This window comes from Kosakonia sp. LAM2021, assembly GCF_016620385.1.
Lineage (GTDB): Bacteria > Pseudomonadota > Gammaproteobacteria > Enterobacterales > Enterobacteriaceae > Kosakonia > Kosakonia sacchari.
Genome location: NZ_JAENHT010000007.1, coordinates 115,344 through 230,355, shown reverse-complemented (window position 1 = coordinate 230,355; position 115,012 = coordinate 115,344). Strand labels below are relative to the sequence as shown.

General features: G+C 56.1%; 109 protein-coding genes and 5 tRNA genes (2 of these 114 only partly in view). 57 read left to right on the top strand and 57 right to left on the bottom strand.

Annotated elements, in window-relative coordinates:
• The 10 genes from nrdF to emrB form a co-directional block, all read left to right on the top strand.
• Positions 1–484, top strand: the 3' portion of a protein-coding gene (gene nrdF / locus JKP81_RS16405) for a class 1b ribonucleoside-diphosphate reductase subunit beta (RefSeq protein WP_200552560.1). It extends 479 nt beyond the left edge of the window; 484 of the gene's 963 nt are visible here — the last part of the coding sequence; the start codon falls outside the window, past its left edge; it ends in the stop codon at positions 482–484.
• 388 nt (positions 485–872) lie between these two features.
• Positions 873–2,075, top strand: coding sequence for a glycine betaine/L-proline ABC transporter ATP-binding protein ProV (gene proV / locus JKP81_RS16400; RefSeq protein WP_200552559.1), 1,203 nt, complete (start codon positions 873–875; stop codon positions 2,073–2,075).
• A complete protein-coding gene (proW, locus tag JKP81_RS16395; protein ID WP_200552558.1) occupies positions 2,068–3,132 on the top strand; it encodes a glycine betaine/L-proline ABC transporter permease ProW in 1,065 nt (354 codons plus the stop codon). The genes proV and proW overlap by 8 nt, the downstream gene beginning before the upstream one ends.
• 58 nt (positions 3,133–3,190) lie before the next feature.
• Positions 3,191–4,192: a glycine betaine/L-proline ABC transporter substrate-binding protein ProX gene (gene proX / locus JKP81_RS16390; protein WP_200552557.1), complete on the top strand. Its 1,002-nt coding sequence runs from the start codon at positions 3,191–3,193 to the stop codon at positions 4,190–4,192.
• Positions 4,193–4,406: 214 nt separating this feature from the next.
• Entirely contained in the window at positions 4,407–5,591 is a 1,185-nt protein-coding gene (locus tag JKP81_RS16385; protein WP_200552556.1) for an MFS transporter, read from the top strand.
• 129 nt (positions 5,592–5,720) lie between these two features.
• On the top strand, positions 5,721–6,467 hold the full coding sequence (locus tag JKP81_RS16380) for an AzlC family ABC transporter permease (protein WP_200552555.1): 747 nt from the start codon (positions 5,721–5,723) through the stop codon (positions 6,465–6,467).
• Positions 6,457–6,792, top strand: coding sequence for an L-valine transporter subunit YgaH (ygaH, locus tag JKP81_RS16375; protein WP_200552554.1), 336 nt, complete (start codon positions 6,457–6,459; stop codon positions 6,790–6,792). The genes JKP81_RS16380 and ygaH overlap by 11 nt, the downstream gene beginning before the upstream one ends.
• A 90-nt stretch (positions 6,793–6,882) precedes the next feature.
• Entirely contained in the window at positions 6,883–7,413 is a 531-nt protein-coding gene (gene mprA / locus JKP81_RS16370) for a transcriptional repressor MprA (protein WP_200552553.1), read from the top strand.
• Positions 7,414–7,463: 50 nt separating this feature from the next.
• Positions 7,464–8,708 (top strand): multidrug efflux MFS transporter periplasmic adaptor subunit EmrA, encoded by a 1,245-nt coding sequence (emrA, locus tag JKP81_RS16365; RefSeq protein WP_370568891.1) that lies wholly within the window; start codon positions 7,464–7,466, stop codon positions 8,706–8,708.
• A gap of 15 nt (positions 8,709–8,723) precedes the next feature.
• Positions 8,724–10,256: a multidrug efflux MFS transporter permease subunit EmrB gene (gene emrB / locus JKP81_RS16360; protein ID WP_200552551.1), complete on the top strand. Its 1,533-nt coding sequence runs from the start codon at positions 8,724–8,726 to the stop codon at positions 10,254–10,256.
• 51 nt (positions 10,257–10,307) lie between these two features.
• Here the strand turns inward: emrB and JKP81_RS16355 are convergent, their stop codons facing one another.
• The 20 genes from JKP81_RS16355 to mltB all read right to left on the bottom strand — a co-directional run bounded on the left by JKP81_RS16355 (position 10,308) and on the right by mltB (position 26,861).
• Positions 10,308–12,086: an FKBP-type peptidyl-prolyl cis-trans isomerase N-terminal domain-containing protein gene (locus JKP81_RS16355; protein WP_370568888.1), complete on the bottom strand. Its 1,779-nt coding sequence runs from the start codon at positions 12,084–12,086 to the stop codon at positions 10,308–10,310.
• 254 nt (positions 12,087–12,340) lie between these two features.
• Positions 12,341–12,625 carry a hypothetical protein gene (locus JKP81_RS16350; protein ID WP_200552549.1) on the bottom strand — a complete coding sequence of 95 codons (285 nt, stop codon included), beginning with the start codon at positions 12,623–12,625 and terminating at the stop codon, positions 12,341–12,343.
• Positions 12,626–12,990: 365 nt separating this feature from the next.
• Complete coding sequence (luxS, locus tag JKP81_RS16345; protein WP_200552548.1) at positions 12,991–13,506, bottom strand: S-ribosylhomocysteine lyase; 516 nt, start codon at positions 13,504–13,506, stop codon at positions 12,991–12,993.
• Positions 13,507–13,659: 153 nt separating this feature from the next.
• On the bottom strand, positions 13,660–15,204 hold the full coding sequence (gshA, locus tag JKP81_RS16340; RefSeq protein ID WP_200552547.1) for a glutamate--cysteine ligase: 1,545 nt from the start codon (positions 15,202–15,204) through the stop codon (positions 13,660–13,662).
• Between the two features lie 80 nt (positions 15,205–15,284).
• The gene (locus JKP81_RS16335; RefSeq protein ID WP_097407351.1) at positions 15,285–15,713 is read right to left on the bottom strand and encodes a YqaA family protein; all 429 of its coding nucleotides are present in this window, start codon (positions 15,711–15,713) and stop codon (positions 15,285–15,287) included.
• On the bottom strand, positions 15,710–16,276 hold the full coding sequence (gene yqaB, locus JKP81_RS16330) for a fructose-1-phosphate/6-phosphogluconate phosphatase (protein ID WP_200552593.1): 567 nt from the start codon (positions 16,274–16,276) through the stop codon (positions 15,710–15,712). Before yqaB ends, JKP81_RS16335 begins: the two co-directional genes overlap by 4 nt.
• Before the next feature lie 266 nt (positions 16,277–16,542).
• Positions 16,543–16,619 (bottom strand) — tRNA-Arg (locus tag JKP81_RS16325).
• Between the two features lie 174 nt (positions 16,620–16,793).
• Positions 16,794–16,870, bottom strand: a tRNA-Arg gene (locus JKP81_RS16320).
• A gap of 62 nt (positions 16,871–16,932) precedes the next feature.
• Positions 16,933–17,009, bottom strand: a tRNA-Arg gene (locus JKP81_RS16315).
• Positions 17,010–17,071: 62 nt separating this feature from the next.
• Positions 17,072–17,148: transfer RNA gene (locus tag JKP81_RS16310), tRNA-Arg, on the bottom strand.
• Positions 17,149–17,152: 4 nt separating this feature from the next.
• A tRNA-Ser gene (locus JKP81_RS16305) sits at positions 17,153–17,245 on the bottom strand.
• 339 nt (positions 17,246–17,584) lie between these two features.
• On the bottom strand, positions 17,585–17,770 hold the full coding sequence (gene csrA / locus JKP81_RS16300; protein ID WP_007370562.1) for a carbon storage regulator CsrA: 186 nt from the start codon (positions 17,768–17,770) through the stop codon (positions 17,585–17,587).
• A 238-nt stretch (positions 17,771–18,008) separates the two neighbouring features.
• The gene (alaS, locus tag JKP81_RS16295) at positions 18,009–20,639 is read right to left on the bottom strand and encodes an alanine--tRNA ligase (RefSeq protein WP_200552546.1); all 2,631 of its coding nucleotides are present in this window, start codon (positions 20,637–20,639) and stop codon (positions 18,009–18,011) included.
• Positions 20,640–20,768: 129 nt separating this feature from the next.
• Entirely contained in the window at positions 20,769–21,269 is a 501-nt protein-coding gene (gene recX / locus JKP81_RS16290; protein WP_200552545.1) for a recombination regulator RecX, read from the bottom strand.
• Positions 21,270–21,337: 68 nt separating this feature from the next.
• The gene (gene recA / locus JKP81_RS16285) at positions 21,338–22,402 is read right to left on the bottom strand and encodes a recombinase RecA (protein WP_017459314.1); all 1,065 of its coding nucleotides are present in this window, start codon (positions 22,400–22,402) and stop codon (positions 21,338–21,340) included.
• Between the two features lie 89 nt (positions 22,403–22,491).
• Positions 22,492–22,989: a nicotinamide-nucleotide amidase gene (gene pncC, locus JKP81_RS16280; RefSeq protein ID WP_200552544.1), complete on the bottom strand. Its 498-nt coding sequence runs from the start codon at positions 22,987–22,989 to the stop codon at positions 22,492–22,494.
• 136 nt (positions 22,990–23,125) lie between these two features.
• On the bottom strand, positions 23,126–24,004 hold the full coding sequence (locus JKP81_RS16275) for a metal ABC transporter substrate-binding protein (RefSeq protein ID WP_200552592.1): 879 nt from the start codon (positions 24,002–24,004) through the stop codon (positions 23,126–23,128).
• Positions 24,005–24,016: 12 nt separating this feature from the next.
• Positions 24,017–24,880, bottom strand: a complete 864-nt coding sequence (locus tag JKP81_RS16270) for a metal ABC transporter permease (RefSeq protein ID WP_200552543.1) — start codon at positions 24,878–24,880, stop codon at positions 24,017–24,019.
• On the bottom strand, positions 24,877–25,551 hold the full coding sequence (locus tag JKP81_RS16265; RefSeq protein ID WP_200552542.1) for a metal ABC transporter ATP-binding protein: 675 nt from the start codon (positions 25,549–25,551) through the stop codon (positions 24,877–24,879). Before JKP81_RS16265 ends, JKP81_RS16270 begins: the two co-directional genes overlap by 4 nt.
• Before the next feature lie 227 nt (positions 25,552–25,778).
• Positions 25,779–26,861 (bottom strand): lytic murein transglycosylase B, encoded by a 1,083-nt coding sequence (gene mltB / locus JKP81_RS16260; RefSeq protein ID WP_200552541.1) that lies wholly within the window; start codon positions 26,859–26,861, stop codon positions 25,779–25,781.
• 272 nt (positions 26,862–27,133) lie between these two features.
• Here mltB and srlA point away from each other — a divergent pair, with 272 nt between their 5' ends.
• From srlA to gutQ, 7 genes are all read left to right on the top strand, one after another.
• Positions 27,134–27,694, top strand: a complete 561-nt coding sequence (srlA, locus tag JKP81_RS16255; protein WP_017459307.1) for a PTS glucitol/sorbitol transporter subunit IIC — start codon at positions 27,134–27,136, stop codon at positions 27,692–27,694.
• A complete protein-coding gene (locus JKP81_RS16250; RefSeq protein ID WP_200552540.1) occupies positions 27,691–28,656 on the top strand; it encodes a PTS glucitol/sorbitol transporter subunit IIB in 966 nt (321 codons plus the stop codon). Before srlA ends, JKP81_RS16250 begins: the two co-directional genes overlap by 4 nt.
• Before the next feature lie 10 nt (positions 28,657–28,666).
• Complete coding sequence (gene srlB, locus JKP81_RS16245; RefSeq protein WP_200552539.1) at positions 28,667–29,029, top strand: PTS glucitol/sorbitol transporter subunit IIA; 363 nt, start codon at positions 28,667–28,669, stop codon at positions 29,027–29,029.
• A 17-nt stretch (positions 29,030–29,046) separates the two neighbouring features.
• The gene (gene srlD / locus JKP81_RS16240) at positions 29,047–29,826 is read left to right on the top strand and encodes a sorbitol-6-phosphate dehydrogenase (protein WP_200552538.1); all 780 of its coding nucleotides are present in this window, start codon (positions 29,047–29,049) and stop codon (positions 29,824–29,826) included.
• A gap of 46 nt (positions 29,827–29,872) precedes the next feature.
• On the top strand, positions 29,873–30,229 hold the full coding sequence (gene gutM / locus JKP81_RS16235) for a transcriptional regulator GutM (RefSeq protein WP_200552537.1): 357 nt from the start codon (positions 29,873–29,875) through the stop codon (positions 30,227–30,229).
• A 70-nt stretch (positions 30,230–30,299) separates the two neighbouring features.
• Positions 30,300–31,073: a DNA-binding transcriptional repressor gene (locus tag JKP81_RS16230; protein WP_065370234.1), complete on the top strand. Its 774-nt coding sequence runs from the start codon at positions 30,300–30,302 to the stop codon at positions 31,071–31,073.
• Positions 31,066–32,031 carry an arabinose-5-phosphate isomerase GutQ gene (gene gutQ / locus JKP81_RS16225; protein ID WP_200552536.1) on the top strand — a complete coding sequence of 322 codons (966 nt, stop codon included), beginning with the start codon at positions 31,066–31,068 and terminating at the stop codon, positions 32,029–32,031. The genes JKP81_RS16230 and gutQ overlap by 8 nt, the downstream gene beginning before the upstream one ends.
• Before the next feature lie 77 nt (positions 32,032–32,108).
• Here gutQ and norR read toward each other — a convergent pair whose 3' ends face one another.
• A complete protein-coding gene (gene norR, locus JKP81_RS16220) occupies positions 32,109–33,623 on the bottom strand; it encodes a nitric oxide reductase transcriptional regulator NorR (RefSeq protein WP_200552535.1) in 1,515 nt (504 codons plus the stop codon).
• Positions 33,624–33,806: 183 nt separating this feature from the next.
• Between norR and norV the strand changes: the two genes are divergently transcribed.
• On the top strand, positions 33,807–35,258 hold the full coding sequence (gene norV / locus JKP81_RS16215; protein WP_200552534.1) for an anaerobic nitric oxide reductase flavorubredoxin: 1,452 nt from the start codon (positions 33,807–33,809) through the stop codon (positions 35,256–35,258).
• Positions 35,255–36,388 (top strand): NADH:flavorubredoxin reductase NorW, encoded by a 1,134-nt coding sequence (norW, locus tag JKP81_RS16210; RefSeq protein WP_200552533.1) that lies wholly within the window; start codon positions 35,255–35,257, stop codon positions 36,386–36,388. The genes norV and norW overlap by 4 nt, the downstream gene beginning before the upstream one ends.
• On the opposite strand, the gene hypF is transcribed toward norW, so the two are convergent.
• The 4 genes from hypF to JKP81_RS16190 all read right to left on the bottom strand — a co-directional run bounded on the left by hypF (position 36,369) and on the right by JKP81_RS16190 (position 42,493).
• A complete protein-coding gene (gene hypF / locus JKP81_RS16205; protein ID WP_200552532.1) occupies positions 36,369–38,627 on the bottom strand; it encodes a carbamoyltransferase HypF in 2,259 nt (752 codons plus the stop codon). The two genes, norW and hypF, sit on opposite strands and share 20 nt — an antisense overlap.
• Complete coding sequence (gene fdhF / locus JKP81_RS16200) at positions 38,611–40,761, bottom strand: formate dehydrogenase subunit alpha (protein ID WP_200552531.1); 2,151 nt, start codon at positions 40,759–40,761, stop codon at positions 38,611–38,613. The genes hypF and fdhF overlap by 17 nt, the downstream gene beginning before the upstream one ends.
• A gap of 36 nt (positions 40,762–40,797) precedes the next feature.
• A complete protein-coding gene (gene hydN, locus JKP81_RS16195) occupies positions 40,798–41,343 on the bottom strand; it encodes an electron transport protein HydN (protein ID WP_020454941.1) in 546 nt (181 codons plus the stop codon).
• Between the two features lie 136 nt (positions 41,344–41,479).
• Positions 41,480–42,493 (bottom strand): LacI family DNA-binding transcriptional regulator, encoded by a 1,014-nt coding sequence (locus JKP81_RS16190; protein ID WP_200552530.1) that lies wholly within the window; start codon positions 42,491–42,493, stop codon positions 41,480–41,482.
• Positions 42,494–42,757: 264 nt separating this feature from the next.
• On the opposite strand from JKP81_RS16190, the gene ascF reads away from it, so the two are divergent.
• From ascF to JKP81_RS16170, 4 genes are all read left to right on the top strand, one after another.
• Positions 42,758–44,200, top strand: coding sequence for a PTS cellobiose/arbutin/salicin transporter subunit IIBC (ascF, locus tag JKP81_RS16185; protein WP_200552529.1), 1,443 nt, complete (start codon positions 42,758–42,760; stop codon positions 44,198–44,200).
• Between the two features lie 21 nt (positions 44,201–44,221).
• The gene (locus JKP81_RS16180; protein WP_200552528.1) at positions 44,222–45,646 is read left to right on the top strand and encodes a 6-phospho-beta-glucosidase; all 1,425 of its coding nucleotides are present in this window, start codon (positions 44,222–44,224) and stop codon (positions 45,644–45,646) included.
• Between the two features lie 168 nt (positions 45,647–45,814).
• On the top strand, positions 45,815–46,708 hold the full coding sequence (locus JKP81_RS16175) for an SDR family oxidoreductase (RefSeq protein WP_200552527.1): 894 nt from the start codon (positions 45,815–45,817) through the stop codon (positions 46,706–46,708).
• A 70-nt stretch (positions 46,709–46,778) separates the two neighbouring features.
• On the top strand, positions 46,779–48,608 hold the full coding sequence (locus JKP81_RS16170; RefSeq protein ID WP_200552526.1) for a glycoside hydrolase family 15 protein: 1,830 nt from the start codon (positions 46,779–46,781) through the stop codon (positions 48,606–48,608).
• A 75-nt stretch (positions 48,609–48,683) separates the two neighbouring features.
• Here the strand turns inward: JKP81_RS16170 and JKP81_RS16165 are convergent, their stop codons facing one another.
• The 7 genes from JKP81_RS16165 to JKP81_RS16135 all read right to left on the bottom strand — a co-directional run bounded on the left by JKP81_RS16165 (position 48,684) and on the right by JKP81_RS16135 (position 52,903).
• Complete coding sequence (locus JKP81_RS16165; protein ID WP_200552525.1) at positions 48,684–49,736, bottom strand: bifunctional transcriptional activator/DNA repair enzyme AdaA; 1,053 nt, start codon at positions 49,734–49,736, stop codon at positions 48,684–48,686.
• Positions 49,720–50,487 (bottom strand): isocitrate lyase/phosphoenolpyruvate mutase family protein, encoded by a 768-nt coding sequence (locus JKP81_RS16160; protein WP_200552524.1) that lies wholly within the window; start codon positions 50,485–50,487, stop codon positions 49,720–49,722. The genes JKP81_RS16165 and JKP81_RS16160 overlap by 17 nt, the downstream gene beginning before the upstream one ends.
• 247 nt (positions 50,488–50,734) lie before the next feature.
• Positions 50,735–51,034, bottom strand: a complete 300-nt coding sequence (locus JKP81_RS16155) for a helix-turn-helix domain-containing protein (RefSeq protein WP_017459287.1) — start codon at positions 51,032–51,034, stop codon at positions 50,735–50,737.
• Positions 51,022–51,384 carry a type II toxin-antitoxin system RelE/ParE family toxin gene (locus JKP81_RS16150; protein ID WP_200552523.1) on the bottom strand — a complete coding sequence of 121 codons (363 nt, stop codon included), beginning with the start codon at positions 51,382–51,384 and terminating at the stop codon, positions 51,022–51,024. The genes JKP81_RS16155 and JKP81_RS16150 overlap by 13 nt, the downstream gene beginning before the upstream one ends.
• Before the next feature lie 106 nt (positions 51,385–51,490).
• A complete protein-coding gene (locus JKP81_RS16145; RefSeq protein WP_200552591.1) occupies positions 51,491–52,198 on the bottom strand; it encodes a helix-turn-helix transcriptional regulator in 708 nt (235 codons plus the stop codon).
• Positions 52,195–52,587 (bottom strand): amino acid-binding protein, encoded by a 393-nt coding sequence (locus tag JKP81_RS16140; protein ID WP_200552522.1) that lies wholly within the window; start codon positions 52,585–52,587, stop codon positions 52,195–52,197. The genes JKP81_RS16145 and JKP81_RS16140 overlap by 4 nt, the downstream gene beginning before the upstream one ends.
• Position 52,588: 1 nt before the next feature.
• Entirely contained in the window at positions 52,589–52,903 is a 315-nt protein-coding gene (locus JKP81_RS16135; protein WP_200552521.1) for an antibiotic biosynthesis monooxygenase, read from the bottom strand.
• A gap of 231 nt (positions 52,904–53,134) precedes the next feature.
• On the opposite strand from JKP81_RS16135, the gene JKP81_RS16130 reads away from it, so the two are divergent.
• Positions 53,135–54,994: a beta-glucoside-specific PTS transporter subunit IIABC gene (locus tag JKP81_RS16130; RefSeq protein ID WP_200552520.1), complete on the top strand. Its 1,860-nt coding sequence runs from the start codon at positions 53,135–53,137 to the stop codon at positions 54,992–54,994.
• Positions 54,995–55,033: 39 nt separating this feature from the next.
• The gene (locus JKP81_RS16125) at positions 55,034–56,041 is read left to right on the top strand and encodes a LacI family DNA-binding transcriptional regulator (protein ID WP_200552519.1); all 1,008 of its coding nucleotides are present in this window, start codon (positions 55,034–55,036) and stop codon (positions 56,039–56,041) included.
• 16 nt (positions 56,042–56,057) lie between these two features.
• On the opposite strand, the gene JKP81_RS16120 is transcribed toward JKP81_RS16125, so the two are convergent.
• On the bottom strand, positions 56,058–56,921 hold the full coding sequence (locus JKP81_RS16120; RefSeq protein ID WP_200552518.1) for an aldo/keto reductase family oxidoreductase: 864 nt from the start codon (positions 56,919–56,921) through the stop codon (positions 56,058–56,060).
• 97 nt (positions 56,922–57,018) lie between these two features.
• On the opposite strand from JKP81_RS16120, the gene JKP81_RS16115 reads away from it, so the two are divergent.
• Both JKP81_RS16115 and JKP81_RS16110 read left to right on the top strand, forming a co-directional pair.
• Positions 57,019–57,939 carry a LysR family transcriptional regulator gene (locus JKP81_RS16115; protein ID WP_200552517.1) on the top strand — a complete coding sequence of 307 codons (921 nt, stop codon included), beginning with the start codon at positions 57,019–57,021 and terminating at the stop codon, positions 57,937–57,939.
• A gap of 50 nt (positions 57,940–57,989) precedes the next feature.
• Complete coding sequence (locus tag JKP81_RS16110; RefSeq protein ID WP_200552516.1) at positions 57,990–58,946, top strand: sensor domain-containing diguanylate cyclase; 957 nt, start codon at positions 57,990–57,992, stop codon at positions 58,944–58,946.
• 36 nt (positions 58,947–58,982) lie between these two features.
• On the opposite strand, the gene hycI is transcribed toward JKP81_RS16110, so the two are convergent.
• The 9 genes from hycI to hycA all read right to left on the bottom strand — a co-directional run bounded on the left by hycI (position 58,983) and on the right by hycA (position 66,802).
• On the bottom strand, positions 58,983–59,438 hold the full coding sequence (gene hycI / locus JKP81_RS16105; RefSeq protein ID WP_017459277.1) for a hydrogenase maturation peptidase HycI: 456 nt from the start codon (positions 59,436–59,438) through the stop codon (positions 58,983–58,985).
• Positions 59,431–59,841, bottom strand: a complete 411-nt coding sequence (locus JKP81_RS16100) for a formate hydrogenlyase maturation HycH family protein (protein ID WP_200552515.1) — start codon at positions 59,839–59,841, stop codon at positions 59,431–59,433. The genes hycI and JKP81_RS16100 overlap by 8 nt, the downstream gene beginning before the upstream one ends.
• Positions 59,841–60,605 (bottom strand): NADH-quinone oxidoreductase subunit B family protein, encoded by a 765-nt coding sequence (locus JKP81_RS16095; protein WP_017459275.1) that lies wholly within the window; start codon positions 60,603–60,605, stop codon positions 59,841–59,843. The genes JKP81_RS16100 and JKP81_RS16095 overlap by 1 nt, the downstream gene beginning before the upstream one ends.
• Positions 60,605–61,147, bottom strand: a complete 543-nt coding sequence (locus tag JKP81_RS16090; protein ID WP_200552514.1) for a formate hydrogenlyase complex iron-sulfur subunit — start codon at positions 61,145–61,147, stop codon at positions 60,605–60,607. Before JKP81_RS16090 ends, JKP81_RS16095 begins: the two co-directional genes overlap by 1 nt.
• Before the next feature lie 16 nt (positions 61,148–61,163).
• Positions 61,164–62,876 carry a formate hydrogenlyase subunit HycE gene (gene hycE / locus JKP81_RS16085; protein ID WP_200552513.1) on the bottom strand — a complete coding sequence of 571 codons (1,713 nt, stop codon included), beginning with the start codon at positions 62,874–62,876 and terminating at the stop codon, positions 61,164–61,166.
• A gap of 12 nt (positions 62,877–62,888) precedes the next feature.
• A complete protein-coding gene (locus JKP81_RS16080) occupies positions 62,889–63,815 on the bottom strand; it encodes a respiratory chain complex I subunit 1 family protein (protein WP_200552590.1) in 927 nt (308 codons plus the stop codon).
• 2 nt (positions 63,816–63,817) lie between these two features.
• On the bottom strand, positions 63,818–65,632 hold the full coding sequence (gene hycC / locus JKP81_RS16075; protein ID WP_200552512.1) for a formate hydrogenlyase subunit 3: 1,815 nt from the start codon (positions 65,630–65,632) through the stop codon (positions 63,818–63,820).
• Positions 65,629–66,237, bottom strand: a complete 609-nt coding sequence (locus tag JKP81_RS16070) for a 4Fe-4S dicluster domain-containing protein (RefSeq protein ID WP_200552511.1) — start codon at positions 66,235–66,237, stop codon at positions 65,629–65,631. Before JKP81_RS16070 ends, hycC begins: the two co-directional genes overlap by 4 nt.
• 97 nt (positions 66,238–66,334) lie before the next feature.
• Positions 66,335–66,802, bottom strand: a complete 468-nt coding sequence (gene hycA, locus JKP81_RS16065) for a formate hydrogenlyase regulator HycA (protein WP_200552510.1) — start codon at positions 66,800–66,802, stop codon at positions 66,335–66,337.
• Between the two features lie 200 nt (positions 66,803–67,002).
• On the opposite strand from hycA, the gene hypA reads away from it, so the two are divergent.
• Genes hypA through flhA form a run of 6 tightly spaced genes read left to right on the top strand, consistent with a single transcriptional unit; the run spans position 67,003 to position 72,746 of the window.
• Positions 67,003–67,350: a hydrogenase maturation nickel metallochaperone HypA gene (hypA, locus tag JKP81_RS16060; RefSeq protein WP_045511032.1), complete on the top strand. Its 348-nt coding sequence runs from the start codon at positions 67,003–67,005 to the stop codon at positions 67,348–67,350.
• A 3-nt stretch (positions 67,351–67,353) separates the two neighbouring features.
• Positions 67,354–68,226 (top strand): hydrogenase nickel incorporation protein HypB, encoded by an 873-nt coding sequence (gene hypB, locus JKP81_RS16055; RefSeq protein ID WP_200552509.1) that lies wholly within the window; start codon positions 67,354–67,356, stop codon positions 68,224–68,226.
• Positions 68,217–68,489 carry a HypC/HybG/HupF family hydrogenase formation chaperone gene (locus tag JKP81_RS16050; protein WP_017459266.1) on the top strand — a complete coding sequence of 91 codons (273 nt, stop codon included), beginning with the start codon at positions 68,217–68,219 and terminating at the stop codon, positions 68,487–68,489. The genes hypB and JKP81_RS16050 overlap by 10 nt, the downstream gene beginning before the upstream one ends.
• Entirely contained in the window at positions 68,489–69,610 is a 1,122-nt protein-coding gene (gene hypD / locus JKP81_RS16045; RefSeq protein WP_200552508.1) for a hydrogenase formation protein HypD, read from the top strand. The genes JKP81_RS16050 and hypD overlap by 1 nt, the downstream gene beginning before the upstream one ends.
• Positions 69,607–70,617 (top strand): hydrogenase expression/formation protein HypE, encoded by a 1,011-nt coding sequence (gene hypE / locus JKP81_RS16040; protein ID WP_200552507.1) that lies wholly within the window; start codon positions 69,607–69,609, stop codon positions 70,615–70,617. Before hypD ends, hypE begins: the two co-directional genes overlap by 4 nt.
• A 56-nt stretch (positions 70,618–70,673) precedes the next feature.
• Entirely contained in the window at positions 70,674–72,746 is a 2,073-nt protein-coding gene (gene flhA, locus JKP81_RS16035) for a formate hydrogenlyase transcriptional activator FlhA (protein ID WP_200552506.1), read from the top strand.
• Positions 72,747–72,884: 138 nt separating this feature from the next.
• Here flhA and JKP81_RS16030 read toward each other — a convergent pair whose 3' ends face one another.
• Complete coding sequence (locus JKP81_RS16030; protein WP_044489469.1) at positions 72,885–73,226, bottom strand: nitrous oxide-stimulated promoter family protein; 342 nt, start codon at positions 73,224–73,226, stop codon at positions 72,885–72,887.
• A 180-nt stretch (positions 73,227–73,406) separates the two neighbouring features.
• On the opposite strand from JKP81_RS16030, the gene JKP81_RS16025 reads away from it, so the two are divergent.
• Entirely contained in the window at positions 73,407–74,015 is a 609-nt protein-coding gene (locus JKP81_RS16025; protein WP_200552505.1) for a hypothetical protein, read from the top strand.
• Positions 74,012–74,533 carry a surface-adhesin E family protein gene (locus tag JKP81_RS16020; protein WP_200552504.1) on the top strand — a complete coding sequence of 174 codons (522 nt, stop codon included), beginning with the start codon at positions 74,012–74,014 and terminating at the stop codon, positions 74,531–74,533. Before JKP81_RS16025 ends, JKP81_RS16020 begins: the two co-directional genes overlap by 4 nt.
• A gap of 118 nt (positions 74,534–74,651) precedes the next feature.
• Here the strand turns inward: JKP81_RS16020 and JKP81_RS16015 are convergent, their stop codons facing one another.
• From JKP81_RS16015 to JKP81_RS15985, 7 genes are all read right to left on the bottom strand, one after another.
• Positions 74,652–78,395, bottom strand: a complete 3,744-nt coding sequence (locus JKP81_RS16015; protein WP_200552503.1) for a bifunctional nitrate reductase/sulfite reductase flavoprotein subunit alpha — start codon at positions 78,393–78,395, stop codon at positions 74,652–74,654.
• 17 nt (positions 78,396–78,412) lie between these two features.
• Positions 78,413–81,325, bottom strand: a complete 2,913-nt coding sequence (nirB, locus tag JKP81_RS16010) for a nitrite reductase large subunit NirB (RefSeq protein WP_200552502.1) — start codon at positions 81,323–81,325, stop codon at positions 78,413–78,415.
• Between the two features lie 34 nt (positions 81,326–81,359).
• Positions 81,360–82,154: an ABC transporter ATP-binding protein gene (locus JKP81_RS16005; RefSeq protein WP_200552501.1), complete on the bottom strand. Its 795-nt coding sequence runs from the start codon at positions 82,152–82,154 to the stop codon at positions 81,360–81,362.
• Between the two features lie 9 nt (positions 82,155–82,163).
• Positions 82,164–83,051: a nitrate ABC transporter permease gene (ntrB, locus tag JKP81_RS16000; protein WP_200552500.1), complete on the bottom strand. Its 888-nt coding sequence runs from the start codon at positions 83,049–83,051 to the stop codon at positions 82,164–82,166.
• A 10-nt stretch (positions 83,052–83,061) separates the two neighbouring features.
• The gene (locus JKP81_RS15995; RefSeq protein WP_200552499.1) at positions 83,062–84,321 is read right to left on the bottom strand and encodes a CmpA/NrtA family ABC transporter substrate-binding protein; all 1,260 of its coding nucleotides are present in this window, start codon (positions 84,319–84,321) and stop codon (positions 83,062–83,064) included.
• A gap of 274 nt (positions 84,322–84,595) precedes the next feature.
• Positions 84,596–85,852 carry a nitrate regulatory protein gene (locus tag JKP81_RS15990; protein ID WP_200552498.1) on the bottom strand — a complete coding sequence of 419 codons (1,257 nt, stop codon included), beginning with the start codon at positions 85,850–85,852 and terminating at the stop codon, positions 84,596–84,598.
• 60 nt (positions 85,853–85,912) lie between these two features.
• The gene (locus JKP81_RS15985) at positions 85,913–86,509 is read right to left on the bottom strand and encodes a TetR/AcrR family transcriptional regulator (protein ID WP_200552497.1); all 597 of its coding nucleotides are present in this window, start codon (positions 86,507–86,509) and stop codon (positions 85,913–85,915) included.
• Positions 86,510–86,620: 111 nt separating this feature from the next.
• On the opposite strand from JKP81_RS15985, the gene JKP81_RS15980 reads away from it, so the two are divergent.
• Entirely contained in the window at positions 86,621–87,217 is a 597-nt protein-coding gene (locus JKP81_RS15980) for an NAD(P)H-dependent oxidoreductase (protein WP_200552496.1), read from the top strand.
• Between the two features lie 246 nt (positions 87,218–87,463).
• On the opposite strand, the gene JKP81_RS15975 is transcribed toward JKP81_RS15980, so the two are convergent.
• The gene (locus JKP81_RS15975; RefSeq protein WP_200552495.1) at positions 87,464–89,128 is read right to left on the bottom strand and encodes a phospholipase D-like domain-containing protein; all 1,665 of its coding nucleotides are present in this window, start codon (positions 89,126–89,128) and stop codon (positions 87,464–87,466) included.
• A gap of 186 nt (positions 89,129–89,314) precedes the next feature.
• Between JKP81_RS15975 and JKP81_RS15970 the strand changes: the two genes are divergently transcribed.
• From JKP81_RS15970 to JKP81_RS15960, 3 genes are read left to right on the top strand one after another with little or no spacing between them, the layout of a single operon-like run.
• Positions 89,315–89,836: a tetratricopeptide repeat protein gene (locus tag JKP81_RS15970; RefSeq protein ID WP_020454992.1), complete on the top strand. Its 522-nt coding sequence runs from the start codon at positions 89,315–89,317 to the stop codon at positions 89,834–89,836.
• The gene (locus tag JKP81_RS15965) at positions 89,817–90,374 is read left to right on the top strand and encodes a sigma-70 family RNA polymerase sigma factor (protein ID WP_200552494.1); all 558 of its coding nucleotides are present in this window, start codon (positions 89,817–89,819) and stop codon (positions 90,372–90,374) included. Before JKP81_RS15970 ends, JKP81_RS15965 begins: the two co-directional genes overlap by 20 nt.
• Positions 90,371–91,156, top strand: coding sequence for a hypothetical protein (locus tag JKP81_RS15960; RefSeq protein WP_200552493.1), 786 nt, complete (start codon positions 90,371–90,373; stop codon positions 91,154–91,156). Before JKP81_RS15965 ends, JKP81_RS15960 begins: the two co-directional genes overlap by 4 nt.
• Positions 91,157–91,311: 155 nt before the next feature.
• On the opposite strand, the gene JKP81_RS15955 is transcribed toward JKP81_RS15960, so the two are convergent.
• Positions 91,312–91,887: a YceI family protein gene (locus tag JKP81_RS15955; RefSeq protein WP_200552492.1), complete on the bottom strand. Its 576-nt coding sequence runs from the start codon at positions 91,885–91,887 to the stop codon at positions 91,312–91,314.
• Positions 91,888–92,053: 166 nt separating this feature from the next.
• Between JKP81_RS15955 and JKP81_RS15950 the strand changes: the two genes are divergently transcribed.
• The 3 genes from JKP81_RS15950 (at position 92,054) to JKP81_RS15940 (ending at position 94,624) form a co-directional block, all read left to right on the top strand.
• Complete coding sequence (locus JKP81_RS15950) at positions 92,054–92,761, top strand: heavy metal response regulator transcription factor (RefSeq protein WP_200552491.1); 708 nt, start codon at positions 92,054–92,056, stop codon at positions 92,759–92,761.
• Complete coding sequence (locus tag JKP81_RS15945) at positions 92,754–94,130, top strand: heavy metal sensor histidine kinase (protein WP_200552490.1); 1,377 nt, start codon at positions 92,754–92,756, stop codon at positions 94,128–94,130. Before JKP81_RS15950 ends, JKP81_RS15945 begins: the two co-directional genes overlap by 8 nt.
• A gap of 110 nt (positions 94,131–94,240) precedes the next feature.
• Positions 94,241–94,624, top strand: a complete 384-nt coding sequence (locus JKP81_RS15940; RefSeq protein WP_200552489.1) for a DoxX family protein — start codon at positions 94,241–94,243, stop codon at positions 94,622–94,624.
• A gap of 96 nt (positions 94,625–94,720) precedes the next feature.
• Here JKP81_RS15940 and JKP81_RS15935 read toward each other — a convergent pair whose 3' ends face one another.
• On the bottom strand, positions 94,721–94,978 hold the full coding sequence (locus JKP81_RS15935) for a YdgH/BhsA/McbA-like domain containing protein (RefSeq protein WP_020454999.1): 258 nt from the start codon (positions 94,976–94,978) through the stop codon (positions 94,721–94,723).
• Positions 94,979–95,356: 378 nt separating this feature from the next.
• Between JKP81_RS15935 and JKP81_RS15930 the strand changes: the two genes are divergently transcribed.
• From JKP81_RS15930 to chbG, 7 genes are all read left to right on the top strand, one after another.
• Complete coding sequence (locus JKP81_RS15930; RefSeq protein WP_200552488.1) at positions 95,357–96,034, top strand: type 1 glutamine amidotransferase domain-containing protein; 678 nt, start codon at positions 95,357–95,359, stop codon at positions 96,032–96,034.
• Between the two features lie 328 nt (positions 96,035–96,362).
• Complete coding sequence (locus JKP81_RS15925) at positions 96,363–96,683, top strand: PTS sugar transporter subunit IIB (RefSeq protein ID WP_017459242.1); 321 nt, start codon at positions 96,363–96,365, stop codon at positions 96,681–96,683.
• Between the two features lie 80 nt (positions 96,684–96,763).
• Positions 96,764–98,122: a PTS N,N'-diacetylchitobiose transporter subunit IIC gene (gene chbC / locus JKP81_RS15920; protein WP_017459241.1), complete on the top strand. Its 1,359-nt coding sequence runs from the start codon at positions 96,764–96,766 to the stop codon at positions 98,120–98,122.
• Between the two features lie 48 nt (positions 98,123–98,170).
• Entirely contained in the window at positions 98,171–98,518 is a 348-nt protein-coding gene (gene chbA, locus JKP81_RS15915) for a PTS N,N'-diacetylchitobiose transporter subunit IIA (protein ID WP_200552487.1), read from the top strand.
• A 13-nt stretch (positions 98,519–98,531) separates the two neighbouring features.
• Positions 98,532–99,371 carry a transcriptional regulator ChbR gene (chbR, locus tag JKP81_RS15910; protein WP_200552486.1) on the top strand — a complete coding sequence of 280 codons (840 nt, stop codon included), beginning with the start codon at positions 98,532–98,534 and terminating at the stop codon, positions 99,369–99,371.
• A gap of 54 nt (positions 99,372–99,425) precedes the next feature.
• The gene (locus JKP81_RS15905; protein ID WP_200552485.1) at positions 99,426–100,781 is read left to right on the top strand and encodes a 6-phospho-beta-glucosidase; all 1,356 of its coding nucleotides are present in this window, start codon (positions 99,426–99,428) and stop codon (positions 100,779–100,781) included.
• A gap of 12 nt (positions 100,782–100,793) precedes the next feature.
• A complete protein-coding gene (gene chbG / locus JKP81_RS15900) occupies positions 100,794–101,552 on the top strand; it encodes a chitin disaccharide deacetylase (RefSeq protein WP_200552484.1) in 759 nt (252 codons plus the stop codon).
• Positions 101,553–101,594: 42 nt separating this feature from the next.
• Here chbG and JKP81_RS15895 read toward each other — a convergent pair whose 3' ends face one another.
• Both JKP81_RS15895 and JKP81_RS15890 read right to left on the bottom strand, forming a co-directional pair.
• Positions 101,595–103,133, bottom strand: a complete 1,539-nt coding sequence (locus JKP81_RS15895) for a carbohydrate porin (RefSeq protein WP_200552483.1) — start codon at positions 103,131–103,133, stop codon at positions 101,595–101,597.
• Between the two features lie 525 nt (positions 103,134–103,658).
• The gene (locus JKP81_RS15890; RefSeq protein ID WP_200552482.1) at positions 103,659–103,982 is read right to left on the bottom strand and encodes a hypothetical protein; all 324 of its coding nucleotides are present in this window, start codon (positions 103,980–103,982) and stop codon (positions 103,659–103,661) included.
• 214 nt (positions 103,983–104,196) lie between these two features.
• Here JKP81_RS15890 and JKP81_RS15885 point away from each other — a divergent pair, with 214 nt between their 5' ends.
• The 5 genes from JKP81_RS15885 (at position 104,197) to JKP81_RS15865 (ending at position 108,395) form a co-directional block, all read left to right on the top strand.
• Positions 104,197–105,012 carry an SDR family oxidoreductase gene (locus JKP81_RS15885; RefSeq protein ID WP_200552481.1) on the top strand — a complete coding sequence of 272 codons (816 nt, stop codon included), beginning with the start codon at positions 104,197–104,199 and terminating at the stop codon, positions 105,010–105,012.
• A 29-nt stretch (positions 105,013–105,041) separates the two neighbouring features.
• Positions 105,042–105,803 (top strand): SDR family oxidoreductase, encoded by a 762-nt coding sequence (locus JKP81_RS15880; RefSeq protein WP_200552480.1) that lies wholly within the window; start codon positions 105,042–105,044, stop codon positions 105,801–105,803.
• Positions 105,804–105,842: 39 nt separating this feature from the next.
• Positions 105,843–107,042, top strand: a complete 1,200-nt coding sequence (locus tag JKP81_RS15875) for an MFS transporter (RefSeq protein WP_200552479.1) — start codon at positions 105,843–105,845, stop codon at positions 107,040–107,042.
• A gap of 11 nt (positions 107,043–107,053) precedes the next feature.
• Positions 107,054–107,989: a GlxA family transcriptional regulator gene (locus JKP81_RS15870; RefSeq protein ID WP_200552478.1), complete on the top strand. Its 936-nt coding sequence runs from the start codon at positions 107,054–107,056 to the stop codon at positions 107,987–107,989.
• Between the two features lie 115 nt (positions 107,990–108,104).
• Complete coding sequence (locus tag JKP81_RS15865) at positions 108,105–108,395, top strand: putative quinol monooxygenase (protein ID WP_200552477.1); 291 nt, start codon at positions 108,105–108,107, stop codon at positions 108,393–108,395.
• A gap of 77 nt (positions 108,396–108,472) precedes the next feature.
• Here the strand turns inward: JKP81_RS15865 and JKP81_RS15860 are convergent, their stop codons facing one another.
• Entirely contained in the window at positions 108,473–109,405 is a 933-nt protein-coding gene (locus tag JKP81_RS15860; RefSeq protein ID WP_200552476.1) for an AraC family transcriptional regulator, read from the bottom strand.
• A gap of 122 nt (positions 109,406–109,527) precedes the next feature.
• Here JKP81_RS15860 and JKP81_RS15855 point away from each other — a divergent pair, with 122 nt between their 5' ends.
• Both JKP81_RS15855 and mutS read left to right on the top strand, forming a co-directional pair.
• The gene (locus JKP81_RS15855; RefSeq protein ID WP_200552475.1) at positions 109,528–110,067 is read left to right on the top strand and encodes a carboxymuconolactone decarboxylase family protein; all 540 of its coding nucleotides are present in this window, start codon (positions 109,528–109,530) and stop codon (positions 110,065–110,067) included.
• A gap of 158 nt (positions 110,068–110,225) precedes the next feature.
• Positions 110,226–112,787: a DNA mismatch repair protein MutS gene (gene mutS / locus JKP81_RS15850; protein ID WP_200552474.1), complete on the top strand. Its 2,562-nt coding sequence runs from the start codon at positions 110,226–110,228 to the stop codon at positions 112,785–112,787.
• Positions 112,788–113,087: 300 nt separating this feature from the next.
• Here mutS and JKP81_RS15845 read toward each other — a convergent pair whose 3' ends face one another.
• Complete coding sequence (locus JKP81_RS15845; RefSeq protein WP_200552473.1) at positions 113,088–113,975, bottom strand: LysR family transcriptional regulator; 888 nt, start codon at positions 113,973–113,975, stop codon at positions 113,088–113,090.
• Between the two features lie 108 nt (positions 113,976–114,083).
• Here JKP81_RS15845 and JKP81_RS15840 point away from each other — a divergent pair, with 108 nt between their 5' ends.
• Positions 114,084–115,012: the 5' portion of an MFS transporter gene (locus JKP81_RS15840; RefSeq protein WP_200552472.1), read on the top strand. 280 nt of this gene lie beyond the right edge of the window; the window shows 929 of its 1,209 coding nt (coding positions 1–929); it begins with the start codon at positions 114,084–114,086; its stop codon lies off the right edge, out of view.

Genomic DNA, 115,012 nt, shown 5'->3' with positions numbered 1-115,012 from the left:
GTTCCTCTTCTATTCCGGTTTCTGGCTGCCGATGTACTGGTCAAGCCGCGGTAAGCTCACTAATACCGCTGATTTGATTCGCCTGATCATTCGCGATGAAGCGGTGCACGGCTACTATATTGGTTATAAGTATCAGAAAGGGCTGGAAAAAGTGAGTGCAGAAAAACGCGAGGAGTTGAAAACTTTCGCACTGGATCTGCTGATGGATCTCTACGAGAACGAACTCAGTTACACCGACGATCTGTACGCCGATAGCGGCTGGGCCGAGGATGTGAAAGCGTTTCTCTGTTACAACGCCAACAAAGCGCTGATGAACCTCGGTTACGAGCCGTTATTCCCACCGGAAATGGCTGACGTCAACCCGGCAATTTTGTCCGCGCTCTCGCCAAATGCCGATGAAAACCACGACTTTTTCTCCGGCTCCGGCTCGTCCTATGTGATGGGTAAAGCCGTCGAAACCGAAGACGAAGACTGGAACTTCTGATCTTTCTTTCCTCTCCTCATCGGGAGAGGAATATCCATTTTCATATTGCATTTGAAATAACCCGCTGCGAAAAAAGGATATTATTATTTCAATAATGTCTTCATGATTTCCCGGCACAATATCCCTTCAGCTTCTACACTGTAATTGTCTCGTCATTTTCATCTGAATCAGCACTATTCAGGTGCGATTTTCCGATGAATTTCAAAAAAATCTCATCCGCCGCCAGCCCTTATTTCATGGGAAATAGCGGCAATTATCGCTTAAGCAAATTCTTAAAGACGGGAAATTCAGGGTTGTCTCAGATTCTGAGTATGCTAGGGTATATCCAGTCAATTATTCTCACCAGGTACGATATCGACACAATAAATAACAGGAACTCTATTATTGCATGGCAATTAAATTAGAAGTTAAAAACCTTTATAAAATATTTGGCGAGCATCCGCAGCGAGCTTTCAAATATATTGAAAAAGGACTTTCGAAAGAACAAATTCTGGAAAAAACGGGGCTGTCGCTTGGCGTGAAAGACGCCAGTCTGGCCATTGAAGAAGGCGAGATATTTGTCATCATGGGGTTATCCGGATCGGGTAAATCCACTATGGTACGCCTTCTCAATCGCCTGATTGAACCCACCCGCGGACAGGTGCTGATTGACGGCGTGGATATCGCCAAAATATCAGACGCCGAATTACGCGAGGTGCGCAGGAAAAAGATTGCGATGGTCTTCCAGTCATTTGCGCTAATGCCCCATATGACGGTGCTGGATAATGCCGCCTTTGGCATGGAATTGGCCGGTATTTCGGCGCAAGAACGCCAGGAAAAAGCGCTGGACGCGCTGCGTCAGGTTGGGCTGGAGAATTATGCACACAGTTATCCGGATGAACTTTCTGGCGGTATGCGCCAGCGTGTTGGTCTGGCGCGCGCATTAGCCATCAACCCCGATATCTTATTAATGGATGAAGCTTTCTCCGCGCTCGATCCATTAATTCGCACCGAAATGCAGGATGAACTGGTAAAGCTTCAGGCCAAACACCAGCGCACCATTGTATTTATTTCCCACGATCTCGATGAAGCAATGCGTATTGGCGACAGGATTGCCATTATGCAAAACGGTGAAGTGGTACAGGTCGGCACACCGGATGAAATATTGAATAATCCGGCCAATGATTATGTGCGCACCTTCTTCCGTGGCGTGGATATTAGCCAGGTATTTAGCGCCAAAGATATTGCGCGTCGAACGCCTGTCGGGCTAATTCGCAAAACGCCCGGCTTCGGCCCGCGTTCGGCGTTGAAACTGTTGCAGGATGAAGACCGTGAATTCGGTTATGTGATTGAACGCGGCAATAAATTTGTCGGCGTTGTCTCCATCGACTCCCTGAAAGAGGCGCTCGGTCAAAGCCAGGGGATCGAGGCGGCGTTAATCGACTCCCCGCTTGCGGTGGATGCCGAAACGCCGCTCAGCGAGTTGCTCTCCCACGTTGGACAAGCGCCCTGCGCCGTGCCGGTGGTCGGTGAAGAGCAACAGTATGTGGGCATCATCTCCAAACGGATGCTGCTGCAAGCTTTAGATCGCGAGGGGGCAAACAATGGCTGATCAAAACAACCCGTGGGATAGCGCACCAGCAACCGACAACGCCGCACAGTCTGCGGATGCCTGGGGCGGCGGCAATAGCGCACCAACCGATGGCAGCAGCGCAGACTGGCTGCACAGCGCGCCGGCACCCGCGCCGGAACACTTCAATATTATGGACCCGTTCCATAAAACGCTGATCCCGCTCGATAGCTGGGTGACGCAGGCGATCGACTGGGTGGTGATGCACTTCCGCCCGCTGTTTCAGGGCATTCGCGTACCGGTGGATTACATCCTCAGTGCGTTCCAGCAGATGCTGCTGGGCATGCCCGCGCCGGTGGCGATTATTCTTTTCTCGCTGATCGCCTGGCAGATGAGTAGCGCCGGAATGGGCATTGCCACGCTGGTATCGCTGATTGCCATTGGCGCCATCGGTGCCTGGTCGCAGGCGATGGTGACATTAGCGCTAGTGCTGACCGCGCTGCTGTTCTGCGTGGTGATCGGCTTGCCAATGGGCATCTGGCTGGCACGCAGCCAGCGCGCGGCGAAAATCGTTCGCCCGTTGCTGGATGCGATGCAGACAACCCCCGCGTTTGTCTACCTGGTGCCGATTGTGATGCTGTTTGGTATCGGCAATGTGCCGGGCGTGGTGGTGACCATTATCTTCGCCCTGCCGCCGGTGGTGCGTCTGACCATTCTCGGCATTAACCAGGTGCCGGCCGATTTGATTGAAGCCTCGCGCTCATTTGGCGCAAGCCCGCGCCAAATGTTGTTTAAAGTACAGTTACCGCTGGCCATGCCCACCATTATGGCGGGAATTAACCAGACGTTGATGCTTGCCCTCTCCATGGTAGTGATCGCCTCGATGATCGCCGTTGGCGGGCTTGGCCAGATGGTACTGCGCGGTATTGGCCGCCTTGATATGGGGCTTGCCACCGTTGGCGGCGTAGGGATTGTTATCCTCGCCATCATTCTCGACCGCCTGACGCAGGCTGTCGGTCGCGACTCCCGCAGCCGGGGTAATCGTCGCTGGTATCAAACCGGCCCGCTGGGTCTGCTGACCCGCCCTTTCGCTAAATAATCTGTCGCCCGGCAACTCGCCGGGCAGCAGTATCCCACCTGAACAATAAGGAACAACGATGCGACATAGCGTACTTTTTGCCACAGCGTTTGCCACCCTTGTCTCTACCAGTGCATTTGCTGCGGACGCAGAACTGCCAGGCAAAGGCATCACCGTCAAGCCATTTCAAAGCACTATCGCCGAAGAGAGCTTCCAGACATTGCTGGTGAGCCGCGCCCTTGAAAAACTCGGCTACACCGTGAATACCCCGGACGAAGTGGATTACAACGTGGGCTACACCTCAATGGCGGCGGGCGATGTGACTTTTACCGCCGTCAACTGGCAACCACTGCATGACGACATGTATGCCGCCGCCGGGGGCGACAAAAAATTCTACCGTCAAGGCACCTATGTCACCGGTGCGGCGCAGGGATATTTGATCGATAAGAAGACCGCCGAGAAATATCACATCACCAACATTGAGCAGCTAAAAGATCCGAAAATCGCCAAATTGTTTGACGGTAACGGCGACGGCAAAGCCGATATGATGGGTTGCTCACCGGGTTGGGGCTGCGAAGCGGTCATTAACCACCAGCATCAGGCTTACGGTCTGGAAAACACCGTCACCGTTAGCCACGGGAACTACTCGGCGATGATGGCGGATACCATTACCCGCTTCAAAGAGGGTAAACCGGTACTCTATTACACCTGGACGCCATACTGGGTAAGCGACGTGCTGAAACCGGGTAAAGATGTGGTGTGGCTGCAGGTCCCGTTCTCTTCCCTGCCGGGTGAACAGAAAGATATCGACACCAAACTGCCAAACGGCATGAATTACGGCTTCCCGGTGAACACCATGCATATTGTTGCCAACAAAGCCTGGGCTGAAAAAAACCCGGCGGCGGCAAAACTTTTCGCAGTGATGAAATTGCCGCTGGCCGATATTAATGCCGAAAACGCCATGATGCATGCGGGCAAATCGTCTGAAGCGGATATTCAGGGTCACGTTGATGGCTGGATCAAAGCGCACCAGCAGCAGTTCGACGGCTGGATCAAAGAGGCGCTTGCCGCGCAGAAATAACCTGTTGCGCTAAGCCTTCCCAAAGCGCCATCGGTTTTTTGCCGAATGGCGCTTTTGCTTATTCAGGCTCTGCCCGCCTGTTCGCCTGTTCGCCTGTTCGCCTGTTCGCCTGCCAGGGTAGGTCACCGCACGTTCCGACACGCGATCTTCCTCACAAAATTCAATCTATTGCTATGATGAGTGTCTGGAAAAACATACCTGACTTACAACGCCAATGACCACACCGAACCAGGGCCTTAGCCCGGCGCTGATTGCGCTGATGTCCGTTGCCACCGGCCTCGCCGTTGCCAGCAACTACTATGCGCAACCGCTCCTCGATACCATCGCCCACGCCTTTTCACTCACACCCAACCAGGCCGGATTTATCGTCACCGCCGCCCAGCTTGGCTACGCCGCCGGGCTGTTATTTCTCGTGCCGCTTGGCGATATGTTCGAACGACGCTCGCTGATTGTGCTGATGACGCTGCTGTCGGCAGGCGGCATGTTGATCACCGCCAGTAGTTCATCGCTCGGGCTGATGATCCTCGGCACCGCGCTGACCGGGCTGTTTTCCGTGGTGGCACAAATTCTCGTACCGCTGGCCGCCACGCTGGCAACCCCGGACAAACGCGGCAAAGTGGTGGGCACGATTATGAGCGGTCTGCTGCTCGGCATTTTGCTGGCGCGCACCGTTGCCGGATTGCTGGCAAGCCTTGGCGGCTGGCGCACGGTTTACTGGGTCGCCAGTGTGTTAATGGTGCTGATGGCGCTGGCGCTGTGGCGCGGGCTGCCGAAAATCAAGCAAGAGAATCACCTTAATTACCCGCAACTGCTTGGCTCGGTGTTTGGCCTGTTTGCCGGTGACAAACTGTTACGTACCCGGGCAATGCTCGGCTGTCTGAGCTTTGCGAACTTCAGCATTTTGTGGACGTCAATGGCGTTTTTGCTGGCCTCGCCGCCGTTTCAGTTCTCCGAGGCGACGATCGGCCTGTTTGGCCTGGTCGGCGCAGCAGGTGCACTCGGCGCGCGGCAGGCCGGTGGGCTGGCGGATCGGGGTCATTCCCATCTCACCACCACCGGCGGCCTGATTCTGTTGCTGCTCTCCTGGGTGGCTATCTGGCTTGGACACAGCTCGGTTATCGCCTTGATTATTGGCATTATCGTGCTGGATCTCACCGTGCAGGGGGTACACATCACCAACCAGACGGTTATCTATCGCGTGAAACCGGACGCGCGAAACCGCCTGACCGCCGGGTATATGACCAGCTATTTTATTGGCGGCGCGGCAGGCTCGCTGATCTCTGCTTCCGCATGGCAACACGCAGGCTGGACAGGGGTTTGCCTCGCAGGTAGCGTGCTGGCGCTGCTGAATCTGCTGGTTTGGTGGCGAGGATTTCACCGCCAGGAGGCGGCAATGTAAACAACCACCCACGTTTGCACGTTTCGGAGGAACACCGGGGTGTTAACGAGTCACTCAGTCTGTTAAGGTTATGGGACTTGTTTATCCCGGTTATATTAACGTGGGTGATATATAACAAACATTATGGATATGGATAGTTCAGTAACCGCAACAAAGAGCACGTCTGACCAGAGCGCGACATTTCTGGAAGGTATCAAAGACAGCCTTCCCATCGTTTTGAGCTACGTCCCCGTTGCGTTTGCCTTTGGCATGAATGCCACCAAACTCGGTTTTACCCCACTCGAAAGCGTTTTCTTCTCCTGCATTATTTATGCGGGTGCCAGTCAGTTCGTCATCACCACCATGCTTGCCGCAGGTAGCGCATTATGGGTTGCCGCGCTGACCGTAATGGCCATGGATGTTCGCCACGTGCTGTATGGCCCGTCGCTACGCAGCCGTATTCTGCAACCACTCAAAAACCGCAAAACGGCCGTCTGGGCTTTTGGCCTGACGGATGAGGTATTTGCCGCCGCCACCGCGAAGCTGGTGCGTGATAACCGCCGCTGGAGCGAAAACTGGATGATCGGCATTGCCTTATTTTCCTGGCTTTCCTGGGTGGCTGGCACGGTGCTGGGCGCGTTTTCCGGCGACGGACTGCTGGATGGTTACCCGGCGGTGGAATCGGCGTTAGGGTTTATGTTGCCCGCGCTGTTTATGAGTTTCCTGCTCGCCTCGTTCCAGCGTCGCCAGATAAGTGCCGTCACGGCAGCGCTGCTCGGTGCACTGGCGGGCGTCACGCTGTTTTCCATTCCTGCCGCGATTCTGGCCGGGATTTTCGCCGGCTGCCTGGCCGCGCTGGTACAGGCGTTTTATCAAGGAGCACCTGATGCGCAATGAGGTGCTGCTGCTCGGTCTGCTGGTGGGCTGCGTCAATTTTTTATTCCGTTATCTGCCGTTGCGTCTTCGCGCCGGACAGTCGCGCCCGGCGAAACGCGGCGTGAGCAGTGTATTTTTGGACACCATTGGCATCGCGTCTATCTGCGCACTGCTGGTGGTCTCCTGCGTGCCGGAAATCGCCGCCGACAGCCGCCGCCTGTTGCCAACGCTTACCGGTTTCGCCGTGCTCGGCGTGAGCTTCTGGAAAACACGCAGCATTATTATCCCCACGCTACTGAGCGCTTTCGCGTACGGAATCGTCTGGAAACTCCTGACAGAAGCATAGATAAGGCAAATTTATTACTACAAATAATACATTTACTTTATTTGTCACTGTCGTTACTATATCGACTGCAATTAATGAGGTTATACCCAAATGGATAGTTCGTTTACGCCCATTGAACAAATGCTTAAGTTTCGCGCCAGCCGCTATGAAGATTTCCCGTTTCAGGAAATTCTGTTAACCCGCCTGTGTATGCATATGCAGGGCAAGCTGCTGGAAAACCGCAATAAGATGCTGAAAGCGCAGGGCATTAACGAGACGTTGTTTATGGCGCTGATTACCCTGGAATCCCAGGAAAATCACAGTATTCAGCCTTCTGAGCTGAGTAGCGCGCTGGGCTCATCCCGTACCAATGCGACACGCATTGCCGATGAGCTGGAAAAGCGCGGCTGGATTGAGCGTCGCGAAAGCGATAACGATCGCCGCTGTCTGCACCTGCAGTTGACCGATAAAGGTCATGAGTTCCTGCGCCAGGTTCTGCCCCCGCAGCATAACTGCCTGCATCAACTCTGGTCTTCGCTGAGCGTTGGCGAAAAAGATCAGCTTGAGCATATCACCCGAAAACTCCTGACGCGTCTCGACCAGATGGAAGAAGACGACGTCATTCTCGAGGCGTTGCGCTAACGCGATAAGACGCTCGAATATCCAGGATATAAAAATACTGAAGAGCCAGTATCTACTGGCTTTTTTGGCAAAAACAGGCCGGCGTTTGCCGGGATGAAAATAAGAAGATCGTGGAGAAAAGCATGAGCGCAAATGCGGAGAGTCAAACCCCGCAGCAACCGGTCAAAAAGAAAGGTAAACGTAAAAGTACCCTTCTTCTGCTGACCTTGCTCTTTATTGTTATTGCCGTGGCATACGGGATTTATTGGTTTTTGGTACTGCGTCACGTCGAGGAGACCGATGACGCGTACGTGGCAGGGAACCAGGTGCAAATCATGGCGCAGGTGTCCGGCAGCGTGACGAAAGTCTGGGCCGATAACACCGATTTCGTTAAACAGGGCGATGTACTGGTGACGCTGGATGCGACAGATGCGCAGCAGGCGTTTGAAAAAGCGCAAACCGCGCTGGCAAGCAGCGTGCGCCAGACCCGCCAGTCAATCATCAACAGCAAACAGCTGCAGGCGAGCATTGAGCTGAAAAAAACCGCCCTCGCCCAGGCGCAGAGCGATTTTAACCGCCGCGTGCCGCTCGGCAGTGCCAACCTGATTGGCCGCGAAGAGCTGCAACACGCCCGTGACGCCGTGGCCAGCGCACAGGCAGAGCTGGATGTCGCCATTCAGCAATACAACGCTAACCAGGCCATCGTGCTTGATACCCGTCTGGAAGATCAACCTGCGGTAAAACAAGCAGCGACCGAAGTTCGCAATAGCTGGCTGGCGCTGCAACGGACCAAAATCGTCAGCCCAATCACCGGCTACGTTTCCCGCCGTGCCGTACAGCCTGGCGCGCAGATCACCACGTCGACCGCGTTGATGGCAGTCGTTCCGGCCAGCAATTTATGGGTGGATGCGAACTTTAAAGAGACGCAGCTTGCGCATATGCGTATTGGTCAGAGTGCCACCATCATCAGCGACATTTACGGCGATGAAGTGAAGTACACCGGTAGAGTGGTCGGTCTGGATATGGGCACCGGCAGTGCGTTCTCGCTGCTGCCTGCGCAAAACGCCACCGGTAACTGGATCAAAGTGGTTCAGCGTCTGCCAGTGCGTATTGAGCTTGATGCAAAACAGCTCGCCGATCATCCGCTGCGTATTGGTCTTTCCACGCTGGTGAAAGTGGATACCGCCGATCGTGAAGGTCAGGTGCTGGCAAGCCAGGTGCGCACCAGCCCGGCTTATGAAAGCAATGCCCGGGAAATCAGCCTTGAACCGGTCAACACGTTGATCGAAAACATCGTGAAAGCCAACGCCGGTTAATCTGAGGTGAGTGCAATGCAACAGAAACCGCTGGAAGGCGCGCAGCTGGTCATTATGACCATTGCGTTGTCGCTTGCGACCTTCATGCAGGTGCTGGACTCGACCATCGCTAACGTTGCTATTCCGACTATTGCCGGTAACCTTGGCTCCTCGCTGAGCCAGGGTACGTGGGTGATCACCTCGTTCGGGGTGGCGAACGCTATCTCGATTCCGATCACTGGCTGGCTGGCGAAACGCGTTGGGGAAGTGAAGCTGTTTCTCTGGTCTACCGTCGCCTTCGCTATCGCCTCCTGGGCTTGCGGCGTCTCCAACAGTCTGGGGATGCTTATCTTCTTTCGCGTGATCCAGGGGATTGTCGCCGGGCCGCTGATCCCGCTGTCACAGAGCTTGTTGCTCAGCAACTATCCGCCCGCCAAGCGCTCTATCGCGCTGGCGCTGTGGTCAATGACGGTGATCGTCGCGCCGATTTGCGGGCCGATCCTCGGCGGCTATATCAGCGATAACTACCACTGGGGTTGGATCTTCTTTATCAACGTACCGATCGGTGCGCTGGTGGTGTTGCTGACGCTGCAAAGCCTGCGTGGGCGCGAAACGCGTACCGAGCAGCGGCGCATTGATGGCGTAGGGCTGGCGTTGCTGATCGTCGGTATCGGTAGCCTGCAGGTGATGCTCGACCAGGGTAAGGAGCTCGACTGGTTTAACTCGACGGAGATCATCGTGCTGACGATTGTCGCCGTGGTGTCGATAAGTTTCCTGGTGGTGTGGGAGTTGACCGACGATAACCCGATAGTCGATCTGTCGCTGTTTAAGTCGCGCAACTTTACCATCGGCTGTTTGTGTATCAGCCTTGCCTATATGCTCTACTTCGGCGCGATTGTGTTGTTACCGCAGTTGTTGCAGGAAGTGTATGGCTACACCGCGACCTGGGCGGGGCTGGCTTCTGCGCCGGTTGGCGTGATCCCGGTGCTGTTGTCGCCGATTATTGGCCGCTTCGCGCATAAGCTGGATATGCGCCGTCTGGTGACGTTCAGCTTTATTATGTATGCGGTGTGCTTCTACTGGCGTGCGTATACCTTCGAACCGGGCATGGATTTCGGCGCTTCGGCGTGGCCTCAGTTCATTCAGGGTTTCGCGGTGGCGTGCTTCTTTATGCCGCTGACGACTATCACTCTTTCCGGTTTGCCACCGGAACGGCTGGCGGCGGCGTCGAGCCTGTCGAACTTCGCGCGTACGCTGGCGGGCTCCATCGGTACCTCGATCACCACGACGCTGTGGACGAACCGGGAATCGATGCACCATGCGCAGCTTACGGAGTCGGTCAACCCGTACAATCCGAACTCGCAGGAAATTTATAACCAGCTGCAGGGGATGGGCATGTCGCAGCAACAGGCTTCCGGCTGGATAGCGCAGCAGATAACCAATCAGGGGCTGATTATCTCGGCTAATGAGATTTTCTGGTTCTCTGCGGGGGTGTTCCTGATCTTGCTGGGGCTGGTGTGGTTTGCGAAACCGCCATTTGGCGCGGGCGGCGGCGGCGGCGCGCATTAACCTGAAAAGCAAATCGCCTCCTGATGGAGGCGATTTTTCTAATGACTTGTTTTACTTCTCAATGCCGAGAACTTCCAGCGTCATCACGGAAGTCACGCCGGGCGGCACCGCACCAGGTATTCCTTCCTCACCGTAAGCCAACTCGGTGGGAACATAAATCTTCACTCTGCCACCCACGACCAGTTTTTTTACGCCAGCACGCATCACCATCGGCAGTTCGCTCACGCGCGCCGTATTAACTTCGTTCTGTGCGAGAACCTGCCCGGAGCTGACCTTTTCATCCACTTTGAAACGGATGACATCGGTATCGCCAATAGCGGCGCCTGGCCCACGTTTTTCAACCAAATAGACCACGCCGTTATCTGCCCGCACCGCGCCCTTTAGCTTCGCCGCATCGGCAAGCAACTGCTGCCCTTGCTTCTTGTTTCGGGTTATTTCGCGTTGCCGTGCATCGTCTACCTGCTTGTTGAGCGTAGTGAGAACCTTTTCCAGATCGGCATTCGGCATTTGCAGACTGCCCGCAAATTTATCCTGCAAGCCTTGCAGAAAAGCCTGCGGCATAAATTGTTGACCAATGTCTTTCAGCGTTTCGCTTTCAAGCTGAACTTTTGCCGCAAACCAGACGCCCCAGGCATAGTTGACGCGCGCAAGTTGAGACTTATCTGCCGCCAGCGAGAATGCCGGTGAATTCGCTTTACCCGCCCCATTTTCCGCCGCAGCTGGCGCACTCTTCACAGCAGCGAGTTGCTGTTCCATTTGCGCCTTCTCTTCGCCGCTCTGCTTTAATTTCGCTTCCAGCGCGGCAATGTGCGATGCCTGCTCTGCCGTTTGTTTGGTGGCAGCAGCCAACTGACCGGTTATTTCATCGCGCTTTTTATCCACATCGGCAAGCTGGCTTTGTTGATCTGCGGCTTGTTTGGTGGCGGCAGCGAGCTGGCTGGTTATCTCGTCGCGCTGTTTATTCGCCTCGGCAAGCTGCTTTTCCTGTTCTGCAGTTTTTATGGCCGCCTGTTGCAGCTTTGTACTGAGCTCCGCACCCTGCTTTTTCGCTTCCGCCTGTTGCTGTTCCGCCTGCGATTTTTCTTCGCTGCGCTGTTTCAGCGTCGCTTCCAGCGCGGCAAGTTGCAATGTCTGCCCGGCAGTTTGTTTCGTGGCAGCTGCGAGCTGGCTGGTGACGTCGTCGCGCTTTTTATTCGCCTCGACAAGCTGCTTTTCCTGCTCAGCGGTTTTCGTTGCCGCCTGTTGCAGCTTCGCACTGAGATCTGCGCCCTGCTTTTTCGCTTCCGCCAGTTGCTGTTCCGCCTGCAATTTTTCTTCGCTGCGCTGTTTCAGCGTTGCTTCCAGCGCGGCAAGTTGCGATATCTGGCTGCCAGCCTGTTTCGTGGCGGCAGCGAGCTGGCTGGTTATCTCGTCGCGTTTTTTATTCGCCTCGGCAAGCTGCTTTTCCTGCTCAGCGGTTTTCGTTGCCGCCTGTTGCAGCTTCGCACTGAGTTCCGCGCCCTGCTTTTTCGCTTCCGCCAGCTGCTGTTCCGCCTGCGTTTTTTCTTCGCTGCGCTGCTGCAACTCATCTTTCAATGTCGTAATACTTAGCGCCTGCTCACTCATCTTTTTCGCGGCGGCATCAAGGTTATTATTTGCCTCTTCACGTTTATTATTCGCTTCGGCAAGTTGCTTCTCGCTGGCCTGCAGCTGTTGTTGTAGCTGCTTATTTTCACTGCTAATGATCGGCGGCGGCTGTTTGCTATCGTCGCCTACGTTATTTTTTTGCTGTATGGGCGTTGCTGAGATCTGTTTTTTGCGCAGCGTTTCTGCTTCACGCCGCAACTCCACGAGTTTGCGTTTCAGTAACCTGATTTCTTGATCACTTGATGCTTTTTTGGGCGCAGTCTGCTGTTTAGCAGCAGCCTGTGATGAAGACGTAGCAGCTGAGCCTGTACTAGTGTGGTCCGCCGTAAACGGAGACTGCGGCTCGGCTGATATTATGTGTTCCTCGTTTAGTCGGTCGAGTAATGAGGCAGGCTCAGCGCTGGTGGCTGATGTTGATATAGCCGATAACAGCACAGCAGATGAATAAAATAGTTTTCTCATAACTGTTTCAGGGCATTTGCGCGACTGGACATATTAGTGAATACCGCGCTGCGCACGCGCGAGCAAACCACTTCAATCTTACTATCAATTTCGGATTTCATTATTTCCGCAGAGTTCTTATCAATTATTGATCGATTTCGCTTGTAGATTTCATAGCTTTTATTAATTGTATTAAATTGCTGTTTGTAAGTTTCAAATGCGGAATTATCCAGACCTTTTAAGGCAGTCAGAAGCTCGTAACATTGCTGCGCCTGCTGTTTCTGCGGCGCATCCTTCACCACGGAGGGCACCGTTGATTTAACACAACCCGCTAATGTAAAGGGTAAAACGAAGGAAAGACATAAAAGATAAGAGTGTGAACGCCGCATAATATCCTCATCATTCAGGCATATCAATTCACTGAATTGCATTCAGTTGATAAATAAATTAAACGGGAAATATCCGTCAAATAACAACAGGGGTGAAAACTATCACGCCGGAATTTAAATAACAACAAGAAGCCACACAGCCTGAATGGATATTATTGATACATCATAATTTCATTATAAGTAATGAAATACAATACTTTCACTGAATGAATAGAATATGAAAATGTGCGGATAAAATAATAATGCCGCCTTCCAGGCAGAAAGGCGGCATGGGGAAACTAGATGTGCAGTTCCTGCAATTTCTCTTTCGGCAGGGCGAGTTCTTCGTTGCTGTTAACGCGAACATCGCGATCGAGGATGTGACGCGCGATTTCTTGCGCTTCTTCCAGAGAGTGCATTTGGTATGTCCCGCACTGATAAATATTCAGTTCCGGGATCTGATTCTGCTCTTTTACTTTCAGGACATCTGCCATCGCCGCTTTCCAGGCATCGGCGACGCGCTGCTCGTCCGGCGTACCGATCAGGCTCATGTAGAAACCGGTGCGGCAACCCATCGGAGAGATGTCGATGATCTCAACGCCGTTGCCGTTGAGGTGGTTACGCATAAAACCGGCGAACAGATGTTCCAGCGTATGGATACCTTTTTCCGGCATCACTTTTTTGTTCGGTACACAGAAACGCAGGTCGAATACGGTAATGGTGTCGCCGTGCGGCGTGTCCATAGTCTTGGCAACACGGACTGCTGGCGCTTCCATACGGGTATGATCGACAGTGAAGCTATCCAATAATGGCATTTAGTCACCTCCGACAGTGATTTTTTTAAAAATAAAATGAACTCTTTTTTCCCGTGCGAGTCTGAGTATATGAAAGACGCGCATTTGTTATCATCATCCCTGAACTTCAGAGATGAAATTTTGGCCACAGAGATGTGGCCTTTTTCTTTTGTATCAGGCGTGGCGCGCGAGTAACGCCTCGAATGACTCCGAATCTCCGGCTTCAACCTCTGCCTGACGCGCCAGCGACGCTTTGCGCTCGGCGATAAAATCTTCCTCAAGCAAAATTTCCAGTGGCTCTTCACGCAGCTGCGACCGGTACTGATCGCCCAGGGCTTTCCCCGTGCCGCCAATACCATTATCAATCATTGAGCGCAGAATGCGCGCAGAAAATGTCAATTCCGGATCGTCGAAGCTGGCAACCAACTGGTTACACACTTTTTCGTACTCTTCGCCACCGTACACGCCATCCAGCGTCTGCGCTACACGTTTCAGATCGCTAAACAGATCCTTACCGACCTGAGCGAGCGGGAACTGTGCGGTTTCACAACCCATTCCGAGCGTCAAACCAGGTTTACGCCCTTCCAGAATCACGCGATTCCAGTTAGTACGGGTGCACAGCAATTCATCGCTGCTCATTTCTGGCGCATCAGCCAGCACGCACCAGACCATAAACAGATCGAGGAAACGCACTTGCTGCTCGTCAACGCCAATGGCGGTGAACGGATTGATATCCAGGGAACGCACTTCGATGTATTCAATGCCGCCACGCAGCAACGCATCCGAGGGTGTTTCGCCGCTACGGGTTACACGTTTCGGGCGAATGGGTGCATACAACTCGTTTTCAATCTGCAGAATATTGGTGTTGATCTGTAAGTATTTGCCCTCTTTCTTCAGACCAATTTTGGCGTATTCCTCAGAAGGCGTTTTGATGGCGCGCTTCAACGCCACCACATAGTCATGCAGGTTATTGAAGGTAATACCTAGATTGCTTTGCGATTTATTGGTGTACCCAAGATCGCTCAGGCGTAATGAGGTCGCATACGGCAAGTAGTACATACCGTTCGGTGTTTTCTCAAACGGCAGCGTTGTCGGTTTCCCTTGCAGGAACGACGAGCAAATTGCTGGCGAAGCGCCAAACAGATACGGGATCACCCAGCCAAACCGGTAGTAATTGCGGATGAGGCGAAAATAACCTTCCGATACCGATTCTTTATCCGTACTGCCGTTTTTCGCTTCCCAGAAAGCCATCGGCAGCGAGAAATTGTAATGCACACCGGAAATGGTTTGCATCAGCGCGCCATAGCGATTTTTCAGCCCTTCGCGGTAGAGCGTTTTCAGGCGACCGATATTGGACGTGCCATACTGCGCCAGCTCAATATCCTGACCATCTTTGATATAGCACGGCATGCTCAACGGCCACATGCGTTCGTCGCCTATCTGGCGCGCAGTGTAGCGGTGAATATCACGCATGATGGTCAGCATATGATCGATATCGCCATCTACCGGAGTGATAAATTCCAGCAGCGCTTCAGCAAAATCGGTGGTGATCCATTTATGGGTCAGTGCTGAGCCAAGCGCAGCCGCGTGACCCGTAGTTGCCAGAGAGCCATCCGCATTTACGCGCAGCGTTTCACGCTCAAGACCGCGTTGTATCCCCTTCAAAGCTTGAGGATGTTTTTCCAGCCAGGACAGCGCCTGTGATACGTCCGGGATCAAATTGACCTCCCGCCTGTCATAATCATTTTATTAAGCATAATTGTAATGGTTGACGATTAAAGGTCACTCACTCAGTCCAATTAGTGCCACCACGTCATACCCTGCAGCGTCACAAAGGCGATCGCCAGATAGCGCAACGCTTTGCCAAGGCATAAAAAAATCACTACCGGCCCCCACGACAAGCGCATCCATCCTGCCAGCAGGCACAGCAAGTCGCCTATAACAGGCACCCAGCTTAACAACAGCGCTGCCGCGCCGTATCGTTTAAGCCAGTCAGTCGCTTTTTCCTGCCAGCGCGATGTCTTACGCTGCGGGAAGAAACGCCCAAGAATAACGTTAGTCAGCCCTCCAAGGCTATTACCCATTGTTGCTATTACAACAAGAAGCCAGGGCTGGCTAATGTGAGAAATTAGCATTGCAACCAGCACGACCTCAGAATTGCCAGGCAACAGCGTGGCGCTGAGAAAGCTGCTGGAAAACAGTGACAATAGCGACAGCGTGTCGCTCACAATAAGCGTACGTCCACGACGTCCATACCGGCTGCACGCGCCGCCTTAAGCCCGAAATCTGCATCTTCGAAAACAATGCATTGCGCCGGTTCCACCCCCATGCTTTGCGCACAAAGCAGGAAAGTATCGGGCGCGGGTTTGTGATGTTTAACATGATCGGCTGCGATAACGGCGTCAAAGTATCCCCGCAGTCCAAGATGTGCCAGCAGCGCTTCCGCAATCGCGCTTTCGCTGCCCGTTCCCACAGACATCGGACGGCGACCATGCCACGCTTTCACCACCTCGATAAGCGGTAATGGGCGAACAGAGTCCAGCAGCATCGCTTTTACCATCGCCGTTTTTTCCTGAGCCAACAAATGAGGATCGAGATCGCCCTGGTTAGCTTCAATAATGGATTGCGCGATACGCCAGGTTGGAGCGCCGTTAAGCCCAATCATCGCCTGTTCGTCAAAACGCATCCCATAACGCCCGAGCACTTCATGCCAGGCTTTACGGTGAGTTGGCTCTGTATCAAGAATAGTGCCATCCATATCGAAAATCAGACCAGCGTAACGTTCGTACATCATGTTCTCACAAAGCGGATAACAAACAGTTACTTTAACGTAAACAGTGATTTTTGTCGCTGCCAGCGAGTGAGAAGCATTGTGTTAAGCATGATTTTGACGGGGTACCGGTGAGACGAAGTTTTGTGTTTTGCGCAGGCGATGCGGTCTGGAGAATGGCTTTGTTTAACTTGTAGGGTATTGTCTGAGCTGCTTTATTCTCGCTGGTATCAGCAGAAACATGCACTAAACCTGAGAGAATAAATCGACGGGGGTATTGCAGAAGATGGTGCATCCGGGAGGATTCGAACCTCCGACCGCTCGGTTCGTAGCCGAGTACTCTATCCAGCTGAGCTACGGATGCATCGGGAAAAGTTTTACGCTACAGATTCAGAACTTCTTGAACAAACAAATCCGGGAAGATAACTCGGATTCATCTCACCTTCAGACCGTTGCTGAAACAGCAGCTATCCTTTCTGATTTCGGCAACAATGTTCGCCGAAACTGAAAGAATAAATAGGCTGGTGTATCAAGAAGATGGTGCATCCGGGAGGATTCGAACCTCCGACCGCTCGGTTCGTAGCCGAGTACTCTATCCAGCTGAGCTACGGATGCATCGGAAAATGCTTTTTACAACACAGATTCATATCTGCATGTCATCGGCGTACTGAGCAAGATGGTGCATCCGGGAGGATTCGAACCTCCGACCGCTCGGTTCGTAGCCGAGTACTCTATCCAGCTGAGCTACGGATGCATCGGGAAACTTACTTTACAACGCTGATTCAGTGCTGCGTTACCTCGCCACACTGAACAAGATGGTGCATCCGGGAGGATTCGAACCTCCGACCGCTCGGTTCGTAGCCGAGTACTCTATCCAGCTGAGCTACGGATGCAAAATGGCGGTGAGGCGGGGATTCGAACCCCGGATGCAGCTTTTGACCGCATACTCCCTTAGCAGGGGAGCGCCTTCAGCCTCTCGGCCACCTCACCACACGCGCCTCTTTCGAGTGCTTCGAAGAACTTGTTAAGGGCTCATCGTCGCTGCGTGGCGCACATATTACTTTCTGGGACTTATAAGTCAAACACTTTTTCCAGCCCCTGAATCGTTTGCACACTTCGCAGGCAATTAGCCTGCAAAAAGGACAAAAAGGATGTTTTATCAGCAAAATTTCTGCCGTTCCGCTGCAGAAAAATTGCAAACACATGCACGGCCCAAAAGCGCGTAACAGAGGAAAACAGCGAGTATGTAATAAAAAGGAAACGTAACGAGGGGAAAATCAGGAGGAGGTGTTGCGTCTCGCCGGGAAACAGCGAGACGCGATAATAGCATCAGTAGTTCGACTGCTGTGATTTTTCAGCCTGGATACGCTGGTAGATCTCTTCACGGTGAACGGAAACTTCTTTAGGGGCGTTAACGCCGATACGAACCTGGTTACCCTTAACCCCTAATACAGTCACAGTGACCTCATCCCCAATCATGAGGGTTTCACCAACTCGACGAGTCAGAATCAGCATTCTTTGCTCCTTGAAAGATTAAAAGAGTCGGGTCTCTCTGTATCCCGGCATTATCCATCATATAACGCCAAAAAGTAAGCGATGACAAACACCTAAGTGTAAGCAGTCACGGCATTACATTCTGTTAAACCTAAGTTTAGCCGATATACAAGACTTTAACCTGACTTTATCGTTATCAATAGCGTAGTGGCAACAACGCCATAACCGCAAGGTTATGGCGTCTGCTTTCGCTTTGTAATTATGACAGTTTAGCGCTTACCCAGTCTTTTACACTGGCGAGAGCGGCAGGCAGTGCGGCTGCGTCAGTACCGCCAGCTTGCGCCATATCCGGACGTCCGCCACCTTTACCCCCAACCTGCTGGGCAACCATACCGATCAATTCCCCGGCCTTCACACGGTCGGTCACATCCTTCGACACACCCGCAATCAGGGAAACTTTTCCTTCCGCCACGGTGGCAAGCACAATCACTGAATCACCCAGTTGGTTTTTCAGATCGTCCACCATGGTACGCAGCATCTTCGGCTCGACGCCAGCGAGCTCGCTAACCAGCAGTTTGACGCCGTTAAGATCAATCGCTTTACCGGACAGGTTAGCGCTCTCCTGCGCCGCGGCCTGCTCTTTAAGCTGCTGCAACTCTTTTTCCAGCTGGCGAGTACGTTCAATAACAGTACGCACTTTATCGCCAAGGTTCTGGCTATCGCCTTTCAGCAACTGCGCGACATCATGCAACTGGTCACTCTGCGCATGCAGGCTGGCAATCGCGCCTTCACCGGTTACCGCTTCGATACGGCGCACGCCCGCCGCCGTGCCGGATTCAGACACAATACGGAACAGACCTATATCACCGGTGCGGGAAGCATGTGTGCCGCCGCAGAGCTCAGTCGAGAAATCCCCCATGCGCAGCACGCGCACGCGATCTTCGTATTTCTCGCCAAACAACGCCATTGCACCATTCGCTTTTGCCGCTTCCAGATCCATGATGTTGGTTTCGATTGGCAGGTTACGGCGAATTTGCGCGTTCACCAGATCTTCTACCGCACGGATTTCCGATGGTTTCATGGCTTCAAAATGGGAGAAGTCAAAACGCAACGCTTTGTCGTTTACCAGCGAGCCTTTCTGCGCCACATGCGTACCGAGCACATCGCGCAGCGCGGCATGCATCAGGTGTGTGGCAGAGTGGTTCAGACGAATACGCGCACGGCGCACTTCATCGACTTCCGCTTTCACACCGTCGCCGACTTTCAACGAACCGCTATTCAGCTTACCGAGATGACCAATCGCCTGACCGTATTTCTGCGTATCCTGTACGGCAAAGGCAAAGCCATTACCTTTCAGTTCGCCTTTGTCGCCCACCTGGCCGCCAGACTCGGCGTAGAACGGCGTCTCATCGAGAACAACCACCGCTTCCTGACCTGCAGCAATCGCATTCACCGGCTTACCGTCGACAAACAGCGCAGTCACTTTGCCGTTCAGTTCCAGATGGTCATAGCCTTTAAATTCTGACGCGCCATCAACGCGGATCATTGCGTTGTAATCTGCGCCGAAACCGCTGGATTCGCGTGCGCGACGGCGTTGCTCTTCCATCGCGGCTTCAAAACCTGCTTCGTCAACTTTCAGGTTACGCTCACGACAAACATCGGCGGTTAAATCCACCGGGAAGCCATAAGTGTCGTACAGGCGGAAAGCGGTCTCCCCGTCCAGCGTGTCGCCTTTCAGTTTTGCCAGCTCTTCGTCCAGCAGTGCCAGACCGCGCTCCAGCGTACGTGCAAATTGCTCTTCTTCGGTTTTCAGAACCTGCTCAACCTGAGCCTGTTGGCGTTGCAGATCTTCCCCGGCGGAACCCATTACCGCGATCAGCGGGCCAACCAGCTTATAGAAGAAGGTGTCCTTCGCGCCCAGCATGTTGCCATGACGAATCGCACGACGAATGATACGACGCAGTACATAGCCACGGTTTTCGTTCGACGGAATGACGCCATCGGCAATCAGGAAGGCGCAGGAACGGATGTGGTCAGCGATTACGCGCAGGGATTTGTTACCCAAATCGGTCGCGCCGGTCACGTTTGCCACCGCCTGAATCAGCTTCGCGAACAGGTCAATTTCGTAGTTGGAATTCACATGTTGCAGCACTGCGGCAACGCGTTCCAGGCCCATACCGGTATCCACGGACGGCTTCGGCAGCGGTTCCATGGTGCCATCAGCCTGGCGGTTGAACTGCATAAAGACGATGTTCCAGATTTCGATATAGCGATCGCCGTCTTCTTCCGGGCTGCCCGGAGGGCCACCCCAGATATGGTCGCCGTGATCGTAGAAAATCTCGGTGCACGGGCCGCACGGGCCGGTATCGCCCATCTGCCAGAAGTTGTCAGAGGCGTAAGCGGCACCTTTGTTATCACCGATGCGAATAATGCGCTCGCGCGGCACGCCCACTTCTTTTTCCCAGATTTCGTACGCTTCGTCGTCCGTTTCGTATACCGTCACCCACAGACGCTCTTTCGGCAGGTTGAACCAGTTCTCACCGGTCAGCAGTTCCCACGCGTACTGAATAGCATCATGTTTGAAGTAGTCGCCGAAGCTAAAGTTGCCCAGCATTTCAAAGAATGTGTGATGGCGTGCGGTGTAACCGACGTTTTCCAGGTCGTTGTGTTTACCACCAGCACGAACGCAACGCTGTGCTGTGGTAGCGCGGGAATAATTACGTTTGTCGAGCCCAAGGAATACATCCTTGAACTGGTTCATCCCGGCGTTGGTAAACAGCAGAGTCGGGTCGTTATTCGGTACCAGGGAGCTGCTGGCAACTACCTGATGTCCCTTACTATGGAAAAAATCGAGAAACGCCTGACGGATCTCAGCGGTGCTCTTGCTCATAATTATCCTGAAATCAAGCTAACGAAATGTGGTAACCGGCCGTTGCCATACATGGAAAACACGCCAGCTACTGGAAAAAGTGGGAATAAGATAAGTTTTCTTTACTGCGAAGTAAAATCCCGTATGCGCTCAGTCGGCAAAATTTCGCCATATTTCCTGAATATCTTCCTGCATAAAGCCGCGATAGAGCAAAAAACGCTGCACTTTTACTTTCGCCGCATATTCAGTCGGCAGCGGTTCACCATATTTGCGCTGCGCCTGCGCACGGGCACTCTCCACCCAGTCGATATCGCATTCGCGTAGCGCGCTTTCACAGTCTTCGCGCGAGATCCCTTTCTGGTTTAATTCCTGTCGAATGCGTGCCGGACCATAACCTTTACGCGCACGGCTGGCGATAAACTGGCGCACAAAGCGCATGTCATCAAGAAAGTTATGCTCCAGACACCACGCAACGACCTCTTCGACCTCTTCCGGCGTGATATCCAGTTCTTCCGGGCCGTTTTTACTCATTACTGGCGCGGTTAATTTGCGACGAAACTCTTTTTCGCTGTGATCGCGCATCGCCAGAATCCGCATCGCTCTGTCACGCAGGCGGGAAACGGCGGAGCGGCGAGAAGGGTTTTCAGGCATGGCTTAATCCTGTGTGCGTAGAAAAGCAAAAGGGCTGCATCAGCAGCCCTTGATTATCATTGAAATTATCAGAAATCTTCGTTGGTTTCTTCAACGTCTTCGTCATTGCCATCGGCAGTGAATTCAGCAGAAGAATTCTGGTTGCTGAGCAGAATTTCGCGCAGCTTTTTCTCGATCTCTTTCGCCGCCGCCGGGTTTTCTTTCAGCCAGGTCGTTGCGTTCGCTTTACCCTGACCAATTTTGTCGCCGTTGTAGCTATACCAGGCACCCGCTTTTTCAATCAGTTTCTCTTTCACGCCAAGATCGACCAGCTCGCCGTAGAAGTTAATGCCTTCGCCGTAGAGGATCTGGAATTCAGCTTGTTTGAACGGCGCAGCGATTTTGTTTTTCACCACTTTCACGCGGGTTTCGCTGCCGACAACGTTATCACCCTCTTTCACCGCACCGATACGGCGAATATCCAGACGCACAGAGGCGTAGAATTTCAGCGCGTTACCGCCAGTGGTGGTTTCCGGGTTACCGAACATTACGCCAATTTTCATACGGATCTGGTTGATGAAGATCAGCAGCGTGTTGGACTGTTTCAGGTTACCGGCCAGTTTACGCATCGCCTGGCTCATCATACGCGCCGCAAGGCCCATGTGAGAGTCGCCGATTTCGCCTTCGATTTCCGCTTTCGGCGTCAGCGCCGCAACGGAGTCGACCACCAGCACGTCAACCGCACCGGAGCGCGCCAGCGCGTCACAGATTTCCAGCGCCTGTTCACCAGTGTCCGGCTGAGAACAGAGCAGGTTGTCGATATCAACGCCCAGTTTGCGAGCGTAAACCGGATCCAGCGCGTGTTCCGCATCGATAAACGCACAGGTTTTGCCTTCGCGCTGCGCAGCGGCAATTACTTGCAGGGTCAGCGTCGTTTTACCTGAAGATTCAGGCCCGTAAATTTCGACGATACGCCCCATCGGCAAACCGCCCGCGCCCAGCGCGATATCCAGCGAGAGCGAACCGGTAGAGATGGTTTCCACATCCATGGAACGGTCTTCACCCAGACGCATGATGGAGCCTTTACCGAATTGCTTTTCGATCTGACCCAGTGCGGCTGCAAGCGCCTTTTGTTTGTTTTCGTCGATAGCCATGATTACTCCTTCATGCAGAGTGAAGCGCGTTACGCTCCGCGGTGAATTACTGTTCTGTTGTCGCAATTATACTGTATGGTCATACAGTATCAAGCATTTTGTAGAAAATGTTGCCAAAGGGTTTGCAGAGCATAGGCGGTAGCCTGTCTGCGCACCGCTTCACGGTCACCTGAGAAGCATTCACGCCGCGTGATCCCTTCCCCACTGACGCTGGCAATGCCAAACCAGACGGTGCCAACCGGCTTCTCGTCGCTGCCGCCATCCGGCCCGGCGATGCCGCTGATGGAAATCGCATAGTCGGCGCGCGCCGCTTTCAGCGCACCAATCGCCATCTCGACCACCACCTGCTCGCTGACCGCGCCGTGCGCATCCAGCGTGGCGGGCTGTACGCCAATCATTTGGGCTTTCGCTTCATTACTGTAGGTAACAAACCCGCGTTCAAACCAGGCGGAACTGCCAGCGATATCGGTTACCACCTTCGCCACCCAACCGCCGGTACAGGACTCCGCCGTGGTCAGCGTCGCGCCGCGCGCCTTAAGCGCCAGCCCGATGCGTTCGCTGAGCTGCATTAATTCATTGTCCGTCATGATGGCTCCCGTGCGTCTAAAAAATGTGGCGGAAAAGATACCACTTTCCGCGAAAAGATGGGGACGGGATGGCGAATTTACGAGGAGGCTTCCGAAAAAAGGCCAGCGAGCGCTGGCCTGCGTGGCTTATTGCCAGTTACTTCATGCTGTTATAGATAGTGTCGACATTATGACGAAAGGCTTTCTGATAGGTATCTGCCACCCCGCCTTTGGCGCTTAACGCTTCCGGATAAAGCTCGCCGCCCGGTTGCGCGCCGGTTGCGCTGGCGATCTGTTTCACCAGCCGTGGATCCAGTTGGTTTTCCATAAACCACACTTTCACGCCATCGGCTTTAATCTGTTTGATAAGCGAGGCCACCTGTGCGGCACTGGCTTCACTTTCAGAAGAGATGCCTTGCGGCGCCATGAAATCAACGCCGTAAGCGCGAGCAAAATAGCCAAACGCATCGTGGCTGGTCAGCACTTTACGTTTCGCCTGCGGCACCGCGCTGAAGCGCTCTTTTGCCCAGCTATCCAGCTTGTTTAACTGGTCGATATAACGCTGACCGGAAGCATTCAACGCGGCTTCATCAGCCGGATCGGCTTTCACCAGCGCGGCGAGAATATTCTTTGCGTACAGCGCGCCATTCGCGGCGCTGTTCCAGGCGTGGGGATCGGTCACTGTTGCGCCATCTTCTTCCAGCGTATGCGTTGCAACACCAGTTGATGCGACGACAAGCTGGCCTTTAAAGCCAGAGGCTTTCACCAGACGATCCAGCCAGCCTTCCAGCCCCAGGCCGTTCACCACCACCACATCGGCGCTGTTGAGCAGCGCGCTGTCTTTCGCCGATGGTTCAAAGGTGTGCGGATCGCCATCCGGCCCCACCAGCGTGGTCACCTTGACGTGATCGCCACCAACCTGCTGGGTGATATCGCCCAGAATCGAGAAGCTGGCGACCACATTTACTGTTTTTGCCATTGCGCCCTGCGCCACCAGGCCGAGCGCCAGCGCCAGAATAAGCCCTGTCCGTTTCATCATTTCCCCTTGCTACGTTAAAAGTGCGCGCAGGCTGTGAGCCAGCCCACTGCGCGTGCCGAATAAAATGGAAAAAAAGAAGACAATACTGGCGGTCAGCACAATCGCCGGTCCGGCGGGCAACCCCGCCATCCACGACAGACTTAACCCAAGCCAGGCGCACAGCGCGCCAATGCTGGCCGCCAGCAACAATAATCCGGGTAATGTCCGCGCCCAGCAGCGCGCTGCCACAGCGGGGAGCATCATCACGCCCACGGCCATTAATGTGCCGAGCACCTGAAAGCCAGCCACCAGGTTGAGCACCAGTAACGCCAGAAACAGCCCGTGCAGCAAGCCCGGCGCGCGCGGCGAGTTAACCTGCAAAAACGCGTTGTCGAACGCTTCACTGACCATGCCGCGATAGCAAAACGCCAGCACCAGCAGCGTCAGGCTGGCCACACCCGCGACAAACAGCGCCGAGTCGCGATCGACCGCCAGAATCGAGCCAAACAGCAGATGCAGCAGATCGACACTGGAGCCGCGCAGCGAAACCAGCGTGACGCCGAGCGCCAGCGACCCGAGGTAGAAACCGGCAAAGCTGGCGTCCTCTTTAAGCGGCGTGCGGCGGCTTACCCAACCAGCCACCAGCGCGACGGTGATACCTGCGACAAAACCGCCGATACTCATCGCCAGCAACGACATCCCGCTTAGCAAATAGCCCACCGCCACGCCAGGCAGAATGGCGTGCGACAGCGCATCACCCATCAGGCTCATGCGGCGCAGCAGCAAAAAAACGCCCAGCGCCGTGGTACTGATGGAGAGCGCCAGACACACCACCAGTGCGCGGCGCATAAAGCCAAATTCGATAAACGGCTGAAAAAAGAGATGCCAGATCATGCCCTGCACACCTCATCTTTTACCGCGAAATGCACGGTCGCGCCCCACTGCGCCACGCGTTCGTCGAGGCGTAATGTTTGCGGGAAGTAGCGAGACACGCGCTCGCTATCGTGCAGCACGGCAAGAATGGTTTGCCCGCCGCGATGCATGTCCACAATCTGCTCCATCAACAGTTGCGATGTGGCTTCATCAATACCGGTAAACGGCTCGTCGAGCATGACCAGCGGCGCGTTCAGCACCCAGACGCGGGCAAACAGCATGCGCTGAAACTGCCCGCCGGAAAGTGTATCAATTGTCTCGTGCGCCATTGCCGCCAGCCCAACGCGCTCCAGCCCCTGAGCGATTCGGCTGCGGGCATCGCGGTTCAACCCGCGAAACAGCGAAACGCGCGGCCAGCACCCCATACTCACTACGTCCTGCACGGTGAGCGGAAATTGTGATTCCAGCGCGTGGCGCTGCGCCAGCCAGCCAATGACTGGCCGCACCGGTTGCCAGCGCAAAACGCCGCTCACCGGCGGTAAAAATCCGGCCAGCGTTTTTAACAGTGTCGATTTGCCGCAGCCGTTTGCGCCAACAATCGCCGTCATGCTGCCGCGCGCCAGCGTGCCGCACAGCGCCGGCGTGATCGCAAGGCGATCGTAGCCTGCGACCAAATGGTCAAGTTCAATCATGGCAGCGCAACCGCCCAGTTTGTCAGGAGCCAAAGCACCGCTAATAGCGCGGCCGCCAGCACTAAGCGGATCGTGCCGGAAAGGGAAAACAGCGTTACGGGAATCATTCACACACCTCATATGTTATAACGTAACAATAATCAGTATGAATGACTAAGTAAATCGCTATGCGTAACGGGAGTGCATCGAAATGTTTCAGGTTCCCCTCCCGCAGGAGGGGAGAGAGATCAGCGAACGCGCGCCAGTGAAACCGCCTGGCCGAGCTGCCAGACCGCCATCGCGTAGTGTGTGCTGTGGTTATAGCGGGTGATAGTGAAGAAGTTCGGCAGACCGTACCAGTACTCATAGCCGGTGCCCACATCAAGGCGCAGCAGACTCGCCTGCTGGTGCGCGCCCAGCGGCTGCTGTGGCGTTAAGCCCGCGGCAGCCAGTTGCCCGACGCTGTAGTTCGTTTTAAAGCCATTTTCCAGCCCCGGCGCCTGGCCGTTGGCCGGGATCGCCACCACATCGCCTTTCACCCAGCCGTGCTGTTTGAAGTAGTTCGCCACGCTGCCAATGGCATCCACCGGATCCCACAGGTTGATATGCCCGTCGCCGTTGAAATCGACGGCGTACTGCTTGTATGAAGAGGGCATAAATTGTCCATAGCCCATTGCGCCAGCGAAAGAACCTTTCAGATCAAGCGGATCGTCGCTCTCATCACGCGCCATCAGCAGGAACGTCTCCAGCTCGCTGGCGAAATACTCCGCGCGGCGCGGGTAAGCGAAGGCCAGCGTCGCTAACCCGTCCAGAATACGCGTTTTGCCCATCACGCGGCCCCAGCGGGTTTCCACGCCGATAATGCCAACGATAATTTCCGGCGGCACGCCGTAAACCATCCACGCGCGGTTAAGCGCGTCTTCATACTGATTCCAGAACGCCACGCCATTTTGCACATTGTCCGGGGTGATGAACTGCTTGCGATAGCGCAGCCAGGCGCCGTTCGGCCCGGTGGGTCCCGCTGTCGTCGGCGCTTGCTTATCCATCAGGCGCAACACGTAATCCAGGCGTTTGGCCTGCGAGAGAATTTCATGCAGTTGCTGGCGGTCAAAACCGTGCTTGCTGACCATCATATTGATGAACTGCTCCGCCGCCGGGTTATTGGCAAAGTCACCGCCGGTCATCAGAACATTGTGCTGCGGCTCGAGCAGGAAACCGCCGGAAGGCGCGGGCGACGCGGTTTGCGGGGTTTCAGCAAGCGGGGGTTTACTGCTACAGGCACAGAGCACAACAAACGCAGGCAGTAATGCTGCGTAACAACGCTTCAACATGGGACTTCCATTTTAAACGAATCAGCCAGGAGCAAGTATGGTAAAGCATCTGCGTACCGACAAGGAAGCGCCGTAACGCCTGCGCACGCGATCTCACTTCACTTTTTCACTTTCCATTACGCGTTCATTTAATTCCGTTCACTCTCGCGAAAACTTTCACAATGATCATTTTTTCTTTCATAACGAGATCTAAATAACACATTTCAACCTTTCATAATGATTATGATAGTGCACGGTTAAACAACAAAACGACAACCCTACAGGAGAGAACAATGGAAACCATTACGCATGGTGCCGAATGGTTCATCGGGCTGTTTCAGAAAGGCGGCGAAGTGTTCACCGGCATGGTGACCGGTATTTTGCCGCTACTGATAAGCCTGTTGGTCATCATGAACGCACTGATTAACTTTATTGGCCAACACCGTATCGAAAAATTTGCCCAGCGCTGCGCGGGCAATCCACTTGCCCGTTATTTACTGCTGCCCTGCGTCGGCACGTTTGTCTTCTGCAACCCTATGACGCTGAGCCTCGGGCGCTTTATGCCAGAGAAGTACAAACCCAGTTATTACGCTGCCGCCTCCTACAGTTGCCACTCGATGAATGGCCTGTTTCCGCATATCAACCCTGGCGAGTTGTTTGTTTATCTGGGGATTGCCAACGGTCTGACAACGCTGGGCTTGCCGCTCGGCCCGCTGGCGGTGAGCTACCTGCTGGTCGGCCTGGTGACCAACTTCTTCCGCGGCTGGGTTACCGACCTGACCACGTCCATTTTCGAGAAGAAAATGGGCATTCAGCTTGAACAAAAAGTCCAACTCGCTGGAGCAACATCATGACGCGCATAGTGATTGAAAAAGGCACCGGCGGCTGGGGCGGCCCGCTGGAAATCGACGCCAGCACTGAGAAAAAAATCGTCTATATCACTGCAGGCACCCGTCCGGCAATTGTCGACAAGCTGGCGCAACTCACTGGCTGGCAGGCGGTAGACGGCTTTAAAGAGGGCGAACCGCCAGCAGAGGAGATCGGCGTCGCGGTGATCGACTGTGGCGGTACGCTGCGCTGCGGCATCTATCCGAAACGCCGTATCCCGACGGTGAATATCCACGCCACCGGGAAATCGGGCCCGCTGGCGCAGTACATTCTGGAGGATATCTATGTCTCTGGCGTGAAAGAGGAAAATATCCATCTGCACGGTGAAGCGCCGACCGTCGCGCCAAAACGCACGGTGACAAAGGATTACGACACCAGCAAAAAGATCACCGAGCAGAGCGATGGCCTGCTGGCGAAAGTCGGCATGGGCATGGGCTCGGCGGTCGCGGTGCTGTTCCAGGCCGGACGCGACACCATCGACACGGTGCTGAAAACCATTCTGCCGTTTATGGCCTTCGTCTCGGCGCTGATCGGCATCATCATGGCCTCCGGGCTTGGCGACTGGATTGCCCACGGCCTCGCGCCGCTTGCCAGCCATCCGCTCGGGCTGGTGACGCTGGCGCTAATCTGTTCCTTCCCGCTGCTGTCACCCTTCCTCGGCCCAGGCGCGGTGATTGCCCAGGTCATCGGTGTGCTGATTGGTGTGCAGATCGGCCTCGGCAATATCCCGCCACATCTCGCCCTGCCCGCGCTGTTCGCCATTAACGCCCAGGCGGCGTGCGACTTTATCCCGGTGGGCTTGTCGCTGGCGGAAGCGCGTCAGGAGACGGTCCGCGTCGGCGTGCCCTCCGTGCTGGTCAGCCGATTTTTAACCGGTGCGCCAACGGTGTTAGTCGCCTGGTTTGTCTCCGGTTTCATTTATCAATAAGGGGTGTTTTATGAGTGTGATTTATCAAACCACCATTACCCACATCGGTGAGAGCGCCCCGGATGCGCTGAGCGACAACATGCTGATCACCTTCCGCGAAGGCGCGCCTGCGGATGTCGCCGAGTTCTGTTTTATCCACAACCACGGTGCGCTTTCGGGCGCGCTGTTACCCGGTGCGCAGTTTGAACTGGGCGAACGCCGCTACCCGGTCACGGCCGTAGGCAACGTGGCCGAGCAGAATCTGCGTGAGCTGGGTCATATCACCCTGCGTTTCGATGGACAAACGCAGGCGGAATACCCCGGAACGGTACACGTCGCAGGCCCGGTGCCTGACGGAATCGCCCCCGGCTGCATTTTGAAATTTGTCGCTTAAGTCGTAAGGAGAAGAGTATGAAACAGGTTGCCGTTGTCATTGGTGGAGGACAAACCCTTGGGGCGTTCCTTAGCCGTGGGCTTGCCGCAGAAGGTTACCGCGTGGCGGTAGTGGATATTCAAAGTGATAAAGCGGCAAATGTCGCCCAGGAGATCAACAGCGAGTTTGGCGAAGGGATGGCCTACGGCTTTGGCGCGGACGCCACCAGCGAGCACAGCGTACTGGCGCTGGCGCGCGGTGTGGATGAGATTTTTGGCCGCGCGGATTTGCTGGTCTACAGCGCCGGTATCGCCAAAGCGGCATTTATCAGCGACTTCGCGCTCGGCGATTTCGACCGTTCCTTGCAGGTGAACCTGGTGGGCTATTTCCTTTGCGCACGCGAGTTCGCGAAGTTGATGATTCGCGACGGCATTCAGGGGCGCATCATCCAAATCAACTCCAAATCCGGCAAAGTGGGCAGCAAACACAACTCCGGCTACAGCGCGGCGAAGTTCGGCGGCGTGGGCTTAACGCAATCACTGGCGCTGGATCTGGCCGAGTACGGCATTACCGTGCATTCGTTGATGCTGGGCAACTTATTGAAATCACCGATGTTCCAGTCACTTATCCCGCAATATGCCAGCAAACTGGGCATCGCGGCGGACGAAGTGGAGCAATATTACGTCGACAAAGTGCCGCTCAAGCGCGGCTGCGACTACCAGGATGTGCTGAACGTGCTGATGTTTTACGCCAGCCCCAAAGCCTCTTACTGCACCGGTCAGTCGATTAATGTCACCGGCGGTCAGGTGATGTTCTGATCCGCATGGCCCTCCGCGCGGGGGCCTGATTTAAAAGGAGATCGCTATGGTTTCAGCCCTGATTACCGTTGCCGCCATCGCCTGGCTTTGCCAGATGGCGCTTGGCGGCTGGCAAATCCGCGAGTTTAACAAAGCGTTTGATACGCTGTGCCAGCGCGGGCGCGTCGGCGTTGGGCGCTCCGGCGGGCGTTTCAAACCGCGCGTGGTGCTGGCCGTCGCGTTTGATCAACAAGACCGCGTGACCGACACCCTGCTAATGCGCGGTCTCACCGTTTTTGCCCGACCAACAAAAATCGACCACGTAATGGGGATAAAAAGAGAGGAATTAGAGCCTGATGTGATCTTTCCCCATGATCCGGGCTGTCAGAATGCTCTATCATTAGCGCTTAAAATGAAACATTGATAATTTCGTTGTGAACGCTAATAGCTTGCGAAATTATCATTTCGCAACGTAACGCAGGATATCAGCGCCTATGAAACCACGTCAGCGTCAGGCGGCTATTCTTGAGCATCTGCAAAAGCAGGGAAAGTGTTCTGTTGAAGAGCTGTCAGCTTACTTCGACACCACAGGGACGACCATACGTAAAGATCTCGTCGCGCTGGAACATTCCGGCGCGGTGATCCGCACTTATGGCGGTGTGGTGCTCAACAAAGATGAAGCCGATCCCCCGATTGATCACAAGACGCTTATCAATACCGTGCAAAAAGGGCTGATTGCCGAAACGGCAGTGACCTACATCCACGACGGCGATTCGATCATCCTTGATGCGGGCAGTACGGTGCTGCAAATGGTGCCGTTGCTCAGCCACTTCAATAACATCACGGTAATGACCAACAGTTTGCATATCGTTAACGCCCTATCTGAGCTGGATAACGAGCAAACGATCCTGATGCCGGGCGGCACCTTCCGTAAGAAATCGGCCTCGTTCCACGGCCAACTGGCGGAAAACGCCTTTGAGCATTTCAGCTTTGACAAGCTGTTTATGGGCACCGACGGCATCGATCTGAACGCGGGCGTCACCACGTTTAACGAGGTGTTCACCGTCAGCAAAGCGATGTGTAACGCCGCGCGGGAAGTGATCCTGATGGCAGACTCCTCCAAATTTGGCCGTAAAAGCCCGAATGTGGTCTGTAGCCTGGAGAGCGTGGATAAACTGATCACCGATTCGGGGATCGCCGCCGACGTGCGCGCCGCGCTGGAAGCCAAAGGGGTTGAAGTGATCATTGCCGGAGAAAAACATGAGTGAGTCATTAATTAACGCCGGACGGCAAACCCTGCTGCTGGAGCTTCAGGAAGCCAGCCGCCTGCCGGATCGCCTCGGTGAAGCATTTGTGCGCGCCGCCGAAACCGTGCTGCACTGCGAGGGGAAAATCATCGTCTCCGGGATCGGCAAATCCGGCCATATTGGTAAAAAAATTGCGGCGACGCTTGCCAGCACCGGCACACCGGCGTTTTTCGTCCATCCGGCGGAAGCGCTGCATGGCGATCTTGGCATGATCGAAAGCCGCGACGTGATGTTGTTTATCTCTTACTCCGGTTCGGCCAAAGAGCTGGATCTGATCCTGCCGCGTCTTGAAGAGAAATCCGTCGCGCTGCTGGCGATGACCGGCAAACCGCGCTCCCCGCTGGCGCTCGCCGCACGGGCGGTGCTGGATATCTCGGTTGAACGCGAAGCCTGCCCCATGCACCTGGCTCCCACTTCCAGCACCGTCAACACGCTGATGATGGGCGACGCGCTGGCGATGGCGGTAATGCAGGCGCGCGGGTTTGATGAAGAGGATTTTGCCCGTTCCCACCCGGCTGGTGCGCTTGGCGCGCGGTTACTCAATAAAGTGCATCATCTGATGCGCAAAGAGGAGCAGATCCCGCAGGTGCAACTTACCACCAGCGTGATGGACGCGATGCTGGAACTGAGCCGCACCGGTTTGGGTCTGGTCGCGGTCTGCGACAGCCAGCGCCATGTAAAAGGTGTATTTACCGATGGCGATCTTCGCCGCTGGCTGGTGTCAGGCGGGGCGCTAACCGCGCAAGTTGATAAAGCGATGACGCCCGGCGGCATCACGCTGGAAGCGGGCAGCCGCGCCGTGGACGCTAAAGAGCGCTTAATGCAGCGCAAAATTGCCGCCGCCCCGGTGGTGGATGACGCCGGTTTACTGGTCGGCGCCATCAACCTGCAAGATTTCTACCAGGCCGGCATTCTGTAACGCTTCATCCCGGACGTTTCGCCAGCCGATGCAGGCTGGCGACATCACTTTACCCATTTCAGGCAGGCGGGAATGCGTTAACGCTTAAGCCCCAGACGTTTCGCCAGCCGGTGCAGGTTGGCGACATCCATCTCCAGACCGCGCGCGCAGGCCGCCCAGTTACCGCCCTGCTCTTCCAGCGTGCGGGAAATCAATGCCCGCTGAAAATCCTCCGTCGCATCTCGCAGATTTTGCTCTACGGGCAGCGGCGTCACCGCAGCGGAGGGGGCCACCGGTTCATCGTTAAGCGCAAAATTGCGCGCTTCCAGCACCACGTCATCACGGTTACGCGTACCGCGCGCCAGCACCACCGCGCGGTGAATGGCATGTTCCAGTTCGCGCACATTGCCCGGCCAGCCATAACTCAGTAAATGCGCGCGCGCGCCGGGGCTTAACGCCACTCTCCCCAGCCCCAGCCGCAAACGGCACTGCTCGCAGAAGTAGCCCGCCAGTAAAACAACATCTTCCCCGCGCTCGCGCAGCGGCGGTACAGAAAGCGGAAACACGCTCAACCGATGGTAGAGATCGGCGCGAAAACGCCCGGCCAGCACCTCTTCACGCAGGTCGCGGTTGGTAGCGGCCAGTACGCGAACATTCACACGCAGGCTGCGGTCGTCGCCGACGCGCTGAATATCCCCGTATTGCAGCACGCGCAGTAATTTCGCCTGCAACGACAGCGACAGCTCGCCAATCTCATCGAGAAACAGCGTGCCGTTGTCCGCCATCTCGAATTTGCCACTGCGGTTGCTGATAGCGCCGGTAAACGCGCCTTTAACGTGACCGAACAGTTCGCTTTCGGCCACACTTTCCGGCAGCGCGGCGCAGTTGAGATAGACCAGCGGATTGATGGCGCGCGGCGAACCTTCATGGATAGCTTTCGCCACCAGCTCTTTACCGGTGCCGGTTTCACCGCTGATCAACACGTTCAGATCGGAAGCGGCAACGATATCGATCTCTTTTTTTAGCTGTTCCATGCCCGCCGACAGGCCAATCATTTCGCTGCGCGTTACCTGTTCGAATGCCGCCGGTGCGCCAGGCAGCATATTCTGACTCTCCAGCTGCTCTATCAGCAGCGCGTTATTCAGCGCACCTGCCGCCAGCGCGGCAATCAACCGCAGCTCTTCATCGCTAAAGGTGTCGAACTGATCCGGCGACATGCCATCGAGCGTCAGCGCACCAATCAGATTTTGCCCAGCGAACAGCGGCAGCCCAACGCAGGCGTGCACTTTCAGGCTCTCCTGACCGGGGATCAGCCCATCGTAGGGATCGGGCAAATCGCTGTCGGCGGGAAAACGCACAACATCACCTGCACGGGCGATCGCCTCCAACCGTGGGTGGCCTTCCAGCGTAAAGCGCCTGCCCAGCACATCCTGCGCCAGCCCGTCGATGGCCAGTGGAATAAACTGCCGTGCGTCGTAGCGCAGCAGCGCCGAAGCGTCGCACTCCAGCACCTGGCGCAGAGTGGTGATTAGCCGCTGGAAACGATCCGCATGGCCGATACCGCTTTGCAGTTCTATGGCGATCCCCGCCAGTACATTCAGCGAAAAACTCATACCTACCTCACTGTCGTTTTGACAATGCATAGTGTCATATTGACTGTATTTATCATAGTCATATTGACAATTTATTTTTTCAAGGAATCAATAAAAAACTTATAAATCAACATAATAAAAAGTTGGCACGCAACTTGATATTAGCCCTGCATCGAATTGAGAAAACTGCACAGGACAACTGATATGGCTATTCATGTAAAAAACAACATTCACTGGGTCGGACAACGTGACTGGGAAGTTCGCGACTTTCACGGCACTGAATATAAAACCCTGCGCGGCAGCAGCTACAACAGCTATTTGATCCGCGAAGGCAAAAACGTGCTGATCGATACCGTCGATCATAAATTTAGCCGTGAGTTCGTGCAGAACCTGCGCAGCGAAATCGATCTGCAGATGATCGACTACATCGTTATCAACCATGCGGAAGAAGATCACGCCGGTGCGCTGACCGAACTGATGTCGTATATCCCCAACACCCCAATTTATTGCACCAATAACGCCATCGACTCGATTAACGGCCATCACCACCACCCTGAATGGAATTTCAACGTGGTGAAAACCGGCGACACGCTGGATATCGGCAACGGTAAACAGCTTATTTTTGTCGAAACGCCAATGCTGCACTGGCCGGACAGCATGATGACCTACCTGACTGGCGATGCGGTGCTGTTCAGTAATGACGCTTTTGGTCAGCACTACTGCGATGAACGTCTGTTCAATGATGAAGTGGATCAAACGGAACTGTTTGAGCAGTGCCAGCGCTACTACGCCAACATCCTCACACCGTTCAGCCGCCTGGTGACACCAAAAATCACCGAGATCCTCGGCTTCAACCTGCCTGTCGATATGATTGCCACTTCACACGGCGTGGTATGGCGCGATAACCCGACGCAAATTGTTGAGTTGTATCTGAAATGGGCGGCGGATTACCAGGAAGATCGGATCACGATTTTCTACGACACCATGTCCAACAACACCCGCATGATGGCCGACGCTATTGCGCAGGGCATTAACGAAGCCGACCCGCGCGTGGCGGTAAAAATCTTCAACGTCGCCCGCAGCGATAAAAACGACATTCTGACCAATGTGTTCCGCTCCAAAGGCGTGCTGGTCGGCACCTCGACCATGAACAACGTGATGATGCCGAAAATCGCCGGGCTGGTTGAAGAGATTACCGGCCTGCGTTTTCGCAATAAACGCGCCAGCGCTTTTGGCTCCCACGGCTGGAGCGGCGGCGCGGTTGACCGCCTGTCAACCCGTTTACAGGACGCCGGTTTTGAGATGTCGGTCAGCCTGAAAGCGAAGTGGCGACCGGATATCGACGCGCTGGAAGTGTGCCGCCAGCACGGGCGCGATATTGCCCGCCAGTGGGCGCTGTCGCCGCTGCCGGAGCCGGTAAACAGCCCAGCCGCCAGCGCACAAGAAACCTGCGCCTGCGCAGCGGCGGCAGCGGCCGATCTCGGCCCATCCATGCAGTGCAGTGTGTGCCAGTGGATTTATGATCCGGCAAAAGGTGAGCCGATGCAGGATGTCGCACCGGGTACGCCGTGGCGCGAAGTGCCGGACAATTTCCTCTGCCCGGAATGTTCCCTTGGTAAAGAGGTGTTTGACGAACTGGCAACGGAGGCAAAATGAGCGCAGGTATTGTCATTATCGGTTCGGGCTTCGCCGCCCGGACACTGGTGAAAAACATCCGCAAACTGGACAGCACCATACCATTGACGCTGATTGCCGCCGATGGCATGGAAGAGTACAACAAGCCGGATCTCAGCCATGTGATTAGCCAGGCGCAACGCGCCGAGGATCTGATTCGCCAGTCGGCGGGCGAGTTCGCTGAGCAATATAATCTGCGGCTGTTCCCGTACACCTTCGTCAGCGCCATCGACACGCAAGCGCGGGTGGTGAAAAGCGCCGACAAACAGTGGCAATACGACAAACTGGTGCTGGCGACCGGGGCAAAGGCGTTCGTTCCGCCGCTGCCGGGGCGCGAAAAAATGCTCACGCTCAATAGCTTGCAGGAGTATCACGCCTGTGAAACCACCCTGCGCGATGCCAGCCGCGTGCTGATTGTAGGTGCCGGGCTGATTGGCTGCGAGCTGGCGATGGATTTTCGCCGCGCGGGCAAAACCGTGACCGTTTTGGATAACGCCGCCAGTATTCTGCCTTCGTTAATGCCACCGGAAGTGAGTGGCCGCCTGCAACACTGCCTGACGGCGCTGGGCGTACGCCTGCTGCTGCAATCGCGTTTAGTGCAACTCGACGAGCATGAACAGGGGGTGCGTGCGCAACTGGATGACGATCGCTACATCGATGCGGATGTGGTCGTTGCCGCCACCGGGCTGTCGCCGCAGGTATCGCTGGCGCAGAACGCCGGACTGGAGGTTGGGCGTGGCATCGTGGTGGACGGCACGCTGCAAACCAGCAATCCGCACATCTTCGCTCTCGGTGACTGTGCTCAGATCAACGGTCAGGTGCTGCCGTTCCTGCAACCGATCCAACTGAGCGCGATGACGCTGGCGAAAAACCTCACCGGCAACAGCACGCAACTGGTACTGCCCGCGATGCTGGTGAAGGTGAAAACGCCGCTGATGCCGCTGCATCTGGCCGGGGAAACGCACCGCACCGATCTGCGCTGGCACATTACCACCGGGGCCGACGGCATGGTGGCAAAAGGGCTGGACGCCGAGGATAAACTGCGCGCGTTCGTGGTCAGCGAAGACAGAATGAAAGAGGCGTTTGCCCTGCTTAAAGCGCTGGCGATATAGCCCGCGCTGCCGCTACCAGCCCCTGGCCGAAAGCAATGCCGCCATCACCGGCCGGGAGCTGGTGCGCAAACAACAAAGTAAACTCCGCAAGATAGTGCTGTAAGCGTTTTTTCAGCAGGCGGTTATGCATTACGCCGCCGCTGAACGCCAGCACATGAATGCCACGCCGTGCCGCTTCCTGCCGCGCCAGTGCTGCCATGCCCTGCGCCAGCGCATCATGGAATGCCCATGCGCGTTCGGCGGGTGTGGCCTGCCAGTTCAGCCAGCGTTGCCAGAACGCCGCCAAATCCAGCATGGTACCGCAAAGCGGCATCTGAACCGGATGTTCAACGGACGCAACGCTCGCCGCCAGTGCTTCCAGTTGGCAGGCCGCTTCACCTTCATAGCTCAGGTGCAGCGGCGCACAACCGAGTGCACAGGCAATGGCATCAAATAAGCGACCGCAGGATGAGGCTTTCGGCGCATTAACCCCGCGTTCAATTGCGCGCGCCAGCATCGGCCAGTTCTGCCGCTGGATATCGGCGGTTTCCGGGTAGCGCTGCCAGTCAGGGACAAACGCCAGCATCTGCGCCAGCAAGTTGCGCCACGGCTGCTGCGCGGCTAAATCCCCGCCGGGGAGCGCCACCGCCGGTAACCCGCCTAAGTGCTCACACTCGCGGTAATTGGCCCGCAGGCATTCGCCGCCCCACAGCTCGCCGCCTTCGCCCATACCGATGCCATCAAGCGTTATTGCAATGACATCGCCGCCCTCCAGCGGCCAGCCGTGTTCACCAAGGCAGGCAGCGGCGTGAGCGTGGTGATGCAACACCGTCTGCACCGGCAGGCCATAGCTGCTGGCCCATTGATGCGTGCGATAACCCGGATGAGCGTCCACCACCACCTGCTCCGGGTGGAAATCGTAAATATCCTGCATCAGGCGCAGCGCACCGCACCACTGCGCTTCGACGCCTTCATCGGTGAGATCGCCAAAATGCTGACCCGGCACCGCGCTGTTACCGCGCAGCAGGCAAAAGGTGTTTTTCAGATCCGCGCCCAGACAGAGCAGCGGCGGAAGATCGTTAAACCCCGGCGGCAGCGACATCGCGTCCGGCACATAGCCGCGCGAACGGCGTAGCATCTCCCCGCTCGCGCGCACTACGGAATCATCCATGCGCTGGACAATATCGCGGTTGTGCAGCAAAAAGCCGTCGGCGATATCCGCCAGATCGCTTAACGCCTCGTCATTATCGATTGCGGGCGGTTTGCCGCTCAGGTTGCCGGACGTCATCACCAGTGGGCGCTGTAGTTCCTGCGCCAGCAGGTGTTGCAGCGGATTGGCAGGCAACATGACACCCACTTCATCAAGGCCGGGAGCTATCGCCTCGCACAGCCCGCTCACGCGCTCTTTTTCCACCAGCACAATCGGTGCGGCGGGTGTCGCAAGTAAACGCTGCGCCTGTGTCGTCACGCCTTCCGCGCCGGGTACCATCACCGCCAGCGGTTTGGCCGGACGATGTTTTCGCGCGCGCAGATGCATCACCGCCGCCTGGTTCGTTGCATCACAAGCGAGATGAAAACCACCAATGCCTTTTACCGCCACAATGCCACCGCTTTTTAGCAGCGCGACAGCCGCCTGTAGCGCCGCTTCCCCATGTGCATGCTGTTCGCCGCTGCGCCATTCAAGCGCGGGGCCGCATTCATGGCATGCGACGGGCTGAGCGTGAAAACGCCGGTCCAGCGGATCGCGGTATTCGGATTCGCAAACCGGGCACAACGGAAAACGTGCCATCGCGGTGTTAGGCCGGTCATAAGGCATAGCGCGAATAATGGTGAAGCGCGGCCCGCAGTGGGTGCAGTTAATAAATGGGTAGCGATAGCGGCGTTCAGAAGGGTCGTTCATCTCCGCCAGGCAAGCCGGACAGGTTGCCGCGTCGGGAACAATTTGGGTATTCATTGCGCCACCCGCGCTGTGGCGAATGGCGAAATCAAGCGGTAAAACGGACCAGCAAAACGGCGCGCTGGTTACCATATCAATGCGCGCCAGCGGCGGACACTGCTGCTGCAACAGGGCGAGAAATTCGCGCTCGTTACCGAGCAGGCGAATCTCCACACCCTGCGCATCATTACAGACATCGCCTTTCAGCCCGAGCTGTTGCGCCAGTTGCCAGACAAAGGGGCGGAAGCCCACCCCTTGTACTTTTCCGTACACGCGCAAACAGACACCGTTGCTGTTGGCCGTGTCATCATTGCATTGCTGCATTGAGCAATCGACTCTTCATCTGTTGATAAGTGCTCTGAGTGTACTCTTCGGCCCAGCGCTGATCGTTGATCGCACTCACCCGAACTGCGCAATATTTGGTCTCCGGCGTTTTTGAAATCGGATCCAGATTATCCTGCGTCAGTTCGTTACACGCACCAATCCACCACTGATAAGTCATATACACGCTGCCGTGATTGACGCGCTCGCTGACATCCGCGCGGGTGATCACCTTGCCGCGACGCGACTCAACCCACACCAGTTGGCGATCCTGCACCCCCAGCGCTGCCGCATCGTCCGGGTTAATCTGCACAAATCCGGGTTCATCGGCGAGGGTTTGCAGCGCCGCACAGTTGCCGGTCATTGAACGACAAGAGTAGTGACCCACTTCGCGCACCGTACAGAGCACCAGTGGGAACTCATCATCCGGGCGTTCCGCTGGCGCACGCCACTGGGCAGCAAAAAGATGACCTTTGCCGTCCGGTGTATCGAATTTGTTGTTCTGATACAGATATGGCGTGCCGGGGTGATCCAGCGTCGGGCAAGGCCACTGAACGTGTCCCATATCGCCCATTTTTTCGTAGGTCACCCCGTAGAACAGCGGGCACAACTCGCGCAGCTCATCCCAGATTTGCTGGTTGTTGTCGTAGTGCATCGGGTAGCCCATTGCCGTGGCGATCAGGCTGATGATTTCCCAGTCGCGCTTGACGTTGTACTTCGGCTCAATGGCTTTTTCAAAACGCTGGAAACCGCGATCGGCACAGGTAAATACGCCACCATGTTCGCCCCAGGAGGTGGCGGGCAGCAGCACATCGGCTTGTTCGGCGGTTTTGGTCATAAAGATGTCCTGCACCACCACGAAATCGAGCGCTTCAAAGCCTTTACGCACCAGGCCTAAATCCGCTTCGGTCTGCAACGGATCTTCGCCCATGATGTAGTAGGCTTTCACTTTGCCTTCCAGCGCCAGGTGCGGCACTTCGGTAATGCGCACGCCTACTTTATCGTCCATCACCGCCGGGTCGATACCCCAGGCTTTGGCGAATTTAGCGCGTACTTCCGGGTTTACCACATCCTGGTAGCCAGGGAACTGGTTGGGGATCACGCCCATATCGCACGCGCCCTGCACGTTGTTTTGCCCGCGTACCGGGCCAACACCAACATGTTCACGACCAAGATTACCGGTGAGCAGCGCCAGGCTGGAGAGCCCTTTCACCACGTCCACCGCCTGGCCGAACTGGGTGACGCCCATGCCCCACATAATGGTGGCAGACGGCGCGGCGGCATAGGTGCGCATCGCCTGACGTACCTGTTTTGCCGGCACGCCGGTAATGTGTTCCACCGCTTCCGGCGCGTAATCTTTTACCGTTTCGCGGTACGCCTCAAGCCCGGTGGTAAAGCTGGCAACATAATCTTTATCGTAGAGCTCTTCTTCCAGCAGCACATAACCAAAGGCGTTGACCAGCGCCATGTTGCAGCCGTTATTCAGTTGCAGGTGCTGGTCGGCGATACGCGCGGTTTCGATGCGGCGCGGATCGCAAACAATAATTTTCGCCCCTTTCTGTTTGGCTTTGATCACCCGGCGCGCGACGATCGGGTGTGAATCGGCGCAGTTATAGCCAAACACCAGCAAACAACTGGAGTTTTCGATATCGCCAATAGAGTTACTCATCGCACCGTTGCCGAGCGTTTCCTGTAAACCCGCAACAGACGGACCGTGGCAAACACGCGCGCAGCAGTCGACGTTGTTGGTGTTGAGCACGCCGCGGGCAAATTTTTGCATGACATAGTTGGTTTCATTGCCCGTGCCGCGTGACGAGCCGGTAGTCATAATGGCGCGCGGGCCATATTTCGCTTTGATATCGCTAAGGCGTTTGGCGGTGTAGCGGATCGCTTCATCCCAACTGACCGGCGTCAGTTTGCCGCCTTTTTCGTAGCGGATCATCGGCTGGGTCAGACGCGGCGTCAGCAGTTTGGTGTCGTTGAGGAAATCCCAGCCGTAGTAGCCTTTCAGGCACAGTTCGTTCTGGTTAGTGTGGCCGTTGGCCGCTTCCGCACGGATGATTTTTCCGTTATCCACGACCAGTTTCAGTTTGCAGCCAGCGCCACAGTAAGGGCATACGCTCGTAATTTTTTTCATCAGTAACAGACCTGTTAAAAGTGAAATTCAGATTGTTTAGAACACCAGGGAAACGGCGCCATCCAGCGCGGCGCGACGACGTTTTTCCGCGCTCATCTGTTCCAGTAAGTTGCGATCGACACACACCAGCGCGTTGGTCGGGCAGGCCTGCATACAAGCGGGGCCGCTTTCGCGGTGGTGGCACAAATCGCATTTGTTGGCTTCAGCTTTCTCCGCGCGCACATTCAGGCCTGCGCCGCTGTGGCGAATAACCGGGCGCACTACCACTTCCATCGCGCCGTACGGGCACGCGACTACGCAGGTTTTGCAGCCAATGCAGCGCTCCTGCATCACATGCACAAACCCTTCGTCGCGGCTGATGGCGCCGTTCGGGCAGACATTCGCGCAGGGCGCGTCTTCGCACTGACGGCACAATGTCGCCGTCGACACATTGACACCCTTGATGACATGAATACGCGGCAGAAACGTCTCAGGGGTGAGCGCCGCGCAATCCTGGTTTTCCTGATGAGACACCACGCAGGCGACCTCACAGGTGCGACAGCCGATGCATTTTGCAGCGTCAGCCATAATAAATCGGTTCATGAATTCCTCCGGTAAAAGGCGATATCCCGCCGGAGTATTCACAAAGCGTGCCAGAATTATAATTAATTGTAATTAAATGAATTTTATAAAAACAGTGGGCTGTCATCGACAGAAGTGACGATGACAGCTGACGAGATCAGGCGTGCGGGCCGTTAATGATGGAATCGCGAGTGATAAGCTCGCCGGGAAAGGTTTGCTGGTAGTGAAAATCGCCGCCATCAAGCATAAAGATCAGGCGGTTAATCGTCTCTTTGATCATCTCCGTGACCGGAATTTTCACGCTGGAGAGCGCCGGCACGGTAAATGGCGCAATGGCGATATCATCAAACCCCACCACCGACACCTGCCGGGGTACCGCGAGCTGGCATTCATGCAGCTGCTTAATTGCGCCGATGGCCATATCGTCATTGCTCGCCACCAGCGCGGTAAACGTCGCCTTGCGGGAAAGCAGCTCCGCCACGCCCTGCGCACCGCTGGCTGGCGTCCATTTCCCTTCGACTATCAACTCATTACGCACATCAATCCCGTGCTGCGCCAGCGCGTCTTTATAGCCCGATAAACGTTCAATACCGGTGGGCGAATCCAGCGAACCGGTAATAAACGCAATATCACGGTGACCGCGGGAGATAAGCCGCGACACCACGCTCAGGCTGGAGGCTTTCTGATCAGAATAAACGCAGTGGCTGGCGTGTTTACGCAACCGGCGGTTGAGCACCACGATGGGCTGCGAGTGGTTATCGATAATCTCATCGAGTTCATCGACGCTAAGAAAGCGCGGGTAAATAATGATCGCGTCGCAGCGCAAATCGAGCAGGTACTGGATCGCCTGGCGCTCCTCTTCGGCGCTGTGTTTGCCGTCTGCCAGCAGCAATCGGCGGCCTTTATCTTCAGTCATGCGCGCGGCGTGAGAAAGCAGTTCGCTAAAGTAAACACCGTGGTAGAGGGTGTTGGTGACCACCAGCCCTAAGGTCTGGGTTTTGCTGGAAGCCAGGCTGCGCGCCAGCAAATTCGGGCGATAACCACTTTCGGTAATGGCCTGAAAAACGCGCGCTTTCGTCTCTTCGCCGACATACCCTTTGCCTGTCAGCACGCGGGAAACGGTGGCTTTCGACACGCCGGCCCGCTTTGCTACTTCCTGCATTGTCGCCATCGATCCTACCCCTCAAAAATCGTGACCCGAAGTGTACTTCAGGCGTTGCGATGATGGGAACACTTAACCCCGACAGATGAACATTTCATACGCATGACATTAAGTGATCATCATCACGATTATAAAAATAACCGCTTTTTACATATTGTTTCACACAATGAAACTCATCATGATTTTGTGGAACCGGTTACCTATTTCATGTTTCATGGCCGCCAGAGCGTGGCGGTGAAACAGTACCTTATTGATAAAACAGGATAAAATCTGATGGCAAAAAATTATGCCGCGCTGGCCCACTCGGTGGTGGGCGCATTGGGCGGAGCCGAGAACATCGCCGCCGTCACGCACTGCATGACACGCCTGCGTTTTGTAGTGAAAGACGAAACCCGTATCGACGCACCAACGCTTAAAAGCGTCAGCGGTGTAATGGGTGTGGTACGCAACGACAATCAGTGCCAGGTGATCATCGGCAACACCGTTTCCCAGGCGTTTCGCGAAGTGGTCAGCCTGCTGCCGCAAAATATGCAGCCGGTTGAAGTACAGACGAAGCAAAAACTGACGTTGCGCCGCATCGGCGCGGGCATTCTGGATGCGTTGATCGGCACCATGTCGCCGCTGATCCCGGCCATTATCGGCGGGTCGATGGTGAAACTGCTGGCGATGGTGCTGGAGATGTCCGGCGTGCTGCCAAAAGGTTCTTCCACGCTGACGATTTTGACGGTGATTGGCGACGGCGCATTCTTCTTCCTGCCATTGATGGTGGCGGCCTCTGCGGCGGTGAAATTCAAAACCAATATGTCGCTGGCGATCGCCATCGCCGGGGTGCTGGTGCATCCGAGCTTTGTCGATCTAATGGCGAAAGCCGCGCAGGGCGAGCACGTTGAGTTCGCGCTGATCCCGGTGACGGCGGTGAAATACACCTATACGGTGATCCCGGCGCTGGTGATGACCTGGTGCCTGTCGTATATCGAACGCTGGGTGGATCGTATTACACCGGCGGTGACGAAAAACTTCTTAAAACCGATGTTGATCGTGCTGATTGCCGCACCGCTGGCGATTGTGCTGATTGGCCCGCTCGGTATCTGGATCGGTAGCGCGATTTCCGCGCTGGTCTACACCATTCACGGCTATCTCGGCTGGCTTTCCGTCGCCATTATGGGTGCTCTGTGGCCGCTGCTGGTAATGACCGGTATGCACCGTGTGTTTACCCCAACCATTATTCAAACCATCGCGGAAACCGGCAAAGAGGGCATGGTCATGCCGTCAGAAATCGGCGCCAACCTGTCGCTCGGCGGTTCTTCGCTGGCGGTGGCATGGAAAACCAAAAACCCGGAACTGCGCCAGACCGCGATGGCGGCAGCAGCTTCCGCGATTCTGGCCGGTATCTCTGAACCGGCGCTCTACGGTGTGGCGGTGCGCCTGAAACGCCCGCTGATTGCGAGTTTAATTAGCGGTTTTGTCTGCGGCGCGGTCGCCGGTATCGCCGGGCTGGCCAGCCACTCGATGGCGGCACCGGGGTTATTTACCAGCGTGCAGTTCTTCGATCCGGCTAACCCGATGTCCATTGTCTGGGTATTCGGCGTGATGGCGCTGGCGGTAGTGTTGTCTTTTGTATTGACGCTGCTGCTCGGGTTTGAAGATATTCCCGTGGAAACAGAGCACAAACCGCAAGCGGCCGGGCCGGCCACTGTAAAAGAAGCACGAGCCTGATTTAAGAAAGCGAGGTAACGCATGTCAGTATTTCCGCAAGGATTTTTATGGGGCGGCGCGCTTGCCGCCAACCAGTCGGAAGGGGGTTATCTGGAGGGCGGCAAAGGGCTGACCACCGTAGATATGATCCCGCACGGCGCAAACCGTCTGCCAGTGAAACTGGGCCAGGAAAAACGCTTTACGCTACGTGATGACGAATTCTACCCAAGCCACGAGGCGATCGATTTTTATCATCGCTACAAAGAAGATATCGCGCTGATGGCGGAGATGGGTTTTTCGGTGTTTCGTACCTCGATTGCCTGGAGCCGCCTGTATCCGAAAGGCGATGAGCTGACGCCGAACCCGGAAGGGATCGCCTTCTACCGCGCGGTGTTTGAAGAGTGCAAAAAGTACAATATCGAACCGCTGGTCACGCTGTGCCACTTCGATGTGCCGATGCATCTGGTCATTCAATATGGCTCATGGCGTAACCGCAAAATGGTGGAGTTTTTCACCCGTTATGCGCGCACCTGTTTTGAAGAATTTAACGGGCTGGTGAAATACTGGCTGACCTTCAATGAGATCAACATCATGTTGCACAGCCCGTTCTCCGGCGCGGGGCTGGTGTTCGAAGAGGGTGAAAATCAGGATCAGGTGAAATACCAGGCGGCGCACCATGAGCTGATTGCCAGCGCGCTGGCAACGAAAATCGCCCATGAAGTGAACCCGCAAAACCAGGTAGGCTGTATGCTGGCGGGCGGGAATTTCTACCCCTACTCCTGCAAACCCGCTGATGTGTGGACGGCGCTGGAAAAAGATCGCGAAAACCTGTTCTTTATCGATGTGCAGGCGCGCGGCAGCTATCCGGCCTATTCCGCGCGCGTATTCCGCGAAAAAGGCGTCACCATTGTGAAAGAATCGGGTGACGACGAAATCCTGAAGAACACCGTCGATTTTGTCTCCTTCAGTTATTACGCCTCACGCTGTGCGTCGGCGGATATGAACGCCAACAACACCAGCGCCGCCAACATCGTGAAATCCTTGCGCAACCCGCACATTGAGGTCAGCGAATGGGGCTGGGGCATCGATCCGCTGGGTCTGCGCATCACCATGAACATGATGTACGACCGCTACCAGAAACCGCTGTTCCTGGTGGAAAACGGTCTGGGCGCGAAAGATGAGCTGAACGCCAACGGCGAAGTGGAAGATGATTACCGCATCAGCTATCTGCGCGAGCATATCCGTGCGATGGGCGACGCCATTGAAGACGGTATTCCGGTTATCGGTTACACCAGTTGGGGCTGTATCGATCTGGTGGCTGCATCAACCGGCGAGATGAGCAAACGCTACGGCTTTGTCTATGTTGACCGCGATGATGCCGGGAACGGTACGCTGGCACGCAGCCGTAAAAAATCGTTCTGGTGGTACAAGAAAGTGATCGCCAGCAACGGGGCCGATCTCGACTAAACCCCGCGCTATACAAGAGGGGCAACACAAACACATTTCGTCGTTGCCCCTCTTTTTTCCCGCTGTTTACAGACTATTCTCAATGGCGGTTTGCCGCTTGATAGCGTGACAACGCTCACATCTATGCCAGGCTTAATGACGTGTATAACAACGTCTGAAGGAGAAAGCATGGCAGAGCAAAGCCCAAAAACCACGCTAGCACCGCACTACCCTACTCCTCCGTTTGTCGAACAACCGCAGCCCGCACCGGGTCTTGCCAGCAAAATGAAACCTGTGCCGGATCACGGTGAAACCAGCTACCGGGGCTCCGGGCGTTTAACGGGCCGTAAAGCGCTGATTACCGGCGGAGACTCCGGGATTGGCCGGGCGGTTGCCATCGCCTATGCCCGCGAAGGCGCGGATGTGGCGATCAACTACCTGCCGGAAGAGGAATCCGACGCCACCGAAGTGATTAAACTGATTGAAGCCGAAGGGCGAAAAGCCATCGCCATTCCGGGTGATATTCGCTCGGAAGCGTTTTGCCAGACGCTGGTTAAAGAGGCGGTCGCCAAACTCGGCGGGCTGGATATTCTGGTTAATAACTCCGGTCGCCAGCAGTTTAACGAGTCGATTTTGACCCTTTCGACCGAAGATTTTGACGCCACCTTTAAAACCAACGTCTATGCGATGTTCTGGATAACCAAAGCCGCAGTCGAACATCTGCCGCCTGGTGCCAGCATTATCAACACCTCTTCGGTGCAGGCGTACCAGCCAAGCCCCATTCTGCTGGATTACGCGCAGACCAAAGCGGCGATTGTGGCATTCACCAAATCGCTGGCGCAGCAGCTTGGTGAAAAAGGCATCCGCGTCAATGCAGTGGCTCCTGGCCCGTACTGGACACCGCTGCAGTCCAGCGGCGGTCAGCCACAGGAAAAAGTGCAGCAGTTCGGGGCCAGCGCACCGCTGGGCCGCCCTGGTCAGCCCGTAGAAATTGCCCCGCTGTATGTCACCATGGCCTCGGCGGAAAGCAGCTACACCTCCGGGCAGGTTTGGTGTTCTGACGGGGGTACCGGCACGCTGTAATTCTCACTCCCGCTTCCACTCTTTATATGGCCGCCGTCTGGCGGCCATTTCTGGTAAGGATCGCAACACCGTGAAGAACACAATTTTTCACTCTCCTGTACGGGAGGATGGCTTTGCCGAACCCGGCGATTACGCCGCGATTGGCGAAGGGCGCTCGGTCGCACTTATCGCCCCCGACGGATCAATCGACTGGCGGTGCGCGCCGAACCTGGATTCCCCGCCGCTGTTTGATCGCCTGCTCGATCCGGAGATTGGCGGTTTTTTTCAGTTAGCGCCGCAGCAACCTTACACCGTGACGCGGTGCTACAGGCAGGACAGCAATGTGCTGGAAACCACATTCACCACCGCCAGCGGCAAAGTGTTACTCACCGAATCCATTAACAGTACGCTCGCCGGACGTTTACCGTGGAGCGAGCTGGCGCGCCGGATTGACGGTCTGGAAGGCGAGGTGGTCTTAACGTTGAAAGTCCGTTTCGGCACACGGGCAGAAACCTGTTCGCCGTGGATGAACAAAACAGCGCACGGCAACGTCTACCATATCGCCGATTTAATGGCGATGCTGCGCACCAGCGAAGAGGTCAACATCACCGATGCTGACGATGAGCAGGTTAATGGTCACATCACTGTTTCGGCAGGCCAGCGACGGTTAGTCGCCTTGTTGGTAACCGAGAAAGAGCCGCTGGCAGTACCGAGCCTCGAGGCAATCGACGCGCGTATTGAAACCAGCCATGCCGCCTGGTGCGACTGGAGTAAAAGCCTGAGCTATGCAGGACGCTACGCAGAACATGTCGGGCGTTCCGCGCTGGCGCTGAAATTTCTCTGGTACTCGCCCACCGGCGCGCTTGCGGCGGCGGCGACAACCTCCATTCCTGAGGGCGTTGGCGGTGAGAAAAACTACGATTATCGCTACGCGTGGATCCGCGATGCCTGCCTGATCATTAAAGCCTTTGCCTTTTTGGGCGCGCTGGAAGAGTGCAAAGCCGCTTTCTCCTGGCTTTCAAAAACCATTATCCGCCACGGTGTCAGGCTGCAGGCGTGTTACACCCTCGAAGGGGACGAAGTGCCCTGCGAAACATATCCGGCGCTGCGGGGCTACAAGAATTCAAAACCGGTGCGAATAGGTAACAACGCCCGCGACCAGTTACAACTCAGCATGTACGGCGACATGCTGGCAACGGCGGAGCTGTTCGTAAAGGCAGGCCACGTGCTGGATCTCACCACCTCGCGGTTACTGGGTGAGCTGGCAAACTGCTGCGCCGATCACTGGCGGCAAAAGGATTGCGGGATTTGGGAACTGCACGAACTGCAACATTATACCCACTCCAAGATGGCGTGCTGGCTGGCGCTGGATATGGCCGTGCTGATGGCGAAAGAGAAATACATCGAGCCGACGTGGGTCGGGCGCTGGGAGCGAGAGCGGGATCGCATCCGCGACTGGATCGAAACCCATTGCTGGTCAGAGCGCAAACAGGCTTATCTTTTTTACCCCGATAGCGAAGAAAGGCTTGATGCCTCTCTGGCGCTGGTTTATCGCTATGGTCAACACGTTAACCCTCAGCGCATGCTTGCCACTTACCGGGCCATTGAAACAGAGCTGGGTCACGGCGGCGCACTGGTCTACCGCTACAGCGGCGTCGAACAGGAAGAGAACACCTTTGTCGCCTGTTCGTTCTGGCTGGCGGCAGCCTGGGCAGCAATGGGCGAGATAACCAAAGCCGAAGCGGCAATGGAGGCGATCCTCAGCGCGCTTTGCGATAAAGGCAATGTCGAAACCTTTAATGAGATGTTCGATGTTCGCACCGGCAAGTGGAGCGGCAACCTGCCGCAGGGTTTAAGCCACCTGGCGCTGATTTGCGCCGCGCAGGCGATTACCGATCACGGCACATCATCCACACCATGAACCGGTATGAGCACAAACGCGCGCGCGATCTTAAGCCCGCAACCGCAGGTTTTTCTGCCAAAGAGGTAAACGCCGCTACCGTATAAGGTGGTTTTTCTCATGGGCTATCAACCACGCTTTGCGCGCGATACCGCCGCCGTAGCCGGTCATGGTGCCATCTTTACCGATGATGCGGTGGCAGGGAATGACAATCGCTACCCGGTTCGCGCCATTGGCCGCCGCGACGGCACGTACCGCGGTGGGTTGTGCAAGGCATTCCGCCAGCGCCTGATAATGCGTGGTCTGGCCGTACGGCACCGTTTGTAAGCCCTGCCAGACACGGCGCTGAAACGGGCTGCCGGGCAGCTCCAGCGTCAGCGAAAACTGCTGGCGTTCGCCTGCGAAATACTCGCCGATCTCTTTTTCCGCCTGTCGGGTGTGCGCGTTTTCCCCGGCGATAATGCGCGCTTTCAACAAGCGCTGTAAGTCGCTGAATTCGGTCTCCAGCATGCGCCGGTCAACAAACTCCAGCAGGCAAACGCCCTGTTCCGTGGCGCAGACAAACATCGGGCCAATCGGTGTGGTGAAACGGTGGATCATGATCACCTGCAGCCCGATGCTCGGTGCCGCGCCAGTGAGTTTTTTACAGGTATAACCAAAGCCGCTGAGCGACTCATAACCGCTGTCAAAGGCAACATCGGTGGCGCTGCGTCCACCTTTCAACTCCTGAAGTGCGACATTTACCCGCGACATGCGCTGAAAAGCCTGGAATGTGATGCCATGTTGCTGCAAAAACCAACGTCGCACGCGCTCCGGGCTGATGCCCTGCTCACGCAGCAGCGTATCGCTGATACGCATTTTCGGATTGGCGCGAACCAGCGCTAATGCCTGCTCGATAAAGGCCGGTGCCGAACAGGCATTTTCCGTTGGTCGACACACTTTGCACGGGCGGAAACCGGCATCCAGTGCTGATTTCATTTCGCGGAAAAACACCACATTTTCCCGCTTCGGTTTACGCGCACGGCAAACGGAAATACAAAAAACCCCGGTGGTTTTGACGCCGACAAAAAAGAGGCCGGTGTATTCAGAAGCGCGATCGAGCAGCGCCTGATACCAGGTGTCGCACTGCGCTTTATCCGTGATTTGCATGGTGGAAAACGCCCTCAAAAGATTGCTGTGTCTGCACGCTCAACAGTATGTTTTTCAGCGGCGTTTGTAACGCGGCATGAACAGCATTGCCCATCGAAATACGGCGCACGCCGAGCGCAGCCAGTTCGGCGAACCCCACCAGCCCCGGTACGCCCATTACATTGAGCGGCAAAGGAATCTGTTGCGCAATGGCGGCAATATCCGCGTTTTGCATCACGCAGGGCACAAACAGACCGTCCGCGCCGTGTTGAGCATATAACTGCCCGCGATACAGCGTCTCCGCCAGCGCATTTTCGACGTTCAGCAAGAAGGTGTCGGTACGGATATTCACGAACAACGGACACGGCAATTGCGTGCGGATTTCCCGTAACTGGCGGGCGAAGTGTGTGGCATCAACCAGTTGCCGTTTGCCATTGACCACGCGGCTATCTTCCAGATTGATGCCCACCACGCCGAGCTTTATAAGTTGTTGCAGGTTACCGGCAATGGCTTGCGCGGTTTGGCCGTAACCGGCTTCCATATCCACGCTGAGCGGCAGGTCACAGGCGGCACGAATGCGCTTCACCATAAACAGCAGTTCAGCAAATGGCATTCGTTCACCATCGTCATAACCGAGCATCGCGGCAATGGCGGCACTGGACGTGCCCATCGCTTGATACCCGGCCTGCTCTGCCGCCTGCGCGCTGGCTGCGTCCCAGACATTGGCGATCAGTAATGGTGTGGTTTGCTGATGAAAAGCGGTGAAATCCATGGTCGTCTCCAGGGCTGTTAAGTGGAGTTAGTGTGGCGTTTGCCGTCTACTCCTCACAACCGAAAATCGGACGACCATTTTTATATATCGGGCAGGAGACGTTTCACTGCTGGTAATCAATTTGCCCGATCCGGAGCGAAGATCATTGCCTCAAGCAGAGAGCGAATTTTCCATAAAATCAATGGAACGATATGTAGGCCGGATAAGGCGCCCTCCGGCGGCGTATTCACGGCTTTTAGCATCAATATCAGATATGAAATGCAACGCGTTTGCCTGTCGGCAATGTGATATCAATGCTTAACTCGCCACCTAACGCAGAGACATAACGCTTGAGAGTAGAGAGACGGGGATCGTTGCCAGGCTGCTCTATTTTCGCCAGTGTCGGCTGTTTGACGCCCATGACTCCGGCAAGCTCGGTCTGGGAGATATTCAATTCTTCACGTAGCTGGCTCAATACAATGTTGCGGCGCAGCTCATCAACACGCTCTTCAATTCGCGCCTGGCTTTCAGGGCTGCGTTTCGCTAAAAGTTCGTCTAAGGTTGCCACGTTAACTCCTTATTTCGCATATGATTTCTGAACTCTGCGTCGGCAATTTTTATCATCTCTTTATAAAACCGTTTCTCGTTAACGCCTGTTTTATCTGCGGCGCACAATACAATAGCCCGCCGCGTAGAATCGAACGCAAAAAAGGCGCGTACGGGAGAACCTGCATACTGGATCCTCAACTCTTTCATATTGCTATAGGTTGATCCTTTTATAGTATCGACATAAGGACGCCCAAGCTGCGGGCCAAATTCACTGAGGATCCTGAAAACCGCTAAAATCTCATCCTGCAACAGTTCTGGCTGGATGCTAAACCACACGTCAAAACGCTCCGTCGTAATCACTTGCCACATTGCCGTTCCCTCATAGCTTTTTTGCTATGAACGGAAACTATAGCCTGAAAGCTATGTAATCAACAAATGTTTAGCCATTCCTGAAGGCGTGTCGACAATTTTCTTTTCACCCTTTAACACCAAACACCCGAAAAAACGCGGTTTTCCCCTCTTCCGTTACCGTGACTTCGCGATAACCCGGGGTTCTGCGCAACCAGCCCTGTTGCTCGAAAGCAATCAGCAGCGCCGCGCCTGCGTCACCGCCGAGGTGAAAGCGCCGTTCGCTCCAGTCCAGACAGGCGCTACAGGGTTTGCGCCGGGTGCGCGGATCGAGGGTGACACCGATCTTCTCAAGGCTCCGTTTGCCTGCATCCGTTACCGCGCTGCCATCATCAGCGATCCAGCCTTCGCGCTGCATAAACGCATACACGCCAACGGCTATTTCACCGGCAAGATGATCATAACAAGTACGCGCCTGACGCAGCGCCATCGGCGTGCGGGTGACAGGCGCCTGCGCACCGCGCATGGATACGCTCATCATCGTTTCCAGCAGCGCGGCGACATCGCTGCCTGCCAGCCGGTAGTAGCGGTGCCGCCCCTGTGAAACGCAGACCAGCAGCCCGCTGGCGAGCAGTTTTGCCAGATGCGCGCTGGCGGTTGACGCGGCAATATCTACCACCGCACTCAACTCGGTCGCGGTCCACGCCCGCCCGTCCATCAGCGCGCAGAGCATTTTCGCCCGGGAAGGCTCCGCCATCGCGCTGGCAAGGCCAGAGAGCGTCTCCTCCAGCAGATGCGGTTGTTCCTGCGTTTTGCGTAGCTCATTACCGGTCATAGCGGTTGTACGTCCCATCGTTGTGTTACCTCGCGCGCCAGCGGATCGTTATCGGTGAGCAGGATCAACCGGTTGTCATGATCGCTGTATTGCACAAGGATATTGATATTATGTTGCGCGATCGTGCGGGCAATTTCGCCTAACTCACCAGGACGCTCCTGCTTGAGTTTGCGAATAACCGGCGGCGTCACGGCATGCACACATAAACCGGTAGCGGTTAACACTTGCCGGGCGCGCTCGCCGTCAGCCACCAGAAAGTGCGCATGGCAGCGATCGCCTGCGGTAAACACACCACCCCCTTCCAGCCCGACGCCATTTTTACCGAGCGTTTCGCCAAGCTGTGCCAGTTCGCCCGGCGCATTATTCAGGATAACGTGAATATCGTACATATTATGGCTTCTCCGGGGTTGATGCGTAGTCGCGAAAAACCGTGGCAACACGGATGCGGTAGGACGAAAAAATAGCGTCCCGCCCTTCGCGCTGCGCTGCCTGATGCAAAACGTTGCTTTTCCAGGCGTGCACTGATGCTTCATCGCGCCACCATGACAATGACAAAATCTTCCCCTCGCGGCTTAAGCTCTGAAAGCGTTCGATAGCGATAAACCCGTCGATATCTGCCAGTACCGGCTTGAGTTCTGCAGCTAATTGCAGGTAACGCGCCTGCTTGCCTGCGGCGATATCGGCTTCAAAAAGTACGGCGATCATAAAATGGCTCCTCATGAATAATGAGCCGCTAGTGTTGCGCAGACGCGGGGGCCACGCTTCGTCCCCTAACGAAATATGGCTGTCGATTTCCTCTCCCTGATACAAACCGAGAAGTGATTTGGCTCGCAGATCTCCATGAAACCGGTTGCGGGTGAAGTTGACCAGGTTAGCATGAAACCGGTTTCACGCAGTTACACAGACTCAGTTTCCGATAATAAAAGGTAAATAAAAATGGCCGTTATCAGGGATTACAATAAGTTAGCGAGTGATATCCTCCGCGAGGTCGGCGGTGAAGAGAACATCAGTACCTTCTCCCGCTGTGCCACGCGTCTGCGCCTGGTACTGAATCAAACGCCTGACACAGCGAAATCCAACATCCAAAGCCTGCCCGGCGTGATTGCGGTGGTGGAAAGCGGCGGACAATTTCAGGTAGTGATTGGCACCCATGTCGCCGATGTGTTTAATGCGTTGAGCGGCATGGTGAAAGAGAAAGACGGCAACGCGGCACAGCCAAAAACCCGCTGGCTGGATGCGGTGATCGCCACCATGTCGGCAGTGTTCGCGCCGATTGTCTACATTCTTGCCGCCGCCGGGATCTTACAAGGCATACTGATCCTGCTCGGCCTTGTTGATGCGCAGATCAAAACTTCCGGCACCTTTGCCGTACTGAACTTCATGTCATGGACGCCGTTTGCTTTCCTGCCGGTGTTTATCGCCATCACTGCTGCTCGCCATTTTAAATGTAACCCTTTTATCGCCGTGCTCTGTTGCTGCGCGTTAATCAACCCGGAGTGGACGGCGATGGCCGGGAAAATCGCCAGCGGCAGTGAAGTGAAATTCCTCTTTTTCCCGCTGGCGGAAACGGTTTACACCTCCTCGGTGCTGCCACCGTTGTTCCTCGTCTGGGCGCTGTCGTGGTTTGAACGCCGCGTTGAAAAATGGCTGCCTGAAGTGGTGAGCCCGTTGTTTACCCCGCTGCTCTGCTTCGTAGTCATTGTGCCGCTGACGCTGATTGTGATTGGCCCGATCACCAGTTGGGCGGCACTGGGCGTCGCGCACGGTTATAACACGCTGTTCCACGCCGCACCGGCGCTGGCGGCGGCGATTATCGGCGGTGTCTGGCAGGTGATTGTGATTTTTGGCGTGCACTGGGGCATTACGCCGGTGATCATGGCCAACTTCGATACTCAGGGCTATGACTCTTTCCAGGCGTATCAAACCATTGCGGTAATTGGTCAGATGGCGGCGGTATTCGGCGTGTTTATCAAAAGCCGCAACAAGCAACTGAAGGCAACTTCGCTGTCGGCGGGCGTGACGGCGATTTTCGGCATTACCGAACCGGCGATTTATGGCGTGACGCTGCGCTTTAAAAAACCGTTTATCTGCGGCTGTATTGGCGGCGCGATTGGTGCAGTTGTCGCCAGCCTGTTTGGCAGTCTCTACTATGCTTATGCCGCGTTGCCGGGGCTGTTCACGCTGGTCAACGCGATTAGCCCGGATGCGCCAATGTCATTTATTGGCGAGCTGGTGGGCGCGGGCACCGCAATTGTGCTGACCATTGTGATGGTGCAATTTGTCGGGTTTGACGATCCGGTTGAAGCAGCGGTTTCTGATGAGAAAAGCGCGGCGCTGACTGTCGGTTCCCTGCAAATGTTTAGCCCCATCAAAGGTGAAATTATTGCGCTGGAAAGCGTCGCGGATGAAGCCTTTGCCGGAAAAGTGCTGGGCGATGGCATCGCCATCATCCCGCACGAAGGTAAAGTTGTCGCCCCTTGTGATGCACAGGTCGCAACATTGATCGACTCTCATCACGCCATTGGCCTGATATGTGATAATGGCGCGGAATTGCTGATTCACGTTGGGCTTAACACCGTTAATCTTCAGGGGCAATATTTTACGCCACTGGTCAAAGAGGGTGACCGGGTTAGCGCCGGAACACCGCTGCTGGCCTTTGATAAAGAACACATTGAGCAGGCAGGTTACGACTTGACCACGCCGGTACTGGTGGTCAACAGCGAGGAGTTTACGCTCACTCGCCATCAGTCGCAGGGCGCGGTCAGCGCAGGAGTACCGCTGATGTCGCTGGCCTGAAATTAACCGCCGCAATAATAACAACAGTGAGGTTGAACGATGGTAACGATACTGGATGTCGCCAGGCTGGCCGGCGTCTCCAAAGCGACAGTATCGCGTGCGCTAAACGGCAAAGTATTTGTCCGTGAGGAAGTCAAAGCCCGCATTATGCAGGCGATTGCCGAAACGGGTTATCGCCCCAATCAGCTGGCGCGCAATCTTGCCAACAATAAAACCAACTCTGTCGGGCTGGTCATCACCAACGGGCTGTATAACGGCCCGTTTTTCTCCAGCATGATTTACCACGCGGCAACCAACAGCGAGCTACACAGCCGCCAACTGGTGCTGGCGGACGGTAAACACAGCGCGCAGGAAGAGCGCGATGCCATCGATCTGCTGCTGTCGCTGCGCTGCGAAGCGATCATGATCTATCCCAAATATCTGTCGGTTGCCGAACTCGATGAGATCATCGAACGCAACCCGACACCGATCGTGGTGATCAACCGGGAGCTTACCCGCCACCGCAACCAGTGCGTGTTTGTCGATCACCAGCAAAGCTGTGAAACAATGATGGAATACCTGCTGGCGCAAGGGCATACCCGTATTGCATTTGTTGCCGGTTCCGATGCGTCCCCCACCGGCGAGAGCCGTTTAGCCGGTTATCGTAAAGCACTGCGCAACGCCGGGATCGAACCCGACCCGCAACTGCTGGTGCGTGGTAGCTGGAGCACCGACAGCGGTTATGAGGCGGGGCGCGAACTGCTGGCGCGCAATGTGCCGTTTACCTGCGTGCTGGCCGGAAACGATGATATGGCGATTGGCGTGGCGAAAGCCTGTTATGAAGCGGGTTTGCGGCTGCCGCAGGATGTGTCGCTGGCCGGGTTTGACGATTCGGTTATCGGCAAATATTACAATCCGTCACTGACCACCATCCATGTGCCGATGGAGGAGATGATCCGTAACGCCATTGAAATGGTTCTGATGCCAGAAGCTGCCGCCATTTGCGCCCATCGGGGCGAACTGGTGTGCCGTGAGTCGGTGATTGCGCCTAAAACTACTGCCCGGTAAACCGGGCAGTTTCTGATTACGCCTGCGCGATAGCGTCGAGTTTCGCCAGTGCATCCGGCGGCAAGGTGAGTTGCGCGCTGGCGAGATTTTCCTGTAAATGTTTCGGTGACGACGTACCAGGGATCAGCAGGATATTCGGCGAACGCTGCAACAGCCAGGCCAGTGCCACCTGCATCGGCGTGGCACCAAGCGCCTGCGCGACCTCATTCAACTCGCCTGACTGCAACGGCGTAAAGCCGCCGAGCGGGAAGAACGGCACAAAGGCGATCCCCTGCGCATTCAACGAATCAATCAGCGCGTCGTCATGACGGTTCGCCACGTTATAGAGGTTCTGCACACAGACAATCGGCGTCATTTTCTGCGCATCCGCCACCTGTTTCGCCGTCACGTTGCTCAGACCAATATGGCGAATCAGCCCGCGCTCTTTCAGCTTAATCAGAGCCTCCAGCGGCGCTTCAAGCGGCCCCTCTTCCGGCCCATGCACGCCGAACATTGCGCGCAGGTTCACCACTTCCATCGCCTCAAGGCCGAGATTTCGCAGGTTATCTTCAACGGCTTGCGTTAACTCTTCAGCGCTGAATGCGGGCAGCCAGTTGGCTTTATCATCACGGCGCGCGCCGACTTTGGTGACAATGCACAAATCATCCGGGTACGGATGCAGTGCCTGCTTAATCAATTTATTGGTGACATGCGGGCCGTAAAAATCGCTGGTGTCGATATGGTTCACGCCTGCGGCAATCACATCGCGTAGCACCTGCAACGCTTTCGCTTCATCAGCGGGTGGGCCGAACACGCCGGGACCCGCCAGTTGCATGGCACCGTAACCCAGGCGACCAACCTGGCGATCGCCCAGACGAAAGGTAAGTGAGGGTTGAGACATGGAGTACCTCCTGTGCATTAAGTAAACAGATTGTAGGAGCATCGTTGCTGTGCAACAATCCGCTGAAATTCATACACACTGTACGGTTAACCGAACAATGAAGCTGGACTTCGCCCTGCTGAACGCCATTGTGGCGGTCGCCAACGCCGGAGGCTTTCGCGAAGCCGCACGCGTCACCGGCACTAACCCCTCCCGCCTGAGTGATGCGGTGCGCCGCGCTGAACAGCAGCTCGGCGTGCGCCTGTTTAACCGCACCACCCGCACCGTGGCGCTAACCGATGCGGGTAAAGCGCTGATGGAGCGGCTGCAACCAGCGATGAGCGAAGTGGACGCTGCGCTCGACGCCATTAACCGTTACCGCTCAACACCCAGCGGTACGCTGCGCCTGAACGTACCGGTCAGCGCCGCCCGGCTGGTGCTGCCCGCCATCGTACCCGCCTTTCTGGCGCACTATCCGGATATCCAGCTGGAAATCGTTGCCGAAAGTAACGTGCAGGATGTCTTTCGCGATAGCTGTGATGCCGGTATCCGCTATGACGAATGTCTGGAGCAGGATATGGTCGCGCTGCCCATCGGCCCGCGTCGCCAGCGTTTTGTCGCCGCCGCCTCGCCCCGTTACCTGCAACAACATGGCATACCGCAACATCCACGCGATCTGATTGCCCACAATTGCATTCGCGGCCGCTACGCCAGCGGCGTGATGCCGGAGTGGGAGTTCGAGCGCGACGGCGAAGCGTTGCGCGTGCAGGTCAATGGCGCTTTAGTGGTTAGCGTCGGCGCGGCAATGGATCTGGCCGTGCAAGCCGCTATTGCCGGAAGCGGCATTATTTATCTGTTTGAAGAGTGGCTGCGCTTGCCGATTGAACGCGGCGAGCTAATTCCGGTGCTGGAACCCTGGTGGCTGTCGTTTAACGGCCCGTATCTCTATTACAACTCCCGGCGGCTAATTCCTGCGCCTTTACAGGCGTTTATCGATTTTGTGCGCGCACAGGCAAGTTACGGATATATAACGCAATGATTAGAAGAACTGTCTACACTTGAGGAAACAGAACAGAGCGAGGGTGAGCTATGATCTTTCCGGCCATGCCAGTCAATGAAATCGAGCGGCTGAAGTCGCTATATATGATGGATTTGCTTGATAAAAAGGATGATGAGCGCTTTGACCGGTTAACCCGTACTGCGAAGACCACTTTTGACGTACCGATCGCGGTCATCAGCCTGCTTGATCGCGATCGCCAGTGGTTACTGTCGCGCAGCGGTGTCGATACTCACGAAACACCGCGCAATCTCTCCTTTTGCGCACACGCCATTCTTGAAGAGGGGACTTTTATTGTGAAAGATACCCTCGCCGATCCGCGTTTTGCCGATAACCCGTTTGTCGTTGGTGAGCCCTGGGTGCGCTTTTACGCTGGCTGCCCGGTGCGCCTGCCAGACGGTGCGATTGCCGGGACAATTTGTATTATCGACACCTATCCACGCCCGTTTTCCAGTGCGGAAATCAACACCCTGCTCGACTTCGCCGCCATCGTGGAAGATGAGTTTTTGATCCTCAGCATGGCGATGACCGACAGCCTGACCGGGATGCCAAACAATCGCGGTTTTTACCGCACCGGTGAGAAGCGCTTTGCGTGGCTAAAAGAGCATAAAAAACCCTTCAGTCTGCTCTATTTCAGCATTGATAATCTGAAAGCCATCAATGAGTTGCTGGGCAGCAAAGAGGGCGATGAGGTGGTAAAAATCTTCGCCAGCAACCTGACAAAATGTATTAAAGAGCAGGATATCGCCGCGCGTCTTGGCGGCGGGGAATTTGCGGTGCTGCTGGGAAATCTCGCCGTGAACGACGTGGATGCGTTTTTGTTCGATCTGCAATCGCGGATGGACGCCATCGATCATCTGTCCGGTAAGAATTACCACATCAACTATTCGCACGGCATTATCGAAAACGGCGGCAGTCGATACGCCACGCTGCGCGATATGCTGGAAGACTGCGACAAAGTGATGTACGCGGAAAAGCGTCGTCGTTAGTCGTTAAATAACTGCGCCGGACAACCGGCGCACCGTTTACAGATTGTCGAACCCGCCGTTACCTTCCCAGCCCGCCAGCCGCTGGTAGATACATTCCACCGCGGCTTTTACCGGCGGCGTCATCGGGTAATAAAACCCGACAATATCCGGCTGAATGCCAAGAAAAATCACCTCGCCGATATCCTCTTTCAACTGATCAATCAGGTAGTTGAGCGGCATATTGTGGGTGGTCATCAGGAACATTTCGGCAATGTCGTCCGGGTCCACCACGCGGATATCGCCGGGGTTGAGCCCCATATCGGTCGCATCGACAATCAGCAACCGCGAGGGTTTCAGTTCGCGAATCGCCACCACATCGTTTTCCGGCGCGCTGCCACCGTCAATCACCTGCCAGTTACCTTGCGGGTTTTCGGCGCACATTTGCGCCAGCAACGGGCCAGCGCCATCGTCGCCCATCATACTGTTGCCCACGCACAGCAATACGTCAGTCACGTAATCTCCTCACCATTAAATAGATGGCGCTTTCCTGATGGATATCATGCAGCATCGACAGCAGCGCTTTGCTCCAGGCAAGCTGCTGGGCATTTTGCCGCGCCTGCGCCCGATCAAAGGCGTTTGCCAGCAGCATCACATGCGTGCTGTCGATAACAATTTCGCCGTAGCGCGGCACGCCTTCCATTTTGCGCCGCGCTTCGCTGCCCGCCTCCAGCGTGGCGATCCACGCCAGGTAATCCTCCCACGGGCAGGAGAGCGCCGTTTCCAGGCAGTCGATCACCCCCAAATGGTGGCCGATAGCCAGGCTGTAATAAACCACTTGCTGCGCCTGTGCGGGCGTCGCGTCGTTCTCGTCGATAAATTTACGCCGCAACTGGCTAAAGACCACCGATTCGCCCATCAGATTTTCGCCTCCTGCACCACCTGGTTCAGATGGCTGACAATCTCGGTCAGGCGCGGATCGTTCTCCTGCGCCAGCCAGTTCACCACTTCATGTTCGCCGACACTGCGCAAACGCAAATAGTCATCGGCAATCTGGCGGCCATAGCGGTAACCCGCCAGCCGACGCGCGGTGCGATCCACTTTCACGCGCAGGGGTTGCACCATCGCCGGGTGCAAAATCTCAGCCGGCTGGTCGTCCTGCTCACCAGGCAGGCGAGCGTGGATTTTCTGCTCCAGCAGCCCCAGCGCCATGGCGAAACCATACAACGTGGCCGCGGGCGTTGGCGGGCAGCCGGGAATATAGACATCCACCGGCACAATTTTGTCGGTGCCGCCCCACACGCAGTACAGGTCGTGGAAGATACCACCGCTGTTGCCGCACGCGCCGTAGGAGATACAGATTTTGGGATCCGGCGCAGATTGCCAGGCTCGCAGCGCAGGCGACCGCATCGCGCGGGTTACCGCGCCGGTGAACAGCAGAATGTCGGCATGGCGCGGCGACGGAACAACTTTGATACCGAAGCGTTCAGCGTCGAACAGCGGCGATAGTGTGGCAAAAATCTCAATTTCGCAGCCGTTGCAACCGCCGCAATCCACGCGGTAGACATAGGCGGAGCGTTTGATCTTATTCAGCAGCGAGGCTTTCATGCTGGCGATGGACTCCTCCACCGTCATCGGTACCGGAATACCGTCCGCATCGCGCGGACCTAACAGCTGGCTCATTAGCTGGCCTCTCTCATATGGCGGGTCAATTCAATGCGATCGGACGGCACCAGGCATTTCTGGCGCTTACACTCCGGGCAGGTTTCAAAACTTTCGCGGTGCAGCTCTGCCCGGCTATCGCCGTTATGCGCCAGCAGCGCGATGGCGTAGTCGATCTCTTTTTGCACCGCGAATGGTCGGGTGCATTCGCGGCACTGGCACAGTTCAAAGCGCGACTGTTGCAGGAAATCGGCTTTGTTCCACACCGCCAGCTCATACTCCTGCGAAAGCGTGATAGCCGCCGTCGGGCACACTTCTTCGCAACGGGCGCAAAAAATGCAGCGCCCCAGGTTGAACTGCCACGCCAGCTCACCGGTGGCCAGATCGGTCTCCACCGACAGCGCATTCGACGGGCAGGCATTGACGCACGCCGCACAGCCAATGCACTGCTGCGGGTTGTGCTGCGGTTTGCCGCGAAAGTTTTTGTCGACCGGCATCGGCGACAGCGGGTAATCGCTGGTTGCCGTACCGGTTTTGATCACTTTTTTGATAAAGGTAAACATCGCTACCGTTCTCCCCTCACGATTTCAACGGCGAGTTCTTACGCTCAACCCCGTAACGCTCCAGCTCTTTGTAAGCCACGACCTTGCTTTTCTTCTTGCGCACATCCACCACCGTCATGCGGTCGGTGCAGGAGTAGCAGGGATCGAGGCTGCCGATGATCAGCGGGGCGTCGGAAACCGTGTTACCGCGCAGCATATAGCGCAGCGTCGGCCAGTTGGCGTACGTCGCCGCACGGCAGCGCCAGCGGTAAAGTTTCTGGTTATCGCCGGTCATGCTCCAGTGGATATCGTCCCCGCGCGGCGCTTCGGAGAAACCGAGCGCGAAACGGTGCGGAATATAGGTAAAGCCTTCCACCATCAGCGGGCCGCCAGGCAGGTTGTCGAGACCGTAATCGATCATATTGAGCGCGGTCAGCACTTCATTGATGCGCACTTTCAGGCGTGAAATCACATCGCAGCCCTGTTCGGTGTGCACAGTCATCGGCAACAGGCCGTAACCAACAAACGGGTGGTCGGCGCGCGTATCGCGCGCGTGGCCGCTGGCGCGCACCATCGGGCCGACGTTACTGAAATCGCGGGCGATTTGCGGGTCGAGGCGACCAATGCCCACGGTGCGCTGCTCAATATTCGGCGTGCTCATCAGCATTTCCACCAGCTCGGTGACATCGCGGCGCATCTGCTGCGCTAGCTGGCGAGTCTGGATCATGTCGTCTTTCAACATGTCGCGGCGAATACCGCCAATCAGGTTCAGACCGTAGGTTTTACGCGCCCCGGTGAGGATTTCCGCCATCTTCATGGAGGCTTCGCGCACGCGGAAAAACTGCATAAACCCGGAGTCAAAACCGACAAAGTGGCAGGCCAGGCCAAGGTTGAGCAAGTTGGAGTGCAGGCGTTCCACTTCGAGCAAAATGGCGCGGATCATCTGCGCGCGTTCCGGCACGACAATGCCCATCGCGTTTTCTACCGACGTGGTATAGGCCGTGCTGTGGGCAAAGCCGCAGATGCCGCAGACGCGATCGGAAAGGAACGTGACTTCGTTGTAACCCATACGGGTTTCCGCCAGTTTCTCCATGCCACGATGGACGTAAAACATGCGGTAGTCGGCATCGACAATATTCTCGCCGTCAACAAACAGGCGGAAATGGCCCGGTTCGTCCGAGGTCACATGTAGCGGGCCAATCGGCACCACATTGTTTTTCTTATCACCCAGCTCGTTAATAAACTCGTAGGTTTCCGCATCGGTGGTTGGTGCAGGACGCTGGCGATAGTCCATGCTGTCTTTACGCAGCGGGTAGAGTTCATCCGGCCAGTCATCCGGCAGCACCAGGCGGCGTTCATCCGGCAGGCCCACCGGGATCAAGCCGTACATGTCGCGCACTTCGCGCTCGCCCCACACCGCTGCCGGTACGCGCGGCGTTACGGACGGATATTCCGGTTTCAGCGCATCCACTTCCACACGCACCGTGATCCAGCATTTCACGCCCTGCTCCATCGACAGCACGTAATAAACAGCAAAATGGCCGTTCAGCTTACGTTCATCGTTACCAAACAGGACGGAAAGCCAGCCACCCTGCTGGTAGTAAAGGTACTCGACGACTTCCGGCAGGTAGTTCACCTTGATGGTGATGGTCATCTGGTCTTTGGTCTGCCACGCTTCATCCAGCACCACGCCAGGAAATTTCTCGTGAAGGGCGGCAAGATAGTGTTGACCGATTTTTTCTTCAGACATGCTCAAACTCTCTTAATACGTCGCCAGCAAGGAGACGAAGGCTAAAAAGGCGACGCCGAAACCGGCCCAGGTCACGCGCGAAGTGGCGACAAAACGCAAACGCGCCATGCTGTTCTCAAACAGGGCGATAATCAGCACGCCAGCAACCAGTTTCACCACGGCAATCACCAGCGCCAGCACCAAACCGGCGGCGCTAAAAGTGGTCATCTGCCCCCAGGGCAGAAACACGCCAACAAACAGTTGCAGCACCACCAGTTGTTTTAAGCTGATGCCCCACTTCATCACGGCAAAACCGCTGCCGCTGTATTCAGACAGCGGCCCTTCCTGCAACTCCTGCTCCGCTTCCGCGAGATCAAACGGCAGTTTGCCCATTTCGATAAAGGTGGCGAATGCGCAGGCGCACAGCGCCAGGAACAGAGGAATGCTGCGAGATAGCGGCCAGTGATAGACGGTATTGGTGATGTAGCTAATATGTGTCGAGCCGGCGACCAGCGCCGCCACCCACAGACCAAGCAGCAAAATCGGCTCGACCAGCACGCCGAGCATCGCTTCACGGCTCGCACCAAGGCCGGTAAACGGGCTGCCGGTATCAAGCCCGGAGATGGCAAAGAAAAAACGGGCGATGGCGAACAGGTAAATCAGCGTGATCAGATCGCCAAGTTCCGGCAGCGGCGAAGCAATCGTCACCACCGGTAACGCCGTCGCAATGGTCAGCATGACGCCCACCATCACAAACGGCGTCAGGCGAAATACCCAGCCCGATGCCGCCGGAGCAATACTTTGCCGCCCCAGCAGTTTCAGCAGATCGCGGTACTCCTGCAGCACGCCCGGCCCGCGCCGGTTATGCAACCGCGCACGCGCCACGCGGCTGATGCCGGAGAGCAGCGGCGCTGCGGCAAACAACACCAGCGCCTGTAGTAAAGCAAACAGAAAACTCATCATCAGGCTCCTCGTGAAATCACCACTACCACCAGCACCGCCAGCTCAATCAGCGCCAGCCGACGAAAGAGCACCGGCGCGCTATCACCATGCCAGCCGGGAACAGGAAGCCGGGGCTCCAGCCATTTACGCAGCTTCAGCACCGGGGCAAAGGCCGCTTTCACCGGCATGGCGAAACCATGCGCAGTAATCACCATTGAACCTTCGTGATCGTAACCGCACACCCAGGCGCTACCACGGCGGCGGGCGGGCAGGCGATCGCCTTTAAACAGCATCATCAGCAGCAACGGCAGCAGCGGCGTAGCAATCAACAACAGCGCAATCATCGGCTGCGACACCACGGTGTTCGCCGTTTGCAGCGGCAACGGTACGGCGGCAAACAGGCGCGGCATCAGCCACGGTGCGGCAACACCGCCAATGACGCAGCAAATGGCCAGCGCGGCGACCACGCCAGTCATTAACCAGGGAATAGAACGTGGGTTTTCCGCCTGAGCGCTTCGCGGCGCGCCAAGAAACGTGACGCCATAGACTTTCGCCATGCACATCACCGCCAGCGCACCGGTAATCGCCAGGCCAACCGCCAGCAGCGGCCCCAGCAGTTGCAGCAGGAAATGGCCGCTGGCGCTTAAACCAAAGAAGGATTGATAAATCACCCACTCACCGGCAAAACCGTTGAGCGGTGGCAGCGCCGCCATCGCCATCAGCCCGACCAGCATCGCCAGCGAGATAACCGGCATCTTTTTACCGATGCCGCCCAGTTTTTCGATATCGCGATAACCGGTGCCAAACCACAGCGTACCCGCGCCGAGAAACAACGTGCTTTTAAACAGGCTGTGGTTGAAAAGGTGATACAGGCCGCCGGTCAGCCCCAGCGCCAGCAACACAGGTTGTTGCAGCGCAAGGCCGGTCACGCCCGCGCCCAGGCCGAGCAGAATAATGCCGATGTTCTCCAGCGTGTGGTACGCCAGCAGGCGCTGGATATTGTGCTCCATCAGCGCATACAGCCCGCCGACAAAGGCGGTAATCATGCCAAACACCAGCAGCGCAACACCCCACCACAGCGGCGGTTGGCCGCCGAGCAGTGAAAGGCTCAGAATGCCGAACAAACCGATTTTCATCACTACCGTGGAAAACAGCGCCGCCGCCGGTGCGGGCGCAGTGGCATGCGCCTGCGGCACCCAGGCATGCAGCGGAATAATCCCGGCCAGCAGGCCAAAACCGATCACACCGAGCAGCCAGATGTCGCTGCCGAGCGCATGCGTACCGAGCAGTGCAAAATCCAGCGTCTGATAACGCTGCCACAACAGCCAGCAGGCCACTGCCAGCAGTACCGTACCGACGCGGCCCATGACAAACCACAGCTTGCCGGACTCGCTACAGCCGGTGAGGAACACCGCGCTCAACGCCATGATTTCCGCCATGATCACCAGCGCGCCGAAGTTTGCCGCGCTCACCGCGCACAGCGCCGCGACCAGCAGTAAGTTCATCAGCAGCCCGTTGGCTTTTACCGCTTCATGGCGATGCCAGTCAATGGAGAACAGGCTAACAAAACCGCCGCAAACACCGAGCGTGATCAGCCATACGGCGCTGAGCGGCGTGACCAGGACGTGATATTCAATGAACGGCAGCGTGCCGCTCACGGTGGCAGCATCTGTTAATGCCATCACGCCGCAAGCCGCCGCCATTGCACAGCCGATAGCGCCGCCAAGCCCGGAAAAGAGACCGCTTAACGCTTTGAACGGCATAAACAGATAGGCCAACATGGCGGCGCAGGTGAGCACCGCGACAGCCGCGCTTAACAAAGAGAGGATAGTCATTTCGCGCTCCGGTTTAGCTGCGTATACAGCGATAAATCGCCGTAATCCGTGTTGAGGGTTTGCTCGCGTTTGCGACGGCTGGCTCTGGCGATATCCCGGTTATTGACCAGATGCAGTGCCTTGGTCGGGCACATCCGCACGCAGGCCGGGCCTTCTGCAACGAAGTGGCAGAGATCGCACTTCACCGCAATTGCCCGTACGCCGGGCACCCAATCCAGCAACGTGCTGACACGCGCAGGCGCAGGCGGCGCGGCGGGCGCTTTGGGCGAGTTAACATTGGCGGGAATATCCAGCGGACGGCTACCGGAAAACTCAATCGCGCCGAAAGGACACGCAATCGCACACAGCTTGCAACTGACACACAGGCTTTCATTTAACTGCACCGCGCCATCAACGCGGTTGATCGCGTTCACCGGACAAACGCCCGCACAGGGCGCGTCTTCACAGTGGTGGCACTGCTGCGGCGCGGACTCTTTTTCGCTGCGCATCACACGCAGCCGGGGCATCGCCTGCAGGCCATGCGCACGGTGCGTTTCGGCGCAGGCAGCCTCGCAGGTATGGCACCCAATACATAACGCCGAATCGGCAATTACAAAACGGTTCACCAGCAAATCCTCAGGTGATTCACCCTGGTTACGGGCGGTCATTTATGACGAAACGTGTCGCGCTATGTGTCACTTCGACACATGTCGACACCCAAACTCAGGCCAGCGCAGGCGCGTGCGCGTGGCTGGCAAGCGTGGTGAGATTGACCGGCGTATCCGCTTCCATTGCGGCATACAGGTTGTCGTAAACGGTGGCGATTTTGCCGAGATAATGCTCCAGCACTTTTTCGCGATCGCGCACGCTGAACGCGCCATCGACCTTGCCATCGCTGGAGAGCTGCGCTTTGGCAATTACGCGTCGTTCCTCGCTCTCTTTATTGGCAATCGCATATTCAATGGTGTGGCCGTTAAAGCCGCCGGTCAGGGTGATATAAACCGTGAAGTGTTCGAACAGCACAAAGCAGAGTTGCTGTTCCGGCGCACAGCCGATGGCGTGATGCAACCGCGCTTTGGAGAGCGTAACGCCCTGAACTAACGCGTTACAGTAGCTACGCCACTCTTCCTGCAGGCGGTGATGCCGCCCGGCAATGTAATCTGCCTTTTCGCTAATTTCCCATATCGTCATGTCTGCTTACCCGGTTAATGAAAAACAACGGCGGTAAAGCATCATCCATGCCAAAATTTAATATATTGATTTTTATAAAAATAAAAGAAAAACCCTCACTCTTTCGACGTGTCATCTCGACATTGTCGACATCGTCACCGTGTCAAAACGCGTAATGGCACTCTTATTGCATTAAGGGCGCAAAGTCATCAGGAGGCGTTATGCACGAAATCACCCTCTGCCAGCGTGCGCTGGAGATTATCGAGCAACAGGCGTCAGCAAACGGCGCGCGTCGGGTCACCGGCGTGTGGCTGAAAGTCGGCGCATTTTCTTGTGTAGAAACGGAAGCTTTAACGTTTTGTTTTGATCTGGTTTGCCGTGGCAGCCTGGCGGAAGGTTGTACACTGCACATCGAACAACAACAGGCGGAATGCTGGTGCGAGTCCTGCCAACAGTATGTGACGTTACTTACCCAGCGAGTGCGCCGCTGCCCGCAGTGCCACAGCGACCAGCTGCAGATTGTCGCCGATGACGGCATGCAAATTCAGCGACTGGAAATTGAGGAGTAAACAATGTGTACAACATGTGGTTGTCAGGACGGTAACCTTTATATCGAGGGTGACGAACATAATCCGCACTCGGCGTTTCGCGGTGCACCGTTCTCCCCTGCCGCTCGCCCGGCGCTGAAAATCACCGGTGTTAAAACCGACGATTTTCGCCCCACGCAACTGGAACACGGCGACCTGCATTATGGTCACGGTGAAGCCGGTACTCACGCTCCCGGTATGAGCCAGCGCCGGATGGTGGAAGTGGAAATCGACGTGCTGGAGAAAAACAACCAAATCGCCGCCCGTAACCGCGCCCGTTTCGCCGCTTCGCAGCAACTGGTGCTCAACCTGGTTTCCAGCCCCGGCTCCGGCAAAACCACCCTGCTTACCGAAACCCTTAAGCGCCTGAAAACACGCGTCCCTTGTGCGGTGATTGAAGGCGATCAGCAAACCGTTAACGATGCCGCACGCATTCGCGCGACCGGCACGCCGGCGATTCAGGTCAACACCGGCAAAGGCTGCCATCTTGACGCGCAGATGATTGCCGACGCCGCACCGCGCCTGGCGCTGGAAAATCGCGGCATTCTGTTTATCGAAAACGTCGGCAATTTGGTGTGCCCGGCGGGTTTCGACCTTGGCGAGCGCCATAAAGTGGCGGTGCTGTCAGTGACAGAAGGCGAAGATAAACCGCTGAAATATCCACATATGTTCGCCGCCGCCTCGCTGATGCTGCTTAATAAAGTGGATTTGCTGCCCTACCTCGATTTTAACGTCGAACAGTGCATCGCCTATGCGCGTGAAGTGAACCCGACCATTGAAATCATGCTGATTTCCGCTACCAAAGGCGACGGAATGGACGCCTGGCTTGACTGGCTGGAGACGCAACGATGTGCATAGGCGTACCGGGGCAAATTTGCGCTATTGATGGCCTGCAAGCCAAAGTGGACGTCAGCGGCATTCAGCGCGATGTCGATTTAACGCTGGTCGGCAGCACAGACGAAAACGGCCAGTCACGCCTCGGCCAGTGGGTGCTGGTGCATGTTGGTTTCGCCATGAGCGTGATTAACGAAGAAGAGGCGCTGGATACGCTGGCAGCGCTGCAAAATATGTTCGATGTCGAACCCGATGTCGGCGCGCTGCTTTATGGCGAGGAGAAATAATGCGTTTTGTCGACGAATACCGCGCCCCGGAACAGGTGATGCAGTTGATTGATCACCTGCGTGAACGGGCAGCGCACCTCTCTTACACCGCCGCGCGCCCGCTGCGCATTATGGAGGTATGCGGTGGGCATACACACGCTATTTTCAAGTTTGGCCTCGACCAGTTACTGCCGGAAAACATTGAGTTTATTCACGGTCCCGGCTGCCCGGTCTGCGTATTGCCGATGGGACGGATTGATACCTGCGTGGAGATCGCCCAGCACCCGGAGGTAATTTTCTGCACCTTTGGCGACGCCATTCGCGTACCGGGTAAAAACGGCTCGCTGTTGCAGGCAAAAGCGCGCGGCGCGGATGTTCGCATCGTCTATTCCCCGATGGATGCGCTGGCGCTGGCGGAAAAAAATCCGCAGCGCAAAGTGGTGTTCTTCGGTCTGGGTTTCGAAACCACCATGCCTGCCACCGCCATTACCTTGCAGCAGGCAAAAGCCCGTAACCTTGATAACTTCTGGTTTTTCTGCCAGCACATCACGCTGATTCCAACGTTGCGCAGCCTGCTGGAGCAGCCGGACAACGGCATCGACGCGTTTCTCGCGCCGGGCCATGTCAGCATGGTGATCGGCACCGACGCCTATACCTTTATCGCCGATATGTATCAGCGCCCGCTGGTGGTCGCCGGTTTTGAACCGCTCGATCTGTTACAAGGCGTGGTGATGCTGGTTGAGCAAAAAATCGCCGCTCACAGCAAGGTGGAAAACCAGTATCGCCGCGTGGTGCCGGACGAAGGCAACCGGCTGGCGCAGGCAGCCATCGCCGACGTGTTTACCGTGCGCGGCAACAGCGAATGGCGCGGCCTGGGCATGATTGGCGAATCCGGCGTACATCTGACGCCTGCGTATCAACGCTTTGACGCCGAAGCGCATTTTCGCCCGGCGGTACAGCAAGTGTATGACGATCCGCGCGCCCGCTGCGGTGATGTGCTGACCGGCCGCTGTAAACCGCACCAGTGCCCGCTGTTCGGTAACACCTGTAACCCACAAAGCGCGTTCGGCGCGCTGATGGTTTCATCAGAAGGTGCCTGCGCAGCCTGGTATCAATACCGTGCTCAGGAGTGTGAAGCATGAATGAAGTGCAGATGGCGCACGGCAGCGGCGGCCAGGCGATGCAACAACTCATCAGCCAGCTTTTTCTAGAAGCGTTCGACAATCCCTGGCTCGCAGAGCAGGAAGATCAGGCGCGTATCAATCTGGCCGAGCTTACGGCAGGCGGCGATCGGCTGGCATTTTCCACCGACAGCTACGTTATCGATCCGCTATTCTTTCCCGGTGGCAATATTGGCAAGCTGGCGGTATGCGGCACGGCGAACGATATTGCCGTTAGCGGCGCAACACCACGCTTCCTCTCCTGCGGTTTTATCCTTGAAGAGGGGCTGCCACTGGCAACGCTGAAAACCCTTGTTGAGAGCATGGCCGACACCGCCCGCAGCGCCGGTATCGCCATTGTTACTGGCGATACCAAAGTGGTGCAGCGCGGCGCAGCCGATAAAGTGTTTATCAATACCGCCGGCATTGGCGCTATCCCGGCATCGGTTCACTGGGCGGCAAATTCTCTGCAACCCGGTGATGTGCTGCTGGCAAGCGGCACACTGGGCGATCACGGCGCAACTATTCTTAACCTACGCGAAGGCTTAGGGCTGGATGGCGAGCTGACCAGCGATTGCGCGGTGCTGACGCCGTTGATTAGCCAACTGCGCGAGCTTCCTGGCGTCAAAGCCCTGCGCGACGCCACGCGCGGCGGCGTCAACGCCGTGGTGCATGAGTTTGCTGCCGCCAGCGGTTACGGCATTGAGTTAAATGAACGAGACTTACCAGTAAAACCGGCGGTGCGCGGGGTTTGCGAACTGCTAGGGCTGGATGCACTGAATTTTGCCAACGAAGGCAAACTGGTGATTGCCGTACAGCGCGAAGCCGCAGAGCAGGCGCTGGCACAATTACGCGCTCACCCTTTAGGGCGCGACGCCGCAATAATTGGCGAAGTGGTCGAACGCAAAGGTGTACGCCTGACAGGCCTTTATGGAGTGAAGCGCCTGCTGGATTTACCTCATGCCGAGCCCTTACCACGGATTTGTTAACTTTTTATTTTTATTAATTTTTTCACACCTTCTGCGTGTGTTCCTGGAAAAGCAAAATGTCGTATACACCGATGAGTGATCTCGGGCAACAAGGATTGTTTGATATAACGCGGATGCTATTACAGCAGCCCGATATGGCCGCGCTTTGTGAAACGTTAACCCGATTGACCCGCCAGGCGGGTCTCGCCGACAACGCCGCGATTGTGCTGTGGCACGCCGACAGCCACCTCGCCAGCCGTTACGCCGTGCAAACCCCCGACAACAGCGCCAAATATAACGACCAGGCGCTGCTGGCGGGTGGCCCGGTGCGGCATATCCTTTCTCACCCGCAGGCGCTGCGCTGCACCGCGCAGCTCTTTAGCGAGACCTGGCCCGCCGTTGCCGAAAGCCGGATCTACCCGGCGTTCGCCCACTACAGCTTGCTGCCGCTCGCCGCTGAAGGGCAGATTTTTGGCGGCTGCGAATTTTTTCGCACCAGCGACAGGCCATGGAGCGACAAAGAGACCGAGCGTCTGCATACGCTGACGCAAATTGTTGCCGTGGTTGCCGAGCAGTTGCAAAGCCGCGAGCACCCCACACCGGACTACGAGCTTCTGTGCCAGGAGCGCGACGATTTCCGCATTCTGGTCGCCATCACCAACGCGGTGCTCTCCCGGCTGCATATGGATGAGCTGGTCAGCGAAGTGGCGAAAGAGATCCACTACTACTTCGGCATTGACGCCATTAGCCTGGTGCTGCGCGGCAGCCGCAAGGGCAAACTGACCATCTACTCGACGCACTACCTGGATGAAGCCGACCCCACCCATGAAACCCAGGAGGCCGACGAAGCAGGCACGCTGACCGAGCGGGTATTTAGCAGCAAAGAGATGCTGCTGATTAATCTGCACGAGCGAGACAAACTCGCCCCCTACGAGCGGATGCTGTTTGAAACCTGGGGCAATAAAATTCAGACCCTGTGCCTGCTGCCGCTGATGTCGGGGAAAAATCTGCTGGGCGTACTGAAACTGGCGCAGTGCCAGAAAGAGGTGTTTACCCCAGCGAATCTGAAACTGCTGCGCCAGATTGCCGAGCGTATCGCCATTGCCGTGGATAACGCGCTGGCCTACCAGGAAATTCACCGTCTGAAAGAGCGGCTGGTGGATGAAAACCTCGCGCTTACCGAACAGCTCAATAATGTCGACAGCGAGTTTGGCGAGATTATCGGGCGCAGCGATGCGATGTTCCGCGTGCTCAAGCAGGTCGAGATGGTGGCGCAGAGCAACAGCACGGTGCTGATCCTTGGTGAAACCGGCACCGGTAAAGAGCTTATCGCGCGCGCCATTCACAACCTGAGCGATCGCAACAGCCGCCGGATGGTGAAGATGAACTGCGCGGCGATGCCGGCCGGGTTGCTGGAAAGCGATCTGTTTGGTCACGAGCGCGGCGCGTTTACCGGCGCCAGCGCGCAGCGCATCGGGCGTTTTGAGCTGGCGGATAAAAGCTCGCTGTTTCTTGATGAAGTGGGCGATATGCCGCTTGAGCTACAACCCAAGCTGCTGCGCGTATTGCAGGAGCAGGAGTTTGAGCGCCTCGGCAGCAACAAGCTGATCCAGACCGATGTACGACTGATCGCCGCCACCAACCGCGATCTTAAACAGATGGTCGCCGACCGGGAATTTCGCAGCGATCTCTATTACCGCCTGAATGTCTTCCCCATCCACCTGCCGCCGCTGCGTGAGCGCCCGGAAGACATTCCGCTGCTGGTGAAAGCCTTCACCTTTAAAATCGCCCGCAAAATGGGGCGCAATATTGACAGCATCCCGGCAGAAACCTTGCGTGTGCTGAGCGCGATGGAGTGGCCGGGGAATGTGCGTGAGCTGGAGAACGTGATCGAGCGTGCGGTGCTGCTGACGCGTGGCAACGTGCTGCAACTGTCGATGGCGGAAATCGCTGTACCGTCCGTCACGCCTGAACCACCCGCCGAAGTGGCGCGCGAAGGGGAAGATGAGTATCAGTTGATTGTGCGCGTGCTGCGAGAAACCAACGGCGTGGTCGCCGGGCCAAAAGGCGCGGCGCAGCGGCTGGGGCTCAAACGCACAACGCTGCTCTCCAGAATGAAACGATTAGGTATTGATAAAGAGGCGCTATAGCCGCAGACCCGACGGGCGTTTTCGCGCGTCGGGCGTTTCATTTCACCTCAGTAACACTGTAAAACCACCGCTGCGGAAAACGCGTAACCAGCCGTCGTTCCCTGCCTTCACCGAATAAACGCCCTGCTTTCTCACCTGCTATTTACGCCGGTACTTCTCCGGCAGCTCCGGCACCGGGCGCTTATCATCAAGCAAATGACGCACCGTCAGCACCGGGTGACGCCACAGCATGCGCGGCCCCGCCCAGCGCATAATCTGTTTCATCTCTTCGCGTTTCGCAGGCTGGTAACAGTGCACCGGGCATTGTTTGCAGGCCGGTTTCTCTTCACCGAACACGCATTTATCCAGCCGCTTTTCCGCATAAGCATACAAATCCGCGTAGTGCGCCGCGCTGCTTACCGCATCCGGGCAGGCGCGCTGATAAAGGGCAATCATTTTGCGGATAGTCAGTTTTTCTCGCAGGATCCGGGGGCCAGCCATACACGTCACCAATAGTTAAGATGCATAAATAATACACCTTAATAAATGTGCAAAAAACCTTGCCCGCCGCGTTTTCATGTAAAGGCCAGGCCTCTCATGCCGATACCTGTGTATCCACTTCTGCTGACGATGAAAAAATGGAGCCGTAATAACAAACGGCGCATACCCTTAAGGACAAACATGAAATCTTTTTTTCTACACCTGGCTCTGCTCACGCTGGCAATAACCGGGAGCGCAAAGGCGCAAACGCTGACCGAAAGTTTGCTGCGTTGCGACAGCACTTTTTTCAGTGAACTCTATAAGCAGCGGGCAACGCTGGCGCACACTGCGCCACTGGTGACGGATAAGCAGCATCACGCCTGGTTTGCCGCGCCGAAAGACGACTCCGGTATCGTCTGGTTTAACAAGCCGCTGCGCATAAATCAGCTCACCATTTCTGGCTTTGACAGGTCTCAGGAGTCACTGGGCAAATTGGGCGATTATTACTTCTGGGGATGGGTGATCGAAGAGCCCATCTCTGCGGTGATAGCTGCATTACCAGACGTTCACTGGCAAAAAGTCACTGACGGCTATTACGGCAATCCGCTGATCAAGCGCGCCGGTGAGACAACATGGCGGGTCAACAAAACCGCCGTCAGCGGTATTGCTCCGGCAGCAGATAGCGTGGAAAAACTCGCTATGCTGGAAGTGAGCGAAGGTAAAACCTTTTTGCGCTGCTCAATTCAGGGCAAGGTCAGCAAGGACGAGTTACTGGCGGTGCGCCCGGATCTGCAAGGAGAGCAAAAATGAAAAAATCCCTGTTTCTTGGCTCAGCACTGCTGCTGATGTCCGGCTGCACCAGCCATCCGGGTGCCACCGTTATGCAAGAGGAAACACCACCCAAACAGGTCGTTAAGTTTGTGACACTCAGCAGCGGCGTCAGCTATCTCGATTTTCGCACCATTTCCCTTTACGACGGCAATCCCTATTTGCGCCGTATTGACGTGATTCATAACTACAACGAAGGCATGCCGGTGAAAAAGAATCCGCTGATGATGATTCGCAGCGAACGCCAAAGCCTGGTCGTGAACTGTGATACACACCAATACGCCCATGTACATAAGCTATTCTTTTCAAAGCATTTTGCCACTGGCGACAAAATCGCCCGCATGAACACGCCAGGACAGTGGCAGGATTACCCGCCAACATCCTTGATCGGCCTGACGGCAGGCTTGTTATGTAAGCTACCGGCGGATCGCCTGCCCGCAGAGCCTGCACGCGATACACAAACACCGGATCTGTTCACTGTGTTACAGAACGGGAAATAGCCGTCAGCACAGAATGCTACCGGGCAACAGTGGGCAGATGCCACCGAGCATCGCCCACTGTTGGCTAACGTCACGAATGTCGGCGATTGAAAACCCGCCGTGTCGGCTTCATCCGCGCTTAATAGACATCGCGCTGATAGCGATTTTCCCGCGCCATAGCCGCCAGCCAGGCGTTCGCCTCGTCAGCGCTCATGCCGCCAATGGTTTGTGCCACCTGCTTTAAGGTGTGTTCGACATCTTTCGCCATCTGGCTCGCATCGCCGCAAACATAAAAGTGCGCCCCAGCGGCTAACCAGCGCCACAGATCTTCACCCTGCTCCAGCATGCGGTGCTGAACGTAGATTTTCTGCGCCTGATCGCGGGAAAACGCGGTGGTGAAGCGCGACAACACGCCGTCGCGCTGCCAGGCCTCCAGCTCCTCACGGTAGTAAAAATCCGTGGCCGCATGCTGCTCGCCAAAGAACAACCAGTTATCACCTTTCGCTCCCGTGGCCTGGCGTTCCTGCAAGAAACCGCGAAACGGCGCAATACCGGTGCCTGCACCGACCATGATCACCGCCGTGTTCGGGGCCGCTGGCAGGCGAAAATGTGGCGAGGGCTGAATAAAGATCGCCACGCGCTCGGCGCGATCCGCCAGAAAGGTCGAACATACACCGCCGCGTTGCTTGCTGTCGCCATAACGCACGGTGGAGACCGTCAGTTCAACGCGCTGCGGGGAAACTTTCGGGCTGGAGGAGATGGAATAGAGCCGCGGCTGTAAGCGACGCAGCGTCGCCAGCCACTGTTCAGCCGCCAGATGTACCGGGAAACACTGCAACAGGTCGATGACCTGCCGCCCCCACAGCCACTGCGTAAGTTCGGTACTGTTTTCACTGGCGAGCAGACTATTCAGCGTTTCGTTTTGCGCGTGGTCAGCCACCAAGCGCAGCACCTCCGGGGTGATGCGCGTGATGTCAAAACAGTCGCAGAGCGCAGCCTGCAACGTCATCTCGCCCATGCCGCTAACCTGCACCATGCTTTGCCCATCCAGCGCCAGCAGATCGAGGATTTCGGCGACCCGCTGCGGGCAGTTGCGCGGCCAGACGCCAAGTGCGTCGCCCGCTTCATAGTGCAGGCCGCTACCCTGCAGATCAAACGCGAACTGGCGGATCTCTTTTTCCGCCCCCGGCGCGCTCAGCAATTGGTTAGTGACCAGCGGCACGCTGACGGGATTCTGGCGGCTGAAACCGGGTTTCGCCGTGGGTTGCTCCGCGCGTTGCGGCGGCGCGCCGAGCCGCAGAATGTCAGTGTGGATCGCCGCCAGCCACTGCTGTGTTGCGTCAATATCGCCCGCGTCGCACACCTGGCATGCCAGCAGCCGCTGTGCGCCAAGGGCGGCCAGCCGGGCATCGAGTTTGCGGCCAAAACCGCAAAACTGTGCGTAACTGGCATCGCCAAACGCCAGCACCGAAAACGCCGTCTCACTCAGCGCAGGCGCGTTTTCCGCGCTCAGCGCAGCCCACAACGCCGCGCCATTAGCAGGCGGATCGCCATCGCCAAAGGTGCTGGCGAGCAGTAACACGCGCGGCGCGGCGGCAATATCGTTAACACTGACGCTATCCATAACGCGCAGCTTTACTGCCAGTCCGGCATGTAGCAGCTGTTCAGCGCAGCGGCGGGCAAACGCCTGCGCATTGCCGGTGGTAGAAGCCCACAGTACCAGCACTAACCCGCTGTCCTCATCCGTTGCGGGTGCAGCGGCGGGCGCGGGTTGCTGTTCGCTGCGCGCCAGCGCGATGGCGCAGTGTTTCAGCTCAGGTTGCAGCGAAACCGGATCCAGCGCATCGCTGGTCAGCGCGTTAATCGCCAGGTTGTCGCCAAACAGATCGTTCCAGTGAAAAGGCGCAAAGCTGTTGCCGGGTCGCACCCGGTCAGTCACCACTGCGGGCAGCCGCGCCATACCGCGCCGCGAGCGGATATCAACCCGGTCCCCCTCGTTTATCACCAGCCGTTGTGCGTCTGTGGGGGATATTTCGATAAACGGGCCGGGGTTGAGCGTATTAAGCAGCGGGATTTTGCCGGTCTTGGTGAGCGTGTGCCACTGGTGCTGTACGCGCCCGGTGTTGAGCACCAGCGGGTAGTCGTCATCCGGCATTTCGGCCGGCGCGAGATCCGGGCGGGCAAAAAATTGCCCCTTGCCGCTGGCGGTAGCAAAACGCACGCGCCCGTTATCCTGCAAATAGCGAATGGGGTGACGCATTTGATCATCATCCGGCGCGCAGGGCCACTGCAATGGCGTCTGGCGCAGCCGCGCGTGGCTCACGCCGCGAATGTCGTAGCCGGTTGCCGGGTTGTGAGCGGCGCGAATTTCATCAAATACCTCAGCGGCGCTGGCGTAGCGAAAACCGTCTGCATACCCCATTTCACACGCCACGCTGGCAATAATTTGCCAGTCGGCAAGCGCATCGCCCGGCGGAGATACCGCCTGTTGCATCAGCGTCATGGTGCGTTCAGAGTTGACCATCACCCCTTCGGCTTCTGCCCACAACGCGCCCGGCAACAGGATATCGGCGTAGCGGTTGGTTTCGGTATCAAGAAACGCATCCTGAGAAATCACCAGTTCGGCGCGCGCCAGCCCGGCGATCACTTTTTCTCGGTTTGGCACGGTGGCGACCGGGTTGGTGCAGATTATCCAGCAGGCTTTGATTTCACCTGCGCTCATTGCGTCAAACAACGCGACCGTGCCGCCACCTACCTCGCCACGCAGCGTGCCCGGCGGGCGTTGCCATAGCTGTTCGACGAAAGCGCGATCTTCATCCACCAGCACCGATCGCTGACCCGGCAACCCGCCGCCCATGTAACCCATTTCCCGACCGCCCATTGCGTTCGGCTGACCGGTAAGCGAAAACGGCCCGCTACCGGGGCGGCAAATCGCACCGGTCGCCAGGTGTAAATTACACAGCGCGTTGGTGCTCCAGGTGCCGTGCGTGCTCTGGTTTAGCCCCATCGTCCAGCAGCTCATCCATTCACTCGCCTCGCCAATCCACTGCGCCGCCTGGCGAATGTCGGCTTCACGCAGCCCGGTGCGCTCCGCTACCTGCTGCGGCATATAGTCCAGCAGGAAATCCGGCATCGCCTGCCAGCCTTCGGTGTGTTGGGCAATAAAATCGTTATCCAGTTGACCGTTTTGCACCAACAGTGCCAGCAAACCGTTCAGCAACGCGAGATCGGTGCCGGGTTTGATCTGCAAAAAGAGCGAGGCTTTTTCTGCCGTGGCGGTGCGCCGGGGGTCAACGACAATCAGTTTCGCCCCGGCATTGACGCGCTCCATCATGCGCAGAAACAGGATCGGATGGCAGTCGGCCATGTTCGCGCCAATCACCAAAAACAGATCGGCATGTTCAAAGTCGTCATAAGAACCCGGCGGCCCATCCGCGCCGAGCGAGAGCTTATAACCGCTGGCGGCGCTGGCCATGCACAAGCGCGAGTTGGACTCGATATTGTTAGTGCCAATAAACCCTTTCGCCAGCTTGTTCGCCAGGTATTGCGCTTCTAAAGACATCTGACCGGAAACATACAGCGCCAGCGCATCCGGGCCGTGCTTATCGATAATGCCACGCAGCCGCCGGGCGGTTTCGCGGATGGCATCATCGATTGCCGTGCGCACCGGCTCATGCTGGCGCGACGTGCGAAGATACGCGCTATCCAGCCGGCCAGTCGCCGTTATCGCCCCGGCACAGCTTTTGCCTTTGGTACACAGCCGCCCCTGGTTGGTCGGGTGACTTTTATCGCCCACCACGCTGATGATGCGCTGGTTTTCCACCTGCATTACCAGCCCACAGCCTACCCCGCAGTAGGGGCACACGCTTTTGATCTGCTCCATTTCGCCCCCGGGTTTGCTTAAGACGCTTCGGCAATTGCCGGAAAAGTATTCTGCGCGGCGGGCGCATGTTGCACCCAGATTTGCCCGTGCAGGATTTTCACCGGCCAGACGCGCAGACGCAGCCCGGCATCGTCGAGGCTTTGCCCGTCGCGCAGGCGAAAGCGCTTTTTATACAGCGGGGAGATAACCATCGGCTCGCCGCCTGCATCGCCCACCAGCCCGCGCGCCAGCACATTCGCCTGGCTGCCGGGTTCATGGTTTTCGAGCGCAAAAACCTGCGGCTCGCTGCCCGGCAGATGAAACAGGGCAATCTGCTGCTGACCAAGACGTGCCGCCATGCCAGCGTTCGCCGGAATATCGGCCAGTGCGGCAATCTGCTCCCACTCGCCATCACCGGTATGCGGATGGTTCTGCATTGGCGGTTTTTCCTGCGCCGTTGCCGGGCGGATCTGCCCGCGCTCCGGCACCATCACTACCGCCTCATCGGGTTTATCGCTATTGAGGAAGCCCCGGAACAGCAGGCGGTTTTGCGGGTTATCGAGCGTGGTTTTCCACTCGCACTGGTAGCTGTCGACCACCTGCTGCATTTCGCGCTCCAGTTCAGCGCCAATATTGAGACTGTCTTCGAGCACCACCTGTTTGAGGTAGTCCAGACCGCCTTCCATGTTGTCCAGCCAGGTGCTGGTGCGCTGTAGCCGGTCGGCGGTGCGGATATAGAACATCAACACCCGGTCGATGGTGCGGATCAGCGCTTCGCTGTCGAGATCGCTGGCAAACAGATCGGCGTGGCGCGGCTTCATGCCGCCGTTGCCGCACACATACAGGTTCCAGCCCTTGTCGGTGGCGATGACGCCAATGTCTTTACCCTGCGCTTCGGCACATTCACGGGTACAACCGGAGACCGCCATTTTGATTTTGTGCGGCGAGCGCAGCCCCTTGTAACGGTTCTCCAGCGCAATAGCCATGCCGGTGGAATCCTGCACGCCATAGCGGCACCAGGTGGAACCGACGCAGGATTTCACCGTGCGCAAGGATTTTCCGTAAGCGTGGCCGGTTTCAAACCCGGCGGCGATCAACTCCTCCCAAATCGCCGGTAATTGCTCAAGGCGCGCACCAAACAGATCCACCCGCTGCCCGCCGGTGATTTTGGTGTAAAGGTTGTAGCGCTGTGCTACTTCACCGATGGCGATAAGCCCTTGCGGAGTGATTTCGCCCGCCGGGATGCGCGGCACCACCGAGTAGGTGCCATCTTTTTGAATGTTGGCAAAAAAACGGTCATTAGTGTCCTGCAATGGCAGGTGCTGCGGTTTAAGCAGGTAGTCGTTCCAGCAAGACGCGAGCATGGAACCGACCAGCGGTTTGCACACTTCGCAGCCGTGTCCCTGGCCGAACTGCGCAATCAGCGCGTCAAACGTGCGAATCTCGTGCAGGCGGATCAAGTGATACAGCTCCTGACGCGACCAGGCAAAATGCTCGCAGATATCTTTTTTCACCTCCACGCCGAGCTGTTGCAGCTCGTGCTCCATCACCTGTTTCAGCAGCGGCACGCAGCCGCCGCAGCCAGTGCCCGCTTTGGTGCAGCTTTTGAGCTCCCCAAGCTCGCTGCAACCGCCCGCCACGGCGGCGGCGATATCGCCCTTGCTGACGTTATGACAGGAACAGATTTGCGCGCTGGCAGCGAGCGCTGCGACACCCAGCCCTTTTGGCGCATCGCCGGAAAGCGCAGGCAGGATCAGCGTTTGCGGCTGCGCGGGCAGCGGCATGTCGTTGAGCATCATTTGCAGCAGCAGGCTGTAATCGGCGCTATCGCCAATCAGCACCGCGCCGAGCAGCCGTTTACCATCGGCAGAGACAACAATTTTCTTGTAGATTTCGCGCGGGCCATCGGTCCACTGGTAACTCTGGCTGCCGGCGGTTTTGCCGTGCGCATCGCCAATAGAGGCCACCTCGACGCCAAGCAGTTTCAGTTTGGTGCTCATATCCGCGCCGGTAAACGGCGTGTCGCGCGCCGCGAGCCTGTCCGCCACGCTACGCGCCATCTGGTAGCCCGGGGCGACAAGGCCAAAAATCTGCCCGTTCCACAACGCGCACTCGCCGATAGCGTAAATCGCCTCATCGGAAGTCTGGCAGTGATCGTTGATGACAATGCCGCCGCGCGCCCCTTTTTGCAGCCCTGCGCTTTCCGCCAGCTCATCGCGCGGGCGGATGCCCGCCGAGAACAGCAGCAGATCGGTTTCCAGAAAACTGCCGTCGGCAAAGCAGAGGCGGTGGCGCGCCTGCTCGCCGTCGATGATTTCCCGCGTCTCTTTGCGGGTGTGAACCTGCACGCCAAGCGCTTCGATTTTGCGTTGCAGCATCATGGCACCGCCTTCGTCGAGCTGCACCGCCATCAGGCGCGGAGCAAACTCGACAACATGGGTTTCCAGCCCTAACTGACGCAGGGCGTTGGCGGCTTCAAGCCCCAGCAAACCGCCGCCAATCACCACGCCGCGTGTCGCACTCTTCGCCTGTGCGGCGATGGCGTCCAGATCGTCGAGTGTGCGGTATACCAGGCAACCGGGGCGCGTATTGCCGCTAATCGGCGGTACAAAAGCATACGAACCGGTGGCGAGCACCAGCGTGTCGTAATGGGTTTCCACACCCTGCGCATCGCGCACGCAGCGTTGCTGGCTGTCGATAGCAACAATTTTGCTCGCGCAGTGCAGCGTGATGCCGTTGTCGGCAAAGAACCCCTCGCTTACCAGCGACAACGACTGCGCGCTGCGCCCGGCAAAATATTCCGAAAGATGCACGCGGTCATAAGCGGGCAGCCGCTCTTCGCCAAACACCACAATCTCGTAATGCTGGTGCAGTTCGCGCTCCACGAGCTGTTGCAGAAAGTAGTGGCTCACCATGCCGTGGCCGATCACCGCTAAAACGGGCTTTTTCATCACCTGAATCCTTAATACGCAAGAGAAAGAGAGGTCAGGCCGCTTTGGGCTGTTTCTCATACAGGAAATGCAGCACTTGCTGGCGATAGCGCTGATACTGCGCGTCGTCGGCGAGCGAAACGCGCGAGCGCGGGCGCTCCAGTTCCACCGCCATCATTTCGCCAATGCTCGCCGCCGGGCCGTTGGTCATCATCAACACGCGGTCAGAGAGCAGCACCGCTTCATCCACGTCGTGGGTGATCAGCACAATGGTGGTGTGCAGGCGCTGTTGGATCTCCATCACCGCATCCTGTAAATGAGCGCGGGTTAAGGCGTCGAGCGCGCCGAAAGGCTCATCCATCAGCAGGACGCTCGGTTTCATCGCCAGCGCGCGGGCAATGCCGACACGCTGCTTCATGCCGCCGGAGATCTCGTGCGGGCGCTTATTCCACGCGTGGGACATATGCACCAGATCCAGGTTGTGCATGATCCATTCATGCATCTCCACTTTGCTCATTTCGCCGCGAAACACCTGGCGCACCGCCAGCCCGACGTTGTCGTACGCCGTCAGCCACGGCAGTAGCGAATGGTTCTGAAACACCACGCCGCGCTCCGGCCCCGGGCCGTCGATTTCGCGGTTATTGCACAGCAGACCGCCGCTGGTGGGCAGCGTCAGCCCGGCAATCAAATTCAGCAGTGTGGATTTGCCGCAGCCGGAGTGACCAATCAGGCTGAGGGTTTCGCCGGGGTGAATGTCGAAGCTGACGTTATCAAGCGCCAGAAACTCACCGCTGCTGGTGTTAAAACGCTGGCTCACTTGCTGAACCTGGATAATCGGATTGGCACGCATCAGAGCCCCCTAGCGGTTGGTGTAGTTAAAACGGTTAGCAATCCACATCAGCGCCTGCTCCAGCAGCAGACCGACCACGCCAATCACCACGATGGCGATGATGATGTGTTCCACATTCAGGTTGTTCCATTCGTTCCAGATCCAGAAACCGATGCCGATGCCGCCGGTCAGCATTTCTGCCGCCACGATCACCAGCCAGGCAATGCCAATCGATAACCGCATGCCAGTGAGGATGCCGGGCAGCGCGGCAGGCAGCAGGATTTTGCGCATGATGGCGAACTCGGAAAGTTTCAGAACCCGCGCGACATTCAGGTAATCCTGCGGGATCTGCCGCACACCTTCGGCGGTGTTGAGGATCATCGGCCAGATGGAGCAGATAAAAATCGTCCAGCTTGACGCCGGTTCCGCGCGCTGGAACAGCAGCAAACCTATCGGCAGCCAGGCCAGCGGGCTGACCGGGCGCAGCAGGGAGATGAGCGGGTTGAGCATGCTGGCGACAAAACGAAAGCGGCCAATCAAAAAACCGGTGGGAATACCGACCAGTGCAGCGAGGCCAAAACCGGTCGCCACGCGCTCTAATGAGGCCAGTACGTTCCAGCCAATGCCCTGATCGTTAGGCCCGGCGACATAAAACGGATCGGCGAAAATCTCCAGCGCCGCCAGCCACGTTTGCCACGGTGTGGGAAAGTTTTTGCTGTTCAGCGCCGCCACCTGCCACAGGCAGAGCAGCAGGCCGATGCCGAGCAACGCAGGGATCACGCGTTGCATCAGCGGGCGTAACAGCGACGGGCGACGACGCACGCGCACTTTAGCGGGCAGCGTAACGATCTCTGCCTGTTGGGGAATTTTCGCCGCTTCGTCCAGCGGGATCGGGATAACTTGCGCCTGGTTTTTCATCAGCGACCTCTCATTTTTTTACGCTAAAGCCGTTGGCGTAGGCGGCAGGGTTACTGCCGTCCCAGCGAACGCCATCCATCAACACGCTGCTGCGCATATCACTGTCCGGCAGCGAAACATTGCCCACGCTGGCGGCGGCCTGTTTGTAGATATCAATGCGGTTCACCTGGCGGGCGATGGCGAGGTAGTCCGGGTCGCTGTCGAGCTGCCCCCAGCGTTTGTGTTGGGTGAGGAACCACATGCCATCGGAGAGCCACGGGTAGTTGACCGAGCCATCGTGGAAAAAGCGCATCGCATGCTGATCTTTCCAGCTTTTACCAATGCCGTTGTCGTACTGACCGAGCATGCGGCCCACAATGGTCTCTTCTTTGGTGTTGAGATAAGCGCGACCGGCAATCACCTTCGCCGTTTCGCGACGGTTGTCATCCGAGGCGTCAATCCAGCGCGAGGCTTCCAGGATCGCGGCGGTCAGCGCGCGGGCGCTGTTGGGGTTCTTTTCGACCCAATCGGCGCGCGTACCGAGTACTTTTTCCGGGTGATCCGGCCAGATATCCTGGCTGGTCGCGGCGGTAAAACCGATGCCATCACTGATAGCGCGCTGGTTCCAGGGCTCGCCAACGCAGTAGCCGACCATGTTGCCAATTTTCATGTTCATCACCATTTGCGGCGGCGGCACCACCACGCTGCGGATGTCATTGAGCGGGTTAATACCCGCGCTCGCCAGCCAGTAGTTGAGCCACATGGCGTGGGTGCCGGTCGGGAAGGTTTGCGCAAAGGTGTAGGTGCCCGCCGGGCTGGCGGCGATATGATTCGCGAGCGCGGGCAAATCGGTGACGCCCGCCTCGTGCAGCGCGTTGGCGAGCGTGATCCCCTGCCCGTTCTGGTTGATGGTCATCAGCGCCGCCATATTGGTTTGCGGCCCGGAAAGCCCCATTTGCAGACCGTAAAGCTGACCGTAGAGAATGTGCGAAGCATTCAGCTCGCCAGAAAGAAGCTTGTCGCGCACCGACGCCCAGTTGGCTTCTTTGCTTGGTAAAATGGTGATGCCATATTTTTTGTCGAAGCCTTTCACCGCCGCCATCACCACCGAGGCGCAATCGGTGAGCGGAATAAAGCCCACGCGGATCTCTTTAAGCTCCGGTGCGTCAGAACCGGCAGCCCATGCGCGGTTAATGACGCCCGGCACCAGCAGGCTGCCGCCGAGCGCCGCGCTGCCCAGTAAAAACTGACGGCGGGAAACCGTCATACCTTTCGTGTTGTTATCACCCATGCCACCCTCGCGCTGCTCACCGTTGTGGGATGCAAAAAAAAACGGCGCCCATAAGCCTGTGCAAAGCTGCACGCTTATGGACGCCGTTGTCCGCTTAACGCTAAACCGACCGCCGTTGGCCGGGTGCGCGTTGTGATTTTTTCTGTCTGGGAAGGTTAAAGCAAAGGCTGTGCCAGAATTGAAAGCGGCGGATTTCGCGGCATATTGCCGTTAACAACCCAGCGCGGCGCACTGCGGAAGGGCACTTTTCGCACTGGCAATGTGCAGCTACTCCTTAAGGGTTAGCCTGAAAAACATCGGCCACCGCCAGCATGGCGCTGGCGATTTCAATCAGCTTTTTGTTCTGGTTCATCGCCATGCGCCGCAGGGTTTTATAGGCCTCTTCTTCGCTGATTTGCCGGTGCTGCATCAACATGCTTTTGGCGCGCTCAATCTGCTTGCGCTCGTTGAGCGTTTCGCGCAGCGCCGCAAGCTCGGTATCCAGCGCCTGTAAGCGCCGCGACTGCTGCTGCACCAGCACCAGCAGTGAACGACCAAGCTGCGGGCGAACGCCGCCGCTCTCCAGCCAGCCGTGGGCGTCGCTAAAGACCGAGTAACTGCTCTCTTCGTTCTCGTGTGCGGGCATCAGGCTTTCGATATCGGCGAGTTGCTCATTATTCGCCTGCTCGGTGGCGGCAATACGCGCCCGGCAGTGCGCCATCAACGTTTGCGCCAGCGCATCTTCCAGCGTTTTCATCTCGTCAATGCGCTGCGTGGCAAGGGCAAACCAGCGCAGACAACTGTCGGCTTCATATAACTCACGCCCGGTGCAGGCAATGCGCCGCAGGCGTTCAAACTGGCTGTCGGCCGCCATCTGCTGCCAGCGCAGGCGGTGTTCATCGTCGGCGAAATCGGCGAAGGTGGCGAAACAGCGCTCCTGCCGTTCAATCAGGCTGAGCAATTTCTGCTGCGTCTCTTCGCTGAAGGTGCCAGCGGCAAAGGCCGCCGCGCCGGTCGCGCGCTCCTGACCGGCGTACTCTTTGCCCTGCATAAAGCTGAACATGGCGATTAAATGCCTGGAGATGGCCGGTTCGGCGGCGGTGTCAGAAAGCTCAAACACCAGTGACAACAAATGGCGAATGATGTCGTTAAAAAAGCTCATTGCCTGCGGTAAACGCAACGTGCGCTGGCGGATTTGCTGGCGTAACGCAGGTAACACACTCAGGGCGTACACCACGCTTGCGACATGGCTGAACAGGCGGCTGGCCTGCGGCAGCGCGGCAATCTGCTGCTCCAGCGTGTCGAGTTGCGCCATCAGCGGGGCTTGTGCCTGCGCCACCTCTTGTTCGCGCAGGATCAGCTCATCGGCAAATTGCCCCTTGCTTGCGCAGAGGAACATATTGGAAGTTCCGCGCTCGCGTTGCAGCATATGCACAAGCTGGCTGATTTTGCTCACCAGCTCGCCGCTTTGCAGCAGATAACGCAGGCTGTTGAGCTCACACTGGCGCGAGGCGAGCAGGAAACGGATGGTGGTCGATGAATTGGCTATCATGCGTATGCTCCAGGGAAGTCCTGCTTCCCTGATGCAAGGCGCGCGCCAGGTAGAACAAATTTAGCCGCGCGGCAGCGTCGCCCGTACCATGGCAATGATGACCGCACAAAGTTCCTCTTTGGCCTGAAACTCGCTAATAGCGCCCTGCACCGCCGCCCAGGCGAGCCCTTCGGCGGCACCCAGCATGGCCCACAGCGGCGCATCGCGCAGCGGTTCGCCGCAAAATGGCGCAAACAGAGTGCGGCATTTGCCGATGAAATCGACGGCGTATTCGCGGCGGATAGTTTCCAGCTCCGGCGTACCGGCGAGCGCCGCCAGTAAACTTGGCATTTCGCGGCCCTGAAACAGCACGCACTCAATATAAGCGGTGGCAATAACCGACGCGCGCGCGGCGAGTTCCGGCGCGGTCTTTGCCAGCGCGTCATCCATTTTGCGGTTCTGGCGCTGATCATATTCGCGATAGAGCGCCGCCAGCAGCCCGGAACGGCTGGTGAAATGATCGTACACCACGGGCTTGGTGACACTGGCTAGCTCCGCCAGATGGCCGAGCGTCAGCGCTTCGGTGCCCTCTTCACGAATAATGTGCCACGCGACATCCACAAGCTGCGAATAGCGATCTTCTCGCGACAAGCGCTGACGCACACGCGTTTCCGGCATGATGCTTCTCCCTTGACAGGCTTATATACTAAAAGTAACTTACTAATGGTAGGTTACTGTTCGTATATAAGACTACGTCCGTTAACGGCGGATGGCAATCAGGAGGTTCAGATGCATGCGTTAATCGTGGTTTCTCACCCTTTAGCAAGCGCGTTAACCCATAGCGTGGCGAAAGCTGTTGCGCAGGGGATAACGGATAAGAACGGGGAAAATAGCGCAGAATTTGCCGATCTGACGCAAGAAGGCTTTAACCCGGTGTTTAACGCGGCAGATTACACCGCGTTTACGGAAGGCGCGCCGCTGCCCGCCGATGTGCTTGCCGAGCAGGCGCGCATTGAAAAAGCCGATGCGCTGGTGCTGGTGTTCCCCATTTACTGGTGGACCATGCCAGGCCAGTTAAAAGGCTGGATTGACCGGGTGTTTTCCAACGGCTGGGCCTATGAAGAGGGCGCAAACGGCAAGGTTTCCGGCAAACTTGGCCGCTTGCCTGTCCACCTTATCGCGCTGGGCGGTTCAGACATGAAAACCTTTGAAAAGCATGGCTATGCGCAATCCTGGAAGACGCAGATCGCCCACGGCATTTTTGATTATTGCGGCGCGCCGGTGCTCAGCAATGCCACGCTGATGCTGCCTGATTTCGGCACGCCGGAAGCGTTATTAAGCGAGGCGCAAAAAATTGGCGAGCGGATATTTACTCACCAGCAATAAACGTCTCTCTTTATCCGCGAAAACCCGCTACACAGGCGGGTTTGACGGATAAGCATCATCCACATCGCGAAAGGTAAGCACTGAATTTCTGTGTTTTTTATCGAACTTAAGCAAAATAGCCATGCCGGTGCGCTTTATTATCGGTTATTTCTCTTTTTACCCAGCCGAATAAAGGCGGAAAAAAGGGCCGGCGGCGAAACTATCGCCACCGGCAATTATCTCCTGCAACCGCTATTTTGCCGCCGCTTACTGGCCGGAAAAGTAGCGACGGCGCAGGGCGCGGTCGCTGCCGGCGACAAAATACCCGGAAGCGGCATCAATCCACTGCGTGGTTTCGTACAGGTATTTTGGCGACACCGCGCCCGCAACGATGCGTTGTTGCGAGCGCGCCACCGATTCACGAAACGCATAGTGGGTGAACAGGCGCATAAACTCACCAAGATAAACATCTGCCACGGCAGCGTTGCCCTTGATCACCAGCATGTTTTCATCATTGGTGTCGGTGGATGCGGCGGAAAAATTCGCCGAACCGACAATCACAATCGGCTCCGGGCCAAGCGGGTCGATCAACAAATATTTGGTGTGGATGTACGTGACATGCGTCTCTTCTACCGGGCTTTCAATCTCTTTTAGCCAGCGGTCAAAGGCGTTCAGCACCAGGTTCTGCCCAACGGCGATGGTGACATTTGGATGTTTGCGGATACGGTCGATTTCCGCCGCTTGTTGCTTGTACTGACTGCCGGAACCTTTTTTCTCCAGCAAGGCGAAGCGTAACACCTCGTCGGTGCGATCCCAGGCGGGGACAAACAGTTTGTTCATGCCGAAAGCGAAAGTGCCGAACAACGCGCGTTGCGCGCCCGCAGCCAGTTGGGCGTACCACTCCAGCGCGGTGAGCGAGGTTCGCGGCGAAAAGACGGTGCTCACTTCATCGCGCCACGGAACCGGCGGCGCGGCGGTGATCGTTTCGACTTTTTTCGCCGTTGGCGCGCGGGTTAAATCCTGCAACAGCAGTTGCCAGTAGGTTTCGTACTGCTCCGCCACGCGAGGATCGCGAACGATGTGCGCATTATTCGAGTGACCGAAAATGCCGTTTTCGCTGAGATTAGTGGAACCGGTCCAGACCTGCTGCGACACACCCTGGCGCCGCAAGACAAAGAACTTGTTATGCATATAGCGACCAGAGTGTATGCGCGGGTGCGTCAGCGCCTCGATGCCGCTATGCGCCAGATGTTTTTCATTGGACTCACGCTGCGAGTCGCCATCGTAAATCACGCTCACGGTCGCGCCGCGCGCCGCGGCGCTTTTTAACGCCTCGTAGATGCGGCTATTTTTGAATTCAAAAATGGCACCGTGCAGTTCATCGCCTTTATCAGCCTGGCCGATAAAGTGTTCCAGCCCTTCCAGCAGGCCGCGCGACAGCCACTTCCAGGCCGCATCGCCAATCTCCGCCGGGCTGGCATTGTGAAAGCGCCGGGCATACTCCTGGGAGGCAATCGCCCCACGGTTGAAGAAAATCGCGTGCTCGCCGTTATCCACCGGCTCAGTTAATACCGTCAGTTGCACCGCATCGCCCGACGTTAATGCCCCGGCTGGTCCGCGCATGGCGACAATTTCGTAGCGATATTCCGCGTTGGGCGCAACGCTGTAATCAGACCATTGAAAGGTCTGGAAAGGGTGTTTAAACGAGGAGGCCGGCACGCCCGGCGCGGGCGTCGGCTCGACGCTGGCGAAGGTTTTCATACCGCTTAACCAGATAACCTCCCCGTCGCTTTTTCGCGTGCGCTGAATGGCGAAACCGAGAATATTACCGGCGAGAATTTGCTGTTCTGGCATATCCCAGCCCAGCAACACCACATAACTGCCCGCCACCGCTAATGCCGTTAACTCACCTTGCTGCCCGCTAACACGCATGGTTTACCCTCCGCCGAATCAGAGACTCACATTACCGCGACACGCCGTATCAATTATAAACCGGATGTATGACGTGACGGTGATATCGCCCGCATCAGCAGCGCTGTGCGGGAAACGTGATTTTTTTCGAATAGAACCCGCCACTGCGGCGTTAACTCACTACTCACGCTACCGAAGGAACTCCAAATGAAAACGCTCGCCCCGCTGTTGCTGTCGCTATTTTTGCTGCCTGCCGCGCAGGTTTTCGCCGCCGGAGACGATAATACCAACAGTAAAACGCCAGACTGCCCGAGCGGGCAGGTTTATGACAGCACGCTCAAACAGTGTGTGGCGGAAAAAAGCAGCCGCCTCAGCGACGACGATAAAACCCATTACGCTTATCATCTGGCAAAAAAAGGGGAGTATCAGGCGGCTCTGAATCTGCTGGATACGCTGAAAAACGCCAATACCGCCGAAGCCTGGAACTACCGGGGTTACGCCACGCGCAAACTGGGTCGCACCGATGAAGGCATTGGCTATTATCAGCGTTCGCTGGCGCTCAACCCGCAGTATGCGAAAGTGCGTGAATATCTCGGTGAAGCGTGGCTGGTAAAAGGCCGCCCGGATCTGGCAAAAGAGCAACTGAAGACCATCGCCACGCTTTGCGGTGTGCAATGCGAGGAGTATCGCGATTTGCAGGCGGCGATTAATGGTCACCCTGAGTCCTGACTACCGGTGCGAGGAGCGCAAAATCACCACCAGTGACGTTCGCCAGCAACTTGCTGCACATCTGACACGCCTGTGGCGCTATGGGCTGGTTCTGTCGCGCAACCGCGAGGTTGCCGAAGAACTGGTGCAGTCGACCTGCGTTCGCGCGCTGGAAAAGAGCGCGCAATTTACCCCCGGCACACGCATCGACAGCTGGCTGTTCGCCATTCTGCACTCGATCTGGATCTCCGATCTGCGCGCGCGCCGCGTGCGGATGGGGCAAGGTTTTATGGAGAGCGACGAACTGCAGGCGGCGGATACCCACGCCCAGGATGACGCGCGGCGGCATTACGCGAAAGTCATGCAGCACGTCAGCGCGCTGCCGGAGGCGCAGCGCAATACCGTATTTCTGGTTTATGTCGAAGGGTTTACCTATCAGGAAGCGGCAGACACGCTTGCAGTGCCTATCGGCACGATCATGAGCCGGCTGGCAAGCGCACGCGCGACGCTGGCGAAAAAAGCCAACACGCCGCCGAAACCTCAGGAGAAACGCTCGTGAAACCCAGTATGTTTACACCGCCCTACCAGGATGACGCGATTGTCGCCTGGCTTGATGGCGAGATGAGTGAAGCAGATGCGCAACAATTTGCACGCCAGCTTGCACAAGACGAACAGCTCGCCAGCCGTACCGAGGCGCTAAAACAGGATCGAGCGGATTTCGCCGGGGCCTTCGCACCGCTGCTCAATGAGGCCCCCGAAGCGCGCATGCAGGCGCGGTTGAACGATCTGCTGGCGTCACCCCGCGCATCCACAGGCGTCAGCCGCCGTTCGCTGATTGCCGCATCGCTCAGTTTTCTGGTTATCGGCAGCGGGTTAGGCTATTTCGCAAGGCCACTGGCGGCGGCGCGTGATGAGAGCGAGAAAGTCCGCGATCTCGAAGCGCAATACATGTCGCTGTATAGCGCGGAAACACTACTGGATACAGACAGCTCGCCCACGGCATTGCAACGCGGGCTGGCGCGCACAGCGCAGGATATTGGCTTACACGTGAAGGTGGCGCAACTTGCCCTGACTGGCGCAGAACTGAAGATGGTGCGCATGCTGCGTTATGACAGCACCTCAATTGCGCAAATCGCCTGGATGGATGCGGAGTATGGCCCGCTGGCGCTGTGCATTTCGCCTGAACGACATGCCCAAACGCGCGCCTTAACGCCTGAAAATCGCCACGATATGCACCTCGTCTGGTGGCAACAGCGTGGCTATCAATTTGTGCTGATAGGCCGAAATCCGCCGCAGCAATTATCACAACACGCGCAGGCGCTGCACGCCGCGCTGTCATAAATCCCGCCCGTCACGGTTTACGCTGGTTGGCGGGCTTGAGCTTGGGCTTGGACTTGAGCTTAGACTTGGGCCTGGGCCTGGGCTTGGGCTTGGGCTTGGGCATGGGCATGAGCTTGAGCCTGGGTTTGGGCCTGGTCCTGAGCCTGGGCCTGGGCTTAGGCCTGGGTTTGGGTTTGGGCCTGGGCATGGATTTCAATATTTATCGTTACCGTGTCGTCCACCAGCATGGCGAACTTATCCATGTTAAATGCCGAACGGGAGATCGCGGTGGTGGCATGGAGTGATAGTTGTCCCGAATCCGCCCTGCGCTGTTTTTGCAGAGTGGCGTCGAGGATCACCGGGCGGCGAATATTTTTTACCGCCAGGGAGCCAAAAACACGGAAATGCCCGTCGCCTAAATCCACCACCCGGCTACTGCTAAAGGCGATAGTCGGGTAGTGCTCCGCATCAAAAAACAGGCTGCTTTTCAACTGGTAAGTCAGCAGGCTGTTAGAGGCGATAAGTGTCGCAACGGGGATCGTCACGTTGATGCGATCCTCCCTCTCCTGCGCCGGATTCAGCGTTACGTCGCCACTTACACCGTCAAGATGCGCCTGTGACACGCCGCCAAAGGCGTGCCAGGAGAGCGCAACCGTGGTTGCCGGCGTGGCGATACGGTAGCTGAGCGGCATCGCCTGTGCTCCCGGCGCGCTTAAAAGACCAATCATCATGGCCGGAATGATGCGTTTCATAAATGGATTCTCCCGATTGCAGATACCCCGTAAACGCGCCAGGCGGGAACTTTATTCGTTATAACGGCTTTTGCTTACAAAATTGTCAGTTAACGGTCAGGCAATTGTTAGCGGCAACGCTTTATATTATTGGCGTCAGTTATAGGTAATCATCAGGGCCAGCGTCATGAAACTCCTTTTAATCGAAGACGAAGAGAAAATTTCGTCTTACATCAACACTGCGCTTCGCGAGCAGGGTTACAACGTCGATGTCTGCGCCGACGGGCGCGAGGGGTTGTTCCTGGCAACGGAGATGGACTACGACGCCATTATTCTGGATGTCATGCTGCCGTCGATGGACGGGTATACCGTTATCACCAGCCTGCGCAAGCTGAAACAGACGCCGGTGCTGATGCTTTCCGCGCGCGGTTCGCTTGATGAGCGGGTTAAAGGGCTGCGACTGGGCGCGGATGATTACCTGACCAAACCGTTTTCACTGATTGAGCTGGTGGCGCGCATTCAGGCGCTGCTGCGCCGCCGACCAACCGACGGGCTCGATATTTCTCAGTTGCAGGTTCACAACCTGCAACTCGATTTGCTCGCGCGCAAAGTTTACCGCAACGGTACGCGCATCGACCTGACGCAAAAGGAGTTCGCCCTGTTAAGCCTGCTCGCCAGGCACCAGGGGGAAGTGCTGTCGAAAATGATGATTGCCGAGCAGGTCTGGGATATGAACTTTGAAAGCGACGCCAATATTGTCGAAGTCGCTATCAAACGTCTACGCGCCAAAATCGACTCGCCGTTTGAAGAGAAGCTGCTGCACACCGTGCGCGGTATGGGTTACATCCTTGAGTATCGCGACGAAGATCCCGGCAAAATGAGTGCGTATGTTTAAACGTTCTATTTCCCGCAAACTGGCGCTGACGTTTGCGGTGGTCACCTTATGTATTGCCCTCGCCTATGCGCTTTGCCTGCGGGAATCGCTGCGCGAATCGCTAAATAAACAGATGCATAACGAGTTGATGTTCCGCTACTCACTGGTGGAGCCGTTGATCGTTTCCAAGTTTAATCACCATGAACTCGATGAGCTCAAAACCAAGCTGATGAGCCTGAGTAACTCGGAAGGCGGGCGCGTTCACTACTGGATTTTAAGCAGCGATCCGACGCTGCAAGTGGGTGGCGAGCCGCCAAAAGAGATCGATCTCAACGCGCTTAACGATGGCTTCAGCCGCGTTAACCGGGAAAAAACCGACCAGTGTCCGCTGTTTATTCTGACGAAAACCATTCGCTACCGCGATGGCGTGACGCCGCTGCATTTTGTGGTTTCTATCGACTCCACGCCGTATATGGGCACGCTGAATGAATTTACCCAGGTGCTGATTTTTATCACCACCATGGGCGTGCTGTTCGTGACCTTTTTAGGCTTTGTTATCTCCCGCCAGGGGATGCAACCGGTGGAACTGCTCAGCCAGCAGGCGCGTGAACTTGCGCCAGGGATTGACGGCCAGCGGCTGGACGCCACTGCGCTCCCGCAGGAGTTGCAGGGGCTGGCGGAAGCCTTTAACGGCGTGCTTGCCCGCCAGCAAACCGCATGGCGACAACTGGAAAGTTTTAACGCCGATGTGGCACACGAGTTAAGAACGCCGCTCTCAAGCATTCTCGGTCAGACTCAACTGGCCCTTTCGCGCAAACGCAGCCATGAAGAACTCGAAGCCTGCCTCGAATCAAACCTTGAGGAGGTAAACCGCATGACGTCGATCGTCAACGACATGCTGTTTTTGTCCCATGCGCAAACCGGCAAACATCCGGCGCAGCTTGCGGAAGTATCCCTGCGCGAGGAAGCGTTAAAAACAGCCGAATATACCGAACCATCGTTTACCGATCGTCATTTGCACTTACTGATCGAAGGTGATGTGACGATCTGCGTCGACAGGCGGTTGTTTACCCGCTCGCTCGCCAATTTGCTGGAAAACAGCGCCCGCTACGCCTACGAAAACAGCCAGGTCACGGTCACCTTAAGTCGCAACGATCAGCATGCGACGGTGAGCGTTAAAAATTATGGCGATGCCATTGAAAGCCACCATCTGGAAAGATTGTTTGAGCGCTTTTACCGCGCCGATCACGCCAGAACGCAAAGCGATACCAACCACGGGCTTGGGCTGTCGATTGTCAAAGCGGTGGCGCAAATGCACGGCGGTGATGTCTTTGCCACCAGCCTGAACGGCGAAAATACCTTTGGCTTTACGCTGGCGCTAAATAAATAGCGCCAGCCATTCCCTGACAGCTTTGACAGAATGGCGTCATTCGCCCGTCAGGGTGCCGCCAATATACTGTTCATGCTCACTCATTGGTTTTTTTATTCAAGGAATCGCGCATGAACACTCACACGATTATTATCATTGCCCGTATCTTAATTACCCCGCTATTTTTATATAGCGGCAGCGGAAAAATAATTAACTTCACCGATAACGTATTAAAAACGCCGTTTGGCGACATGCTAATTGGCAAACTGATGATCATTTTTGCCATTGCCATTGAACTGGGTGGCAGCATTGCATTTATTGTTGGTTATCGGGTAAAAGAAATATCACTATTGTGGATCTTCTATATTTTCCTCACCAGTATTATGTTCCATCAATTCTGGGCGGCGAGCGGCCCCCAGCAAGCCGGGCAAGTGATTCAATTCACCAAAAACATGAGCATTTGTGCCGGCCTGCTCTGTTTCTACCTGCTGGCGCGTGAACAACGAAAATCATAGCCAGCAAAAAAGGCGCCCTGCGCGGCGCCTTTTTCAATGTCTGAATCATTAACCCCGGCCTTTCGCGAATGAAAGACCGGGGTTAATTGCACACTATTATTTGTACAAAATCGCATTGCCATAAATATACTCATCGCCACCGGCGGAGATGATTTTATAGTATTTCGCGTTATCTTTTTCAGCGGCTTGCTGAACTTGCGCTTCGAGATCTGCGACCGTATCGGCTTTGGCAATTGAAATGGTGCCCATCGGCACCAGGCCGCTATCGTCGGTGACCGGTTGCGCGGCAAACGCGCCGAAAGAGATTGCACTAAACAGTGTTGCAGCCAGCACGGTGTTAATAATGGTTTTCATAATAAAGCTCCGCATAAAAGAGGTTTTAATAATCATGTTTCAACGTAAGCAATATTACGCAGCGCATGCTGACCAGCGGCTGACAGTTTTATAACAAGTTTGTCAGACTGGCTTTATTTACAGGATTAGACATTTCTTGGAATAAAATAAGAAACGTGCAGTCATGCACGGTGAAATATTAATCACAACTGACGCTGGTTAAAGAGAATAATTATCGATGTAGCAACGTGTAATAAAATATAAATGCTGTAACGCTTATACCCGGAGTTTTCCGACAATCCCGGTAAAGCCGATATTCATCGCTATGCTTACTGAACGACTTTTTCATTCAGTATGGCAACGGTAATGCCGCTGATAACGCATTACGACGGAGGTAACATGAAAATAGCAATGGTACTGACATCCCACAGCGAACTGGGCAATACCGGTAAAAAAACCGGCTTCTGGCTTGAAGAGTTCGCCGCCCCTTATTACGTATTCAAAGACGCAGGCGCCGAGGTTGTGCTCGCCTCACCCGCCGGTGGTCAGCCACCGCTCGATCCGAAAAGCGATCTGCCGGATTTTCAGACCGAACTGACCCACCGTTTCAAAGCCGACCCGGCCGCGCAGCAGGCGCTGGCTAACACCGTTAAACTCGATAGCATACGCGCCGGGGATTTTGACGCTGTCTTTTACCCCGGCGGCCATGGCCCGCTGTGGGATTTGGCCGAATCCGACACCTCGATTGCGCTGATTGAAGCGTTCGAACGGGCCGGTAAACCGGTGAGTTTCGTCTGCCACGCGCCGGGCGTGTTGCGCCATGTGAAAACCACCTCCGGCGATCCGCTGGTGAAAGGCCGTAAAGTGACCGGCTTTACCAACGGCGAAGAAGCGGATGTTGAACTGACCAATGTGGTGCCGTTTCTGGTGGAGGACGAATTAATAGCGCTCGGGGCGAAGTATGACAAAGGGCCGAACTGGGCACCGTTCGTCATCGAAGACGGAAAACTGATCACCGGTCAGAACCCGGCCAGTTCTGAAGCCGTGGCGAAAGCGTTAGTCGCCATGCTGAGTTAATTGCTGTTGCCGCCATTGCCAACAGCGTAATGGCGGCGCCTCGCAGCCTCTTTTGCGCAGCAACACCGAGTAATCCGGAAATAATAGAACCGCGCTTCTTCCTGCCTGCCCCGCCTCTTTAACGATAAATTGCCCAAAATGTGAGGGCCCGCAAAGCACCAGGTCAACCAGAGACAATTTTGTAGCCTTATGAAATACCCGCACCGATAACCCTCCCGTATACTTGCTTCAACCCAAGAAAAAAGTCATTTAGGTTAGGCGCACCGCCAGCACGAAGAGAGATAAACGAGTCTGGCTGGCGGATCATCGGACAATGAGGGTCGTTTTTATGGAAAAGAAACATATTTACCTGTTTTGTTCTGCGGGCATGTCGACGTCATTGCTGGTGTCGAAGATGCGCACCCAGGCGGAAAAATATGAAGTCCCGGTCATTATTGAAGCATTTCCCGAGACGCTCGCCAGTGAAAAAGGCCCGCAGGCCGATGTTGTTTTATTAGGTCCACAAATCGCCTGGATGTTACCGGATATCCAGCGTCTGCTTCCCAATAAGCCTGTCGAAGTGATCGACGCCTCGCTGTACGGCAAAGTCGATGGTTTAGGTGTTCTGAAGGCCGCCGTGGCGGCAATAAAAAAAGCCGCCGCCAATTAAACGTTTTGCGTTCGCTTATCACACAGTGATCCCACACATTCACCGCAATGTTGCATTGCGGTATTTAAGGGTATTTTTCTATGAGTAATGCCATTGCTTCACTTGAAAAGATACTGGTGCCTTTTGCGGTAAAAATCGGCAAACAGCCACATGTTAACGCCATTAAAAACGGCTTTATCCGCTTAATGCCCTTGACCCTCGCCGGGGCGATGTTTGTCTTAATTAATAACGTGTTCCTGAGTTTTGGCGAAGGATCGTTTTTTTATTCGTTGGGCATTCGGCTGGATGCCTCGACCATTGAAACGCTGAACAGTTTTAAAGGCATCGGCGGCAACGTCTATAACGGCACGCTGGGCATTATGTCGCTGATGGCACCTTTTTTTATCGGCATGTCGCTGGCGGAAGAGCGCAAAGTGGATGCGCTGGCCGCCGGGTTGTTATCGATTGCCGCGTTTATGACCGTCACCCCATACAGCGTCGGTGAATCTTACGCCGTTGGCGCAAACTGGTTAGGCGGCGCGAATATTATTTCCGGGATTATTATTGGCTTGGCCGTGGCGGAAATGTTCACCTTTATCGTGCGACGCAACTGGGTGATTACCTTGCCAGACAGCGTGCCGGCTTCGGTGGCGCGTTCGTTCTCGGCGCTGATCCCCGGTTTTATTATTCTGTCGATTATGGGGATTATCGCCTGGGCGCTGAATCACTACGGCACCAATTTCCATCAAATCATCATGGACACCATCTCCACGCCGCTGGCTTCGCTGGGCAGTGTGGTCGGCTGGGCATATGTGCTGTTTGTGCCGCTGCTGTGGTTTTTCGGCATCCATGGTTCGCTGGCGCTGACCGCATTGGACAGCGGCATCATGACGCCGTGGGCGCTGGAAAATATTTCTGTCTATCAACAATATGGCTCGGTTGAAGCAGCGCTGGCAGCGGGTAAAACGTTCCATGTCTGGGCGAAACCGATGCTCGACTCCTATATCTTCCTCGGCGGCAGCGGCGCAACGCTGGGACTGATTATTGCCATTTTCCTCGCTTCACGCCGCGCGGATTACCGCCAGGTGGCGAAGCTGGGTCTGCCTTCCGGTCTGTTCCAGATTAACGAACCGATTTTGTTCGGCCTGCCGATCATCATGAACCCGGTGATGTTTATCCCCTTCATTCTGGTGCAGCCGATACTTGCCGCCATTACGCTGCTGGCCTACTACACCGGCTTTATTCCACCGATCACCAACATTGCACCGTGGACGATGCCAACCGGCCTGGGCGCGTTCTTTAATACCAACGGCAGCATCGCCGCGCTGTTGCTCGCGCTGTTCAACTTAGGTATTGCCACGCTGGTTTACCTGCCGTTCGTGATGGTTGCCAACAAAGCGCAGAACGCCATTGAGCAGGAAGAGAGCGAAGAAGATATCGCTAATGCACTGAAATTCTGACCGAACCCGGCGGGTCTAGCCCCGCCGGAAACCACGCGAGGAGCACATATGTTCGATCTCGACACCGTCCTGGAGAGCACCACACCAGCCGATGAGCTGGAAGAAGTGGTGATGGGTTTAATCATCAACTCCGGGCATGCGCGCAGCCTGGCGTACACCGCGCTGAAACAGGCTAAACAGGGTGATTTTGACGGCGCAAAAGCGCTGATGGAGCAATCAAGGCTGGCGCTCAACGAGGCACACCTGGTGCAGACTAAACTGATTGAGGGCGATCAGGGCGAAGGCCGGATGAAAGTGAGCCTGGTGCTGGTGCATGCACAGGATCATCTGATGACGTCCATGCTGGCGCGCGAGCTGATAACGGAACTGATTGAGCTTCACGAAAAACTGAAATAACAAGGAGTGAATAATGCAGCCTTCGATCAACACGCTGGGGATCAAAACCGTTCAAGAACAGCAGTTGTTTAACGGTAAAAATTTCCATGTGTTTATCTACAACAAGACGGAGAGCGCCAGCGGGCTGCATCAGCACGACTACTACGAGTTCACGCTGGTATTAACCGGTCGCTATTACCAGGAGATTAACGGTAAGCGTGTGCTGCTTGAGCGCGGTGATTTCGTTTTTATCCCGCTGGGTTCGCACCACCAAAGTTTTTATGAATTTGGCGCGACGCGGATCCTCAATGTGGGGATCAGTAAACGCTTTTTTGAACAGCATTATCTCGCCCTGCTGCCATTTTGTTTTGTCGCCTCGCAGGCCTACCGCGCCAGCAGCGCTTTTCTGAGCTACGTGGAAACCGTTATCGCCTCACTCAATTTCCGCGAAACCGGGCTGGACGAGTTTATCGAAGCGGTGACCTTTTATGTCATTAACCGCCTGCGCCACTACCGCGAAGAGCAGGTGGTGGATGACACGCCGCAGTGGTTAAAAACCACCATTGAGTCAATGCACGATAAGACGCAGTTTGGCGAAAACGCGATGGAAAATATGGTGCAACTGGCGGCGAAATCGCAGGAGTATCTGACCCGCGCCACGCGGCGCTACTACCGCAAAACGCCAATGCAGATCATTAATGAAATCCGCATTGATTTCGCCAAGAAGCAACTGGAAATGACCAACTATTCGGTCACCGATATCGCTTATGAATCGGGTTACAGCAGCCCAAGCCTGTTTATTAAAACATTCAAGAAAATGACCTCATTCACCCCCAATAGTTACCGAAAAAGGTTAACGGAAATCAACCAGTAACGGCGAGCGGGCTGAACGTTTTACACCACCGTGTCTGACACGAAGGGAGAAATCATGAAGCAGAAATTAAAAGTCGTCACCATTGGCGGCGGTAGCAGCTACACCCCGGAATTACTGGAAGGGTTTATTAAGCGCTATCACGAACTGCCGGTCACCGAATTATGGCTGGTCGATGTTGAGGACGGAAAAGAGAAGCTGGATATTATTTTCGATCTTTGCCAGCGCATGATTGATAAAGCCGGCATCCCGCTAAAACTCTTCAAGACGCTGGATCGTCGCGAAGCGCTGCACGAAGCGAACTTTGTCACCACACAGTTGCGCGTGGGCCAGTTGAAAGCCCGCGAACTGGATGAGCGCATTCCGCTGAGTCACGGTTATCTGGGCCAGGAAACCAACGGTGCAGGCGGGCTGTTTAAAGGCTTGCGCACCATTCCGGTTATCTTCGACATCATCAAAGATGTCGAGGAAATCTGCCCGGATGCGTGGGTCATTAATTTCACCAACCCGGCGGGAATGGTTACCGAAGCGGTGTATCGCCACACCGGTTTTAAAAAGTTTATCGGCGTGTGCAATATTCCGGTCGGCATGAAGATGTTTATTCATGACGTGCTGGGTCTTAGCAGTAGCGATGATGTTGCCATGGATCTGTTTGGCCTTAACCACATGGTGTTTATTAAAGATGTGCTGGTGAATGGTGAATCGCGTTTTGCGGAGCTGCTCGACGGTGTGGCCTCCGGCAGGCTGAAAGCCTCCTCGGTGAAGAACATTTTCGACCTGCCGTTTAGCGAAGGGTTGATCCGCTCCCTCAATCTGCTGCCCTGCTCTTATTTGCTCTATTACGTTAAGCAAAAAGAGATGCTGGCGATTGAGATGGGCGAGTACTACAAAGGCGGCGCACGGGCGCAGGTGGTGCAGAAAGTCGAAAAACAACTGTTTGAGCTGTACAAAGATCCTGAGCTAAAGGTGAAACCGAAAGAGCTTGAGCAGCGCGGCGGCGCGTACTATTCCGATGCGGCCTGCGAAGTGATCAACGCTATCTATAACGATAAGCAAACCGAGCACTATGTGAATATTCCGCATCACGGGCATATCGATAATATCCCCGCGGACTGGGCGGTAGAGATGACCTGTACGCTGGGGCGCAACGGCGCGACACCGCACCCGCGCGTCACCCACTTTGATGAGAAAGTGTTGGGGCTTATCTACACCATTAAAGGCTTTGAAGTGGCGGCCAGCAAAGCGGCGCTCAGCGGCGAGCTAAACGATGTGTTGCTGGCGCTAAGCCTTAGCCCGCTGATCCACTCCGATCGCGACGCGGAAATTCTGGCGCGTGAAATGCTCCTTGCTCACGAAAAGTGGCTGCCAAACTTTGCCAGTACCCTTGCGCAACTGAAAGCTGAACATCACTAACCGGGACGGGCTATGGAATGCTTATTGATTGTTAACGCGGATGATTTTGGCCTCAGTAAAGGGCAAAACTACGGCATTATCGACAGCTTTCGCCATGGTGTTGTCACCTCAACGACCGCGCTGGTCAACGGCGATGCGGTGGAGCATGCCGCCGGGCTGAGTCGGCGCGAACCTTTGCTCGGTGTCGGCATGCACTTTGCGCTAACGTTAGGCAAACCGCTGACGCCGATGCCCGGCCTTGCGCGTGACGGACAACTGGGGAAATGGATCTGGCAGATGGCGCAGGAAGATGCGCTGCCGCTGGAAGAGATAGCCGGTGAACTGGAAGCACAGTATCAACGGTTTATCGCCCTGTTTGGCCGGGAGCCGACGCATCTGGACAGCCATCACCATGTGCATATGATCCCGCAGATCCTGCCCATCGTTGCAGAGTTCGCCGCAGAGCGCGGCGTGGCGCTGCGCATCGATCACGCCGCGTTGCCGGCAGACTTCGCGCTACCCGCCACACTGCGCACGACACAGGGTTTTAGCAGTGCGTTTTACGGCGAAGCGATTTCTGAAGCACTCTTTTTACAGGCGCTGGATGTATCTAACGCACAAGGAGAAAGCTCGCTGGAGATCATGTGCCACCCGGCGTTTATCGATAACACCGTGCGTCAGAGCAGCTACTGTTACCCGCGCTTAACGGAACTGGACGTGCTGACCTCACAGTCGTTGAAATATGCGATTGCCGAGCGCGGCTACCGGCTGGGGAGCTTTCTGGATATTTAACGCCGGCGTTGCGGCGCGCCTTTGCGCCGCAACCTTGAGCTGTTACCACCACACTTCGGCCTGAACGCCCACCGCTAACTGATCCTTTTTCTGATCGCCAAACTGGAAATGGCTGATGCCGTTATCCTGCGCGCGAATATAGGTCGTATAAAAACGGATCTCCGGTCGCGAGGCCAGCAGGCTGGTGTCGACTTTCAGTGCGTGATAGAGCGTGGTTTTATAACCCTGCTCATGGTAATTCACGCCCTGCTGTTTGTTGGTCTGTGTAAACCACCCCAGTTCAACCCCGGTTTGATTGTAGTTGTCCCAAATCCACGCCGGGCGCACCACCGCACGGAAGCTGTGATAGTCCGTATGCGCGCCGGTATCGTAACTGTAAATATCGTTACCCGCCGAGTAGATCAGCGCATGCGCCATTACCACGTGGGAGAACGGGTACGCTTCGCCCTGCGAGATCAGGCGAAACGCTTTGCCGTAGCTGTGCTCGCCGTAGTAGCTGTCGCCATAGCCATACGTTGGGCTGGGGCCAAATGGCTGAGCAAAGCCGCTGGCGAGCGAGTTATCCGCCGCCTGTACGGTAAACTCCTCAAAACCGCCCGCGCTAAGCGCCTGGCGAACAACCACACCGGCCAGCCACGCATCTTTTATGCTGTAGTAGCTGCCGTTATCCTCACGGTTTTTATAGGTGTCGGATTTGTTCGCCACCGAATAACGGGCAAGCAGAGCAAGCGTCGCGTTATCCCACAGCGGGATATTGTTGTAGCGCACATCGAGCGTATTGGTATTCACCTGCAGCGCCTCGCTGGCGGCAGGATAGCTCACCGCATGGGCATTCAAATCCTGACGCACCAGCGCGGCATTGAGCTGGCCCACGCCGAGCTGCCAGTTTTCAATGCCTACACCCGCGCCGCTCTCGGTGAGGTGGCTTTTCCAGTCCAGCATCTGGATTTCATATTTCGGTAAGTTGTGTTTGCCGACCCAAAAGTCCGCTTCCGGCGCAAAGGGAAGAAACCCTTTGGTGGTCAGGTAAATATCAGAAAATTGCAGTCGGCTTTCTGCATCTTTATCAAACCAGGCATCGCCATATTGCTCACCCACATTGCCGTCGAACAGCACCACCGCATGGGCCGTTTTTCCATTCTGATCATAGACGCGTTGTTTGAATTGCAGGTCGAACCAAGAGGAATATTCATTCCCAAATCGTCCGACGGATCCAACGGCGTAAGGCTGTGGCGATCCATGGCTGGCAGCGCCCCAACCGGAACGAAGATAGCCGGAATAGGTAAAACCGATATCTTCTTTGACAAAATCGCTAATCTCTTTCAGCGTTGGCGCTGCTTTTTCCGTTGCCGCATTGTTTGTAATATGTTTATTAACGACTGTCGTTACAGGTTTATTCGTTTTATTTTCAGATTCGGTTTCCTGATACTGTTTTAATGCCGCTTTGGTCTGTGATAATTCAGCGGCATTTTCCTGTAACTGTTTTTCCAGCTGCGCAAGGCGCTGTTCAACCGTCAGGCTTTGCGACCAGGCATTACCGCATACGGCCGAGATAAACAGCACAAGCAATGTTTTCTTCATTGAAAATTCCCTTTGTAAATAGAAAGCAAATAAGTTAGTGGTGTGCGTTACGTGAAGAAATCCGCTTCTTCAAAAATAAAAACCATGAAGAAGCGGGAGAATGCTTAATAAGCAAAGTTCTAATTATTATCTCAATTATTCCCTGGAGATGACGCAGAGGCTCTACACCGACAACAATAGTCGTGCAGAGCGAATATTTATGTCCACTGTGAATTCCACTCTATTTGATCTATCTCGCAGAATTAATGCGAAAACAGATCAATATTACATTGTTCTGTAATCTGTATTCCTAATAAAAAATAATATAATCCTAAATTTCCATTTCATTATTAACGAGGGAATTTAAAGACTCACTTAATAATATTGATAAAGGCATTACGTTATGTGAAGGATTTATAGAGGCTTTATGAAACACCAGGAAAATATAATCACCATACTGGAATTAAGAATAGGGATAACTGAGCCGTAGCCAATATAATTATCCTAAAAAATCCACGTGCCACCGTGGATTTGTTTTGTCCGCGCTTACATCCAGTCCTCTACCGCGCCATCGAGCGGGCGCAGCGGCGGCGTAATCCGTTCAATCTCCTCTTCAATATCAAATTCCGTGAGATCCTCTGCCGTGGCTAACAAAAAAGTCTGGCCTTGCGGGGAGATCCATTCAGAGATGAAATATTGCTCCTTGCGTGACAGCTCAATTTTCTGCAGCCCTTCCCGGTCGAAAAATTGCCCGTAGCGCTCATCATGTTTTGATAAGTTCAACCCCATGGCCGGGTAAACACCGCGCCACACCTCGCCATGATGCTTGCCGCCCAGCACCAGGTACTCCTGCATAATCTTCTTGCTCATCCGCGCTCCTCACCATGCTGTTTCTTTTAAGCGTAGACAACTCTCCGCTCACCCTTTGAAAAGCGCACGCGACACGCCTCAGGCTTGCTGTGGAAACAGTACGACGACACGCGTTACGGAATGTCCTGAATCACGCCTATAAACGTCATTTAAGACATACAGGGTTTGCTTATGATGCTTCCAACGCATCTATTGCTGACCTAAGGAGACTCGCATGACCACCGCTACGCAACCTCACAAAGGCACGGCTGTTATCACCGGCGCATCAACCGGTATTGGCGCAATTTACGCCAACCGCCTTGCCAGAATGGGCTATGACCTGATTATCGTCGCCCGTAACCATAACCGCCTGAACCAGATGGCCAGCCACATCACGGCAGATACCGCCCGCAATGTGGAAGCCGTCGCCGCCGATTTAAACGACGCCCAACAACTGCGCACACTGGAAGCGAAGCTGCGTGAAGATGCCAGCATCACGCTGCTGGTGAACAACGCCGGCATCGGGACGCACACACCGCTGTTATCCAGCGATGTCGATCAGATGGAGGCGATGATTAACCTCAACGTCACCGCGCTGACCCGCCTCACATATGCGGTCGTTCCAGGTTTTGTGGCGCGCGGCGCGGGCGCCATTATCAATATCTCCTCGATTGTCGGCATCGCGCCGGAACTGCTGAACGGGGTCTACGGCGGAACAAAAGCCTTTGTGCTGGCGTTTAGCCAGTCGCTACATCATGAACTCGCAGATAAAGGCATTCAGATCCAGGCCGTGTTACCCGGCGCAACAGCAACGCCTTTCTGGGACAACGGCGGCTTGCCGCTGGAACAGCTGGATAAATCCATAGTGATGAGTGCTTACGATCTGGTCGACGCCGCGCTGGTTGGCTTCGCGCAGGGTGAACTCGTCACCATCCCCTCACTGCACAACGACGCGGACTGGCAGGCAATGGAACAGCGCCGACAGGCCATGCTGCCCAATCTCTCCAGTAACGTACCGGCTGAGCGCTACCGCCCGGCTACCACGCACTGAGCACCCATTTCAAACAAAGGGCTTTTTTTATGAAACTGACAGGCAATACGATTTTTATCACCGGCGGCACTTCAGGCATTGGCCGCGCGATGGCGGAAAAATTTCACCAGTTGGGCAATAAAGTGATCATCTCCGGGCGGCGAAAAGCGCTGCTGGATAGCGTCACAGAAGCCAACCCGGGCATGGATTCCGTGGTACTGGACGTCACGCAGGCCGCAAGCATCAAAACGGCGGCACAAGAGGTGCTGTCGCGCTACCCGGCGCTGAACGTGGTTATCAACAATGCAGGCATTATGCCGTTCGACAACCCCGCCGGTGAACTGGATGACGCAATGGCCACCACGCTGTTAGACACCAACTTGTTAGGTCCTGTGCGGGTAAGCGCGGCGTTTATTGAGCACCTGAAACAGCAGCCGGACGCGGTACTTATTAATAACAGTTCGATTCTGGCGTTCTTACCTCTCGTCAGTAACGCGCTCTATTCGGCGACCAAAGCCGCTATCCACTCTTACACCTTGTCTCAGCGCTTCCTGCTGAAAGATTTTGGTATCAAGGTTATCGAAATTTCGCCGCCGTGGGTGGATACCGACCTGATCTACAAAAGTGGCGACACCCGTGCGATGCCATTGCCGGACTTTATCCAGCAGACCTTCGACAAGCTGGGCACCGATACCATTGAAGCCATTGTCGATAGCGTGCTGCACGCCCGCGCCAACCCAGGCGCGAACGAACATGAGATGGTCAACGCCTTTAACCAGGCGATGGTGGACAACCCGATCCCTGTGGCGTAATCGAATTGCGGGGCCTGGGCCCCGCAGCGGGAGTGAATGATGAATAATCGATTATCTCTGGCGCAACGACGCGCGCTGTGGGCGCTGAGCCTGGCGTATTTTATTCAGGCAACGGGAGCGCTATCGGTAGCGGGCAGCCTGACCGCCATCTCACATGAATGGGGGTTGAGTGATGGTCAAAGCGCGCGTTTACTCGCTATTTTCGGCCTGACCTTTGCCATCAGCGCACCGCTGGCGCAGGTGTTTTTGGGTCATGTGATGCGCAAATATCAAGTGCTGGCCGGGATGCTGGTGTTCGGCCTCGGGGCATTTATTTTCGCCATCGCCCCCGATTACACCACGCTGGTTATCTCCCGCGTGGTGATGGGGCTGGGCGCATCGCTGATTGGCCCGGTGCTGGTGGCGCTCGGCGCGGAACTTGTCACGCAACATGAACGTGGCAGCGCCATTGCTACGATCCTGCTCGGCGTCTCCATGGCAAGTATGGTGGGGATTCCGCTGGCGGCGTGGATCGCGAATGGTTGGGGCGCAAGACCGTTGTTTGCACTTGTCGCGCTGGTGAGTGTGCTGACCGCGCTGGCCGTCTGGTTCTCTGTGCCGAACATCGTTAAAGGAGTGGATATTCGTTTACGCCAGGTGGGACAGGTGTTAATGGATGGCAAATCGCTGGCGGCGTTTTTGGTGGTCTTTTTCATTACCTCCGGCGTGTACGACATGTATGCCTTTATTTCGCCGATGATCCGCGATCGCTGGCAAGGCGATACCGCCAGTGTTTCGATAGCGCTGACGGTGATTGGTGTTGCCGGGATTTTGGGGAACTTGTTTGTTGGCCGCGCCGCACGCCGTTATAGCGCCGAACGATTACTGGTCACTGGCATCACTATGCTGGTGCTGGATATGCTGCTGCTTATGATCCTGCCCGGTAAGCTGGCGTTGCTCTATTTGTTACTGGTGCTGTGGGCGTTTTCTACCGATCTTCTGTGGCCAACCCAGCAACGGCGGATTGTCGAAATCGCATCGGCGTCGACACGCGGTATCTCGCTCGCCCTGACCAGCGCGTTTATGTTTTGCGGCATTGGTTTTGGCTCGGCGGTCGCTTCATGGCTCTATCCGCTGTTCGGCTTTTATGGTGTGATGCTAAGCGCAGTTCTGTTTTTACTATTGGCGCTTATCAGTTTATGGATCTCTGAACGATTACGCGTTCGAAGCCGGGCTTTGCCAGCCGCCAGCGCATGTTAAAGGGTGTCGAGATGCACAAAATTGGATTACTTATTTCCGACCATTTTCAGATGCTGGCGCTGTCCACCTTGACGGTGTTTGAGTTCGCCAACCTTGTTGCCGGTGAAGCGTTGTATCAGCCAACGGTCTATTCAGAGTTTGGCGGCACGGTTTATTCCTCATCCGGCATTGGCGTCGAGTCCCGACCGTTGGAAAGCGTCACGCAAATCGACACATGGCTGGTCGCGGGTGTGCTGTCGCCCATGGATGAACCGGCCAGCGCTGGTATCGTTCACTTTCTGCAAACCACCGCGTTACAGGCGCGCCGCATCGCGGGGATCTGCACCGGCGCATTTGTGCTGGCGCAGGCGGGCTTGCTGGAGAAAAAGCGCGCCACTACGCACTGGGCGCACGCCCGAAGCCTGGTGCTGCAACATCCGGATGTTCAGCTTGAAGACGATCGTATTTTTATCATTGATGATCGCATCTGGACATCCGCCGGGATGACCGCCGGGCTGGATATGGCGCTCGGTATGGTGGAAAAAGATCTGGGTGCCGAGGCAGCACGTGTCGTTGCGCACCGGCTGGTGATGAATCAACGCCGCTCCGGCGGGCAGACGCAGCACTCTGAAATGCTGGCGCTGGCACCGCGCTCGGATCGGCTGCAAAGCGCGCTGGAATACGCCCGCAATAATCTGAAAAAAGCGCTGACGGTAGAGCTGCTGGCCGATGCGGTTCACGTGAGCGCCCGCCAGCTCAGTCGCCTGTTTCGTCAGGAGACGGGCAAATCGCCAGCAAAAGCGATTGAAGGATTACGGCTGGAAGCGGCGAGGCTAATGATTGAGCAGAGCCGGCTTTCGCTGGATACGATTGCCCGTGAAGCCGGTTTTCGCGATGGTCGCCATATGCGGGAAGTTTTCGTGCGTGGCTATGGCATCCCGCCGCAATCGCTACGTACCGGCCGTTAAGGTTTCATGCCGATTTTCATTCCTGCGGTGAAAGAGCTAATGCCAAAAACGGGTTTTTTATACTGACAGGCGGCGTAGACTTACCTGAACTTTCACATAAAATCAGGAGCATAAAATGAACGATACCGTAACGGTTGTTGCAACGATTACCGCCCATGCCGGTAGCCGCGAAAAGGTAGCCGGGGCGCTTAAAACCGTTGAACGCGATGTGCAGGGTGAACCGGGTTGTCTATCTTATCAATTGCATGTGAACCGTGAAAACGACCACCAGTTCGTGATGATTGAGCGCTGGGCATCGGCAAACATGCTGGAACAACACAGCCAGGCTGCACCATTCAGGGCGTTAGTCAGCGCTATTGACGGGCTCGCCGACCTTAACGTCATGACCCTCAGCAGTGGTGCTTAATCATTGATGGTTTTCAGCGAGCAAAATCTTTAAACGGGTTGGCGATTTTTGCCAGCCCGTTTTTGCATTCGCAAACATTATGGCTGAGGCGTGTGCAGATGGGTTCGGCGTTTTCGGTATTGCGCCGGGCTCACACCATACACCCGTTTAAACCCTTTCGAAAACGAGGACAGCGAAAGAAACCCGCATCGTTCGGCGATGGCGTCGACAGTTAAACCCGCTTGCGTAATGAGTAACTGCGAGGCCAACGCCATACGCAGCTGGGAAAGCCACGCCTGCGGCGTAAGCGGATAGCTGCGGGCAAAATAACGGGCAAATGTCGCGCGGGATAAAAAGCACCGTTCGGCCATGGTTTCCAGAGTCCACGGGTGCGCAGGATCGGCGATGACGGCCAGCAACGCGGGGGCAAGCCGTTTGTTGCTCATCAGTCTGAGCAGACCGGCGGGCGGCTCATGTAATGCGAGCAACAGACGCAAGATCAGCGCCAGCAGCGTATCAGCCAGCCCTTTGGCAATCGTCGCATTCCCCGGCAGTGAACCGAGGCTTTCACGCACCAGCATCATCAGCAACATTTCCAGTTCAGGGCATGCCTGCCAGTGGTTTGTTTGCAGATGGATAAGGCGGCTTTCATGGGCAAACAACCAGCCGCTGTGCGGGCCAAAATCAAATTCGCCGCACAGCACTTCCACCGCCTCGCCCTTCGCCGGGCTTCGGACTTCTGTCAGGATACCGTTGTCATGCTTTAACGCCGGAACCACCTGCCCCCATTCGACCAGACTCTGGAGCAGATGCGGCGAACCGTGGGGAAGCAGGAGCACATCGCCTGCGCGCACATCCACATGCCGACCTTCTACCACCAGCCTCGCTTCGCCGTGCAAAACCACATGCCAGGGCACCACGCCAGGCGCAAGCTGATCATGACCGGCTTCCCAGCGCCCGGCAAAGCGGCAGTGGAGATTTACAGCGCATGTTGGCGCCAGCATCGCAAGCAGTTGGCTGAGGCTATCCACATTTTCCTCTGAGACGATAAGACAAAAAATAGAGACGATGTATAACGGTTACCCGCAAGCTATCTGCCTATTATGAGCACATCGCCAATACGGCGGAACCCATACACTGACAGGAGATCATCATGAGCCGTTTAACATCCATTCAACCCGAAAACGCCACCGATAAAACCGCCGATCTTTTCGGTGCCATTAAGAAAGCGATGGGTAAAGTTCCTAATGCCTACCAGACCATTGGCATTGCCCCGGAGATGCTTGCTCAGGCGTTACAACATAATGCCGCACTGGCAAAAAGTTCGCTGAATAAAAAAGAGCTGGAAGCAATCAACTTACTGGTCAGTGAAATTTCCGGCTGTGACTACTGCCTGGCCGCGCATACGTTAACGGGAAAAATGGCGGGTTATAGTGTGGAGCAAACGCAGCAGCTGCGCCGTGGCGAATTCCCTGAAGATGCGCACATTGACGCGCTGCTGAAATTCGTTAAAACCGTGGTCACCACGCACGGCACGCTGCCGGCGGGAAAAGTTGAATCGCTGCGCAGCGCCGGTTTCGAAGATCGTCAGATTGTCGAGATAATCAGCGCTATCAGCGCCATTCTGTTTACCAATATGATTAATCGCGTCAACGACACGGTTGTGGACTTCCCGAAAGCCGCCGCTCTGTAACGCTCCGCCTGGCTTCCCGCATGATGGGAAGCCAGGTTTTTCCTTCCTGTTTCCCAGCCCCTCAGACTTCGTTATCATGCTGCCCTGGCAGAGTGATCGCTAACCAGAACAACAAAAGATTCACTCATATATTTCACGATAATGGACATCACTGACCGATGAGTACTATCGACAATTTCGACGCACATACGCCAATGATGCAGCAGTATCTGAAGCTGAAAGCACAGCACCCGGATATTCTGCTGTTCTACCGTATGGGCGACTTCTACGAGCTGTTTTACGACGACGCCAAACGCGCCTCGCAGCTGATGGACATTTCACTGACCAAACGCGGCGCGTCTGCCGGTGAGCCGATTCCGATGGCGGGTGTGCCGCATCATGCGGTGGAAAACTATCTGGCGAAGCTGGTGAGCCTGGGTGAATCGGTGGCGATTTGCGAGCAGATTGGCGATCCGGCCACCAGCAAAGGGCCGGTCGAACGTAAAGTGGTGCGCATTGTCACGCCTGGCACCATCAGCGATGAAGCGCTGTTACAGGAGCGCCAGGACAACCTGCTCGCCGCCGTCTGGCAGGACAGCAAAGGCTTTGGTTATGCGACGCTGGATATCAGTTCCGGGCGTTTTCGCGTTAGCGAACCCGCGGATCGTGACACCATGGCCGCCGAGCTGCAACGTACCAATCCGGCAGAATTGCTCTATGCGGAAGATTTCGCAGAAACCGCGCTGATTGAAGGCCGCCGCGGTTTGCGCCGCCGCCCACTGTGGGAGTTCGAAATTGACACCGCGCGCCAGCAATTAAATATGCAGTTCGGCACGCGCGACCTGGTCGGTTTTGGCGTCGAGAATGCGCCGCGCGGCCTGTGCGCCGCCGGTTGCCTGCTGCAATACGTGAAAGACACGCAGCGCACCGCTCTGCCGCATATTCGCTCCATCACCATGGAACGCCAGCAGGACACCATTATTATGGATGCCGCGACGCGCCGAAATCTGGAGATCACCCAGAACCTGGCAGGCGGCGTCGAAAACACGCTGGCGTCGGTGCTCGACTGTACCGTCACACCGATGGGCAGCCGTATGCTTAAACGCTGGCTACATATGCCGGTGCGCGATACGAAAGTGCTGACCGAACGCCAGCAAACCATCAGCGCATTGCAGGAACACACCAGCGAGCTGCAACCGGTGCTGCGTCAGGTGGGCGATCTGGAGCGTATTCTGGCGCGTCTGGCGCTGCGCACTGCCCGTCCACGCGATCTGGCGCGTATGCGTTACGCTTTCCAGCAATTACCGGAACTGCGCAGCCAGCTGGCAGATATCAACAGCGCACCGGTACAGGCGCTGCGTGAAAAAATGGGCGAATTTGTTGAGTTACGCGAACTGCTGGAGCGCGCCATCATTGAAGCACCTCCGGTGCTGGTGCGCGATGGCGGCGTGATTGCGCCGGGATATAACGCAGAGCTGGATGAGTGGCGTGGGCTGGCAGATGGCGCGACCGATTATCTCGACCGCCTCGAGATCCGCGAGCGTGAGCGGCTGGGGCTGGATACGCTGAAAGTGGGCTATAACGCGGTGCATGGCTATTTCATTCAGATCAGCCGTGGGCAGAGCCACCTTGCACCGATTCACTATGTACGCCGTCAGACGTTGAAAAATGCTGAGCGTTACATTATTCCGGAACTGAAAGAGTACGAAGACAAGGTTCTTACCTCCAAAGGGAAAGCGCTGGCGCTGGAAAAACAGCTCTATGAAGAGCTGTTTGATCTGCTGATGCCGCATCTGGCGGATTTGCAGCAGAGCGCCGCCGCACTGGCCGAGCTGGATGTGCTGGTCAACCTGGCGGAGCGTGCTTATACCCTGAATTACTGCTGCCCGACCTTTAGCGAAAAACCGGGCATTCGTATTAGCGAAGGCCGCCATCCGGTGGTTGAGCAAGTGCTGAAAGAGCCGTTTATCGCCAACCCGCTGAACCTGTCGCCGCAGCGGCGGATGTTGATCATCACCGGCCCGAATATGGGCGGTAAAAGTACTTATATGCGCCAGACCGCGCTGATTGCGTTGCTGGCCTATATCGGCAGCTATGTTCCGGCGCAAAAAGTGGAGATCGGGCCAATCGATCGCATCTTTACCCGCGTCGGCGCGGCGGATGATCTCGCCAGCGGACGCTCCACGTTTATGGTGGAGATGACCGAAACCGCCAACATCCTGCATAACGCCACGGAAAACAGCCTGGTGCTGATGGACGAAATTGGCCGCGGGACATCGACGTATGATGGTCTGTCGCTGGCGTGGGCGTGTGCGGAGAATCTGGCGAATAAGATCAAAGCGTTGACGCTGTTTGCCACCCACTATTTCGAGCTGACTCAGTTGCCGGAAAAAATGGAAGGCGTGGCGAATGTGCATCTCGATGCGCTGGAACACGGCGATACCATTGCCTTTATGCACAGCGTGCAGGATGGCGCGGCCAGCAAGAGCTATGGCCTGGCAGTCGCTGCACTGGCAGGGGTGCCCAAAGAGGTGATCAAGCGAGCACGCGGTAAATTGCGCGAGCTGGAAAGCCTGTCGCCGAGCGCGGCAGCCACACAAATCGACGGCACGCAAATGTCACTGCTGGCCGCGCCAGAAGAGACAAACCCGGCGGTTGAAGCACTGGAAAACCTCGATCCGGACAGCCTAACGCCGCGCCAGGCGCTGGAGTGGATTTACCGGCTGAAAAACCTGCTATAACACCTCTCCCTCTCCCTGAACGGGAGAGGGATTTTCACTTCTTCGCCAGCCACGCCGACATCTCCCGCGCCCGCGCGGTGCAGTATCAACAATTACGACACCACGCAAAACACACATCTGGATCGGCGTAGCGGTTCGCGATGACCAGGCTGAACCACCTTTTACCGGCGATCACTCGCCTGGATGGACATATGCTGTTTCCGCCTTATTGACGGTGCCGGTCCGTTTACGTTCAGGTTTTGGATGCCACGTTTTCAGGCCGTTTAAATGTGACTGATGAGCTATAAAGCTGAGGCGGCACTACGCCAGACGCGCACGCAAAAAATCAACAAACGCGCGGACTTTGGCCGGCTGATGCTGCGCATCCGCATAGACGGCATAAACCCCCTGCTGCGCGAAGCGGTATTCCGGCAACAAATGAATAAGCCGGTGACTGTCCAGCGCCGTTTGCACCAGCCACAGCGGTAATAACGCCACGCCGCAGCCAGCAAGCGCGAATGCCATTAACGCCTGCGCGCTATCTGCGGATAACCGCGCAGGCGCGGTGATTTCCAGCGTTTCGCTGCGCCCGCTGGCATCGGTAACCTGCCAGCGCAGCGGTGCGCTTAAGCGCTCATGAATGATCCACTCCGCCTGCGCCAGCGATTGCAGCGAGGTTACAGGATGGGCGCGCAGCCATTCGGGCGTTGCCACTGGCACAATCGCGAAGCGTGAAATCAGCGCTGCGTGATAGCGCGAATCCGCCAGCGATCCTAAGCGGATCGCCACATCAAAACGTTCTGAAATCAAGTCATTATGCTGAGACGAGGCCACATGGCGGATGCGTAAACCGGGATGATCCTGACCGAACGCCGCCAGCGCCGGAACCACAACCTGTGCGCCATACTCCGGCGTGCTGGTGATCCGCAGCTCACCGCATAAACCCACGTGGCTCGACCGGACATCATCTTGCAAGCTCTCTGCGGCATTGAGCAGTTCAACACCACGCTGATAAAACAAACTGCCCGCATCGGTTAGCGTTAGCCGCCGCGTTGAACGTAGCAACAAGGTTACGCCGAGCTCGTTTTCAAGCTGGCGGATATTAAAGCTGACCACCGCTTTGGTTTGCCCAAGTGCGACAGCGGCTGCGGTGAAACTGCCGGTATCGACCACGGCAATAAAAATAGCCATACGCGATAAATTGAGCATCGGGTTTCCATCATTGTAAAAATAATTTTGACAGTATATCGCCCGGTACGCCGTTTATCCCGTTCCATCGCCCCGCTACAGTACGCCTCCACACAGGAGGGGTAGAAAATGGTGTATCGCAACAAGGTCGCGGTGGTTTATCTGCTGGGCTTTTTTCTCGACCTAATCAACATGTTTATTGCCAGCGTGGCGTTCCCGGCGATGGCGGTTAGCTTGCAGGCTTCAGTTTCTACTCTGGCGTGGGTCAGCAATGGGTATATCGCCGGTTTAACGCTGGCGATCCCGTTTAGCGCCCGGCTAACCAGACGCTTTGGCGCACGACGGATCTTTATCTTTTCATTGATAGTATTCAGCGTAGCGGCGATGGCGGCAGGCTGTGCAAACTCCGCAGGCAGCCTGATTTTCTGGCGCGTGCTGCAAGGCATGGGCGGCGGGCTGCTGATCCCGGTGGGACAAGCGTTAACCTGGCAGCAATTTGAGCCCCATGAACGCGCCAAAGTCTCATCCGTCGTGATGCTGGTCGCGCTGCTGGCTCCCGCCTGCTCGCCCGCGATCGGGGGCGTGCTGGTAGAGTCTTTTAGCTGGCGCTGGATTTTCTTCGCCACGCTGCCTGTTGCGCTGTTGACGCTGCTGCTCGCGAGCCTCTGGCTAAAAGATGAGCCGGTGGCAAGCGGGTCGTCGCGCCTGCTGCATTTACCCTTACTGCGCAATTCACTGCTGCGCTTCGCCATGCTGATTTATCTGTGCGTACCGGGGATGTTCATCGGTGTGAGTGTGGTAGGCATGTTTTATTTGCAGCGCATCGCCGGGATGTCGCCCGCAGTGACAGGCGCATTAATGATCCCGTGGTCGCTGGCTTCTTTCGCCGCGATCTGTTTTAGCGGCCGTTATTTCAACCGCCTTGGCCCGCGACCATTAATCATCACTGGCTGTTTATTGCAGGCTGCCGGGATACTGATGTTGACGGGCGTTACGCCACAGACGCCTGTCAGCGTCGTTACCGCAGCATTTACCCTGATGGGCGCGGGTGGGAGTTT

Excerpts from the sequence above, each read along its gene's own strand:
- proV (WP_200552559.1), top strand. The coding sequence starts at position 873 with ATGGCAATTAAATTAGAAGTTAAAAACCTTTATAAAATATTTGGCGAG.
- proW (WP_200552558.1), top strand. The coding sequence starts at position 2,068 with ATGGCTGATCAAAACAACCCGTGGGATAGCGCACCAGCAACCGACAAC.
- proX (WP_200552557.1), top strand. The coding sequence starts at position 3,191 with ATGCGACATAGCGTACTTTTTGCCACAGCGTTTGCCACCCTTGTCTCT.
- JKP81_RS16385 (WP_200552556.1), top strand. The coding sequence starts at position 4,407 with ATGACCACACCGAACCAGGGCCTTAGCCCGGCGCTGATTGCGCTGATG.
- JKP81_RS16380 (WP_200552555.1), top strand. The coding sequence starts at position 5,721 with ATGGATAGTTCAGTAACCGCAACAAAGAGCACGTCTGACCAGAGCGCG.
- ygaH (WP_200552554.1), top strand. The coding sequence starts at position 6,457 with ATGCGCAATGAGGTGCTGCTGCTCGGTCTGCTGGTGGGCTGCGTCAAT.
- mprA (WP_200552553.1), top strand. The coding sequence starts at position 6,883 with ATGGATAGTTCGTTTACGCCCATTGAACAAATGCTTAAGTTTCGCGCC.
- emrB (WP_200552551.1), top strand. The coding sequence starts at position 8,724 with ATGCAACAGAAACCGCTGGAAGGCGCGCAGCTGGTCATTATGACCATT.
- luxS (WP_200552548.1), bottom strand. The coding sequence starts at position 13,506 with ATGCCATTATTGGATAGCTTCACTGTCGATCATACCCGTATGGAAGCG.
- yqaB (WP_200552593.1), bottom strand. The coding sequence starts at position 16,276 with ATGTACGAACGTTACGCTGGTCTGATTTTCGATATGGATGGCACTATT.
- csrA (WP_007370562.1), bottom strand. The coding sequence starts at position 17,770 with ATGCTGATTCTGACTCGTCGAGTTGGTGAAACCCTCATGATTGGGGAT.
- alaS (WP_200552546.1), bottom strand. The coding sequence starts at position 20,639 with ATGAGCAAGAGCACCGCTGAGATCCGTCAGGCGTTTCTCGATTTTTTC.
- recX (WP_200552545.1), bottom strand. The coding sequence starts at position 21,269 with ATGCCTGAAAACCCTTCTCGCCGCTCCGCCGTTTCCCGCCTGCGTGAC.
- recA (WP_017459314.1), bottom strand. The coding sequence starts at position 22,402 with ATGGCTATCGACGAAAACAAACAAAAGGCGCTTGCAGCCGCACTGGGT.
- pncC (WP_200552544.1), bottom strand. The coding sequence starts at position 22,989 with ATGACGGACAATGAATTAATGCAGCTCAGCGAACGCATCGGGCTGGCG.
- JKP81_RS16275 (WP_200552592.1), bottom strand. The coding sequence starts at position 24,004 with ATGAAACGGACAGGGCTTATTCTGGCGCTGGCGCTCGGCCTGGTGGCG.
- JKP81_RS16270 (WP_200552543.1), bottom strand. The coding sequence starts at position 24,880 with ATGATCTGGCATCTCTTTTTTCAGCCGTTTATCGAATTTGGCTTTATG.
- JKP81_RS16265 (WP_200552542.1), bottom strand. The coding sequence starts at position 25,551 with ATGATTGAACTTGACCATTTGGTCGCAGGCTACGATCGCCTTGCGATC.
- mltB (WP_200552541.1), bottom strand. The coding sequence starts at position 26,861 with ATGTTGAAGCGTTGTTACGCAGCATTACTGCCTGCGTTTGTTGTGCTC.
- srlA (WP_017459307.1), top strand. The coding sequence starts at position 27,134 with ATGGAAACCATTACGCATGGTGCCGAATGGTTCATCGGGCTGTTTCAG.
- JKP81_RS16250 (WP_200552540.1), top strand. The coding sequence starts at position 27,691 with ATGACGCGCATAGTGATTGAAAAAGGCACCGGCGGCTGGGGCGGCCCG.
- srlB (WP_200552539.1), top strand. The coding sequence starts at position 28,667 with ATGAGTGTGATTTATCAAACCACCATTACCCACATCGGTGAGAGCGCC.
- srlD (WP_200552538.1), top strand. The coding sequence starts at position 29,047 with ATGAAACAGGTTGCCGTTGTCATTGGTGGAGGACAAACCCTTGGGGCG.
- gutM (WP_200552537.1), top strand. The coding sequence starts at position 29,873 with ATGGTTTCAGCCCTGATTACCGTTGCCGCCATCGCCTGGCTTTGCCAG.
- JKP81_RS16230 (WP_065370234.1), top strand. The coding sequence starts at position 30,300 with ATGAAACCACGTCAGCGTCAGGCGGCTATTCTTGAGCATCTGCAAAAG.
- gutQ (WP_200552536.1), top strand. The coding sequence starts at position 31,066 with ATGAGTGAGTCATTAATTAACGCCGGACGGCAAACCCTGCTGCTGGAG.
- norR (WP_200552535.1), bottom strand. The coding sequence starts at position 33,623 with ATGAGTTTTTCGCTGAATGTACTGGCGGGGATCGCCATAGAACTGCAA.
- norV (WP_200552534.1), top strand. The coding sequence starts at position 33,807 with ATGGCTATTCATGTAAAAAACAACATTCACTGGGTCGGACAACGTGAC.
- norW (WP_200552533.1), top strand. The coding sequence starts at position 35,255 with ATGAGCGCAGGTATTGTCATTATCGGTTCGGGCTTCGCCGCCCGGACA.
- hypF (WP_200552532.1), bottom strand. The coding sequence starts at position 38,627 with ATGCAGCAATGCAATGATGACACGGCCAACAGCAACGGTGTCTGTTTG.
- fdhF (WP_200552531.1), bottom strand. The coding sequence starts at position 40,761 with ATGAAAAAAATTACGAGCGTATGCCCTTACTGTGGCGCTGGCTGCAAA.
- hydN (WP_020454941.1), bottom strand. The coding sequence starts at position 41,343 with ATGAACCGATTTATTATGGCTGACGCTGCAAAATGCATCGGCTGTCGC.
- JKP81_RS16190 (WP_200552530.1), bottom strand. The coding sequence starts at position 42,493 with ATGGCGACAATGCAGGAAGTAGCAAAGCGGGCCGGCGTGTCGAAAGCC.
- ascF (WP_200552529.1), top strand. The coding sequence starts at position 42,758 with ATGGCAAAAAATTATGCCGCGCTGGCCCACTCGGTGGTGGGCGCATTG.
- JKP81_RS16180 (WP_200552528.1), top strand. The coding sequence starts at position 44,222 with ATGTCAGTATTTCCGCAAGGATTTTTATGGGGCGGCGCGCTTGCCGCC.
- JKP81_RS16175 (WP_200552527.1), top strand. The coding sequence starts at position 45,815 with ATGGCAGAGCAAAGCCCAAAAACCACGCTAGCACCGCACTACCCTACT.
- JKP81_RS16165 (WP_200552525.1), bottom strand. The coding sequence starts at position 49,736 with ATGCAAATCACGGATAAAGCGCAGTGCGACACCTGGTATCAGGCGCTG.
- JKP81_RS16160 (WP_200552524.1), bottom strand. The coding sequence starts at position 50,487 with ATGGATTTCACCGCTTTTCATCAGCAAACCACACCATTACTGATCGCC.
- JKP81_RS16150 (WP_200552523.1), bottom strand. The coding sequence starts at position 51,384 with ATGTGGCAAGTGATTACGACGGAGCGTTTTGACGTGTGGTTTAGCATC.
- JKP81_RS16145 (WP_200552591.1), bottom strand. The coding sequence starts at position 52,198 with ATGACCGGTAATGAGCTACGCAAAACGCAGGAACAACCGCATCTGCTG.
- JKP81_RS16140 (WP_200552522.1), bottom strand. The coding sequence starts at position 52,587 with ATGTACGATATTCACGTTATCCTGAATAATGCGCCGGGCGAACTGGCA.
- JKP81_RS16135 (WP_200552521.1), bottom strand. The coding sequence starts at position 52,903 with ATGATCGCCGTACTTTTTGAAGCCGATATCGCCGCAGGCAAGCAGGCG.
- JKP81_RS16130 (WP_200552520.1), top strand. The coding sequence starts at position 53,135 with ATGGCCGTTATCAGGGATTACAATAAGTTAGCGAGTGATATCCTCCGC.
- JKP81_RS16125 (WP_200552519.1), top strand. The coding sequence starts at position 55,034 with ATGGTAACGATACTGGATGTCGCCAGGCTGGCCGGCGTCTCCAAAGCG.
- JKP81_RS16120 (WP_200552518.1), bottom strand. The coding sequence starts at position 56,921 with ATGTCTCAACCCTCACTTACCTTTCGTCTGGGCGATCGCCAGGTTGGT.
- JKP81_RS16115 (WP_200552517.1), top strand. The coding sequence starts at position 57,019 with ATGAAGCTGGACTTCGCCCTGCTGAACGCCATTGTGGCGGTCGCCAAC.
- JKP81_RS16110 (WP_200552516.1), top strand. The coding sequence starts at position 57,990 with ATGATCTTTCCGGCCATGCCAGTCAATGAAATCGAGCGGCTGAAGTCG.
- JKP81_RS16100 (WP_200552515.1), bottom strand. The coding sequence starts at position 59,841 with ATGGGCGAATCGGTGGTCTTTAGCCAGTTGCGGCGTAAATTTATCGAC.
- JKP81_RS16095 (WP_017459275.1), bottom strand. The coding sequence starts at position 60,605 with ATGAGCCAGCTGTTAGGTCCGCGCGATGCGGACGGTATTCCGGTACCG.
- JKP81_RS16090 (WP_200552514.1), bottom strand. The coding sequence starts at position 61,147 with ATGTTTACCTTTATCAAAAAAGTGATCAAAACCGGTACGGCAACCAGC.
- hycE (WP_200552513.1), bottom strand. The coding sequence starts at position 62,876 with ATGTCTGAAGAAAAAATCGGTCAACACTATCTTGCCGCCCTTCACGAG.
- JKP81_RS16080 (WP_200552590.1), bottom strand. The coding sequence starts at position 63,815 with ATGAGTTTTCTGTTTGCTTTACTACAGGCGCTGGTGTTGTTTGCCGCA.
- hycC (WP_200552512.1), bottom strand. The coding sequence starts at position 65,632 with ATGACTATCCTCTCTTTGTTAAGCGCGGCTGTCGCGGTGCTCACCTGC.
- hycA (WP_200552510.1), bottom strand. The coding sequence starts at position 66,802 with ATGACGATATGGGAAATTAGCGAAAAGGCAGATTACATTGCCGGGCGG.
- hypA (WP_045511032.1), top strand. The coding sequence starts at position 67,003 with ATGCACGAAATCACCCTCTGCCAGCGTGCGCTGGAGATTATCGAGCAA.
- hypB (WP_200552509.1), top strand. The coding sequence starts at position 67,354 with ATGTGTACAACATGTGGTTGTCAGGACGGTAACCTTTATATCGAGGGT.
- JKP81_RS16050 (WP_017459266.1), top strand. The coding sequence starts at position 68,217 with ATGTGCATAGGCGTACCGGGGCAAATTTGCGCTATTGATGGCCTGCAA.
- hypD (WP_200552508.1), top strand. The coding sequence starts at position 68,489 with ATGCGTTTTGTCGACGAATACCGCGCCCCGGAACAGGTGATGCAGTTG.
- hypE (WP_200552507.1), top strand. The coding sequence starts at position 69,607 with ATGAATGAAGTGCAGATGGCGCACGGCAGCGGCGGCCAGGCGATGCAA.
- flhA (WP_200552506.1), top strand. The coding sequence starts at position 70,674 with ATGTCGTATACACCGATGAGTGATCTCGGGCAACAAGGATTGTTTGAT.
- JKP81_RS16030 (WP_044489469.1), bottom strand. The coding sequence starts at position 73,226 with ATGGCTGGCCCCCGGATCCTGCGAGAAAAACTGACTATCCGCAAAATG.
- JKP81_RS16025 (WP_200552505.1), top strand. The coding sequence starts at position 73,407 with ATGAAATCTTTTTTTCTACACCTGGCTCTGCTCACGCTGGCAATAACC.
- JKP81_RS16020 (WP_200552504.1), top strand. The coding sequence starts at position 74,012 with ATGAAAAAATCCCTGTTTCTTGGCTCAGCACTGCTGCTGATGTCCGGC.
- JKP81_RS16015 (WP_200552503.1), bottom strand. The coding sequence starts at position 78,395 with ATGGAGCAGATCAAAAGCGTGTGCCCCTACTGCGGGGTAGGCTGTGGG.
- nirB (WP_200552502.1), bottom strand. The coding sequence starts at position 81,325 with ATGAAAAAGCCCGTTTTAGCGGTGATCGGCCACGGCATGGTGAGCCAC.
- JKP81_RS16005 (WP_200552501.1), bottom strand. The coding sequence starts at position 82,154 with ATGCGTGCCAATCCGATTATCCAGGTTCAGCAAGTGAGCCAGCGTTTT.
- ntrB (WP_200552500.1), bottom strand. The coding sequence starts at position 83,051 with ATGAAAAACCAGGCGCAAGTTATCCCGATCCCGCTGGACGAAGCGGCG.
- JKP81_RS15995 (WP_200552499.1), bottom strand. The coding sequence starts at position 84,321 with ATGGGTGATAACAACACGAAAGGTATGACGGTTTCCCGCCGTCAGTTT.
- JKP81_RS15990 (WP_200552498.1), bottom strand. The coding sequence starts at position 85,852 with ATGATAGCCAATTCATCGACCACCATCCGTTTCCTGCTCGCCTCGCGC.
- JKP81_RS15985 (WP_200552497.1), bottom strand. The coding sequence starts at position 86,509 with ATGCCGGAAACGCGTGTGCGTCAGCGCTTGTCGCGAGAAGATCGCTAT.
- JKP81_RS15980 (WP_200552496.1), top strand. The coding sequence starts at position 86,621 with ATGCATGCGTTAATCGTGGTTTCTCACCCTTTAGCAAGCGCGTTAACC.
- JKP81_RS15975 (WP_200552495.1), bottom strand. The coding sequence starts at position 89,128 with ATGCGTGTTAGCGGGCAGCAAGGTGAGTTAACGGCATTAGCGGTGGCG.
- JKP81_RS15970 (WP_020454992.1), top strand. The coding sequence starts at position 89,315 with ATGAAAACGCTCGCCCCGCTGTTGCTGTCGCTATTTTTGCTGCCTGCC.
- JKP81_RS15965 (WP_200552494.1), top strand. The coding sequence starts at position 89,817 with ATGGTCACCCTGAGTCCTGACTACCGGTGCGAGGAGCGCAAAATCACC.
- JKP81_RS15955 (WP_200552492.1), bottom strand. The coding sequence starts at position 91,887 with ATGAAACGCATCATTCCGGCCATGATGATTGGTCTTTTAAGCGCGCCG.
- JKP81_RS15950 (WP_200552491.1), top strand. The coding sequence starts at position 92,054 with ATGAAACTCCTTTTAATCGAAGACGAAGAGAAAATTTCGTCTTACATC.
- JKP81_RS15945 (WP_200552490.1), top strand. The coding sequence starts at position 92,754 with ATGTTTAAACGTTCTATTTCCCGCAAACTGGCGCTGACGTTTGCGGTG.
- JKP81_RS15940 (WP_200552489.1), top strand. The coding sequence starts at position 94,241 with ATGAACACTCACACGATTATTATCATTGCCCGTATCTTAATTACCCCG.
- JKP81_RS15935 (WP_020454999.1), bottom strand. The coding sequence starts at position 94,978 with ATGAAAACCATTATTAACACCGTGCTGGCTGCAACACTGTTTAGTGCA.
- JKP81_RS15930 (WP_200552488.1), top strand. The coding sequence starts at position 95,357 with ATGAAAATAGCAATGGTACTGACATCCCACAGCGAACTGGGCAATACC.
- JKP81_RS15925 (WP_017459242.1), top strand. The coding sequence starts at position 96,363 with ATGGAAAAGAAACATATTTACCTGTTTTGTTCTGCGGGCATGTCGACG.
- chbC (WP_017459241.1), top strand. The coding sequence starts at position 96,764 with ATGAGTAATGCCATTGCTTCACTTGAAAAGATACTGGTGCCTTTTGCG.
- chbA (WP_200552487.1), top strand. The coding sequence starts at position 98,171 with ATGTTCGATCTCGACACCGTCCTGGAGAGCACCACACCAGCCGATGAG.
- chbR (WP_200552486.1), top strand. The coding sequence starts at position 98,532 with ATGCAGCCTTCGATCAACACGCTGGGGATCAAAACCGTTCAAGAACAG.
- JKP81_RS15905 (WP_200552485.1), top strand. The coding sequence starts at position 99,426 with ATGAAGCAGAAATTAAAAGTCGTCACCATTGGCGGCGGTAGCAGCTAC.
- chbG (WP_200552484.1), top strand. The coding sequence starts at position 100,794 with ATGGAATGCTTATTGATTGTTAACGCGGATGATTTTGGCCTCAGTAAA.
- JKP81_RS15895 (WP_200552483.1), bottom strand. The coding sequence starts at position 103,133 with ATGAAGAAAACATTGCTTGTGCTGTTTATCTCGGCCGTATGCGGTAAT.
- JKP81_RS15890 (WP_200552482.1), bottom strand. The coding sequence starts at position 103,982 with ATGAGCAAGAAGATTATGCAGGAGTACCTGGTGCTGGGCGGCAAGCAT.
- JKP81_RS15885 (WP_200552481.1), top strand. The coding sequence starts at position 104,197 with ATGACCACCGCTACGCAACCTCACAAAGGCACGGCTGTTATCACCGGC.
- JKP81_RS15880 (WP_200552480.1), top strand. The coding sequence starts at position 105,042 with ATGAAACTGACAGGCAATACGATTTTTATCACCGGCGGCACTTCAGGC.
- JKP81_RS15875 (WP_200552479.1), top strand. The coding sequence starts at position 105,843 with ATGAATAATCGATTATCTCTGGCGCAACGACGCGCGCTGTGGGCGCTG.
- JKP81_RS15870 (WP_200552478.1), top strand. The coding sequence starts at position 107,054 with ATGCACAAAATTGGATTACTTATTTCCGACCATTTTCAGATGCTGGCG.
- JKP81_RS15865 (WP_200552477.1), top strand. The coding sequence starts at position 108,105 with ATGAACGATACCGTAACGGTTGTTGCAACGATTACCGCCCATGCCGGT.
- JKP81_RS15855 (WP_200552475.1), top strand. The coding sequence starts at position 109,528 with ATGAGCCGTTTAACATCCATTCAACCCGAAAACGCCACCGATAAAACC.
- mutS (WP_200552474.1), top strand. The coding sequence starts at position 110,226 with ATGAGTACTATCGACAATTTCGACGCACATACGCCAATGATGCAGCAG.
- JKP81_RS15845 (WP_200552473.1), bottom strand. The coding sequence starts at position 113,975 with ATGCTCAATTTATCGCGTATGGCTATTTTTATTGCCGTGGTCGATACC.